The organism is Micromonospora sp. NPDC049274, from assembly GCF_040678875.1.
Lineage (GTDB): Bacteria > Actinomycetota > Actinomycetes > Mycobacteriales > Micromonosporaceae > Micromonospora.
On the sequence record NZ_JBFAQS010000003.1, the window covers coordinates 226,456 to 340,705 of the forward strand.

The window sequence follows — 114,250 nt, forward strand, 5'->3', positions numbered from 1 at the left end:
AGCCGGCGAAGTCGTTCGTGACCTTCTCCTGGTGCCTGTCCGAGTTCGACCGCGACCCGCAGCCCTACCACCAGCGCCACCTGCACCAGTTGCTGTGGCACTTCAAGTACATGGTGTCGGGCCTGCTGAAGTTCCCCGAGGTGCCACTGGACCGCACGTACGCGGTGCTCGACGACATGGAGCGGCGTTACCGGGCCGGCGGGCACAGCCTGCAGACCGTCCACAAGCACCGCTTCCGGGTCGCCGACCACGTGGGCGACGCCGACGCCGCCGCGCACTGGTACCGGCTGTGGCAGACCACGCCCCGCGACGAGTTGTCCGACTGCGCCGGCTGTGATCCGACGAGCCAGGTGGGCTACCTCGCCGACACCGGGCGGGACGCCGAGGCGGTGGCGCTCGCCGAGCCGGTGCTCGCCGGCAGGCTGACCTGCACCGAGCAGCCGCAGGCGATCCTCACGGCGCTCCTGCTGCCCTATCTGCGTACCGGCCGGGGTTCCTCGGCGCGTGACGCGCACCGGGAGGCGTACCGCAAGCTGCGCGGCAACCTCGCGGACCTGTGGGACATCGGCGACCACATCGAGTTCTGCACGCTCACGGGCAACGAGGCGCGGGCGGTCGAGCTGGTGGAGCGGCACCTGGACTGGCTGGACCGGCCACCGTCGCCGGCCGCCGCCATGCACTTCGCGGCGACCGCCGCCGCCGCGCTGCGTCAGGCGGGTGCGGCGACCGTGTACCGCCGGGCCGCCGAAGGTCGGCCGGCCGCCGAGGTGCCCGCGCCGACCCTGGCCGACGAGTTGGCAGCCACCGCGACCGCGCTGGCCGCCCGCTTCGACGCCCGCAACGGCACCGCCAACCAGTCGGAGTGGATTGCCCGCCGGCTCGCCGTCCAGCCCAGTGGCGAGCACCTGCCGCTCTCCGCGAGCGTCCGCCGCCGTCCGGCCCGGCCGACCGGGGACGAGCCGACAGTTCCGCTGCCCGCGGGCACACGGGCGTCCGCCGACCGGCCGGGCCGGGATCGGGCCGAGGTGCCCACCGTGACCGTGCCCGCCGACGCGGACGCGGACGAGTTGCTGACCCTCGCCGAGGAGAGCTGGGGCCGACACGACCGGGCCACGTTCCAGGCGATGCTGGCCGCGTGCGACGAACGGTTCGGCACCGCCGAGCTGCCGACGCGGACGGTCGCGCACCGGCTGGCGTTGCGGGCCGCCGAGCGCGGCGACGAGGACGACATCGAGGGCGCGGTCGAGCTGAACCGGACGGCGCTGGACCTGTACCGCTCGGCGGGCGAGGAGGTGCCCGCCCAGGTGATCGCCGGGCGGCTCGGCGTGCTGCTGACCCGGGCCGACGAGCACGCCGAGGAAGGGCTCACGCTGGTCCGGGAGGCCGCCGAGGTGCTGGACCGGCTCGGGGACGCCCGCCAACGGGCCGCGGCGCACGACCGGCTGGCGTTGGCGCTGCTGCACCGGCAACGGTGGTCGGACGCCCTCGCGGCGCTGGACCGGGCGCCGGCCGACGCGGGTGGCGACAGGCACCTGGCGGCTCGGATCGCCCTGCACCGGGCACACCTCTTCGAGCAGTCCGACCGCGTCGACGAGGCCCGCGCCGCCGCCGAGGAGGCTCGCCGGATGGGCCGCGAGCTGGGCATCGACGAGTTGGTCACCGCGGCCTGCCTGGCCCGCGCGCGGATGATCGACGACCCGGCGGAGGCGGTGGCCGCCTGTGACGAGGCGCTGCGGGTCGCACCGGCGGACGCGGAGCTGCCGGTCCGGGTCGCGCGCGCCCGAGCGCTGCTCTCCGCCGGCCGGGCCGCCGACGCGGTCGACGACTTCGTCGAGGCGGTGACGCTGTGCGTGGAGCGCGGCGCCGAGGGGGACGCGTTCCTGCGCTGGGAGTTGGCGAACGCGTACCGGGTGGTGGGTCGCCTCGCCGAGGCGGCCGAGGTCGCCGAGGAGGCCGTGCTCGGCCTGGACCGGCTGGGCGCCCAGGCGGAGGCCGACCGCTGCCGGCACCTGCTGGCCGGTGTGTACGCGGGACTCGGCGAGATCGATCCGGCGCTGGCCCTGCTGGAGCAGTTGGCCACCAACCTGGACGGCCCGGACAACCTCCCGCACCGGGCCCAGGTGTTGGAGGAGGCCGGCGGGATCCTTTACGACGCCGACCGGGACGCCGTCGCCGCCGAGCGCTTCGCCGCCGCGGCCACGGCGTACCGGCTCGCCGACCTGCCGTTGGACGAACTGCGTGCCCGCCGGCGGGAGGCGTACGCACGGTTCTGGGCCGACGACCGGCCGGCGGCGGTACGTGCCGTCGAGCAGGTGGACGCGCTGGCGACGACGTTCGCCGGGCAGCCGGAGCCGGAGCCGCCTGTGACGTACGAGCTGGCGATGGCGGCCGAGGCCGGCGCGCGGGTGTTGGTCGGGGAGGAGCGGCCGGACGAGGCGCTGGACCGGCTCGCCGGGGTGCCGGACCGGCTGCGGTCGATCGAGGCGTTCGGTGAGGCGGCTCAGATCGAGGTCCTCGTCGGTGAGCTGCTGCTGCGCCTGGATCGACCGGCCGAGGCGGAGCCGCTGCTGCGCCGCGTACTCGGAGGGCTCCCGGCGGGTTCGCGGCCGGTTCGTCAGACGGCCTGGCTGTTGGCCCGCGCCCTGGACCTGCTGGATCGACCCACGGAGGCGGCCGCGCTGCGCGCGGAGCACGACCTCGACCCGGACGAGTGACCTCTGCGCCGGCCGGTCGGGTCCGCCCGGGAGGGTGCCGGCCGGCGGCATGGCGTGCGCGACCGAGCGGTAACCGGCGCCCCACCGCGGTCTGCTCGCGGTCTACGCTTGCCCGGTGACGGTGGAGCAGCAGGCACGGGGTGCGGCGGGTGCGGGCCGGCGCCGGTCCCGCAAGGACGAGATCCTGGAGATCGCGGTCGGTCTGTTCGCCGCCCGCGGCTACCACGGCGTGTCGATGGACGACATCGGTGCGGCGGCCGGGGTGACCGGCCCGGCGCTCTACCACCACTTCGCCGGCAAGGAGGCGATGCTGGCCGCCGCGCTGATCCCGGTCAGCGAGGGGCTGTTGGCCGGTGGGCGGGAACGTGCCGCCGGGCATCCGGACGACCCGCGCGGCGTGCTGGAGTCGCTGATCGACTTCCACGTCGAGTTCGCGCTGGCCAACCCGGCGGTGATCGCACTGCACCTGCACGAGCTCGACCGCCTGCCGGAGGAGCCACGACGACGGATCCGCCGCCTGCAGCGGATGTACGTCGAGGAGTGGGTGACGGTGCTCACCGCGCTGCACCCGGGCATGCCCGACGGCGAGGCGCGGGTGCTGGCGCACGCCGCGTTCGGCCTGATGAACTCGACACCGTTCCTCGGCGGCGAGGTGGACCGTCGCCGTCGCGCCGAGCTGCTGCGCGGCGCGACCCTGGCCGCGCTGCTCGCCTGAGCCCGGCCGCGCTGCTCGCCTGAGCCCCGGCTCGTCAGGGGCGGGCCGGTCATGGTTCCCTGGCATCGTCCCAACATCCGGACGCCGGGAGGAAACATGATCGAGTCACTGCTGGTCGCCAACCGCGGCGAGATCGCCCGCCGGGTCATCCGAACCGCCAAGCGGCTCGGCATCCGCGCGATCGCTGTGTACTCGGAGGCCGACGCCGACCTGCCCTTCGTCACCGAGGCGGACGAGGCAGTCCTCATCGGTCCGCCGAATCCGGCGCAGAGCTACCGCAACGTCGAGGCGATCCTTGCCGCCGCGAAGTCGACCGGCGCGCAGGCCATCCACCCCGGCTACGGCTTCCTGTCGGAGAACGCCGAGTTCGCCCGTACCGTCGAGGCGAGCGGGCTGATCTGGGTCGGGCCCGGCGCGGACGCGATCACCGCGATGGGCGACAAGATCAATGCCCGGAACCTGATGGCCGCGGCCGGGGTCCCTGTCGCGCCCGGCACGACCGACCCGGCCGCCGACCTGGACGCGGCGGTCGCCGCCGCCGCGGAGATCGGCTACCCGGTGATGGTCAAGGCCGCCGCCGGTGGCGGCGGCATGGGCATGGGCGTGGCCGTCGACGACGCAGCGCTGCGCATCGAGTACGACAAGGTGCGCGCGTTCGCCGAGCGGATGTTCGGCGACGGTTCGGTGTTGATCGAGCGGTACTTCCCCCGGGTACGCCACGTCGAGGTGCAGATCCTCGGCCTGGCCGACGGCCGGGTGGTGGCGCTCGGCGAGCGGGAGTGCTCGGTGCAGCGACGCAACCAGAAGCTGGTCGAGGAGTCGCCGTCCCCGGCGGTCTCGCCGGAGCTGCGCGCTCGCCTCCTGGCGGCGGCCGTGCGGGCCGGCGAGGCGGTCGGCTATCGCAATGCGGGCACTGTGGAGTGCCTGCTCAACCCCGAGACGAACGAGTTCTTCTTCCTGGAGATGAACACGCGGCTGCAGGTGGAGCACCCGGTGACCGAGTACGTCTACGGCATCGACCTGGTGGAGGAGCAGTTGCGGGTGGCCGCCGGCCTGGCCCCGACGTTCGACCCGGACGCGCTCGCGCCGAGCGGGCACGCCATCGAGCTGCGGATCAACGCCGAGGACCCGAAGCGCTTCCTGCCCGGTCCCGGCGTGATCAGGACCTGGGTGGAGCCGGCCGGTGCGGGCGTCCGGGTGGACTCCGGCTACGCCGAGGGCAACACAGTCACCCCGTTCTACGACAGCCTGCTGGCCAAGCTGATCCTCAGCGGCGACACCCGCGACGAGGCGATCGAACGCGCGAAGGCTGCTGTCGCCGAGTTCCAGATCGCGGGCCCGAAGAACAACCTGCCCTTCTTCGCGGAGCTGCTGGAGAACGACGAGTTCCTCGACGGCACCTACGACACCGGCATCGTCTCCCGCATGCGCTGACCCCCCACCCGCCCACTGCCTCGGCCCGGCGAGGCGAGGCGGGGCGGGGCCGGGGCGGGGTGGTCGATCCGCGGCCCGGTGCCGCCCGTTACAGGTGGTCGCGCAGGTTGCTCGGTGCGCCGCCATCCGGTTGCCGGCTGTGCCTGTTCGGCCCGACCCAGTAGTGCGATTCGCCCCTGCTCTGCCCGGGCAGCCCGAAGGTGGCGGTGTCCGGCCGCGGTGCACGGTACTGACTCTCCACCGAACCGCCGCCTCGGGCCTGGGCCGTCGGGAAGCGGCACCAACGTAGTCACCCTGTCGCCCGCAGTTCCATGGCACTGCCGGTGATGGCATCCGTCTGGCCTGATTCATCCCCCGAAGGGTGGTCGGGTGCTGCCCGGAAGGGCCACCTGAACGGGTGGCCGTCGCACCGCCTGTCCGTGCCGACGGTGGCGCTGGCAGCTACGCGGACCGATGTCGCTACCGTTGCCCCCAGCAGAGCAGACAGTGAGGTGACCCCATGACGGACCTGCCGAACTCCGTGTCGATCCGCGAGGTCGGGCCACGGGACGGGCTGCAGAACGAGGAGCCGATTCCCGTCGACGCCAAGGTGCGGCTGCTCGACGCGCTCTCCGGCACCGGCGTACGCCGGATCGAAGCGGTGTCCTTCGTGCACCCCAGGGCGATCCCGCAGATGGCCGACGCCGACGAGGTGTGGCAGCGCGCCAGGAAGGCCGACGGGGTGCGCTACTCGGCGCTGGTGCCGAACACCCGGGGCGCGCAGCGGGCACTGGCCGCCGGGTTCACCGAGATCGAGGTGGTGGTGTCGGCCAGCGACACGCACAACCGGCGCAACGTCAACCGTTCCACCGACGAGTCGCTGGACGACATCGCGGAGCTGATCGACCTCCTGCACGGTGCCTCCGCGCGGGTCGAGGTGATCGTGGCGACCAGCTTCGGCTGCCCGTACGAGGGGGACATCGACCCGAAGCGGGTCGCCGGCATCGTCGACCGCGTGGTCCGCGACGGCGCGGACCGGGTCGCGTTCGGCGACACGACAGGCATGGCGACTCCGCGTCGGGTCCGTGAGCTGCTGACCGCGGTACGCGACCGCAACGCGCACGTGCCGGTGCTGCTGCACTTCCACAACACCCGGGGTACGGCGCTGGCCAACCTGCTGACCGCGCTGGAGCTCGGGGTGACCGAGTTCGACGCCAGCGTCGGCGGCCTGGGCGGCTGCCCGTACGCCCCGGGGGCCAGCGGCAACCTCGCCACCGAGGAGGCCGTGCACATGCTGCACGACATGGGCATCGACACCGGCATCGACCTGGATGCCCTGATCGAGGTGGCCGAGCTGGCCGAGGAGCTGCTCGGCAAGAAGCTGCCGTCCGGGGTGCTGCGGGCGGGTCCGCGTACCCGCCTGACGCCGTTGCCGAGCTGAGGACGCGACGAAGGGGCCGGCGAACACGCCGGCCCCTTCCCTGTGTCAGGTCGGTCAGCTCACCGGGGTGAGCATGCTCGGCCAGCTGTCGCGGAAGATGTCCGCGCTGCGGGCGGAGCTGCGCTCGGTGGCGCTGAGCGTGCCGGCGAAGAGGTTGCTCACCCGGTTCGCCTCGGCGGTGCTCGGGTACGGGTTGGTGCAGCTGGTGCCGGCGCTGCCGCCGGACATCAACAGCGAGCAGTTCCCGTTGTAGTTGTCCGGCAGGCCGAGGATGTGCCCGATCTCGTGGGTCACGATCCGCAGCGGGCTGTACTGCGCCGCCTGCTGGGTGTCGATGTAGACCCGGCCGTTGCCGAGGCTGGTCCGTACGGCGTAGGAGCCGCCGCCGGTGATCTGGTAGATCCGCAGGTTGGAGCCGCAGTTCGCGGAGAGCGTCAGGTTGACTGTGGCGTTGTTCCAGATCGAGGCGGACTGGTTGGCGGTGCCGGCGTAGGCGCCTGCCTGGCTGGTGTTGTAGCAGATGGTCATCGCGGCGGACGCGGGCGCGGGGTTGGCGACCGTGACGCCGAGCGTGGCACCTGCCGTCGCGACAAGCGCGACGGTGAGCCGACCGAGTCGTGAGGTCATCGCTGACTCCTATCCGGGAGGGGGTGCCAGGAGCCTATCCACAGAGATTAATAGATTTCAATGTTTAATTTGCGGAAGCGTCGGTCGGTCGCGGGTCGCCGGGAGGCGCGCGAATGCGATAGCCTAACGATCGTTCAGGTCAGTACGGGCGAGGGAGTCGGCGTGACGCTCGACGGTGAGGCGCTGGAGCAACTGCGCAAGCGGGCCCGGTCCGGCGGCGCGGACAAGTACCACGCGGCCAACGAGGCCAAGGGCAAACTCTTCGCCCGCGAACGCGTCGCGCTGCTGGTCGACGAGGGTTCGTTCGTCGAGGACGGCCTTTACGCCAACGCGCTCGCCGACGGGTTGCCCGCCGACGGCGTGGTCACCGGCACCGCCACGATCGACGGCCGGCAGGTCTGCCTGATGGCCAACGACTCCACCGTCAAGGCCGGCAGCTGGGGCGCCCGCACCGTCGAGAAGATCATCCGGATCATCGAGCGGGCGTACGGCGCCGGCGTGCCGATGGTCTACCTGGTCGACTCCGCCGGTGCCCGGATCACCGACCAGGTCGACCTCTTCCCCGGCCGGCGGGGCGCCGGCAAGATCTTCTGGAACCAGGTCCGCGCCTCCGGCTCGATCCCGCAGGTCTGCGCGCTGTTCGGCCCGAGCGCCGCCGGTGGGGCGTACATTCCGGCGTTCTGCGACGTGGTGGCCATGGTCGACGGCAACGCCAGCATGTACCTCGGCTCGGACCGCATGGTCGAGATGGTCACCGGGGAGAAGACCACCCTGGAGGCGATGGGCGGGGCCAAGGTGCACACCGCCGAGTCCGGCGTCGGGCACTTCCTCTGCAAGACCGAGGCCGACGCGCTCGACGTGGTGAAGACCTACCTGTCGTACCTGCCGGCGAACTGGACCCAGGCGCCGCCGGCCGCGCCGGCGGTCGCCGCGCCCGCGAAGGCCGACCTGGCCGCGCTCGTGCCGGCCAGCGAGCGGCAGGCGTTCGACATGCGGCGGTACGTCAAGGGCCTGCTCGACGAGGGTTCCTTCTTCGAGATCCAGGCGCTGTGGGCCAAGGAGCTGACCATCGGGTTCGGTCGCCTCGACGGCCAGGTCGTCGGCGTGCTCGGCAACAACTCGATGTTCAAGGGCGGCGTGCTCTTCGTCGACTCGGCCGACAAGGCGACCCGGTTCGTGCAGCTCTGCGACGCGTTCAACGTGCCGCTGCTGTTCCTCAGCGACGTGCCCGGCTTCATGGTGGGCAGCGCGGTGGAGAAGCAGGGCATCATCCGGCACGGCGCCAAGATGATCACCGCGATCTCGGAGGCGACAGTCCCGAAGATCTGCGTGGTGGTCCGCAAGGCGTACGGCGCCGGTCTCTACGCGATGGCCGGTCCCGGGTTCGAGCCGGACGCCACCATCGCGCTGCCGACCGCGAAGATCGCCGTGATGGGCGCCGAGGCCGCCGTGAACGCCGTCTACGCCAACAAGATCGCCGCCATCGCCGACGCGGACGAGCGGGCAGCCTTCGTCGCCGCCAAGCGCGCCGAGTACGAGCAGGACATCGACGTCGTCCGGCTGGCCAGCGAACTGGTGGTGGACGCCATCGTCGAGCCGCACGACCTGCGCACCGAGCTGGTCCGTCGCTTCGCCGCCGCCCGTACCAAGGATCGGCACTTCTCCCGACGCCGGCACGGCGTCACCCCCGTCTGACCGTCGCCCCACCCCCCACAGCGATCCGCCCGCGGCGTCACGAGCGCCCGGGCGGCCGTCCACACAGGAGGATGAGATGGACTTCCGGCTCACCGAGGACCAAACGGCGCTGCGGGAGAGCGTGCGGGACTTCGCCCGCGAGGTGGTCGCCCCGGTCATCGCCGAGCACTACGAGCAGCACACCTTCCCGTACGAGGTGATCCGGCAGATGGGCAAGATGGGCCTGTTCGGCCTGCCCTTCGGCGAGGAGCACGGCGGGATGGGCGGCGACTACTTCGCGCTGTGCCTGGCCCTGGAGGAGCTGGCCCGGGTCGACTCGAGCGTCGCGATCACGCTGGAGGCGGCGGTCTCACTCGGCGCGATGCCGATCTACCGCTTCGGCACCGAGGAGCAGAAGGCCACGTGGCTGCCGAAGCTGCTCAGCGGGGAGGCCCTGGCCGGCTTCGGGCTCACCGAGCCGGGCACCGGCTCGGACGCCGCCGGCACCCAGACGCGCGCCGTGCTGGACGGCGACGAATGGGTGATCAACGGGTCGAAGGCGTTCATCACCAACTCGGGGACCGACATCACCGCCATGGTCACGGTCACCGCCGTGACCGGCACGAACGCGGACGGCTCCAAGGAGCTTTCGACGATCATCGTGCCCACCGGCACGCCCGGGTTCACCGTGGCTCCCGGCTACTCCAAGGTCGGGTGGACCGCCTCGGACACCCACGAGCTGACCTTCGACGACTGTCGGGTGCCCGCCGCCAACCTGCTCGGTGCCCGGGGCCGTGGTTTCGCGCAGTTCCTACGGATCCTCGACGAGGGCCGGATCGCGATCGCCGCACTGGCCGTCGGCCTCGCCCAGGGCTGCGTCGACGAGTCGATCAAGTACGCGCGGGAGCGGCACGCCTTCGGTCGGCCGATCGGCGCCAACCAGGCGATCCAGTTCAAGATCGCCGACATGGAGCTGAAGGCGCACACCGCCCGGCTGGCCTACTACGACGCCGCCGCGCGGATGCTGGCCGGTGAGCCGTTCAAGCGGCAGGCCGCCATCGCGAAGCTGCACGCCAGCACGATCGCCGTGGACAACGCCCGGGAGGCGACCCAGATCCACGGCGGCTACGGCTTCATGAACGAGTACCCGGTCGCCCGGTTCTGGCGGGACTCCAAGATCCTGGAGATCGGCGAGGGCACCAGCGAGGTGCAGCGCATGATCATCGCGCGCGACCTCGGCCTCTGACCGACCCGCACCCCCGTCCCGGCATCCACGGAGGTAAGCCCTCGCAATCTTGGACAGTTTCCGTTAGCAGATAACGAAACTGTCCAAGATCTCGTCGAGCGGTCGTGCTTGAGGGCTGCGCGGGCCGATCAGGCGACCAGCCGGCCAGCGGTTCGGCTGTCGGATATCGGCGAGCGGGCGTCGGCAGGACGACGTTCGACTGCCGATGGTCGGAGTCGATCCGTACTCTTCGTGCCCATGACTCCGGATCATGATCGGTCGCGGAGCCCGGCCGGTCGTACCGGGCTGCCGGAGCTGCTCCGCGCCCACCGGCGCGCGGCCGGCCTGACCCAGGCGGAGCTGGCGTCCCGTGCCAGGGTCGGCGTGCGGACGGTGCGGGACCTGGAGCGCGGCCGCTCGGTTCGACCGCAGCGTACGACAGTCGAGTTGCTCGCCACGGCGTTGGAGTTGGACGCCGCCAACCGTGCGGCGTTCCTGGCCGCGGCCCGCGGCGCCGCCGGCGGTGAGCCGCCCCGAACGGACGTCATCTCGGGCACGCCCGGGGTTGACGCCGGCGTCACGTCGACGTCCGAAGCTGCCCGGGCCCGTTCGGTCGCACTCCCACCACCGGTCGCCCTCATCGGCCGCGACCGCGACGTCAGCGAGCTGGCCGGAATGCTGACCGCGGAGCGCAGTCCCCGACTGGTGAGTCTGGTCGGGCTGGCCGGGGTCGGCAAGACCGCGCTCGCGCTCGCCGTTGCCCACGCGGTGGCCCGCGCACATCCGGGCGGTGTGGCAGGCGTGCTGGTGGGCGAGGGCTCGGACGGACCGGACGTGCTCGCCGCCACGATGACCGTCCTCGGCGCGGCCCGGCTGCCGGAACTCGTCGCCCGGCTCGCCGGCCGGCCGGCCCTGCTGGTCATGGACGCGGTCGAGCGCGCCCCCGGCCCGGTGGCCGAGACATTGCACCGGCTGGGCACCGTGTTGCCGTCGCTGCGGGTGCTGGTCACCGGACGGCACCCGGTCGGGCTGCCCGGCGAACGCGTCTGGCCGGTCGCCCCGCTCGAGGTGCCGCCGCCGGACGCCGAGCACTCCGGGCCGGCCACGCTCGGCTCGTGGCCGGCGGTCGCGCTGTTCACCGCACGGCTCGCCCAGGTCCGTCGGGATCCGCCGACCCCCGACGAGTTGCCGGCGCTGGCCGCCCTGGTCCGTCGGCTGGGCGGCCTGCCGCTGGCCATCGAGCTGATGGCCGCCCGGGGCCGGCTGCTCGACCTCACCGAACTGCTCGACCGGTACGGCGACCGCGTGCTCGACCTGACCACCTCGGCCGACCCGGCGGCCCATACCCGCTGGGACGGCTCGGAGGCGGCCACCCGCCGCCCGCCTGCCACCGATGCCACCCGGGCAGCGGTCGCGGTGACCCTGCGGGACGCGGTGGCGACCAGCTATCGCCTGCTCGCGCCGGATGAGCGCGACGCGCTGCGACGGCTCGCCATGTTCGGCAACCGGTGGTCGGTGGAGCTGGCCGAGGAGATGCTCGCCGACGAGGCCGACCGCGACGGCACTGTCGCGATCGATCCGGTCCCGCTGCTGGACCGCCTCGTCGAGCTCGGCCTGTTGAGCGTTCGCGGCACCGGCCCGTTCCGGTTCCGCCTGCTCGACGCGGTCCGCGACTTCGCCATCGAGCAGGCCGTTGGTGGTGGCGAGCTGACGTGCGTACGGCGTCGGCATGCGGAGGTGGTCGCCCGCCTCGTGGCGCGGACCGCCTCCGACCTGGCCGGCCCACGGATGCTCGACGCGGTGCACCGGCTCGACGAGGTGAGCAGCGACATCAGTACGGCCCTGGCCCACGCGGCTACCGACGACCCGCTGACCGCGCTCCGCCTGGCCGCCTGCCTACCCCGCTGGTGGCGTTTCCGGGGGCGCGACGTGGCCGGGCGGCAGTGGCTGCGGCGGTTGTTGGCCGACCCCCGAACCGCCGACGCGGACCCGATCCTGCGCGGCTGGGCCAGCCTCGGAGTGGCCCGGCTCGCCGCCGAGCACGGCGCGGAGGCTGACGAGTTGTCGACGGCGCGGGCGGCGTTGGAGACGTTCCGACAGGCGGGCGACGTGACCGGCGAGCTGGAGGCGCGGAGTGTGCTCGGCGCGCTGCTGACCACCGTCGGCGGGCACGACGAGGCCCGGGAGCAGGCCGAGGCCGTGCTCCGGCTCGCCGCCCGCAACGGACGGACCCGCGATCTGGCGGTGGCGCAGAACAGCCTCGCCTGGCACGAGATCCGGGTCGGTGATCTGGGCGCGGCACGCCGTCGGCTGGCAGCCGTTGACCGGCTCGCCGCCGAGGGTGGTGAGCAGCGGTTGCGGGTGCTGGCCTGGGCCAACCGGGCCGAGGTGTCCCGCCTGGAGGGCCGGTACGCCGACGCGGTCGACCAGGGCCGGCGGGCGGCGGCGGCGCTGTTCGAGCTGGGTGACCCGGGGCATCGACGGCGGGTGCTCGGGACGGTCGGCCTGGCGCTCGCGCAGGACGGGCGTGCGGCGGAGGCGACCGAGGTGCTCAGCGAACTCCGCGCGGGGTCCGCCGAGGCGACAGTTGTCGTACCCGGGCAGCAGTGGGTGGAGCGGGTCGGGCTCCCGCGACCACGCTCTGACGACACAGTGTTGTCCTGGGGCGGGCCGGAGGCGGGAATCTGCGCGCTGATCGAGGGGAACCTGGCACTGCACCGGGGTGACCGGGAGTTGGCGGCGGAGTGGTTCGCCGCTGCCGCCGAGGCCGGCCACGATCGGCGGGACGTGGTGGAGGCGCTGGTGGGCCTCGCCGCGAGCACATCGGACCCGAGCGTTCTCGATCGCCTCGACCGGGCCTGCGAGGAGAGCGGCATCCTGTTGCTGCCGCAGGAATCCGGGTTGCTCTATGCGCTGATGGCCGCGCGGGGTGGGCCCGCCGAGCGGTAGTCGAGCACCAGTGGGTGGCCGGTCGGACGGGGAGTGGCGCGAGCGAAGAGCCCCCTTGGTGCTACCCCTCGCTGTTCGCCCGCGCCGTCACCCCCCGGTGATTCCCCGGTGGACGAAAGCCTGCCACCGCCGCTCGGGCAGAAGGTGCTCTTCAAGAGGTTTGTCCGGTCTGCAAAGTCAGTTCTGCCGGTCTTTCTGCCGGTGCTCCGGCCCCTGCGGTCAGGCCGGGTCGCAGTCGTCGGCGTCAGCCGCCTCCTGATCGGTGCTGCCGGCGGTGGCGCCGGGATGGACAGCGTCCCGCACCCGGCGCAGGCCGTCGAGCAGTGCCGCCAGGGCCGCGGGGTCGAGCTGGCCGGTGAACCACTGCTCGATGATCCGCAGGTGGCCGGGCAGCGTCTCGTCGAGCCGCCGCATGCCGGCCGCTGTGACCACCGCGTACGAGCTGCGGCGATCGTTCGGGCAGGCCCGGCGGGTGAGCAGCCCGTCGCGTTCCATCCGGTCCACCACGCGCGTCACCCCGCTTGTGGACAGGGAGGTCTGCGCGGCGAGGTCGGTCATCCGCAGCTGGTTGCCCGGCGAGCGGGCCAACCGGGTGATCACTTCGAACTCGACCGAGGAGAGGCCGTGCTCCTCGAGTTGGGCGGCGAACCGGGCCGAGAGCCCGGCGTGGACCTCGTAGAGGAGGCCAACCGCGGTGATCCGGGGGTCGTCGAACACGTTGGTCACTCGTTAACCCTACCAGTCCTTGACACGGGGAATGTTGTTGCGGTTATATTTGCTCAAGCAGTCGTTGGGCTACTAAACAATCTTCTGGAGGACACCAGCATGACCAGCAGCATCGATGCGGTTACCCGCGACTGGGACGGTCTCACCATCCCGGCGGCCGGCACCTACATGCTGGACGTGGCGCACAAGCGGGTCGGCTTCGTCGCCCGGCACATGATGGTGAGCAAGGTCCGCGGTGAGTTCAAGGAGGCGACCGCCACCGTCACCGTCGCCGAGGACCCGCTGCAGTCCTCGGTCGTCGCGACCATCCAGGCTGCCAGCATCGACACCACCCAGGGCGACCGGGACGCGCACCTGCGCAGCCCCGAGTTCCTGGACGCCGAGAAGTACCCGACCCTGGAGTTCCGCAGCACCGGCGTCAAGTCCCGGAGCGGCAACGAGTTCGTGCTCACCGGTGAGCTGACCATCAAGGACGTCACCCGTCCGGTGGAGCTGGCGGTCGAGTTCGAGGGCGTGGGTCGCAGCCCGTTCGGCCAGGACATCTTCGGGTTCTCCGCGAGCACCGAGATCGACCGCGAGGAGTTCGGCCTGACCTGGAACGTCACCCTGGAGACCGGTGGCGTGCTGGTCGGCAAGAAGATCAAGATCGAGATCGAGGGCGAGGCCGTCCGCCAGGCCTGATCCCACGGATCACCGGTACGCCGGGCCCGCGCCGCACGTCGGCGCGGGCCCGGCGTCGTGAGTGCCGTACGCGTGGGAATTGTCACGACTTGTTCCCAGCCAGTCGGGGTCCGGCGCATCAGGTACGGGGTAGAGATGGCACCACGAGCGCATCCGCCCCGGCCGGGCGTCGGATCACAGTCGCCGGCCTCTGGTCCTGGCCAGGCGAGCGCTCTTACCGTTAATGGTTCACAATGCGCTTTCCGGGACGGCAGGATCCCGACCGCGCCGGCGCTCGGGAGGACACATGGGCAGGGACGTCTCGCAGGGCGCCTTCACCCGGGAGGACCGCGTCCGCTACCGGCAGAAGGTTCGGCGGTGCCTGGACGTCTTCGCCCTGATGCTCGACGACTTCGGGTTCGACGCCGACCGGCCGATGACCGGCCTGGAGATCGAGCTGAACCTGGTCGACTCGGAGGCCGAGCCGGCGATGCGCAACGAGGAGATCCTCGCCGAGATCGCCGATCCGCTGTTCCAGACCGAGCTGGGGCAGTTCAACCTGGAGTTGAACGCGGAGCCTCGACTGATCGAGGGCACCGGTTTCGCCGACTACGAGCACGACCTGCGCAGCAGTCTGAGCCGGGCCGACGAGCGCGCGGCCAAGTCGGACGCGAAGATCGTCCTGGTCGGCATCCTGCCCACCCTCACCGAGGGGCACCTGGTCGAGGACAATCTCTCCACCAACGAGCGCTACCGGGTGCTCAACGACCAGATCGTCGGCGCCCGGGGTGAGGCCATCGAACTCGACATCCGTGGCGTCGAGCAGTTGCGCACGCACACCGATTCGATCGCCCCCGAGGCTGCCTGCACCAGCCTTCAGTTCCATCTCCAGGTCGCGCCGGACAGCTTCGCCGACTACTGGAACGCCTCCCAGGCCATCGCCGGGGTGCAGGTGGCGGTTGGGGCGAACTCGCCCTTCCTGTACGGCCGCCAACTCTGGGCCGAGACTCGGATCGCCCTGTTCAAGCAGGCCACCGACACCCGCCCGGAAGAGCTCAAGGCTCAGGGCGTACGCCCCCGGGTCTGGTTCGGTGAGCGGTGGATCACCTCGATCTTCGACCTGTTCGAGGAGAACGTCCGGTACTTCCCGCCGCTGCTGCCGATCTGCGAGGACGAGGACCCGGTGGAGGTGCTGCACGCCGGTGGGGTGCCCCACCTGGGCGAGCTGCGGCTGCACAACGGCACCGTCTACCGCTGGAACCGCCCGGTCTACGACATCATGAACGACCGCCCGCACCTGCGGGTGGAAAACCGCGTGCTGCCCGCCGGGCCGACGGTGGTGGACATGTTGGCGAACGCCGCCTTCTACTTCGGGCTGGTCCGCGGCCTGGCCGAGGCGGACCGGCCGATCTGGAGTCAGCTCCCGTTCAGCTCGGCCGAGGAGAACTTCCACTCGGCCGCCCGACGTGGGTTGGACGCCGTGCTGCACTGGCCCCGGTTCGGTGACGTGCCGGTCAGCAGGCTGGTGTTGGAGCACCTGCTGCCCGTCGCCGCGACAGGCCTGGACGGGTTCGGCGTCGACCCGGCACAGCGGGACCGGCTGCTCGGCATCATCGAGCAGCGCTGTCGTACCGGCCGCAATGGAGCCGTCTGGCAGACCGAGGCGGTCTGGGCGGCGGAGCGCCAGCGGGGCATGGGCCGCAGCGCCGCGCTGCACCACATGGTGCAGCGGTACGCGGAACTCCAGCGCGCCAACGAGCCGGTCCACACCTGGCCCGTCGACTGATCCCCACCGCACCGCCGAGCCGGACGCTGTCAGTCGGTGGGGCGGGTGCTCCTGCGGGGTGGGCGGGCACGGCGGGGTGCCGGTTCCTCGGTCGCTCCGGTGGCGGTGGGTTCGGCCGTCGCCGTCCCCTCCGGGGACGGTCGGGGCGCCGGCACCCGGGGTACGGCGGTCGTGCCGTCCGACCGGGCCTCCGCCCTGGTCGTCGACGACGCGGTCCTGCCGCGCCGAGGCGCCGTACCGGTCGAGGTGTCCGTCGCCGTCCCAGCGGCGTCCGTCCCGGTGCTGTCCGCCCTGGCGGCGTCCGTCTCAGCGCTGTCCGCCCGGTCCGACGACGGTACGGTCGCGCCGGCCGAGGCGGGAGCGATCCGCGCGCTCGGTCGGGCGGTCGGATCGGGCTCGGTCGGGGTCGGGGCGGTCGGGACGGGCTGCGTACCCGCGGCAGCTGACCTTCGGTGGGCAGCGCGTCTGCGGCCGGCTCGCTCGGTGAGGACGGCGGCCAGTATCGAGCCGCCGACACCAGCGATCACCGCATACGGGGCGATGAGCTGGGTGGAGAACTGCGCGGGCCCCAGCGTGGCCCACCGCGGCACGGTGGTCAGGTAGGCGAGCGCGACGAGCAGCGGCCCGGCCGCGCCGGAGGCCACCGCGCCGATCCGGTGCCCGTCCGAGCGGGCGGCGCCCCGAGCGGCGAGCGCGCCGATCAGGAGCGCGGGTACGAGCGCCAGCAGCGCACCGGGCCAGTAGAGCTGGCCCCCGATCCAGTACCGCGCGTGGTCCGGGTCGAGCTGCCAGGTGCCGAGCTGGGCGCCGGTGAGTCCGCGCCCGACGCGTACCCCGTCGACGACCGAGACCACCGCGAGCAGCCAGAGCCAGGCGGCCGTCGCGGTGACGTTCAGCGCGGCGCTGCGGGACCGCAGCGCCCAGAGCGCGACGACCACGCCGATCAGGATGCCCAGCGCCGCGTGCAACGCGGCGACCCGTTGCGGTGTGCCGGTGTCGGTGCCCACGGCGACCCGTGCCGGTACGGCGACCAGCAGCACGGTGACCAGTCCACCGAGCCCGGCGCCGAGCGCCAGTGACAGCCTGCGGAGCAGGCCGCCGCGCTCGGCGGGCAGCGTGTCGACCACGGGTGTCACCCGATCGACCGACGAGGTCGGCTGGTCCTGCGTCGCGTCGGTGCCCGCGGCCCGGATCGACCGCTCGTCGTCGAGCACCGCCGACTGCGGCAGCCGCGTCTCGCTCGCCGGGGCGGACGCCGTCGGCGTGGCGTCAGCCGCCGAGGCCGGCGCCATCGGTTCGGCGTCGACGGCCGGCTGGACGACCGCCGGGCGCATGGCACGCCTGTCGACCGCCGAGAGCACGGCACGCTGGTGCAGTCGCTGCGCGCAGACCGCGCCCAGCACCGTCGAGCTGGCGGCGAGCCAGGTGGCCCAGGCGAGGCCGTCCGCCCAGGCCGTGTCGTTGGCCCCGGCGTCGGTGGGCGTCCAGGTGATGACGCCGAGCCCGTAGCCGAAGCCGAGCTGTGCGGCGCCCGCGCCGGCAGCGACCCCGATCGCCGTCACGATCGATACTCCCCAGCCCCGTCTGGCCATGCCGGGCAGCGTAACGTCCCGTCGTCGGTGCGGCGAGTCGCAGTGACCCGCCGGTATGGACCGTCGGCACAACGTGATGGGCGGCGAACGGTACGGTCGCCGGTGATGAGGCGGTGGGCGGTATGACGGACGCGAACACGGGTCGGCAGGATTCCGCCGGCGGCCGGGCCGGCGGCGGTGGGAGCCGGGCCAGCGTGCTGCTCGGCGGTGGGCTGGTCGCGGTGCTGCTGGCCGTGGTCGGTGCGACAGGCGGCTGGTTGCTGGCCGGCGAGGACGACGAATCTCCGGCGAACCCGCAGGCGGTGGCCACCACGGCCGGTACGCCTACCGGTCGGGCCACCTCGTCACGGCCGGCTCCCGGCCGGACCACGCCGTCCGCCCCTCGGACGACGGACTCCACGACGAAGGGGACCGGGCTGACCGTGCCACCGGTGATCGGCGTCGACTTCGTGCAGGCACGCGAGATGCTGCGTGAGCAGCGGCTGGGCTGGCGTCTGGTCTTCGGCGGCGGCGCCGGCCGCACGGTGGACAGCGCTTCGCCGGCCGTGGGCACCGAGGTGGCCCGGGGCACCACGGTCCAACTGCAGGTGGCCGGTCCGGCCCCCGCCGCCGAGGTGCCGGACGTGGTCGGCGACCACTGCGCCAAGGCGGCCGACGAGTTGGTCGAGGAAGGGCTCTACCCGCGTTACCGCAGTGGGCGCAGCGGAAAGGTCAGCCGGCAGGAACCGGCCGAGGACGGCCCGGCCCGCTGGAACGACGAGGTCAGCATCTGGTGCGGGGACGCGGTCCCGCCGAGCCAGCCGACCACGAAGCCCACCCTCTGACCCGTCCCGTCGGCGCGTCGGGGTGACCCACTCGGCTTCCTGGAAATCGGGCTGTCCGGAGCACCGGGACACCACGACTTCACCAAGACCGAGTCGATCAATACCGGCTGATGTCGACGTGGGCGGTTATGTTGACGGTCGAGGGCCATGGCGCCTGCCCGGTTCGGGAAAGGACGTGCGATGAGCGACGACCGCCAGGAGCCGCCGGCCGGAGAGCCCGAGGACGACCGGACGCGCCCCCTGCCGCCCCCCGGCGGCAACCGGCCGCAGCCGCCCGAACCCACCGCGTCGCCGGACGAGACGATGCCTATCGACCGGGCCGCGTCGGGATCGCCCGGCGGTGGTGGGGGGTCGCCGGACGAGACGATGCCTATCGACCGGGCCGCGTCAGGGTCGCCGGGCGGTCGTGGGGGGTCGCCGGACGAGACGATGCCTATCGACCGGGCCGCCTCGGGGGCGCCGGGTGACCGGACGGCGCGGATGCCGGCGGAGCGGTCGACGCCGCCGTGGTCCGGGCGGGCCGAGGTGCGGGCGCCCCGACCGGCCGAACCGGCCGCCGACTGGTACGTCGAGGAGCAGGGTGGCCGGCGGTGGTGGCTGCCGATCCTCTGGGGCGTACTCGCATTGCTGCTCGCCGGGCTGCTCGGGGCGGCTCTGTGGGTGGTGCTCACCGCGCGGGACGACGACTCGGACGACCCGGCGACGCCGTCTGTCCCGCCGCCCAGTGCCACCGCCGCGCCGAGCAGCAGCGCCCCGACCTCGGCGGCGCCCACCAGCGCTTCGCCGAGCAGCCCGGCTGCGACCACCGAGGAGGCCCAGATACCGGTGCCGCCGCTGGCCGGGCTGACGCAGGCCACCGCCGAAGGGCTGCTGGACCGGCTCGGCCTGAGCTACCGAGTGGTGTACCGCCCGTCCGAGCTGCCGCCGGGGACGGTGGTGAGCACCGATCCGGAGGCCGGTACGACGGTGCGGACCGACGAGGAGGTGCTGCTGGTGATCTCCCAGGCCCGGCCCTCCACCGAGACCAGCCCGAACCCGACGGTGACGACCACGCCGTGACCGGTCACCACATCCGGCGGCGGGTGCCGACGAGGCCGAGGCCGGCGAGCGAGATGGTGAGGCCGAAGATCCCGGACCAGAACAGCGAGCGGTGGACGTCGGTGGCGGCGTGCCCGGCCGGAGCGGCCTCGGTGAGTTCCTGCCGTCCGTCGGACTGAGCGCCACCGCCGGCGCCAGCGGCCGGGTCGGTCCCAGTGGTCGGGCCGGTGCCAGTGGTCGGGTCCGTCGCTCCGACGCGTCCGTCGGATACATCGGTGCCGAGCCAGCCGAATCCATCGGTCGGCGGGTGGGAGTCGACCACGGTGATCTCCGGGGCCGGCACCGGAACGGCCAGCCGGGTGGACGACAACGCCGGGTCGCGGACCAGGACCACGATGGTGGTCACGGCCCCGAGGAGGGCGAGCAGTCCGAGAGCGTAGGTGATACGGGAGCGGTGGTGCCGCCGCACGGCGGGCTGATTGACCATGACCATCCCAGGCTCAGGGTCCTGGACGTGCGGTGGAACGTGCCGGGGTGGGCGTACCGATTCTATGGCGACGGCACGCCTACCCGCGGCGGTTCGCGCTGGTCAGCCGACTCTGACCGGCGTACGGGCGACCGGTCGTCGGGTCCGTACGGTGTGCGGGCGGGGCTCCGGCGCGGCCTGCACCTGCTGCAGCCCTTCCCGCTGTACGAAGATCGATCGTCGGTTGACGGCGTCGCCGGCGGCGTTGAGCTCGTAGCCGTCGAGCCAGAGCCAACCGTCGTAGGTCGGCCAGTCGAGCACCCGGATCACGCGGAACATGATCGGCCTGAGGAACTGGACACTCGCCGCGCGAGTCACGTGCAGAACGTCACCGGAGCGGGGAAGCACATGGGCTCCTGGGGAGGGAGAGCCGGCGTCGTGCCGGCGGGTGACTGGTCTGGGATGTCTCGGCCCGGTGACGGGATCGCGCCTCGTGGACCGGTTGGTGCGTGGTGGTGGTCGGGCCGTACCCGCTGGTGGCGTGCCGCCACCCGACCATCACCTGACTGCTTCCGGGAACCGCGCCCACCGCCGCAGTCAGCTGGCTTGCAGCGGTGGGGTCATCACCCCGGCGCAGGTCTTGATGGCGCCGGCTGGGCCCGCGCCCGGTCCGGCCTTCCGGGGTCGATGGGGTCACCACACCCGGAGAGCGGACGGAGACGCTGAGTGATCCGTGCCATACGGACAGAGTGCATCAGCGACGTGCTTCATGCAAGTTGCACGTCGACTTTTGCCGATACGTGAGTCCGCCACGCAAAGCGGCGCTTGAAGCCATCCGCGTGCGGACGGCACACTGAGGGCCGGTGTCGCCCGTCGCGGCCGGCCGATGACCGGCACCACCCCTCGTCGCGAACGCTCGCCGGTCGACGGTCGCGCCCCCGGCGAGCGCCAGTCAGTGGCGCGTCGACCGGAGGTAGCCCGAGAGTGGGGTCGAGCAACCAGCGGCGAGGACCAGAAACACCGAGGCCGCGCGATGAGTGAGCGGCGCAGCCCGACGATCCGACGGCGGCGGCTCGGTGCCGAGCTGCGCCGGCAGCGGGAGTCGGCCGGGATCACGATCGAGGTGGTCGCCGAGCAGTTGGAGTGCTCGGCGTCCAAGGTGTCCCGGATCGAGACCGGGCACACCACGGCCACTCCGCGCGACGTGCGGGACATGCTGCGGATCTACGGCGTCGTGGGTGCCGAGAGTGACGAACTTGTCCAGATCGCCCGGGAAGCGCGGCAGAAGGGCTGGTGGCACCCGTACAGCACGGTGCTGGTCGGCGCGTACGTCGGGCTGGAGGCGGCGGCGAGTTCGATCCGCGCGTACGAACAGCAGGTCGTGCCGGGCCTGTTGGAGACCGAGGAGTACGCCGGGGCGATGATCCGCGCCGCCCGTCCGGACTTCACCGCCGATCAGGTACACCAGAGGGTGCGTGTCCGTCTGGGCCGTCAGTCGTTGTTGACCCAGGACGATCCGGTCGATCTGTGGGTGGTGCTCGATGAGGCGGTGGTAAGTCGGCCGGTGGGCGGGGACGAGGTGATGCGCGGCCAACTCAGGAGGTTGGTCGAGGTTGCCGAGTTGCCGAACGTGACGCTCCAGATCCTCCCCTTCGAGGTGGGTGCGCACGCAGGCATGGACGGGACCTTCACGATCCTCAGCTTCCCCGAGCCCGGTGATCCGGATGTCGTGTACGCGGAGAACGCCACGGGTGGGCTCTTCCTCGAGAAGAGCGACGAACTGCAGAAGTACAGCTTCATCTTTGATCACATCCGCGCTGCGGCCATTCGTCCAGAGGAGTCCATCGCGCACATCGCAAAACTGGCAGAGGAGCCGAAATGGCGACCAAGGGGTTCCCCGTGGACCTGACGCAGGCGACGTGGTTCAAGAGCTCGAAGAGCGGGCCGAACTGCGACAACTGCGTGGAGGTGGCGTACGTGACCGGGGCGGTCGGAGTGCGGGACTCGAAGGACAAGGCCGGCCCGGCCCTGGTCTTCGCTCCCGGTGACTGGCACGCCTTCGTCGCCGGAACCAGGGATGGTGTGTTGGGCTCGGTCTGACCGAGTGAGCAGTTGAGGTCCCCGTCCGGTCCCGACCGGGCGGGGACCTTCCGTGTTCGGCAACGTCGACGACCCGCGGCGGGCGTCGGCCCCGGTGAGGTTCCGCCGGGATTCCCGTCGCCACAGCGGGTCCGCCTCGTTGAACCCGTCGGTACGGCGCTGGTCCACGACCCGCCGCACCGACCCGCACCCGAGCGAGGTAGGCGAGACGGATGACGACGATCGGTTCAGAGAACCTCACCAACGGTCCGGGTAAGCCGGAGCGTTTCGGTGGCAAGTACCGCGGGGCGCGTCGGGACACCGTACTGACCGAGGTGGTCTCGACCGACCAGGAGCTGAACGGGCGGGAGATGTCGGCCCCGGAGGGGGGCGAGGCACCGCTCTCGCTGCCGTCGCTGGACCCGAACCCCCTGGTCGAGCCGTCGTTCCCGGCGACCGGCTGGCCGCTGGAGCCCAGCGGTTCACTTGCCGACCACCCGCTGCTGCGCGGCCTGCTGCTGGAGTTGCCGCCGAAGGGCAGCATCCCGCCGCCGGGCTGGCTGGACCGCTGGTTCGAGGCGACGCGGGCGATCCTGGAGCTGCTATACGTGCAGGGGGCCGGCCGCTCCCGCTGAGCGGGAGGTGGCGGGCTGGGCCCGCTCGGTGAGCTGGCTGTGCCGCAGCGCGTGTCGCACGCCGATGGCGGCCACCGCGAGTGCGCCGACGGTGATCGCCGGCCCGGTGACCCCGGGCTCGGCGCCGAGGTCCGCACCGGCCGCCGCGATCACCGCCGGCAGCGTCGCCAGGGCGGTCACCTGCAACGGCAACCCGACGAGCGGGTGTGCGGCGACGGCGCGCAGCCCGTGCGGCGCGGGCGTCCCGGGTGCCGTGTCGAACGCCCCGGCCCCGGCCCACAGGCGGCGGATCCGTCGTACGGAGCAGGCGGCCACCACGAGCGCCGGCCCGGTGGCGATGGTGAGCCCGGCGGCGGCCCGGTCCACCGGCGCGGTGCCGCCGCTGAACAGCCCGCCGATGGACACCGCCGCGACGAGTGCCACGCCGGTCAGCGCGAGCGCCAGCAACCATCCGGTACGCCGACGCAGCGTACGTGCGTCGCGAAGTCGGGGCAGCCGGTCGGCCAGGACCCCGGCGGCCAGCCAGATGGCGGCGACCGGCAACAGGATGGTGAGCTGACTCTCCATGTCGGAGAGTCTTCCCCGAATCGACGCGCGGCAAATCCGGGCCGGACCCTCGTTGACCCCGGAAGCCGAGCCCGTAGGGGGCATCCCATTGGGGTGATGGACGTTTCGGCATGTTTATCTGCCCCGCCTCATCGATCTACCCTCAGCCTGATCGGCATCTGTCGATAGATGTGGTACCGGTGGTCGCGCTTCGCCGCCGGTCGGAGGGAGGTAGGAAGATGGGTCTTCCACGCAGGTCCGTACTGGTCGGGGTGGCCGCCGCGACCGTGTTGGCCGTCGGCACCCCGGCCCTGGCCGCCGAGCCCGTCGGCGTGGTCCGGGAGGCCGGCGGAGCCACCGCCGTGCCGGACAGCTACATCGTCGTCCTCAAGGACACCGCAGTGGCCTCCAGCCGGGTCGGTGACACCGCCCAGCGACTGACCGGCCGGCACGGCGGACGGGTCGCCCGCACCTACGGCACGGCGCTGCGTGGCTTCGAGGTCACCGTCAGCGCGAAGGCGGCGGCACGGATCGCCGCCGACCCGGCCGTCGCGTACGTCGAGCAGAACCACACCGTGTCCATCTCCGGAACGCAGGCCAACCCGCCCTCCTGGGGCCTGGACCGCATCGACCAGCGCAACCTGCCGCTGGACAGCTCCTACACCTACCCGAACACGGCGAGCAACGTGCACGCCTACATCATCGACACCGGCATCCGCTTCGCCCACAACGACTTCGGGGGCCGGGCCACCTCCGGCTACGACTCGGTGGACGGCGGGTCGGCCGACGACTGCAACGGGCACGGCACGCACGTCGCCGGCACCGTCGGTGGATCCTCGTACGGGGTGGCCAAGGGCGTCCAGCTCGTCGCCGTAAGGGTGCTCAACTGCTCCGGCAGTGGCACCAACGCCGGTGTGATCGCCGGTGTCGACTGGGTCACCGCGAACGCGATCAAGCCGGCGGTGGCGAACATGAGTCTCGGCGGCGGCGCGAACAGCTCGCTGGACACCGCCGTCCGAAACTCGATCGCCTCCGGCGTGACGTACGGCCTGGCGGCCGGCAACGACAACGGCGCGAACGCCTGCAACACCTCACCGGCGCGGACCACGGAGGCCATCACGGTCGGGTCGACGACCAGCTCGGACGCCCGTTCGTCGTTCTCCAACATCGGCACCTGCCTGGACATCTTCGCGCCGGGCTCGTCGATCACCTCGGCCTGGTACACGAGCAACACCGCTACCAACACGATCAGCGGCACCTCGATGGCCACCCCGCACGTGGTCGGAGCGGCGGCCCTGGTGGCCAGCGCCAACCCGAGCTGGACCCCGGCGCAGGTGCGCAACCAGCTGGTGGCCAACGCGACCCCGAACGTGGTGACCAACGCGGGCTCGGGCTCGCCGAACCTGTTGCTCTACGTGGGCAGCGGCGGCACCACCCCGCCGCCCACCGGCTGCACCGGCACCAACGGCGCCGACGTGTCGATCCCGGACGCCGGTGCGGCGGTGACCAGCTCGATCACCATCTCCGGCTGTGGCCGCAACGCCTCGTCGGCCTCCACGGTGGCGGTGAACATCGTGCACACGTACCGCGGTGATCTGGTCATCGACCTGCTCGCCCCGGACGGCAGCGCGTACCGGCTGCAGAACAGCAGCTCGGACAGCGCCGACAACATCAACACCACGTACACGGCAAACGTGTCGGGTGAGGCCGCCGACGGCACGTGGCGCCTCCAGGTGCGCGACGTGTACTCGGCCGACACCGGCTACCTCAACAGCTGGACCCTGACCGTCTGACCGCCTCCGACGAGCGAGGCCCCGCCCGGACATCCGGGTGGGGCCTCGTGTCGTACCGAAAAAGGGGTCAGACCGCGAAGGTGGCCGGCCGCTCGGTGGCCGGGGCCGGCGGGCGGGCCTTCCACATGCCCGTCTTCTGACCGGCGAGGCGGGTCAGGTAGGCGGGGTTGAGGATCACGTAGCGGCGCCAGAGTCGTTTCGGCTCCAGACCGAGCCGCCAGAACCACTCCAGGCCGGCGCGCTGCATCCACGGCGGGGGCTGGCGCAGCAGCCCGGCGTGGTAGTCGAAGGCCGCACCGACAGCCATCAGCGGCATGTCGAGCAGCGGGCGCATGGCGTACGTGAAGACCTCCTGGCGCGGGCAGCCGAGCCCGACCAGGACGAGACGGGCGCCGCTGGACCGGATCCGGTCGGCGATCTCGGCATCCTCGCCCGGCTGGACCGCGCGGAACTTCGACGGCTCCACCCCGGCGATCTTCAGCGCGGGGAACATCCGCTCCAGCGCCGGGATGAGCTTGGCCAGCGTCTCCTCCGTCGAGCCGTACAGGTAGACCGGCAGGCCCTCGTCGGCGAAGCGGGAGAGCACGTGCAGGGTCAGCGTCGGCCCATAGACACGGTCCGTGAGCCCGGCGTGGTGCAGCAGGTTGAGCGCCCAGCGCACCGGCTGCCCGTCCGGGGTGACCACGTCGAACGAGTTGAGCCGGGCATTGTGCGCCGGATCCAGCACACCTGTCATCACGCCGTGCACGGCCAACGCGGTGAGCGCGAGTGGCCGGCGCTCGTGCGCGGCGGTCACCACCGCGTCGGTCGCCGTGGCGTAGTCGGTGGCGTCGACCAGGACGCCGAGCACGTTGCGCTTGGTCCTGGACCTCATGACTGCGGCACCCACTTGTCCACGTTGGCCTCGTAGATCTCCCGCAGGATCATCGGCACGTCGTACGTGATCTTCCACTCCGGGTACTGCTCCTCGAACCGGGCCATGCTGCTCACGTACCACTGGTGGTCGCCGGTGCGGTTCTGCTCGACGTAGTTGATCCGGGCCTCGCGGCCGGTGATCTCCTGGGCGATCGCGAACGCCTCGATGTGCGAGGTGTTGGAGTGCCGGCCGCCGCCGAGGTTGTAGACCTCGGCGGAGCGGGGCGCCCGGAAGAACGCCTCGAACGCGGTCAGCACGTCGTGCGAGTGGATCGCGTCGCGGACCATCTTGCCCTTGTAGCCGAACAGGTTGTACGTCCGGCCCTCCATCACGCAGCGCATCAGGTAGGCCAGGAACCCGTGCAACTCGGCGGCCGAGTGGGCCGGGCCGGTCAGGGTGCCGCCCCGGAAACAGGCGGTCTTCATGTCGAAGTAGCGGCCGTACTCCTGCACCATCACATCCGCGGCGACCTTCGAGGCGCCGAAGACCGAGTGCAGCGAGTGGTCGATCGACATCTCCTCGGTGATGCCCTGGTACCAGCGGTGGTCCTCGGGCAGCTCGTACCGGGTCTCCAGCTCGATCAGCGGCAGGCTGTTGGGTCGGTCACCGTAGACCTTGTTTGTCGAGCAGTGGATGAACGGCGCGTCGATCGCGTGGCGGCGGGTGTTCTCCAGGATGTTGAGCGTGCCGCCGGCGTTCACGTCGAAGTCCGTGTACGGCTCCTTGGCCGCCCAGTCGTGGCTCGGCTGCGCGGCGCTGTGGATCACCACGGCGATGTCCGAGCCGTACTTCTTGAACACCTGCTCCAGACCGTCCCGGTCCCGGATGTCCACCGGGTAGTGGGTGTAGGAGCTACCCAGGTCACGGCCGAGCCGTTCCAGGCTCCACGAGGTGGAGCCGTCCTCGCCGAAGAAGTACCGCCGCATGTCGTTGTCGATGCCGACGACGTCCAGGCCGAGGCCGGCGAAGTGCCGGACCGCCTCGGAGCCGATCAGACCACCAGACCCGGTCACCAACGCGACACTCACACGCCACTCCTGGTCCATCGGAGGCAGAAACCATCGGAGCATAGCGTGATGCCCGGCACGCCCCGAATATGACGGAAGGGCCCCGCATCTCGCGGAGCCCTCGTCTTTTGGTGGGGATGGGGGGAGTTGAACCCCCACGCCCTTTCGGGCACACGGACCTGAACCGTGCGCGTCTGCCATTCCGCCACATCCCCGTGGCACGACCCGGAACACTCTAGCCGCCCCGAACCCGCTGTCACCAACGGGCCCCGGGAATACTACGCTGTCCCAGTCGCTCGCCACGAGCGGTTACCGTTCGTGGCGGACGAAAGATTAGCACGGCGGTCCCGGTCCTTCCGAGCGGGCCGGGAGCAGCCGGCCGAGCGGCGTGTGAGCTGCGCGCGCGCCGGCCGGATACCATCATGTCCTCGGGACCCGAGGAGGAGCCGGTGAGCGTGCTGCAACGCTTCGAGAAGCGTCTGGAAGGCCTGGTCGAAGGGGCCTTCGCCAAGGTCTTCAAAGGGGTGGTCCACCCCGTGGAGATCCTCAACGCCATGCAGCGGGAGGCCGAGGCGCACAAGGCGATCCTGGCCGGTGGGCGCACGTTGGTGCCCAACCGCTACGTGATCGATCTCTCGCCGTTCGACCACAGTCGTCTGGCGCCGTACGCCGCCGCACTGGCCCAGGAGCTGGCCCAGTCGCAGGCGGAGTTCATCGGCGAGCAGGCCTGGACGGTCTACGGCGACGTGATCGTCGAGATCGAGCGGGGCGAGGGCCTGGACACGGGAATGTTCCGCGTCACCGCCGAGGTCTACACCGGCGGCGAGGTCGCCCCCGTGTCGGCGCCCGGCTACGACGCCGGCCCGCCCGCGTACCCCGCGTACGACCAGGGTGGCGGCTACGGCCCGCCGCCCGGGCACGGTGGCGGCCGCAACGTGCGGCTGGTCTCCGGTGACGGGCGCACCTACCCGCTCCAGATGGGGTCGACGGTGATCGGTCGCGGCGACCAGGCGAACCTGCGCCTGCCCGACGTCGGCATCTCCCGGCGACACGCCCGGCTGGATTTCGACGGCGGCCAGGTTGTGCTGACCGATCTGGGCTCCACCAACGGCACCATGGTCAACGGGCAGCGGGTCTCCGCCGTCGCCCTCAACCCGGGTGACATGGTCCAGCTCGGCACCACGACGCTGACCTTCCGCGTGGACGGCTGAGCCGCCTTGCCGGCACTGGTCATCACCGTTGCCCGGTTCGGGTTCCTGATCCTGCTGTGGATCTTCGTGTTCACGGTGGTCGGCGTGATCCGTCGGGATCTCTTCGCGGGGGCCCGGTCCGGTCGCCTGGTGGCGGCACCACGCGCGGTTGGCGCCTCGACGGGGCAGGCGGCCAAACCGGCGAAGGTGAAGCGGGGCAGGGCGGCCCACCAGTTGGTGGTCACCGCAGGTCAGCTGGCCGGCACCCGCATCACCCTCGGTGAAGCGCAGATCACCATCGGTCGGGCCGAGGATTCCACCCTGGTCATCACCGACGACTACGCCTCCGCGCGGCACGCGAGACTCGTGCCGCGCGAGGGCCAGTGGTACGTCGAGGACCTCGGCTCGACTAACGGCACGTACCTAGATCGCGCTAAGGTCACCGGACCAACCCCCGTACCCCTCGGCGTGCCGATCCGGATCGGCCGCACTTCCCTCGAATTACGGCCATGACTCTGACCCTGCGCTATGCGGCCCACAGCGACCGCGGTCTGATCCGTGACGGCAATCAAGACTCCGTCTACGCCGGGCCGCGGCTACTCGCCGTTGCCGACGGCATGGGCGGCATGGCCGCCGGTGACGTCGCCAGCAACATCGTCATCGGTGCCATGGCGCCGCTCGACGAGGACGTCCCAGGGGACGCTCTCGTCGACGCGTTGCGTTCGGCCGTGGGCACCGCCAACCAACAGCTCCGCGACACGGTGGATGCCAACCCGCAGTTGGAGGGGATGGGCACCACGCTGACGGCGACCCTCTTCTCCGGCAGCAAGCTGGGGATGGTCCACATCGGCGACTCGCGGGCCTATCTGCTGCGCAACGGTGAGTTCGCCCAGATCACCAAGGACGACACGTACGTCCAGATGCTCGTCGACGAGGGCCGGATCAGCGCCGAGGAGGCCAGCAGCCACCCGCAGCGGTCGCTGCTGACCCGTGCCCTGGACGGCCGGGACATCGACCCGGAGTACTCGGTGCGTCAGGTGCTGCCCGGCGATCGGTACCTGATCTGCAGCGACGGCCTCTCCGGCGTGGTGAGTGCGGAGACCATCGGCGAGAGTCTGCGGGAGTACACCGATCCGCAGCAGTGCGTCGAGCGGCTGGTGCAGCTCGCGCTGCGCGGCGGCGGTCCGGACAACATCACCGTGATCATCGCCGATGCCACCGACCACGACATCGTCGAGGCGACCCCGATCGTCGGCGGCGCCGCCGCCCGGGACCGGGGCATGGCCACCTCCGCCGACGACTCGACCCCGGCCGCCCGGGCCTCGGCGCTCTCCGCGCCGCGCCCCGCCGCGCCCGAGGAGCCGGCGTCCGCCGATGACGAGCCGGAGCGCCGCAAGCACCGTCCGGTACGCACCACAGCCATGGCGCTGGCCCTCCTGGTCATCCTCGGCGGCGGGCTCTTCGGCGGCTGGACGTACACCCAACGCCAGTACTACGTGGGCGCCACCGAGGAGGGGCAGGTCGCCGTCTTCCGTGGCATCCAGGGGCAGATCGCGGGGATGGACCTCTCGACCGTGCACCGCACCAGCGGCACCCGGTTGGACGACCTCACCGTCGCCGCTCAGGACACGGTCAAGGTGGGCATCCGGGCCAAGAACGAGCCGGACGCCGAGCGCCAGCTCGCCGAGCTGACCAGCGACACCCCGAGCAACCCCAACCTGAAGCCGGTCTGCCCGCCCGACTCGGGCGCGCTGGTCGGCACGCCGACGCCCACCCCGAGCGTGACCCCGCCCGGGACGTCCCCGACGCCGAACGTCAGCCCCGGCACCTCGGTGAACGGGGTCGTCAGCGCGAGCCCGACCAACGCGGCCACCACCGGCGGGCCCGATCCGACCACCACACCCGACGTCACGCCCTCCGACTCGGCACCGCCGGCGCTCGACCCGGCCGGCTGCCGGTCTCCCGAGTGAGCGTCGGCTGAGATCCCAAGGACTCCACCCGTGACCGTAGCGGCCACACCGGCACCCTCGCCCGCCACCACGGGCGGGGAGTCCGGCGTACGCCTGGCCCGGTCCCGACGGAACGCCGAGCTGTCCCTGCTGCTGCTGGCCATGGTGCTGGTGGCGGCGTACATGGCGACCGTCGAGGCGAACCTTCTGGACACGGTCACCCCGGATTTCTGGATGCCCGCCGCCGCCCTCGGCGCGGTCTTCCTCGGCCTGCACCTGGTGATCCGGTTCCTCGCCCCGTTCGCTGACCCGGCTCTGTTGCCGGCGGTGGCCCTGCTCAACGGCCTCGGGGTGGGCTTCCTGCGCCGGATCGACCTGGGCGACGCCGCCCCGGCCGACCGGGAGGACCTGGCGACCTTCGCCGGCATCGGCGGCCGGCAGCTCGCGTGGACGCTCGCCGCGGTGATCCTCGCCGCGGGCCTGCTCGCGATCATGCGCGATCACCGTTCGGTCTCCCGGTACGCGTACACCCTGGGACTCGCCGGCATCGTGCTGGTCATGCTCCCGGCGGTGCTGCCGCGCAGCATCTCCGAGATCAACGGCGCCAAGCTGTGGATCCGGGTCGGCGGCTTCTCGCTGCAACCTGGTGAGTTCGCCAAGCTGGCGCTGCTGGTCTTCTTCGCCTACTACCTGGTGCGCAAGCGTGAGGTGCTCTCGCTGGCCAGCCGGCGGTTCCTCGGCATCGACTTCCCGCGTGGGCGCGACCTCGGCCCGGTGGTGGTGGTCTGGCTGATCAGCCTCCTGGTGCTGGTCTTCGAGAAGGACCTGGGCACCTCGCTGCTCTACTTCGGCATGTTCGTGGTGACGCTCTACATCGCCACCGAGCGGGTCAGTTGGCTGCTGATCGGTCTGCTCCTCTTCTTCGGCGGCGCCTACCTCGCGTACGTCCTCGGCTCGACTGTCGGTGGCCCGTTCGCCAACTTCTACCTGCGCGCCGAGATCTGGCTGGACCCGTTCGCCGACCCGACCGACAAGGGCTACCAGCTCGTCCAGGGTCTGCTGGCCCTCGGCACGGGCGGGCTCTTCGGCGCCGGGCCGGGCGGCGGTCAGCCGGACATCCTGCCCGAGGTGCAGAACGACTTCATCTTCGCCGGCATCGGTGAGGAGATCGGCCTGTTCGGCCTCTCCGCGCTGCTGGTGGTCTACCTGCTGATCGTGGAGCGGGGCCTGCGCGCCGCGCTCGCGGTCCGTGACTCGTTCGGCAAGCTGCTCGCCGGCGGCCTCGCCTTCACCCTGGGCCTGCAGGTCTTCGTGATCGTCGGCGGCATCAGCAAGCTCATCCCGCTGACCGGCCAGACCACACCGTTCCTGTCCGCCGGTGGCTCGTCGCTGATGGCGAACTGGCTACTCATCGCGGTCCTGTTGCGCGTCTCCGACGGGGCGCGACGACCGGTGACGGGTAGTTCCGGCAAGGCGAGCCGGCCCTCGGGCGGCTCACCCGAGCAGTTGCATGGTGCTCCCACGGAGGTGATCAAGCCGTGAACGCACCCCTGCGCCGTGTCGGCATCGTCGTCATGGTCCTGTTCGGTCTGCTCTTCGCGAACCTCAACTGGATCCAGGCCTACAAGGCTGATGAATACCGCACCAGCGACTACAACGGCCGGGTCCAGGTCGCCGACTACAAGCGCAAGCGCGGCAACATCGAGGCCGGCGGCACCGCGGTGGCCACCAGCAAGGAGACCACCGGCAAGCTGAAGTTCCAGCGCACCTACCCGGGTGGCGCGAAGTACGCGCACGTGCTCGGCTACAAGCCGGTCAACCTGGCCGACACCGGCATCGAGCAGGTGGAGAACGACTTCCTGGCCGGCACCAGCGACCAGTTGATCGGCGACCGTTTCAAGGACATGTTCACCGGCGACGAGACCGGCGGCGGCAACGTGCTGCTCACGCTCTCGAAGCGAGCGCAGGACGTGGCGTACGACCAGATGCGCAACAACCAGGTGGATGCGAAGCGCGGCGCGGCGATCGCCATCGACCCGCGGACCGGTGCGGTGCAGGCCCTGGTGTCGATGCCCAGCTTCGACCCGAACCCGCTGGTCAGCCACAACACGACCGAGGCCGCTGCCGAGATCAACAAGCTGGAGCAGAACCCGGACGGTCCGCTCAAGAACCGGGCCCTCTCCGAGACGCTGCCGCCGGGCTCCACCTTCAAGATCGTGGTCGCCGCGGCGGCGCTGGAGAACGGCGTCACCAAGACGACCCCGATTCCGGCCGGCTCCAGCTACACCCCGCCCACCTCGGGCACCCCGATCCGCAACGCCGCCGCGTCGATCTGCCCCGAGGCGCAGGTCACCCTGCTGGAGGCGGTCACCGAGTCGTGCAACACCGGCTTCGCGCAGCTCGGCGTGCGGCTCGGCGCCGACAAGGTCAAGGAGAAGGCCCGGCAGTTCGGCTTCGAGCAGGAGGACCTCACGGTCGGCCAGCTCGGCGAGGGCGGTCTGCGGACGGCGGCCAGCCGGACCGGCGACATGCTGAACCCGGACGGCAACACCGACCCGGCCGCGCTGGCCCAGTCCTCGATCGGCCAGAACAACGTCCGGATGACCCCGTTGCAGGGCGCGATGATCGCCGGAGCGGTCGCCAACGGCGGCAGCCAGATGCGGCCGTACCTGGTCCGGCAACTCCTCGCCCCGGACCGGACCACCAGCTACTACACGGCGAAGCCGAAGGACCTGCGTCAACCGGTAAGCGCTCAGACCGCCGCCGACCTGCGCGACATGATGGTCAGCGTGGTCCAGAAGGGCACCGGCCAGAAGGCGGCGATCAGCGGCTACACGGTCGGCGGCAAGACGGGCACCGCGCAGTCCGCCCCGGACCGGCCCGACCACGGCTGGTTCATCGGCTTCGCACTGGACAAGAACGGCAACCCCGTCTCCGCCGTGTGCGTGGTGCTGGAGCAGGCCGGCAGCGGCGGCAGCGCCGAGGCGGCCCGGATCGGCGGCCAGATCATGCGGGCCGCCATCGCCGACCCCGGGGGCCGCTGACATGCTCAGCCCCGGTGTCCAGCTCGGCAACCGCTACCGCCTCGACGAGCGGATCGCCAGTGGCGGCATGGGCGACGTCTGGCGCGGCACCGACCAGGTGCTCGGCCGGACGGTAGCGGTCAAGAGCCTGCTCCCCGCGCTGCTCGACGACCCCGACTTCGCCGAGCGGTTCCGCGGCGAGGCCCGGACGATGGCGACGATCAACCACCCCGGCGTCGTGGACGTCTACGACTTCGGCAACGACCAGCAGATCGCCTTCCTGGTCATGGAGTACGTCGAGGGCGACGCCCTGTCGTCCACGCTGAGCCGGGTCGGTCGGCTCACCCCGGCCCGGACCATGGCGCTTGTCGCGCAGGCCGCCGACGCGTTGCACGCCGCGCACGAGAAGGGCATCGTGCACCGCGACGTGAAGCCGGGCAACCTGCTGGTCCGCCCGAACGGCACGCTGGTGCTTACCGACTTCGGCATCGCCCGCTCCGACATCGTCGGCCAGCTCACCGCCGCCGGCTCGGTTCTCGGCACCGCCTCGTACATCTCTCCGGAGCAGGCCACCGGCCAGGTGGCCACCCCGGCGTCCGACGTGTACGCGCTCGGCGTGGTCGCCTACCAGTGCCTCGCCGGGCGGCGACCGTTCGAGGGCGACAACCCGCTCGACATCGCCATGCGGCACGTCCGGGAGACGCCCCGGCCGCTGCCGTCCGACATCCCGCCGCAGGTCCGGGCAGTGGTGGAACGAGCGCTGGCCAAGGATCCAGCCGCCCGCTGGCCGACCGCCGCCGCCCTCGCCGGGGTGGCCCGCCAACTCAAGGCCGCCCTGTCCCAGCAGGCTCGCGCAGGTGGTCACTCCGGCCCGGTCTCCGTCGCGCCGTCCTCACCCGCCGCTCCGGGGCGGGCTCAGGTGCCGCAGGCGCAGCAGCTCCGGCCGCCGGGCTCCCCGCACCGGCAGCCTCCCGTCGGGCAGCGCCCGACCGCTGTCGCGCCGGCCCAGCAGCCCCGCCCCACCGCCGTCGCACCGGCCGTACCGCACGCGCGGCCGCCGGCCGGCCCGGCCAGCTACCCGCGCGGCGCCGCGTCGGTGCCGCCGGCGCAGTCCAGACAGGAACACCAACCGGCGTACGCCCGGCAGGCCGGCCCGGCGCTGCCGGCGCCCGAGCCGCGCCGATCCCGCCCCGGGATGGTGCTCCTCGCCGTCCTGCTGGCCTTGCTGGTCCTGCTCTGCTCCGGCGTGATTTCCTACAACCTGCGCAAGCAGAGCCAGAACGGCGCGGCCGGGACGCCGGCTGGACAGACCGTGACGTCCGGCGCGCTGCGGCTCGACGGACGCGACGATGCGACCCGGACGTCGTACCGTCGTGAGGTACGACTCCGGCCGGGTGACGGCGGGACGACGACGAGCGAAGGACGACAGACGCGATGACAGCGCAGGCCCGCCTGCTCGGTGGCAGGTACCAGGTCGGCGAGCTGCTCGGCTATGGCGGCATGGCCGAGGTGCACCGCGGTCGCGACCTCCGACTCGGTCGGGACGTCGCGATCAAGATGCTCCGCACCGACCTCGCCCGGGACGCGACCTTCCAGATGCGGTTCCGCCGGGAGGCGCAGAACGCCGCCTCGCTCAACCACCCGGCGATCGTGGCGGTCTACGACACCGGCGAGGAGACCGCGCCGACCGGTGAGACGCTGCCGTTCATCGTCATGGAGTTCGTCAACGGGCGGACGTTGAAGGAGGTCCTCGGCGCCGAGGGTCGTCTGCAGCCCCGCCGTGCGCTGGAGATCTGCGCCGACATGTGCGCGGCGCTGGAGTTCAGCCACCGGCACGGCATCATCCACCGGGACATCAAGCCGGGCAACGTCATGCTCACCCAGACCGGCCAGGTCAAGGTGATGGACTTCGGCATCGCCCGCGCGCTGGCCAGCGGCGCGACCACCATGACGCAGACCAGCGCGGTGATCGGCACGGCTCAGTACCTGTCTCCGGAGCAGGCGCGCGGTGAGGCAGTGGACGCCCGCTCCGACGTGTACGCGGCCGGCTGCGTGCTCTTCGAGCTGGTTTGCGGGCACCCGCCGTTCGTCGGGGACAGCCCGGTCAGTGTCGCCTACCAGCACGTACGGGAGACTCCGCCGACGCCGAGCGACATCAACCCGGACGTCACCCCGGCGGTCGACGCGATCGTCCTCAAGGCGCTGTCGAAGAACCCGCTCAACCGCTACCAGAGCGCCGGTGAGATGCGGGCCGACCTGCTGCGCGCCGCCGCCGGTCGACCAGTGCTGGCCACTCCGGTGCTGCGCGAGGCCGAGACGGTGGCGATGGCCCCGGCCGGCGGCGGTGGCTACGCGCCCGCCGCCACCGGGCCGCAGACCCGGCAGGTTCCGGCCCGGGTCGGCGACCCGCGTCAGCGCAAGGCGTCCTCCTTGCTGATCGCCCTCTTCAGCGGGGTCGGCGTGCTGGCGGTGATCGCCCTGGTGGCCGCCCTGCTGTGGAGTCAGCAGGGGGACAGGGACCTGAAGTCGGTGCCGTCCCTCGCTGGAAAGACGCGGGATGCCGCGTTCACCGAGATCAGCAGAGCCAACCTCAACCCTGTGGTCGGCGACCCGGTGCTGAACAGCACCTGCGCCGAGGGCACGGTGGTGGGCCAGAACCCGCAGCCGAACGCTCGCGTGAAGCAGGCCAGCACGGTCACCATCCAGCTCTGCGGCGGCAAGCCCGACGTGGCTGTCCCGCCCGGCCTCGAGGGCAGCAAGGAGGAGAGCGCCGTCGCTCGCCTCAAGGAGGTCAAGCTCAACGCCAAGATCAAGCCGGTTGACAGCCCGGAGAGCGAGGGCATCGTCGTCAAGGTCAACCCTCCGTCGGGCCAGAAGGTGCCCGAGGGCACGGAGGTGACCCTCGAGGTGTCGAAGGGCAACGTCCGTGAGGTGCCGGAGGTCGTCGGGCTGAGCGTGGACGAGGCCACACGTAACCTGAAAAACGCTGGCTTCGTGGTGAGCATCCAGGCTGGCCCCGAGGTGCCGGCGGACCAGGCCGGAAAGGTCACCGATCAGAGCCCGAACGGCAAGGAGAAGAAGCCGCAGGGCACCAAGGTGACCATCAAGGTGAGCCAGCCGGAGGAGGTCGAGGAGACGCCCAGCCCGCCAGGGACGCCGACGCCGACGCCGAGCGGCACGCCGACGACGCCGGGCAACGGTGGTGGCTCCGGCCAGCCGATCTTCCCGCCGCCGATCCGGCTTCCCGAGGAGTAGTCGTCCGCGCCTGGGTGCGGCGCTCTCGGTCAGCCGGCCGGCCGAGGGTGGCCCGTTGGCGACGACGCCTCCTGTGGGGAGCTGCGCTGGGCGTGGTCGTGCTTGTCCTGAGCAGCGTTCCGTGGCTGTGGACGACGATCAGCGCGCGCGGGCACACGTACGGCGAGGCGGACGCCCCCGCCGCCGACGTGGTGATCGTCCTGGGCACCGCCGTGGCGGCGGACGGGCGACAGCCGGGTGAACGGCTCGTCGGCCGCCTGGAGACCGCCGCCGAGCTGGTGCGTACCGGGCGGGCGCGGGTGGTGCTGGTCTCCGGCGACGGAGGTGGCACGTCCGGCGACGAGCCGACGGTGATGACCTCGCACCTGACCGACAAGCTCGGCCTGGATCCGCGTCGGGTGGTGGCGGACCCGTTCGGCCTGGACACGTACGACAGTTGCGTCCGCGCGCGCGACGTGTACGGCGTCGAGCGGGCTCTGGTCGTGACGCAGTCCTACCACCTGTCCCGGGCGGTGACGCTCTGTCGACACCTCGGCCTCGAGGTCGACGGGGTGGCCGCCCGGTGCGATGGATGTGGGTCTGGACTGCTCGCTCGGAAGGCCGTCCGCGACTACTACGCCAGCGGCAAGGCCGCGTGGGACGCGCTCCGGGGCCGCCCGCCCGCGGTCCGGTCGTCGGTGAACACCGCAGTGCAGGACGCGCTGAGAAGCTGACCGGTCGCTGGCTGCCGCTTATGCGGTGGCGAAGGCGGCCCGGCGGCGGGCGTCGACCTCGGCGGCCAGCGCCGGTGCGCGCTCCAGCGCCTCCGGGTGACCGCACGCGGCCAGCCAGTTGGCGAGCATCAGGTGACCGCCCTCGGTGAGCACCGACTCCGGGTGGAACTGCACGCCCTCGATGGGCAGCGTCCGGTGTCGCATCGCCATCACCACGCCGGAGCCGGTCCAGCCGGTGACCTCCAGTTCGTCGGGCAGTGTCTCGGGAAGCACGGCGAGCGAGTGGTACCGGGTGGCGGTGAACGGGTCGGGCAGACCGGCGAGCACGCCGACCGAGCGGTGGCGTACCTCGGAGGTCTTGCCGTGCAGCAACTCGGCGGCCCGGGTGACGGTCGCGCCGAACGCCTCACCGATGGCCTGGTGGCCGAGGCAGACGCCGAAGATCGGCAGCTCGCCCGCGTACGCCCGGATGACGTCGAGGCAGATGCCGGCCCGGTCAGGGCTGCCCGGCCCGGGTGAGAGCAGGATGCCCGCAGCGCCCACCCGGCCGACCTCGGCGACGTCGATCTCGTCGTTGCGGCGGACGTCGCAGTCCACACCGAGCTGACCCAGGTACTGCACGAGGTTGAAGACGAACGAGTCGTAGTTGTCGATCACCAGAACGCGCACGGTCACCTGCTCGGGGAGGGCGGCGGGGTGTTGTTCTGGTCGGTGTTGTACGGCAGGTCGTGCTCGTCGCCGGCCGGCGTCTCCCCGGTCACCGCGTCCCCGCCGCCCGGGTCGCCGGGAACGCCGGAGTCCTGGGTGACCTGCACGTCGTCGAACGGCAGCAGGGGCTCGGCCCACGGGAAGGCCACGTACCAGAGCAGGGCCACCGTGGCGGCCGCGAGCAGCACCGAGCCGGCCAGCTTGCCGGCCAGGCCGAATGGGAGCTTGCGCCAGATGAACGCGTACATCGGATCAGTTTCCCAGCTCGATCGGGCGGCCCGCTGATTTGGACTGCGTGTGGTCCAACTCGGCGTGGATGATCAGGCGCTGGTAGTTGTCCCACTTGGGGTTGCAGGTGGTGAGCGTCAGCATCCGCTTCGTGGGCCTCTTGTCCGGTTCGCCGGGCACCGGGGCCACCACCTCGACCTGTGTCGGCTTGACGATCCGGGTCTGCGACACCCGGTAGACGAACCAGTCGGTCTTGCTTTCGACCACGATCACGTCGCCGTCGTTCAGCTCGTCCAGCCGCCAGAAGGTCGCCCGGTTGCGGTGGCCGGCGACGGAGAAGTTGCCGACCTGTCCGGGCAGCACGCTGGTCGGGTAGTGACCCGGGGCGTACCGGATGTCGTTCTGGGTGACGCCCTCGACCACCACCCAGTTCTTGTCGAGCTTGGGGATGTAGAGGCCCGCGATCGGCTTGCCGTGCACCGCCGGGGACGGCTTGGCGCTCGGCGTGGCCGCCGGGGCGACCGTGGGGTCGGTCGCGCCGCCCCACTCCTGGGCGAGTTGGCTGTTGAGGTCGTTCTGGTGGGCGTCGACGATGGCCGACTTGCCCCAGACCTCGTAGCCGGCGAAGAGCAGCACGACCAGGCCGAAGGTGATCAGCACCTCGCCGGTGACCCGGACGCCGGCGCGCAGCCGGGAGCCGAATGACGGGCGGGTGAGTTCCGAGTAGACGCTCTTGTAGCCCTCGCCGGTCTGGTGCGGCCGAAGCTGGACCACCCGCTCGCCCCGGCGGGGTCGGGGAGGCTCGGCGGCGTTGTCGTCCGCGCCGCGCGGCTCGTCAGGCGTTGCCGTACGGGGAACGGCGCCCATCAGCGCCGTGGAGTCCATGGCCGGAGGCCGGGGTGCCGGCCCGGACGGTACGGCGGGGATGAGCGCGGTGGCATTCGGGTCGTCCGGCCGGCCCGGACCGGCTGGCGAGACCGGGATGCCCGACGCGCTGGCCGGGCGTGCGGCCCCACCAACCTTCGGTATGAACGCGGTCGGGGCATCGCCGCCGGCCGGGGTCGAGGCGCGGGGGGTAGTCGAGGCGCCGGACGGGGTCGAGGCGCGGGGGGTAGTCGAGGCGCCGGACGGGGTCGAGGCGCGGGGGGTAGTCAAGGCGCCGGACGGGGTCGAGGCGCGGGGGGTAGTCGAGGCGCCGGACGGGGTCGAGGCGCGGGGGGTAGTCGAGGCGCCGAACGGGGTCGAGGCGCCAGGGGTAGTCGAGGCGCCGGCCGGGGTCGAGGTGCCGGGGATGGTCGAGGCGCCGGACGCTGCGGGCCGGGTGGAGCCGCCGGGAGCCGTCGGTCGTGCAGGGGTGCCCGGAGCGCCGCCGGGCCCGGTCGGGCCGCTGGGCGGGCCGCTGGCGGTCGCCGGGCGGGTCGGTGCTGCGTCGGGAGCCGGAACGCGCCTGGGGTCGTTGCCTGGGGCGGCCGGCCGGACCGGCCCCTGCGAGGGGGGCGTCGTCGGTCGGCCAGGAGCGACGGCGGAGGGCTGGCCGGACCCGCCGTGCGGAGCCGAGCCGGCCACTGCGGCGCCGGGCCAGGGCGGCGGCGCCGCCAGGCTCGGGTGCTGTGGAGCTGCCGGGCTCGGGTGCTGTGGAGCTGCCGGGCTCGGGTGCTGTGGAGCGCGCTGCGGGTCGGGCCGGCCGGCGCTGGGCGGGGCAGGGTGATCGGTGCGCGCGCCAGGGCCGGGACGACCCACCTGCGACGGGGCAGAGCGGTCGGCCGGGGGCGGGTCGGCGGCCCTCGGCGGCTCGGGAGCTGCCGCCGGACGCGTCGCCCGTGGCCGACTGGGCAGCACGGGCTCAGGCCAGTTGCCGGTCGGGGGCCGACCCGGTGTCGGCTCGGGCCGCTGCGGGGCCGGCTCGGGCCGCTGCGAGGTCGGTCCGGGGCCTTGCGGGGTCGGCTCGGGTCGGCCCGGGGTCGGCTCGGGTCGCTGCGGGGTCGGCTCGGGTCGATCGACCTTGGGCAGGAAGGCGGTCGGTTCGTCGGCCTGGTCCCGGTGCCGCCCGTCGCGGCTCTCGTCCGGGCCGCTCACCGGGGCACCGTCGCCGAGCGCAGCGCGGTCGAGTCCTCGAAGGCCGGGACGGTCACGGTGGAGACGGACTCCTTGTAGCCGAGTTGGTAGTCGTCGACTGCGTCCTTGAACAACCGGACTCCCTCAGAGCTGGCGAGGGCCTGCTGGAGGGCAGCGGGATCGCCGATTGCTACGATCTTGAACGGTGGGGAGTACACCCGACCATGGAGCAGCAGGGTGTTACCGACGCAGCGTACCGCGCTGGTTGCGAGCACACGGACGTTCATGATTGACATGGCCTGCGCCCCACCCGCCCACAGTGCGTTGACCACCGCCTGCACGTCGCCCTGGTGTACGACCAGGTCGTCGTTGGTGGCGTCGGAGTGGGCCTCGTCGTCGTGCTGGGGCGCGTCGTTCAGTTCGACGGTCACGGCCGTGCCGGTGACGGCGGTGAACCCGGCTGCCTTCAGGCTGCCCTGGGCGCGGGCCTGCTGGGCCTTGATCGGGGCGTCCGAGTCGGCAAGTGTGTTGGTGCGTCTTTCGACCTCGTCGCGGAGGGTGGCAGCGCGGCCCTCGCTCGCGGCGACCTGCTGCTGGCGCTCCTCGATGAGCTGATTGAGCTGGGGCCGCCGGTCCTCGCGTAGAGCGGTGCCGCCCGCCGTGGTCGCGGTGGTGGTGAAGAGCAACCCCGCCGCGGCGGCGATCAGGGGCACCCCGATCGACCAGCCTGGTCGGCGTTGGCGCGGCCGCCGGGGCAGCAGTCCGGCGACGGCCCGTCGGAGGACCTTCTGCCAGGAGGCGGCGCCGGATGTGTACTCCACCGAGCGTTCCTTCCGCGTGTCGGGGACTGGCGCGTGCCGGCCGGGCCGGTGATGCGAACAGTCCCGCCCTTTTCGGTCACTCCATGTACCTGCCTGACCCCATTCGTGGTCCAGGCGGCCGTTCGGGACTACGCTAGCTGTCGAACATTATTGGCCATGAACCGTCGCCTCCGCGTCCGGTTGTCAGGCCGGACGAGGTCGTCACCCCCTCTGGAGAGCGCCGTGCCCAAGTCTCAGGTCCGCAAGAAGAAGGTGTACACCCCGCCGACGGACGTCCGTCCGACGACGACGGCGGCGTCGCGCAAGCCTAGCCCGGTGTGGTTACCGATCACCGCGGTTGCCCTGATCGTCGCGGGCATCGGCTGGCTGGTCGTCTACTACCTCTCCGAGCAGGAGTACCCGGTCGCCTCGTGGCAGTACTGGAACCTGGCGGTCGGCTTCGGCGCGATGGTCGCGTCGCTGGTGCTGCTCTCCCGCTGGCGCTGAGCCTGGTCCGGGCGCCGTCACACCTGTGGGCCGGCGCCCCCACACCGAAGGATCCAGGTCACCCACCACGCCCCTGCCCGGCAGGACCGGGCCGGGCACCCTATGGTGTCCGCAGGCAGCGTGGCCTACTGCGAGATGACTCACGTTACTGCTGGGTAACCTTGCGCGTAGGCTGCACTGCATGACCGAGCGGAGCGAGGTCATCGACCGGTCCGGTCGCAGGTGTGGCAGCGGTGCGACGCTGGCTCCGCCCTGCCCCGGCCCCGGTTGCTGAACCGCTCGACAGGCAGCAGACCGGGGAGGCCAACTCGATGGGCAGCGTCCAGATCGTCACCACGATCCTCGCGGCCGGCATCACCGCCGTGGCGGTGTGGCTGGCGGTGCGCGCGGTCGTGAAGATGACGGCCGTCATCCGGCTGGGGCAACCCGCTCCGGAGCGGTTCGCCGACAAGGGCGCCCGCACCAGGAAGATGCTGGTGGAGACCGCCGGCCACACCCGGATGCTCAAGTGGGGCGTGGTGGGCGCCGCCCACTGGTTCGTGATGGTCGGCTTCATCGTGCTGTCACTGCTGGTGCTCGAGGCGTACTTCGAGGTGGCGACCACCGACGGCGGGTTGCCGATCATCGGGCACTGGACGATCTTCGGCCTGGTCACCGAGATCATCGGGGTGTTGGGCCTGGTCGGCATCCTGGTGTTGATGGCGATCCGGCTCCGCAACCGGCCGACCCGGCCCGGCGGCCGGTCCCGGTTCACCGGCTCGACGATGTGGCAGGGCTACTTCGTCGAGTGGATCGTGCTGCTGGTCCTGATCTTCGGGTTCGTGATCCGCGGCTTCAAGGTCGCCACGGACCACTTCGAGTTCCCGTTCTGGGCCACTCCGGTCAGCCACGCCGTCGGCGCGGTGCTGCCGGACTGGGCGGACGGGGTGAGCGTCGCCGCCGCCATCAAGATCATCATTTCGATGACCTGGCTGATCGTCATCTCGCTGAACGTCACAATGGGCGTCGCCTGGCACCGCTTCCTGGCGTTTCCCAACATCTTCTTCAAGCGTGACCCGGAGAAGCCGGCCGGCTCCGGTCTGGGCCCCCTGCGGCCGATGACGAGCCAGGGCAAGCCGCTCGACTTCGAGGAGGCCGACCCGGAGAAGGATCAGTTCGGTGTCGCCCAGGTCGAGCAGTTCACCTGGAAGGGCCTGCTGGACTTCAGCACCTGCACCGAGTGCGGTCGCTGCCAGTCGCAGTGCCCCGCCTGGAACACCGGCAAGCCGCTGTCGCCCAAGCTGCTCGTGCTGAGCCTGCGCGACCACGCGTACGCCAAGGCCCCCTACCTGCTGGCCGGCGGCGGCAAGGACCTCACCGGCGAGGAGAAGGCCACCCAGGCGCAGCTCGCGCACCTGGACGTGCTGTCTCTCGCCGAGGGTGACAAGCCGCTGATCGGGACGGCCGAGGAGGGCGGCGTCATCGACCCGGACGTGCTCTGGTCCTGCACCACCTGCGGCGCCTGCGTCGAGCAGTGCCCGGTGGACATCGAGCACGTCGACCACATCGTCGACATGCGGCGCTACCAGGTGCTGATCGAGTCGAGCTTCCCCTCCGAGGCCGGCGTGATGCTGCGCAACCTGGAGAACAAGGGCAACCCGTGGGGCGCCCCGCAGAACACCCGCGAGGACTGGACCAAGGGCCTGGACTTCGAGGTGCCCCGGGTGGGTGAGGTCGACGACTTCGAGTACCTGTTCTGGGTCGGCTGCGCCGGCGCGTTCGAGGATCGGGCCAAGAAGACCACCCGTGCGGTGGCCACCCTGCTCAACGAGGCCGGGGTGAGCTTCGCGATCCTGGGCGAGGGCGAGACCTGCTCCGGTGACCCGGCGCGACGGATCGGCAACGAGTTCGTCTTCCAGATGCTCGCCCAGCAGAACGTGGAGACGCTGAACGAGGCGTTCGAGGGCCGGGAGAAGGCCAAGCGCAAGATCGTGGCAACCTGCCCGCACTGCTTCAACACGCTGGGCAACGAGTACGGCCAGCTTGGCGGCGAGTTCGAGGTCGTCCACCACACGCAGCTGCTGGCCCACCTGGTGTCCACCGGCAAGCTGACGCCGGTGCAGCCCGTCGACGGTGGCGTGACGTACCACGACCCCTGCTACCTGGGCCGGCACAACCGGGTCTTCGCCGCCCCTCGTGAGGTCCTCGGCGACGCCATCGAGGGCGAGATCACCGAGATGCCGCGCAACAGCGAGCGCTCCTTCTGCTGCGGCGCCGGCGGCGCCCGGATGTGGATGGAGGAGAAGATCGGCAAGCGGATCAACGTGGACCGGGTCGAGGAGGCCATGGCCACCGGGGCGAAGACGGTCGCCGTCGGCTGCCCGTTCTGCTCGACGATGCTCAACGACGGGGTCAACGGCAAGGGCGCCGGCGAGCAGGTCGAGGTGATCGACGTGGCGAGCGTGCTGCTCCGCTCGGTGAAGCCGGATCAGCCGCGGGGGGACAAGGAGTCCGCGCCGGTCGCCGGCTGAGGCGTACCCCGAAAATCATCGGACGGCGGCGGCGCCCACGGGGTGCCGCCGCCGTGCCCGACCGCCCCGGCCCTCGCGGACCCGGCGTGGCACAATCGCGCCGAGGTGAGGCGATATCGACGGCCTGCTCTTGACCACGCTGCTGCCACTGGTCGGCTTCGTTGCGCTGACCGCCGGCAACGCGTTCTTCGTCGCGGCCGAGTTCGCCCTGGTCACGGTCGACCGGGCGGAGATCGACCGTCGGGCCGCCGCCGGCGACGAAGCCGCCCTGAAGGTCCGCACCGCGCTGCGGGAGCTGTCCTTCCAGCTCTCCGGGGCGCAGCTCGGGATCACCATCACCGCGCTGCTCACCGGCTACCTGGCCGAGCCGGCCCTGGCCCGGATCTTCACCCCGCTGCTGCGCCCGTTGGCCGGGGAGAACACCGAGCGGTTCACCCCTTTCCTGGCGCTGGCCCTGGCCACACTCATCTCCATGCTGTTCGGTGAGCTGGTGCCCAAGAACGCGGCGCTGGCCCAGCCGATGCCCGCCGCGCTGGCCACCGCCGGGCCGATGCACACCTTCTCCCGGACGTTCGGCTGGGTGATCCGGGGCCTGAACGGCTCGGCGAACCGGCTGGTCCGGGCGCTCGGCGTGGAGCCGCAGGAGGAGCTGGCCAGCGCCCGCTCACCGGAGGAGCTGGGCCTGCTGGCGGCCATCTCGGCCCGTGCGGGCGCGCTGCCCAGCGACACGGCGATGCTGCTGCGTCGCACCATCCGCTTCGGCGACAAACGGGCGGCCGAGGCGATGACTCCGCGGGTCGACGTGGTCGCGCTGCGCTCCACCGCCACGGTGGCCGAGCTGCTCGAAGAGTCGCGGCGGACCGGCCGGACCCGCTTCCCGGTGTACGAGGAGACCCTGGACCTGGTCACCGGTGTGGCAGGCGTGCCGGACGCGCTGGGCGTGCCGTTGGCGGCGCGGGCGTCGACAGTGGTCGCCTCGGTGGCCCGGGAGCCGGTGTACGTGCCGGAGAGCCTGGATCTGGACGGCGTGCTGGCGGCGTTGAAGGCGGCCGGGGCGGACCTGGCCATCGTGGTCGACGAGTACGGCGGCACGGACGGCGTGGTGACGATCGAGGACCTCGTCGAGGAGTTGGTCGGAGAGATCGCCGACGAGTTCGATCCGGCCAGTGTGGACGACGCCGGGCCGATCGAGCTGACCGTGCCGGGCGGGGAGCGTACGGTGCTCGTCGACGGGGTGCTGCGCTCCGACGAGTTGGCCGAGCAGACCGGCTTCCGGCTGCCCGAGGGGCCGTACGAGACGTTGGCCGGGTTCCTGCTGGCGCGGCTCGGGCACATTCCGCTGGCCGGCGAGACGGTCGACGCGGACGGCTGGGAGTTCACGGTGGTCGAGGTGGAGCGGCACCGGATCGAGCAGGTCCGGGTGTTGCGCCCGGCGGAGCCGGACACCGATGACTGAGCTGCTGGTGACCGTGCTGCTGCTGCTCGGCAACGGGTTCTTCGTGGGCAGTGAGTTCGCGCTGATCGCGTCCCGGCGGACCGTGATCGAGCCGCTGGCGGCCGGCTCGAAGCGGGCCCGCTGGGCGCTGTCGGCGATGAACCAGATCCCGCTGATGATCGCCGGCGCGCAGCTCGGCATCACGGTCTGCTCGCTGGGCCTCGGCGCGATCGCCGAGCCGGCGCTGGCTCATCTGCTGGAGTCGCCGTTCCACGCCGTCGGCCTGCCCGAGCGTGCGGTGCACCCGGTGGCGTTCGTGCTCGCGCTCGGCGTCGTCGTCTTCCTGCACACGGTGGTCGGCGAGATGGTGCCGAAGAACATCACGCTTGCCGGTCCGGAGGTCTCCGCCCTCTGGCTGGGCCCGGCCATGCTGGCGTTCTGCGTGGCTACCAAGCCGCTGCTGCTGGCCATGAAGTGGGCGGCGCGTCGGGTGCTGGCGTTCTGGCGGATCGAGGCGACCGAGGCCGTGAAGACGGTGTTCACCGCCGAGGAGTTGGCCGGGCTGGTGTCGCAGGCGCGTACCGAAGGGCTGCTCGACGCAGAGGAGCACGCCCGGATCACCGGGGCCCTGGCCCTGCACACCCGGACCGCGGCGGACGCGTTGCAGCCGTGGTCGACGGTGGTCACGGTTGCCGAGGACGTCTCGCCGGCGTCGCTGGAGGTGCTGGCGACCAGGACGGGCCGGTCCCGGTTCCCGGTGGTGCAGCGGTCCACCCGGCGCGTCCTGGGCTTCGTGCACGTCAAGGACGTGCTCGGTTACGCCGGGCAGGGTCGCCGGGCACCGGTGCCGGCGCAGGTTTACCGGCCGCTGGCGGTGGTGCCGCCGGAACGTACGCTTGCCGATCTGCTGCTGGCGATGCGCCGGGAACGGCGACACATGGTGCTGGTCAGCGATGGTCGGCGTCCGCTCGGTGTGGTCACGCTCGATGATGTATTGACCGCAATCGTTGGCTAATCAACCAGCACCCTTGGTGTGCAAGCGGTTGCGCCACAGTGATGGTGACTCGGCTCGCCTTGATTCCGGTGCGGCGCTTCCCTAATGTGGGGCACCGACCGCTGTGGGTCGTCTGCCTCGGCCCTTCCCTCACGCGAGGCGCCCGGCGGTCGGTTGCAAAGGAGTCGGTGCCGGTGGCAACCATGCCCCCTCATCGTCACGCCCCGGGACTGTCCGCTCGGCCGGGCGGTCTGCGCCGGGTCGCCCACCGTCTGCTCGTACTGGTCGCCGCCGCCGCGGTAGGTGCCGGAATGCTCGCCGTGCCGGCGCAGGCCGAGCCCACGGTCGACGAGATCGAGGCCCAGATCGACAAGAAGTGGGAGCAGTTGGAGCCCACGATCGAGCAGTACAACAAGGTGCGGGCGCAGCTGAAGGTCAACCGGAGCAAGTCGTCCGCGTTGCAGAAGAAGATCGAGCCGCTGGCACTGCAGAGCGAACTGGCGCTCAGCCGGGTCGGTGACCTCGCCTCCCGCTACTACATGTCGGGCCCGTCGCAGGAGATCGGCGCGCTGCTGGTCAGCGCCAAGCCGGACACGCTCACCGAGCAGCTCACCCTCCTCGACCGGCTGGCCGCGCAGGAGCGCAAGCAGGTCGCGGGCGTCCTGGCCGTGCGGGCCAAGTACGACCGCGAGAAGCAGAAGCTGGACGCGCTGATCACCACGCAGACGAAGCAGCAGAACGAGCTGGCGGCCAAGAAGAAGCAGATCGACGCCGAGATCAAGAAGCTCGAGGCGTCGATGCCCAAGACCACTGTCAAGACCGTCGGCTGTCCGACCATCAACGGTGTGCTCGCCGTGGCCGCCCAGAAGGCGATCAAGACCGCGTGCCAGCAGGTAGGCGATCCGTACGTCTGGGGCGCCGTCGGCCCGAACTCGTTCGACTGCTCGGGGCTGACCCAGTACGCCTACAAGTCGGCCGGGATCTACCTCACCCACCACACGGGTGACCAGTGGAACGAGGGCAAGGCCGTCTCGCGCGCCGACGCCCGTCCCGGTGACCTGGTCTTCTTCTTCTCCGGCCTGAGTCATGTGGGGCTGTATCTGGGCAACAACCAGATGGTGCACGCGCCACGTGCCGGCAAACCGGTGCAGGTGTCCAGCATCAACACCATGCCCGTCGCCGGGTTCCGCAGACCCGGCTGATCCACCTCGCGCACCACGACGGCCCCCGGTCACAGCGACCGGGGGCCGTCGTCGTCTCTCAGCGAGGTGTCTCTCAGCGAGGCGTCTCTCAGCGGGGCGCGCCCACCGGGGACGGCAGCAACTGCACGTCGGCGAGGTCGACGTACATGATGCGGTGGCCGAACTGGATCTGCGCGTACCGGTTCTTGCCCCGGATCACCGTCCAGTCGCCGGGCGAGGAGCCGTCGAACGTGCTGGCCCGGTAGTACTCGCCGCCCAGCACCGCGCCGACGGCGTAGCGCTGCCCGGCGGCCAGCGTGTACTGCAGCGGCGAGATCGCCTGGTAGGGAACGCCTGCCGGGTAGGCCGCCTGCTCCGGGTACGCCCGCCCGTACACCGGGATGGTGGCCCGGCCGGCCTTCGGGGTGGCCACCACGCCGACGGTCCAGGTGGCGGTCGGCGCGGACGCCGGGTTGTGGAACCAGGCCCGTTGCCCGAGGTACCAGATGGCCGTCCAGTCGCCCTGCCGCCCGGCCAGGGCGTACGTCTGGCCGGCGGAGGCCCGGGCGCCGTGGTCCGACACGTCCATCGTGTTCGGGGTGCCGTCCGGGCGCAGCGCGATGTCGTTCACCAGCGGCGCGTCCTCGGACGGCGCGGTGTGCAGCACCACCGACGAGGAGCCGCGCGGCGCGCACGGCGTTCCTGGGGTGACGCATCCGGTGAACGCCGGTTGGTTGGTCGCGTAGTCGGGGTCGATCCGGACCAGCCCGGTGGCCGGGGTGCCGGTGTCCAGGCGCGGCGCGTGCAGCAGGTCGAAGTAGTGCGTCCAGTCCCAGTAGGGGCCCGGGTCCCAGTGCATCCCACGCACTGTCGAGGCGATGGTGCCGGGCACGTTGTCGTGGCCGATGATGTGCTGGCGGTCCAGCGGGATGCCGTACCGCAGCGCCAGGTGCCGGACGAGCTTCGACGAGGTCCGGTACATCGCCTCGGTGTACCAGGTGCCCTGCGCGGCGAAGCCCTCGTGCTCCAGCCCGATCGACTTCGCGTTGACGTACCAGTTGCCGGCGTGCCAGGCGACGTCCTTGGTCTTGACGTGCTGGGCGATGTGCCCGTCCACCGAGCGCAGCGAGTAGTGCCAGCTCACGTACGTCGGGTCCTGGACGAGTTGCAGGGTGGTCGCCCAACTCGCCTCGGTGTCGTGGATGACTATGTACTCGATCTTCTGCCGGGCGGGCCGGTCGGAGAGGTCGTGGTTGCCGTAGTCGCCGTCGCCGAACGCCTCGTAGGGGGCGGGGATCCACTCACAGGACACGGTCCGGGGGCATTCCAGGCCGTCCGGGCGGGCGAGTCGTCGCAGGCCCAGCCGGTCCAGCCAGGAACGCTCGGGTCGTACCGCGCGGGCCGGCAGCGTGACCCGCTGGCCGTCGTCGGTCACGCGGGTCTCGCCCGCGCCGATGGTGGTGAAGACCTCGTCGGCGAAGGCCGCCGCGGCGTCGGCGCTGTCCGCGCCGGCGTAGCGGGCCACCGCGCCGTACCAGGTGGCCGGGTCGGTGCCGGCGCCGACCGGGGCGCCCACCTCCCGTTGGTACGCGGCCAGCAGCGCCGCCCCTCCCCGGATGTTGGTCGTGGCGTCGGTGCGCAGCGCCTCGGGGGCGGCGCCGGTCAGCGCGGCGGCGACGTCGACGGTCTGCAACGCGGCGCTGGGCGGCGCGGGATCCGTGGCCGGTGCGGGTGCCCGGACGGCACGGGAATCGTCGCCGCGCGGATCCTCGGTGCCGGCGTCGTGGTGGCCGCGCGCGGGTAGGGCGGCCACGTGGCGGGCGTCGGTCAGGTGCATGGGCCCGTAGCCGCCGCTGGTGCTCGGGGTGCCGGCGTTGCTGTCCCAGCGGGACTCCAGGTAGGAGACGCCGAGCAGTACGGCGGCCGGCACCCCGTACTCGGTCGACGCCGCGGCGTACTGCTGTTGACGGTCGGCGGCCGGCGCTGCGGAGGCGGGACCGGCGCTCAGCGGTACGGCTGTCGTTGCGGTGACCACCGCGACGACGAGCAGCGCGCGCCGGCCGGCGGACAGGGTTGGACTTTCCATCGAACCCCCTAGATTGCTGGTATCGGTCTGGTCACCTTCGCGCCGGCCGGGAGTCCGCGTCAATACCTTTCTATCTATCAAAGCGTGCAGAAAGAAACTTTCATTTACTCTCGGTGATCCCCTCCAATCGGTACGGAGTGTCACGGCCGTACGGGTTGCGGATCGGTAACGGCCGTCTCTACTCTGGTCATTTGTCGGCCCGGTAGCAGGTCTGCCCAGCCGGGCGGTAACGGACCGACACCGCCGAGTCGCTTGCGAGCGAGCCGGGGACCCAGGTTCCCCCGGGGTGAATCCGCAGCCAATGCGGTAGGGCGCCAACTTCCCGCCCGAACCCGTCAGCTAACCCGGTAGGCGGTCAGGAAGAAGGAGTACGGAACCCCGGTGGCCCTCCATGCCCCGCGGCCGTCGTCCGAACGGTCGGCCTCGGCCAACCCGACGTCGACCATGCCGCGTCCACGCTGGTCCCGCTTCACCACCGCCCTTGCCGCCCTGGTCGGCGTCGCCGTCGTCCTGACCGGCAGCGCCACGGCGGCGCACGCGGACCCGTCCGTCGCCGAGATCGAGCGCCAGATCGACGCCGACTGGAACAAGCTCGAACCGGTCATCGAACGGCACAACGCCACCCGCGCGGACCTGGCCGTGAAGCGCAAGCAGGCCGACACGCTCGCCGCTCGCATCACGCCCCTGGAACGCCAGGTCGACGCCGCGATGACCAAGGTCAGCGCGCTGGCCGTGCGGGCGTACATGGGCGAGAACCTGTCGACTGTCAACACGATGCTCGGCAGTCGGTCGCCCAGCGAGGTGGTCGGGCAGCTCGAGATGCTCGACCGGTTCGCCCACAACCAGCAGGAGGACGTCCGGCAGGTCGCCGACCTCCGCGACGAGCTGGCCCGGCAGAAGGCGCCGCTCGACGAGATGGTGGTCCAGCTGACCCGGACCGAAGCGCAGTTGGCGGCGAAGAAGAAGCAGATCAACGACGAGATCGACAGGCTGCAGAAGCTGCGCCTCAAGGTGTACGGCAACGGCGGCGGCGGTTCGCTGCGTCCGGCGCCCTGCCCGGCCAGCTACCCCGGCGGCGCCGCGGGCACGGCTGTCAAGTTCGCGTGCGCCCAGATCGGCAAGCCGTACGTGTGGGGTGCCGAGGGTCCGAACTCGTACGACTGTTCCGGGCTGATGCTCGCCGCGTGGGCGAAGGCCGGCGTGTCGCTGCCGCACAACGCCGCAGCGCAGAGCCGGGTGACCAAGAACGTCAGCAGGGGCGATCTGCGCGCCGGTGACCTGGTCTTCTACTACAGCGACATCCACCACGTCGGCATGTACGTCGGCGGCGGCTGGGTGGTGCACGCCTCCCAGGCCGGTCAGCCCGTCAAGATGAAGAAGGTCGACGACGGGCCGATCCACAGCTACGGCCGTCCCGGCTGACCGACGCCGGACGCAGCAGGGCCCGTCGCGATCTCATCGCGGCGGGCCCTCGTCGTCTCCTAGCGCGTCGGCCAGGCACGCCAGTTCTGCCAGGAGCGGCTCGGCGTCGGCCCTCGCTGACCCTGGTACCGCGAGCCGTAGACCACCGAGCCGTACGGGTGCTCGGCCGGCGAGGAGAGCCGGAAGATGCAGAGCTGGCCGATCTTCATGCCCGGCCAGAGGGTGATCGGCAGGTTCGCCACGTTGGACAGCTCCAGCGTCACGTGGCCGGAGAAGCCCGGGTCGATGAACCCCGCGGTGGAGTGGGTGAGCAGGCCGAGGCGGCCCAGTGAGCTCTTCCCCTCCAGCCGGCCGGCGAGCTGGTCGCCGAGCGAGATCACCTCCAGTGTCGAGGCGAGCACGAACTCCCCCGGATGCAGCACGAACGGCTCGCCGTCGGGCACCTCGACCACCGAGGTCAGGTCGTCCTGCTGCATGGCCGGGTCGATGTGGGTGTAGAGATGATTGTTGAAGACCCGGAACAGTCGGTCGAGTCGGACGTCGATGCTGGACGGTTGGACCAGGGTGGGCTCGAACGGCTCCAGGCCCAGCGTGCCGGTCTTGATCTCGGAGACCAGGTCACGGTCGGAGAGCAGCATCGGACCACCATAGCGAGGGCCGCGGTGACCAGCGTGTTGAGGTCGCTCCTCGTACATTTGTTCGATAGAATGCCCGCATGGCTTCCTGGTCCGAATTCGCCGCCGACGAGCCCCGCCTCGCCGACGGGATCCGCGTTCTCCTGCAGCAGTACGGGCCGGGCTTCGGCTATCTGGCCACGGTCCGCGCCGACGGCGGGCCCCGGGTCCACCCGGTCTCCCCGGTCATCACCGACGAGGGTCTCTTCTGTTTCATCATCGACTCGCCGAAGCGTCGTGACCTCGAACGGGACGGCCGCTACGCGCTGCACTCCTTCCCTTCGGAGGAGAGCGACGACGAGGCGTACGTGGCGGGCCACGCCTGGCCGGTCGCCGACCCGGGCCGGGTGGCCCGGTTGGCGCAGAGTGCCCGGGCCGAGCCGCAGGTCGACTGGCGGCTGTTCGAGTTCACAGTCGACGTGGCGATGTTGACCCGTCGCGAGCAGCACATCACAGGCGTTCCGGGTGTCACTCCGGGCCGCCCGGCAGTGCGGGTCTGGCTGGATCCGCAATCCCCGCCGGCGCCGGCCGCGCCTCTCTCCGTACCGCAGACGCGCCCGACCCGACGCAGCCGTGACGTCCAGTGCACGGCCGCCTGACCGCGGGCCCGGTCCGGTAAAAACGCCGGTGCCGGCTCCGTCGCGACGGAGCCGGCACCGGGTGTACGCGAGGAGAGCTACGCCGCGCGGTACGCGTTCCACGCGGTCAGCATGCGGCTCGCCTGCCCCGGGGTGAACTGGTACATGCACGAGTCGTAGGTGTAGTCCATGAAGTTGGTGATCGGGTCCAGGCCGGTCGCCGAGCAGGTGTTCCGCCCGGTCGGGCACTCGTAGGCCGGTGACGCCTCGGCCGGGGTGTCACCCACGCTGTCACCCGAGCCGCCGCAGCCACCCTGGAACGTGTGGTAGAGGTTCAGCCAGTGCCCGATCTCGTGGGTGCCGGTGTCGCCCTGGTTGTAGTTGGTGGCGGCGCCCCCCGGGAGGGACTCGTTGAGCACGACCACGCCGTCCATGCTGCTGAGCTTGCGCTGCGGGAAGGTCGCCCAGCCCAGCAGGTCGTCGCTCAGCTCACCGAGGTAGATGTTGAGGGTGCTCTTGCCGCCCACCCGCAGCGACGACTTCATCGAGCGCTCCGCTGACGAGCCGTCGACGATCGGGTACCAGGACGGGTTCGTCACTCGGTTGATCTTGTCGAGTCGGAAGGAGAAGGCGGTGGCCGCGCCGCCGGTCCCGCCCGCGTAGGCCTGGTTGAGCACGCTGATCTGCGAGGTGATCAGCGAGTCCGGGATGTTGCCGCCGGCCCGGGTGCTGTCCCGCTGGATCACGTGCACCACCACCGGGATGGTGACGGTGGCAAGCGTCGTGGCGCCTGCGCGGAAGTTGGCGCGCTCGCGCAGCGCCGTCGCGAGGTCGGCCTCGCGTTCGCGGACCTGCTTCGCGGTCAGCTCGTTGGGCTCGTGGGTGCTCGCCGCGCCGGGCCTCACCCGGGCGTCGGCGTGGCTGTCGGTCGGCTCCGCGCAGGCGCCACCAGGCGCCGCGGAGAAGGCCGAAGCAGCCGGAACGACGCCCACGGCAGCGGTGCTCAGCAGCAGCGCGAGGGTCGTCGATGCGACACCGGCGGCACGCCGGGTCAGCAGGTTGGGACGGAGTCCCATGGGCCCACCTCTTTCTCGCGGCGCGGCAGGGGGTGTGTCACGCCGTGGCTGGGAACGTGTGGCAGACGTTACAACCCATCGACGCATTTGAGAACGGACACATGTTGCCGCGCGGAGACTTTTTCGTGTCTGCAGGTGGTGCGGAGGCGACCTGCCGTCATCTCCCAGCCTCGGCGGGTGGTGGGACGGGTGCGCGGGGGTACCTGGGTGCACCGGCCCGGTGCCTCAGGTACAGTGGTGCCGCCTGCGGGTGTAGTTCAATGGCAGAACATCAGCTTCCCAAGCTGACAGTGCGGGTTCGATTCCCGTCACCCGCTCCACGCACGGAAGCCCTGGTCAGGACCGATGGTCCCGCTCAGGGCTTCCGTCGTTCTGGATGGCTGCAACGGGGCGCTGTGCCATCAGCCCGCCTCGGCGCCCGTCCCGTCGTCCTCGGCGGGCGGTCGCGTCCGACGCCTGCTCGGCTTGCGTCGGGCCGTCCTGACGGCCTTGTCGATCGCGTCGGCGATGACCTGGTCGGCCTCCCGATTGGCCTGCTGATGGATCAGCGCCGCATGGGGACTTTCGTGGCCCATCCGGGCCATGATGTCTCGCAGGCTGGCGCCGGGGCGCCCACGACGCGAGCGGTGCCTCGCCCGCATAGCCACTCATGTGCGGCGGTCCGGTGCGCGGGCTACCCGGCGGCGCAGCTGACGTTGTTGAGCGTGAACGCGATCGGCACCGCGTCGCTGGCCTGCCAGGTGCCCAGGACGCCGAAGACCACCGAGGCGCCCGGCGCCACCAGGGGGTTGTAGCTGGCGTTCCGGGCCGTGACGGTGGCACCGCTCTGTTGGGCGGTGGCGGACCAGGACTGGTCGATGTGCTGGTCACCGGGGAAGGTGAAGCCGAGCGTCCAACCGTTGACCGGCACGGTGCTGGTGTTCTTGATGGTGATCTGGGCGGTGAAGCCTCCCGGCCACTCGCTCCCGGTGCGGTAGCTCACGGTGCAGGGTGCCGCCGGCGGCGGGTCGATCGGCACCGTGGCGGTCTGGGTGAGCTCGCCGCCGGTGGCGTCGTCCTCTACCCAGACCGTGACCTGCAGACCGGTGGCCGTACAGCCGGAGGGCACGTGGTAACCCTCCTGCCAGCTGAAGGTCGCGCCCGGATCGACGGTGACCGTCCAGCCGGGCAGCGAGGGGAGGGCCGGGCAGCCGGTGGGGATGCCGGGGGTGGAGCCGACGAACCGGCCGTAGATCGCCGTGGAGACCTGTTGCTGTTGGGCGGTGCAGTTCTGCCCGACGGCCGTGGCCCTGACGACCTGGCCCGCAACCACCCGGGGCGGGTTGAAGGTGAGCGACTGGATCTGGACGGTACCGGCGCAGGCGTCGGCCGGGACGGTCGCGCCGGTCGGGGCGGTGCCGGCCGGATCGGCCTGCGCCGCCGCTGCGGGGACGGCCAGTGCACCGGCGGCGCAGACGGCGGCCGCGGCGAGGGTCAGGAGCGTACGCAAGAGGGCCCTCCTGGGTGAGCCGGGGGATGCGGGTCTCGCCAGTTGACCGCGATAATAGATGTCTGTCAATTGACCGGATCGGCGGGCGTCTCCATCATGCGTCGCACCGGCTCGCCGCCGGAGACCGCCGTGACCTCCCGACCGCCCCCCTCGGCCAGGACGGGTTGGCGCTGCCAGCCGGACAGGTCGGCCGGATCGGCCGGTGCCTGGGCGCACAGCACGTAGTGCCGGGGCGCCATCGCCGTCGGGTAGCCGAACTCCTTGCGGCCCGCGCTGCGACCCGGATCTGGGATTGTGTGCGTTGTGCATGAGCTCGTGGAGCGGGTCGATGATCAGGACCGGGTCCTGGGAGTGGTGGACCGAGGCGAGGCTGTCCGTCGCGGCTGGCTGCACCGCATCGCGACGACCATTTGCCGGGATCAGCGGGGCCGGATTCTGGTGTATCGACGCGCTGAGGGCCTTTCCAGATTCCCCGGCTACTACGAGGTGAGCTTCGGCGGGGCCGTGGATGTCGGTGAGTCGTATCAGGCGGCCGCTGCTCGGGAGCTGGCCGAGGAGCTGGGTGTCGACGTGGCGGTGCGCTTCATGTTCAAGTTCCTGTGTCGAGGTGAGGTCGGCCCGTACTGGCTCGGCTTACATGAGGCCGTCATCACCGGCGACGTGGATCCTGATCCCCAGGAGGTGGCCTGGTTTGGCTGGATGACGAGGGGCGAGCTGCGGCAAGCCGTCCAACATCGGCGCTTCATCCCTGACGGGCAGGAAGCGTTCGGGCGTTATCTTGCCTCGCAGTGACATGTGGTCCGTGCTCATTGACAATTGTCGAACTCGCCGGTGGGTCACGTCGTCCCCGTGAACGCCAGCGCGCTGCCCTTCGCGCCGTCGGCCGGAGCCCGAGAGACAGGGAAGGGCCCGGCGAATTCGCCGGGCCCTTCCGATCGTTCGCGGGATGCCGCTACTTCAGGTAGGTCCCGTTGAGGGTCATCGAGCTGCCCATCGGGCCGCCGATCCACCTGCCGAGCTCGACCGCCTGCGGCTCGCTGACCACGCCCGCCGAGCCGAAGACGACGGCGGTGTCAACCGCGCCGCTGAGCAGGTCGGCGTACTCCTTCGCCTTCGGGTGCAGCGTGTCCTGGGTGCCGACGGTCAGCATGAGAGGGCCGTTCAGGGTCGCCATCAGGGCGCCGCCGGCGAGCGCGTCCGGCCAGTCCATCCCGGTGGCCAAGCCGACGGTGCCGCCCCTGCCGAAGAACTGCACGTTGACGGAGAGGGCGGTCTCGAACCGGTCCCGGCCGGCGAAGTTGATTGTCAGGTACGGGTCGACCGCAGCGGCTGCCTGCTTGCCGACCGCGATGAGCTGGCTGCCCCCGGCGGCCCGGGCATCGAGGTAGGCCTTGGTGTCCGATGACAGCTTCTCGTCGTTGGTCAGCACCACCACAGCGGAAGTGTCGGTGCCGGGCCGGTTGCGCGATCCGGCCGCGGCCCCGGCGGCCAGCGCGTCGGGGAAGTTCATGCCGGTCGCGACGAGGACCTCCTCCGGGGTCGGGTCGATGGCGTTGGCGATCGCGATCGAGGTGGCGAAGCGGTCGGCGCCGGCCAGCCGGACGACCCTGAAGCCGAGACGCTCGACGGCGGTGCGCACGGTGTTGGACAGCGCACCCTCGCTGCCGAGCAGGTAGACGGTGCCGCCGTCCGGGAGCACCCGGCGGATCTCGTCGGCGGTCTGCGGCTGGAGCGCGGTGGGCGGGGTCAGCAGCAGCGGCCCCTTCTTGGCCGCGGCGAGCGCGGAGCCGCCGAGCGCGTCGGCGTACGTGTCGGAACGCGACAGCACGACGGCGCCGGCCCGCGGTCGGACGTCGGCCGGGTCGTCGTACTTCCCCCAGTGCGACTGGGATGCGGCCACCGCGGTGCCGAACCGGTCCTGGCCGGCGACCCGCACCGTGCGGTCCAGGAGTTGCGGCTGGTACGCCGGCACGCCGCTGAGCCCGTCGAGGGGGTAGACCTTGTCCTGCATTCCCCCGATGGCGTAGACCCTCACCACGGACGAGCTGGCGGACCCCTCCACGCGCTGGTTGGCCATCACGAAGTCGCCGCCCGGCGCGAAGTGGGGATTGTCGTAGCTGGCGCCGTCCGGCGTGACGCGGTTCTCGAGCCCGCTGTGAAGGTCGATGTTCCAGAGGTGGCCGTCCCGGACGAACGCCACCTTGCGTCCGTCGGGCGAGATGGTCGGGTTGCTGGCGTTGGTCGCGATCTCCTCGAAGCGCTGGGAGGTGATCACCCCGATCTCCGGGACGCCTGCCGGCTTGCCGCTGCCGTCACTCTGCTGACGTTGGGCGACGACGGTACCGGCGTTGTCGCTGTCCGGGTTCGTGTAGTTCCGGCCGTCGTCGGGGCTGATGGCGTCGGTCTCGATGCCGTTCAGGTTTCGGGTGTGCTCCAGCCGCCAGGGACGGCCCAGCGGCTTGGCCGCCCAGACCAGCTCATCGGTGCGCCCGATCCACTGCGGGTCGCGGCGTTGGGTGTCGGTCTCGGGCCAGACCGCCGTGTGGACATCGTCCGGATCGTCGTAGCGCAGGGTGAGGATCGCGCCGTTCTGGTTGACGAAGGCGGCGCGGCTGCCGTCGGGAGACCAGGAGGCGTAGTTGATCTTTTCTCCGGCGGAGTTGGTCAGGACCCGACCGTCGGCGAAGGTGATGGAACTGCTGCCGTTGCTGGCCGTAGGCGCGAAGGGGTTGGCGCTGAGGCCGGTGGAGGCGGTGGCCGGAGTCGGGGTGACGGCGAACGCCACCGCAACGGTGGCGAGAACCGGTGCCATCGTCGCGGCGAGCGGCCGTCGGCGCTGGTGTCGAGGCAAGGGGATCCCCTCGGAGGAGGTAGATGGGACAGCCGGGCCCAGGCGGACGATCACATCTGCGGCGCGGCGGCAGTTGCACGATACGTCCTCAGGACCAGTCTCGACAGCCCGCCTGGGGCCTGCCGTCGGCTCGGTCGGAGGGTCCGTTCCCGCGAAGCCGAGCCGGGAGCGGTCCACATCGTGGAACCGATGCTGGTGACATGCCGGCCTGCCGGTGGGTAACCGGCGCACCGTCGATCATGGAGACCACGAAGTCGGTCGTCGACTATAGAGTCTCCCGTGCGTGCCGCCCTCGTCGGAAGCAACGAGGCACGGAGTGAGCGCGCTTCCCAGCAAGGAGTTCTCCACGTGCCTCGATCTTCGATTCGGGGTCCGGTCGCTGCGGCGTCGGCCCTCGCAATCACCACGACCGTTCTGCTGACCGGCGGCACACCTGCGACGGCCAGCCTCCCTGGCTCGGGCAGCGTGCTGACCAGCAGCAACGGCGGCACCGCCATCACGTTCCACGGGGATCCGTCGCGGACCTCGCTCAGCTCGCCGGACACCATCACGGACGCCGCCTGGTCCCCGGATGGCAGCCAGGCGGTCTACCTCGACCAGCAGGCGGGCATCAAACGCATCCGGTTCAACGACGGCGCGATCCGCTACACGGTCAGCTCGCCGCCGGATGACGGGGTTCGACGCGGCAGCCTGACCTGGTGGGCCGACGGTAGCGCTGTCGCGTGGTCGGAGAAGAACTCCGCCAGCTCGCCCTGGCGGGTGGCGACTGAGCGGGTCGGAGGGCTGCTCGGCAACAGTTGGCTCTCGCCCAGGGACGGGAAGCACTATCTGAATCCGGATGGCGGCCCCGGCCAGCTGGTGGCGTTCCAGCGTCAGGACGACAACGGTTCGGGTCTGCCGACCGGCCAGCCGGCTGTCATGCTGTACGACGGCGCCCAGGAGGGGTTCGAGCGCTGGAGACTCGTCGACGATAACGGGTCCAATCCGTCGATCTCGCCGGACGGTTCCCGAGTGGCCTTCGTTCGCGCCGGCCGGATCGTCGTGTCCGATCTCGCCGGTGACAACGAGGTGACCATCACCCCCACCGACGTCCAGTACGACAACCCCACCTGGTCGCCGAACGGCACCTCGTTGGCGTTCAGCAGGGTTACCTCGACGGGTGCGTGGCCGGTGTACACGGCCTTGGCGGACGGTACGGCCGTGCCGTCGGCGGTGCCGGGTCTGAACGGTGTGCCGGCTTACCAGCCGCAGCGCAAGGAGCGGGTCGCGCGGGTGTCCGGCGCGAGCCGGTTCGAGACGGCGGTGGCGGTGTCCCGGGCGCGGTGGGTCGATGGTGGGGCCTTCGCGGCGGTTCTGACGCGGTCGGACACCTACGCCGACGCGCTGAGTGGCACGGCACTGGCGGCGGCGAAGGGCGGCCCGCTGTTGTTGACGCCTTCGGCTCGGCTGGAGGCGACGACCAAGGCGGAGATGCAGCGGATCCTGGTGCCGGGACACAGCACGGTCTACCTGTTGGGCAGCACCGGGGCGCTGTCGACGGCGGTCGAAAACGAGGTCCGGGCCATGGGTTACGCCGTGCAGCGGCTCGCCGGCCCGGATCGCTTCGCGACGTCCGTGGAGATCGCGAAGGCGATCGATCCGAATCCGGGTCAGGTGCTGCTGGCCACGGGGATGAACTTCCCGGACGCTCTGGCCGCTGGCGCCGCAGCCGGTGCCACAAACGCGGACTTCGAGCGCTACGAGGCCGCCGTGGTGTTGCTCACCCGCGACGAGGTGATTCCTCCGGTGACGAAGGCGTTCCTCGACTCGCAGCCGAAGGACCAACGAATGCTGTACGGCATCGGGAAGCAGGGCGGGGCAGCGGCCTACGCGTACGACCCGGTCGGTCCGTACGTTCGTGGGGTCTGGGGCGAGAGCCGGTACGAGACGGCACACGACGTCGCCCTGGAGTTCTTCGAGGGCCAGCGGTACACGGGCTTCGCCACCGGTACCAACTGGCCGGATGCGTTGACCGGCGGCGCGCTGATGGGCGTGCTCGGTGGCCCGTTGATGCTCACCCCGGGCAACGACGCCACCCTCGCGACCCACGCGGCCTCGCTGCTCAAGGAGTCCAGCGGGTCGGTGCACACCGGGTTGGTCTTCGGCTCGTCCGCGGTGGTGAGCACGTCGCAGCAGACGCAGATCGGGGCCTGGCTCGGTGGGCCGCTCGGGGCGACGTCGTTGAGCAATCCCACCAACATCGGGCGCTAGTCCGCAGAGCGAGAACGACACAGCCCCTGCCCGGACGAACCCGTCCGAGCAGGGGCTGTGTCGTTCTTCGGTTCTACCGGCTGAGCCGCTTCTGTCCGGCCACCACCGCTGCCTTGATCTCGGCAGTCGACCGGCCAGGCCCCGTCGCCGCCGTACGCGCACCAGCGGGCGTGCCGGTCCGTACGGCTGGGGTGTTGTTCTCGGACAGGTAGCCTGCCGGGCCGCTCAGCAGCGCGCCCGCCGCGCTCTGCTGCTCTGCCCAGACCACCGGCTCACTGCCGAAGATGAGCCCCGTGTGCACCGAGCCGCTGAACTCGTCGAGCACCTCAGAGGCTTCCGGGCTGAGCTGGGTGCTGGTCCCCGGGGTGAGCATCAGCGGCCCGCCCAGCGAACCCATCAGCGCCCCACCGGCGAGCGCGTCCGGCCAGTCGCTGCCGGTGGCGATTCCGACGTGGTTCTCGCCGCCGAAGAAAGCCCAAGCGGTCAGCGCTGCTGTCTCGTACCGACTGTCACCAACCACCGGCACCGAGCCGTACGCCGCACTGGCCTGGGCGGCGTACAGGCCGATGCCGTACATCTCCGTGCCGGCCGGCAGCGCGTCGAGATAGGTCTTCGTGGCGGGCGCGAGCGTGGCGTTGTTGGTCAGCACCAGGACTGCCGTCTTTCCGTCCGCACGGACACCGCCGGTGGCGGCACCCGCGGCGAGCGCGTCCGGATAGTCCATGCCGGTTGCCGTGAGCACCACGTCGGGGGTGGTGTCGATGGCATTGGCGACGGCGATGGAGGTGCCGAACCGGTCGGCACCGGCCAGCCGGACCGTCTGGTAGCCGAGCGCCCTGATCTGGTCCTGCACGCTCTGGCTCAGCGCGCCGGTGCTGCCGAGCAGGTAGACGGTCCCCCCTGGTGGGAGGATCCGCTGGATCTCCGCCTTGGCATTGGGATCGAGCGAGGTGGGCGGGGTGAGTAGCAGCGGGCCCTGCTTGGCCACGGCCAGCGCCGCGCCGCCGAGCCCGTCCGCGAACACGTCCGAACGGGACAGGACAACCGACTTGGCCTCCGCCTGCTGGCCACCGATCGTCCCGACGCCCCGCCAGAGCGACTGGGAGATCTTCACGGCGGTGGTGTGCCGGTCGGTGCCGGAGAGCCGGACCACCCGGTCCCGCCGCAGCGGCTGGTACGCCGGCCGGCCGGCCTTTGCGGTCACGGTCGGGGTGTCGGCGGTGCTGCCGCTCGCCGTGACCTCGGCCACCGTGTCGCCCTGACTGAAGGCGATGACCTGGCCGCTCGGGGACCAGGTCGGGTTGTCGTGGTCGACCGGGTTGCTGGTGACCTGCACCAGGTCGCCGCCGGACAGGTTGCTGACCCAGATCTGCCGGTGGGTGCCGTCCGACCGGACGAAGGCGACCCGGGTGCCGTCCGGCGAGATCGACGGGTTGCTGGCGTCAGTGGTGATCTGTTGGAAGTTGCCGAAGTTGATGATGCCGATCTCCGGCGTTCCGGTCGGAGCGCCACCGCTGTCGGCTTGACGCTGAACGACCAGGCGGAAGCTGAGGTTGGTGTCCGGATTGAGGTAGTGCATGCCGTCGTCGGGAGTGACCCGGACCGGCTGGTACCCGAACGAGCTGACACTCTGCTCGATTCGCGACGGCTTGCCGGCCGTCTTCTCCGCCCAGATCACCCGGTCGCCGTTGCCTACCCACTGCACGTCGGTGCGTTGGGCGGTCGGGTCGGTGTCCGGGTCGAGGATGGGATAGACGTTCTCGCCGTCGTTCCACCTGACGGTGGCCACGTAGCCGTCGTCGGTGACGAAGACACCCCGGCTGCCGTCCGGGGACCAGGCGATCTGGTCGATCGGATAGGACGTCGTCAGGGAGACCGGGCCATGCACTGTGGTGCTGCCGTCGGCGATGGTCAGTCGGCCGCCGGTGCTCGGCAGCGCCGCGTGCGCCGGGCTCGCGACCGTGATCCCGGCCGCGCCGACGACGAGCACCACGGCCGCGACGGCCGGGCGACGGATGAGATGTTGAAGCAAGGAGACTCCCGAGTAGAGGGGGCGCGATCTCTCCGGTGGGGCGGCCGGACTCTCCCGGCTGCCCAGGGGCGCTCGGACGGACCCTACTGTGATCGCCGACGATGCGATGTACCGTCCGTGCTCCCTCGGGGACGACATCACGCGTTCGCCCAGGACGGCCCCGGATCGTCGTCGGCAGACCGGTCGGCCGATTGAGCCTCCTCTGTATGGTCAATTCACCCGACCGACTCTCCCTCAGGGCGACGGGGGAGCAAAGGATCTCTTAAGGTTCTCGCATCTGCGCCGCCCCGCCCCGGATCAGCCGGTGGACGGGTGGAAACCTACGGCGTTCTCTTTCAGCAGGGAGTTCCCTTGCCTTCATCCCTTCGCAGGTCCGCCGCGCTTGCTTCGGCCCTCGCAGTCGGCTCCACCGCGCTCATCGCGGGCGCGCCGGCCGCCAACGCCAGTCTGTCGGGCTCCGGCGAGGTCCTGACGATCAGCAACAAGAGCACGTCGATCAAGTTCATCGGTGACGCATCGCGCACCGTGCTCAACAACCCGTTCGGCGAGACGATGGCTAACGCCTCCTGGTCGCCGGACGGCAGCCGGGCTGCCTACATCGATCCGGACGGTGGCATCACGTCGATCCGCTTCGACGGCAAGGGCGACCTGTGGTACGTCGCTCCGCCCGAGGACGGGGTGACCCGTACCAGCCCCTCCTACCGGGGCGACGGCGGCAGCCTCGTCTGGGGTGAGAAGGCCGGTTCGAGCGGCAAGTGGGTCGTCCGGGTCGCGCCCAGCAGCTCCGGCGCCTACGGCGGCCAGCTCTCGCCAGCGGACGGCCAGCACTATCTCAACCCGGACGGCGGCCCCAATTCGACGGTCGTCTTCCAGCGGCAGGCCGACAACGGTTCCGGTCAGCCGACAGGCGCCCCCGCCGTGATCCTCTACGACTACAGCAGGCCCGAAGCCGAGCGGGTGACCCTGGTCGACGACAACGGGGCCAATCCGTCGATCTCCCCCCAGGGGGACCGGATCGCCTTCGTGCGCAACGGTCAGATCATCGTCTCAGACCTGACCGGCGAAGGTGAGGTGGCGGTGACCAGCAACGCCGCCGCGCACGACAACCCCACCTGGTCGCCGGACGGCAAGAAGATCGCCTTCAGCCAGGGCACCCAGGTCGCCACCGCCGCAGCCGACGGCACGACGGCGGCCAACCCGACGGTGGTCTCCACCACCGCTGGGGTCCCCGCCTACCAGCCGCGGCGCAAGGACCGCGCGGTCCGGCTCTCCGGTGCGTCCCGGTTCGGCACGGCTGCCGCCGTGTCCCAGTCGCACTGGAAGTCGGTGACCGACCAGAGCGACACGCGGGAGCAGGCCGGCGCGGTGGTGCTGTCCCGTTCGGACACCTTCGCGGACGCGCTCAGCGGCTCCGCGCTGGCGGCCGCCAAGCGGGGACCGTTGCTGCTGACCCCGTCGACCAGCCTGGAGGCGAGCACCAAGGCCGAACTCCAGCGGGTGCTGGCGCCGGGTGGCGTCGTCTACCTGCTGGGTAGCGCGGGCGCCCTCTCCACCTCGGTCGAGAACGAGGTCAAGGGGCTCGGCTACACCGTGCGTCGGCTGGCCGGCGCCGACCGCTTCGGCACCTCGGTGGAGATCTCCAAGGCCATCGACCCCACGCCGGACCTGGTGCTGCTCGCCACCGGCATGAACTTCCCCGACGCGCTCGCCGCGGGTGCGGCGGCCGGCTCGTTCGACGCTCCCGGCAGCGGCACCAGCGCCGTGGTGGTGCTCACCAACGACGCGGCGCTGCCGACCGCGACCAAGAGCTTCCTGGACTCGCTGTCGAACACCGACCGCGTCATCTTCGGGATCGGACGCGGCGCCGCCGCGGCCGCCGAGGCGTACGACCCGTCCGGGATTCCCCTCTTTGGTGCGGGGCGCTACGAGACCGCGCTCCTCACCAGCTACGTGTTCTTCGGTGGGTCGTCGCACATCGGCCTCGCCACGGGCACCAACTGGCCGGACGCCCTCGCCGGCGGTGCGCTGATGGGCCTGCTCAACGGCCCGTTGATGCTCACCCCGGGCACCAGCGGCACGCTGGGCGTCGAGGCGCAGTGGCTGCTGGACGAGAACAGCGCCTCGGTGCACACCGCGTTGATCTTCGGATCGACGGCGGTCGTGTCGTACAGCCAGCAGACCCAGGCTGGCACGTGGATCGGCGGCCCGCTCGGCTTCAGCCGGGTGGACAACCCGACCAACGTCCGCATCGCTGCGGGTGCCCGCTCCACGGCGGGGCTGCGCACCACCGGCGGTGCCGGCGTCCGTACGCCCGAGCAGGCGGTCGCTGCGGCGAAGGCTCTGACGGAGCGGAAGACCCGCCGCTAGGCGGTACACACCCGCCGGTCCGCCGGCGTTGCGCAATGGAGGAGCCCGGTCGTTTCGACCGGGCTCCTCCTGTCTCTGCGGCGATTGATGACTGACTGGACTGCCACCCGCACCACTGTCGAACGAGTCCGGAACGTTTGACCCGCTTTGCCGGACAACCCGGTCGGCGGTGGATCGCTAAGCTGTGACGGCCGCGTTGCCGCGCGCCCCGATCGGGCCCGCCCGCTCCGCCTTTCACATTGACGCGAGGCTTTCCCAGCGTCACGTCAACCCGGTCCTTCGCCCGTCTCCTCCGACGGGCGTACCGCACGAAACGGGGAGTTCCACTTTGTCATCCACGTCTCCACGCCGAGCGCTCGCGATCGCCTCGGCGCTCGCGATCGGCGCCACCGGCCTGGTGGTCGCCACGCCGGCGGCGCACGCCAGCCTGCCCGGCAGCGGCCAGGTCCTGACCATCAGCAACGGCAGCAGTTCGGTCCAGGTCATCAGCGGCACCACCCGATCCACGTTGAAGAACCCCGACGGCGAGGCGATGCGGGACGTGTCCTGGTCGCCGGACGGCAGTCGGCTGATCTACCACGCCCCCGACGGCAAGATCAAGTCTCTCCGGTACACCGGCGCGGACACGGTCCGGGAGGTCAACTACTTCGTTCCCAGCGACATCGAGCGGGCGGGCACGTCCTGGCTCGGCGACGGCAGCAGCGTGGTCTGGGCGGAGATGTGGAAAACCTCCACGTACTCGAGATGGACCATCCAGATCTCGGAGAGCACCTGGGGCGGCTGGGCCGAGACGATCTACGTCGGTGACTCCACCAAGCACTACCGGAACCCCGATGCCGGCCCCGGTCAGACGATCGTCTTCCAGCGGGAGGACGACAACGGCAGCGGTCAGCCGACCGGCCAGCCGGCCGTACTGCTCTACGACGGTGCCAAGCCGGAGCTCAACCGGGTCACCGTGGTGGACGAGCACGGCGCCAACCCGGCGCTGTCGCCGGACGGCCGCCGGGTCGCGTTCGTCCGAGATGGTCAGATCATCACCTCCGACCTCACCGGTGCCAACGAGGTGGTGATCACCAGTAACCCAGCGGCCCACGACAACCCGACCTGGTCCCCGGACGGCGGGACTATCGCCTTCAGTCAGGGCACGACGGTGGCGACCGCGCCGGCCGACGGCTCGCGGGCAAGTACGCCGACCGTCGTCTCCACCACCGGTGGGGTGCCGGCCTACCAGCCGCAAAAGAACGACCGGGTCGCCCGGCTCTCCGGCGCCAGCCGGTTCGACACCGCGGTCCAGGTCTCCCGGTCGCACTGGGCGACCGCCGCTGACCCGAACGACCGGCGGGAGAAGGCCGGAGCGGTGGTGCTGTCCCGGTCGGACACCTTCGCCGACGCGCTCGCCGGCTCGGGTCTGGCGGGGGCGAAGCGCGCGCCGCTGCTGATGACCCCACCGACCGGCCTCGAGGCGGGCACCCAGGCGGAGATCCAGCGGGTGCTGACCACCGGTGGCACGGTCTACCTGCTCGGCAGCCCCGGCGCGCTCTCCAGCGCCGTCGAGAACGAGGTCCGGGCCCTGGGCTTCCAGGTCAAGCGACTGGCCGGCACGGATCGGTTCGGCACCGCGGTCGCCATCGCGAAGGAGGCCGACGTCGACCCGGCCTTCGTGTTCGTGGCGTCCGGCATGGACTTCCCGGACGCACTCACCGCTGGTTCCGTCGCCGGTAGCGAGATGTTCCCGGGCACGACCTACGGCGTGGTGGTGTTGAGCAACGGATCCGCGCTGCCTCCGGCAACCGAGTCCTACCTGGACTCCCTGACCACTCCCTCGGTGTGGGGCGTCGGACGGGACGGTTCCGCGGCCGCTCTGTCGTTCGACCCGAACGCGTACGGTCTGTTCGAGGCCGACCGCTACGGCACCGCCGCCTACGTGGCGCAGATCTTCTTCGCCGGCCAGCAGTACGCCGGCATCGCGACCGGTGCGGACTGGCCGGACGGGCTCGCCGGCGGGGCGCTGATGGCTGCCCTGAACGGCCCGCTGCTGCTCACCCCCGGAACGGCGACCGATCTCGGTGTCGCGGCGCGCGATTCGCTCGACGAGACCAGCGGCGCGGTGAAGGAGGGTCTGGTGTTCGGTGCGGCCGCGGTGGTCACCAACCGCCAGGCGTCCCAGGTCGGGACGTGGATCGGCGGTCCGCTCGGCTCGGCCTCGGTCACCAATCCCACCGACGTGGGCGTCACGCTGAGGCGTGCTCCGACGGCCGCTGACGCCGCGGCGGCACGCGCCGCACAGGACGTGGAGCGGGCCGCGGTCGCCGAGGTGGTGCGCAACGCGCGGCAGGCCGCCAACCGGTAGGACCACGACCAGCGCGGCGCGGCGGGCCGCGCCGGCCCGGTAGGGCGTAGGGAAGGGCTCGGCCACGACGGCCGGGCCCTTCCTCGTACTGCGGGGACGGCGGCCGGGCCCGGCCCGCCGACGGACATCGGGCGGCTCGCCGGCGCGGGCGCCACGCTGCGCTCCTCCGGGCCGGCCGCCGACGACATCCGACGGAAGAGCGGTGGCGGCTGAGGCCCGAGGTCCGGTTCACTTCGTCGCCGTCGGGCCGCCGCCGCTGCCCCGGTCGTCGAGCACGAGCGGGGATCTACCGCTCACCGCGTACCGGATGTGGGTGACCTGCGGTGTGGGGATGACCCGGGTCGGCGTCAGCTCGATGGCCTCCTTGTCGCCCAGGTCAAGGTCCGCGTCGAGCAGCCGCAGGCCGGTGCCGAGCACGACCGGTACGACGTGCAGCTCCAACTCGTCGAGCAGGCCGGCCTTGAGCACCTGCCGCACCAGGCTGCCGCCTCCGGCCACGGCGACGTTCCGGCCGGCGGCAGCCGCGCGTGCCTGCTCGACGGCGCTGGCCACGCCGTCGGTGACGTAGGTGAAGCTGGTGCCGCCGCCGCGCAGGAGGGTTTCGCGGGGCCGGTGCGTGACGACGAAGACCGGCGCGCGGAACGGCGGCTCCTCGCCCCAGGGCACCTCGCCGCCGTCGGCCATCCGCCGGCCCATGACGTACGCGCCGGCGGCGCCGAACGTCTCGGCGATCACGTCGGAGTTGGTGTCCTGCTCGCCTCCGGCGAAGCCCTGTCGCTCGCGCCAGGCCCTGGCGTCGGTCACCCAGCGGGTGACCCGGAAGAACCCGGCGCTCTCGGCCGAGTCCATCCAGTCGCCGTCGCCGTCGAACAGCGGGCCGGCGTAGAACCCGTCCACCGACACGGACAGCTGTGCGGTCACCTTCGTCATGTTGCTTTTCCCTCTCCTCGGGCGGCACCAAGCGGGTGCCTGCTCGAAGGGAGGTCGGAGCCGATCGGGAGCCCCCTACCGCGACCCGCTGTGACGTGGGCCACACCGAGGGAGCTACGGTCTGCGGTCGACGATCGCCGCCTCGATCCGCAGACCGATGCCGGTCAGGATGAGAAAGGCGGCCAGGAGCTGCGGTTTCAGCCCACCACTGCCGGACGACATGGTGAGCAGCGTCGTCAGGAAGCCGGCAACCAGCGACACGGTGCCCAGGACTCGCACCGTGTCGGCCCGCCGTGACCGTGGGTCCACGACGGAACGGTAGCGAAGGCCCGGCGTCCGTGATGCCCCGCAGCGTCGGCGCACCCGCGCGGCTCGCCGGTGTATCGCCGTCGCGCTCCGAGTGCAGGTATATCGGGCGCGGCTAGGCTGGCGATCATGCGGATTGGCATCGTGATCCTGGCGGACCAGCGTTGGGCGGAGTCGCAGCGTCGCTGGCGGCAGGCCGACGAGTGGGGCTTCGACCACGCCTGGACGTACGACCACCTGGGCTGGCGGGACCTGGTAGACGGCCCGTGGTTCGACTCGATGGCCACGCTGACCGCCGCCGCGACTGTGACATCCCGGATCCGACTGGGGACGCTCGTGGCGTCGCCGAACTTTCGGCACCCGGCCGCGTTCGCCCGGCAGATCACCACGGTGGACGACGTCTCGGACGGCCGGCTGCTGCTGGGGCTGGGCGCGGGTGGCATCGGCTTCGACTCGGCGGTGTTGGGCGGTGAGACGTTGCCGCCACGGCAGCGGGTCGACCGATTCGCCGAGTTCACCGAGCTGCTGGACCTGATCCTGCGCGAGGATGGCACGACCTGGCGTGGTGAGTGGTTCGCCGCGGTGGACGCCCGCAACAACCCCGGCTGCGTGCAGCAGCCCCGGGTGCCGTTCGTGGTCGCCGCGAACGGCCCACGGTCGATGCGGCTGGTGGCCCGGTTCGGTCAGGGTTGGGTGACCACCGGCACCGAAGCCGACGACGTGGAGGGCTGGTGGGGCACTGTGGCGGCGCTGTCGGAGCGGATGGACCGGACGCTGGACGAGGCCGGCCGCGACCCGGCGACGCTGGACCGCTACCTGTCGATGGACGCGGCACCTGTGTTCTCGCTCAGCAGCGCGCAGTTCTTCGCCGACCAGGTGGGTAGGGCAGCCGAACTTGGCTTCACCGACGTGGTGACGCACTGGCCGCGCGCGAGCAGTTGGTACGCGGGCGACGAGGCCGTCCTGGCCGACGTCGCGACGCGACTGCTACCCGAGCTGCGGGCCTGAGCCACCGCGCCAAGCGGCGGCCGCGCGCGGGTGGCGAGGGCTCAGGTGCCGAGATCGCCGCTGGCCACGCCGCCCTCGCCGCCGGAGACCAGCCGCAGACGCAGGCAGACGATCGGGGTGTCGTCTTCGACGGGACTGCCGAGTCGCGCCCAGTAGGCCGAGTGTCCGGCCCGCCACTCCTCGATCGAGCGGTCGCCCTCGCCCTCGGCGCGGGCGAACTCCCAGGGCACGTCGCCGAAGCGGACCACCTCGACGCCGGTGATCTCCACGACGCCGGCCAGCGCGTCGTTGTCGTCGACAAGCGCGAGCCGTTCGCCGACCTGCTCCAACTCCTCGCCCTCTTCCGTGTACTCGGCGAGTCGACCGGCCGTCGCGGTCTTCACGCCGGCCAGCACCAGGGTGTTCAGGGTCGCCCGCAGCTCGCCGGGAGTGCCGAGGGCGAGCGTGCGCAGAGCACCGATCCGAGGCCACATCCTGCCGAGGCTAGGCCAGCGCGGCCGGCACCGCCGCCGTAATTCGGCCGGCGCAGCTCAGATCAGCTGCGCGGCGTAGCCCGCGGCGTCGAGCAGCCGCCGGTCACCGCTGGCGGCGTGCGCGTCGAGGACCGCGTCGGCGAGCTTGACCACGTGCGCGTCGCCGTGCCGGGCCGCGCGGGCGAAGACCTCCGCCGGGGTCCCGGCGGCCACCGACGGCGGCGCGATCCCGTCGGTCGGGGCGTACACCGAGGTCACGGCCGCCGTCGCGGCCCAGGCCGCGGCGAGGCTCGGCGCCCACAGCGCCCGGTCCAGTGCCGGGAGGGTACGCAGCACGGCGGTCGGCGCGGTGACCGCGTGCACCAGCATGATCGGCTCGGCGTGCCCGTAGCGCAGGTAGTCGAGGCCGGCGCGGTGCACCAGCGCGGCGAGCCCGTCCTCCGCCTCGGTCGGCGTCCGCGCGGGGCGCAGCGCCGCGAGCGCCGGTTCCCATCGGGGTACGCCCACCAGCCGGCCCAGCCGCTCCCGGATGCCCCCGGTCTGGTGGTCGATCCGGGGTAGTCCGGCCAGCGCGGCGGCCACGTCCGGTCCCGTGCTGTCCGGCTGGGCCTCGGGTGGGCCCGACGTGGCGGCGGTGAGTAGCCGGTCGGCGCCGGGCACCGGCTGCCAGCGGGCGGCCCAGTAGCCGAGGGCCTGGCCCAACTCGGTGAGCCGTTGCGGGCTCTCGTCGTGCAGGTGCAGGGCGTGTACGGCGTGTCCGACCCGGATCACCCCGTGCGTGGCGCCGGCGGCGATGCCGGGCATCAGTCGGGGCCACCACGTGCCGAGCACGTCCCGCCACGGCTGCTCGCGCAGGCGCCTGTCGAAGTACGCCAGCCAGTCCCCGGCCCGCTTCGCGTCGCCCAGCGCCGCCCGCCAGTCGTCGATCGGGCGCAGCCCGCGGGGCAGGTCGTCGAGCCGGCTGAGGTAGTCGTCCAGCCAGCGGTGCACTCGTTGCCCGTGCCCGTGTCGCGCCAGCGCCTCGACGGCCATCGGACCGTGGTTGGAGAGCCAGCCCTCGTATTCGGGGCCGGTTCGGTGCAGTCGGTCGTACGCCTCGTCGAGGATGCCGTCGCTCATGCGTCGATCGTCGAAGGTGAAGCGGGCTTCAGGTCAAGAGGGCAGATCCGTGCCGGAGATCAGGCCGGTGATCCGCAGGGCGGTGGCGGTCTCGGGCGGGCAGTCGACGGCCACCACCGAGGTGCCGAGCACCTGCGCGCCGCGCCTCGCGCAGATGTCGTAGAGGGCGTGCAGCTGCGCGCCGGTGCGTACCCAGTCGTCCACGACCAGAACGCGGTCGCCGGGGCCGAGGTGCCGGTCCCGGACGGCCAGGTCGACCTGCCGCCCCCGGTAGTCCGGTGGGCTCTGCGCCCAGGTGAGCGGGCCGGCCGGCAACCTGCCGTCGCCGGGCTTGTGTGCGGCCACGAAGCCGACCCCGAGGGCGGTGGCGGCCAGTGGCCCGAGCAGCAGGCCGGTGACCGCCGGGGCGAGCACCACTGTCGGGCGGGCGGCCCGGTACGGAGCCACCAGGGCCGGTCCCAGTTCGGCAAGCACGCTGGGGTCGCGCCACCAGCCGGAGATGTCGCTGACCAGGTGGCTGGCGTCGGGGCCGGGGTCGATCCAGCGGAACAGGGCGGCCAGGCGTTCGGTCAGCTCAGCGGGCATCGGTCCATCGTGCGGCACGGGTGCTCGGCGCGTCCGCACCCGGGCCGGTCGACCCACCCGGGCTCGGATGATCGGCTACACGTAGTATGTCAAATACGGGTATAACACCATGATCACGTTGACTTCGGAAGTGCTTCTCTCGTTACGGTCCGACCCGGTTTGTTCAATCGACGAAAGGACCGGCCGGTGGTAGGCAGGCACTCCCGTACCCGCATCTTCTCCTCTCCGGCGGGCATCGCGGCCACCGCGGCGGTCGGCGTCGCCCTCGCCGTCGGTGGCACCGTCGGCGCCGTCCAGCTGACCTCGGGCTCCGGGCAGTCGAGCCAGACGGCTCTCGATCTCACCCCGACCACCGCCCCCGCCAGCCTCGCCCCCAGCTCTCCGACCGCCTCCCCGAGCGCCAGCGCCTCGCCGAGCGCGACGGCCAGCCCATCCGCCAGTCGGTCGGCGCAGGCCGCCTCCCGGGGCAAGGTCCGCACCGCGGCGCCGAAGCCGCGCCCGACCGCGAAGAAGACCACGCCGGCGGCGAAAGTGCTGGAGAGCGGCTCGTGTGGCGCCTCCTTCTACTCCGACGGGCAGCTCACCGCCAACGGCGAGTCGTTCAACCCGGACGAGTTGACAGCCGCGCACAAGACGCTGCCGTTCAACACCAGGGTCCGGGTGACCAACCCGAGCAGTGGCAAGTCGGTAGTCGTGCGGATCAACGACCGTGGCCCGTTCATCGAGGGTCGCTGCCTGGACCTGTCCCGCGCCGCGTTCGCGACCATCGCCTCGACCGACGTGGGTGCGCTCACCGTCCGCTACGAGGTCCTCGGCTGAGCGCAGCCGGGAGCGCCGTTCCGGCCGCGCGCCTGGGCCGGCCGGACAGAACACCCTCGGACGACGGGCCAGGTTCATTCACCGGTTCACGTGGATCAGGCATGCTGTCCCTCGTACCCACGCGACTCCTCCAGTCGGGCCGTAGCCCGCTGAGCCCCGGATCCCGCGCCGGCCTCGGCGCGGCCCTCATCCTGCTCGCGATCGTCTCGGGGCTGGAGGCGGCCGACGGCCGTCGGGCGCACTACATCGCGCTTCTGGCGGCCGCCCCGCTCCTGGCCGCCGCCCTGGCGGCCTGGCGGGTGGTGCTGGGCGTCGGTGCCGTGGCGACCCTGATCGGGGTGGGCTTCGCCCTGGTCGAGCCGAAGATGATGCTGGTGACCTCGGTAAACGTGCTCGGTGTGGCGCTCGCGAGCGGGCTCGCGGTGGCGGTGGCCTCGATACGCCAGCGGCAGGCGGAGCAGATCACCGAGTTGACCAAGCTCGCCTCGGTGGCCCAGCAGGCGGTGCTGCGCCCGCTCGGGCCGCAGGTCGGCATGCTCTCGGTGGCCGGTCGCTACATCTCCTCCACCGCCACGGCCGAGATCGGCGGCGACCTCTACGAGGCGATCGACACCCCGTACGGCGTCCGCATGATCATCGGTGACGTCCGTGGCAAGGGTCTGGACGCGGTCCGCCTGGCCAGCATCGTCCTGGGCTCGTATCGGCACGTGGCCTACGAGCGGGCCGACCTGCGCGCCGTCGTCGCCGACCTGGACCGTGCGGTGGCCCGCAACGTCGGCGACGAGGACTTCGTGACCGCCGCGCTGGTGGAGGAGCGGGGCGGGACGCTCACGATCGTCAACTGCGGGCACCCGTCGCCGCTGCTGCTGCGCCGGGGCGCGGTGATCCCGCTGGAGCCGCCGGCGCCGGCGCCGCCGCTCGGATTCATGCCTGTGGTACGCCCCCGCGTGGAACGCCTGGAGCCCGGCGACCGCCTGCTGCTGTTCACCGACGGTCTCGGCGAGGCCCGGCGGGACGGCGAGTTCTTTCCCACCGCCGACCGGGCGTGGCGGCTGCTCGGGCACGGCACGGTCGCCGATGGGCTCGCCTCCCTGGAGACGGCCCTCGTCGAGTGGGTGCACGGGCACCTGGACGACGACATCGCCCTGGTCCTGATGGAGTACGTCGGCGCGCGCACGGGCGCGACATCGGCCGTCCCGAGCTGGGAGGTGGGCGCCGCCGAGAGCTGAGCTGGGGCGGCGGCGTGGAACTGTGTAATCGCCGTCACTTGGGTGATCGGCTTGTCGCTGCCTACCCGCGAGTAATACAGTCGGGGTTACTGATCGGTAACACCTGTCCGGAAGCGGGGCCAGCGAGCATGACCCACTACAAGAGCAACCTTCGGGACCTCGAGTTCAACCTGTTCGAGGTCTTCGGGGCGGACCGGGCGTTCGGCCAGGAGCCGTACTCGGAACTCGACACCGACACCGCCCGGAGCTTCCTCGCCGAGGTGGACCGTCTCGCCCGCGAGGACCTGGCCGCCAGCTACACGGACAGCGACCGCAACCCGCCCGTCTTCGACCCGGTCACGCACACGGCGCCGCTGCCGGAGTCGTTCAAGAAGTCGTACCAGGCGTTCATGGACTCCGAGTTCTGGCGGCTGGACCTGCCGCCCGCGCTGGGTGGCACCAACGCACCGCGCGCCCTCTGGTGGGCCCTCGCCGAGCTGGTGCTCGGCTCGAACGCGCCGGTCTGGATGTACGCCTCCGGCCCGTCCTTCGCGCACGTGCTGCACGTCGAGGGCACCGAGCGGCAGAAGGGCTGGGCCAAGCTCTTCATCGACAAGCAGTGGGGCTCCACCATGGTGCTCACCGAGCCGGACGCCGGCTCGGACGTCGGCGCCGGCCGCACCCGCGCCGTCCAGCAGCCGGACGGCACCTGGCACATCGAGGGCGTCAAGCGGTTCATCACCTCGGGCGAGCACGACCTGAGCGACAACATCGTCCACTACGTGCTGGCTCGCCCGGTGGGCGTGGAGGGCGTCGGCGGCCCCGGCACCAAGGGCCTGTCCCTCTTCGTGGTGCCCAAGTTCCACTTCGACGAGACCACCGGCGAGCTGGGCGAGCGCAACGGCGTCTACGCCACGAACGTCGAGCACAAGATGGGTCTGAAGGTCTCCAACACCTGCGAGGTGACCTTCGGCGAGCACGGCGTACCCGCCAAGGGCTGGCTGCTCGGCGACAAGCACGACGGCATCCGGCAGATGTTCATGATCATCGAGTACGCCCGGATGATGGTCGGCACCAAGGCGATCGCCACCCTCTCCACCGGCTACCTCAACGCCCTGGAGTACGCGAAGAACCGGGTGCAGGGCGCCGACCTGATCCAGCAGGCGGACAAGACCGCCCCGCGGGTCACCATCACCCACCACCCGGACGTGCGCCGCTCCCTGCTGCTGCAGAAGTCGTACGCCGAGGGCCTTCGTGCTCTGGTCCTCTACACCGCCACCTGGCAGGACCGGGTGGCCATCGCCGAGGCGGCCGGCGACGAGAAGGCCACCAAGCTGGCCAAGCGGGTCAACGACCTGCTCCTGCCGCTGGTCAAGGGCGTCGGCTCGGAGCGGGCGTACGAGCTGCTCGGGCACGAGGCCCTACAGACCTTCGGCGGCTCCGGCTTCCTCCAGGACTACCCGCTGGAGCAGTACGTCCGGGACGCCAAGATCGACACTCTGTACGAGGGCACCACTGCCATCCAGAGCCTGGACCTGATCTTCCGCAAGATCGTCCGGGACAACGGCAAGGCGCTGCTGGCGGTCTCCGGCGAGATCCAGGAGTTCATCTCCTCCGAGGCGGGCAACGGCCAGCTCAAGGAGGAGCGGGCGGCGCTCGGCAAGGCGCTCGCCGAGATCCAGAACATCCTCGGCGTGCTGACCGGCTGGCTGGGCGAGGCGCAGGGCGGCGACACCCGCGCGCTCTACAAGGTCGGCCTGAGCAGCCGGCGGTTCCTGCTGGCCATTGGTGACCTGGTCGTGGGTTGGCTGCTGCAGAAGCAGGCCGACGTCGCCCTCAAGGCCCTGGCCGGCGACGTCTCCGCCACCGACAAGGCGTTCTACACCGGCAAGGTGGCCGCCGCCCGATTCTTCGCCCGCGAGGTGCTGCCGCGCATCGGCGCCGACCGGCGGATCATCGAGGGCGCCGACCTCGACATCATGGACCTCCCGGAGGAGGCCTTCTGACCGTGCCACGGCACACCTGACGGTTCCGGGTCGCACCACCCGGTACCTACCTGCACCGGCGGCCGGCGGGCACCTGTCCCGCCGGCCGTCGCCGGCTCCGCACCCGGTCGCGGCATTGGGCGAGCCGGGTCGGGTAGGCAGGCGACGTGGCGGGTAACCGTCGCGTGACCTCGAAAGGGAACGCCCAGAGCCACCGCACGGGGGTGCAGCGCACATGGGTGTAGGAAGCGGCATCTTTCTCATCGCGCTCGGCGCGATCATGACCTTCGCGATCAGGGCCAACGTCTGGTGGATAGACCTGCGCGCGGTCGGCTGGGTGTTCATCCTGGCCGGACTGGCCGTGCTGCTGACCACCCTCTGGTTCTGGCAGGACCGCCGCAAGCGGGCCCGGACCCTCATCGTCGAGGAGAACCGGCTGTCTCATCCGACCGCGATGATGCCTCCGCCGCCGGACCCGCCGCCGCCGACCGCGCCACCCTCCTGATCGCCTGAGCAGGTACGCCTGAGCCACCCGTCGCGCCCGGCGGGTGGCTCAGCCGCGTGCCGTGTGCCGCTGTGCGACAGGTGCCCCGCCGCGGCCCCACTGGGTCCAGGTGGCCGCGCTACGGTGCACGGCCAGCTCGGCGGTCCGTAAACCCTCCTCGTCCGACGTCTCCGGGTCGAGAAGGGCCGACAGGAGCGAGACGCCCGGATTGTGGGCGATGAGCAGCACGACCCGAGCCGTCGGATCGGCGGTGCGGACCAGCGCCAGCAGCTCCTCGGGGTGGGCGTCGTACGCGCCGGGCTCATAGCGGACGGTCGGGCGGGGACCTGTCGGCCCACCCTCCGGCGGTGAACCGGCCATCCCCATCGCCGCCCCGTGCCAGGTCTGCCGGGTGCGCCGTGCGGTCGAGCAGATCACGACGTCGGGCAGCAGGTCGTGGTGGGCCAGCCAGGCGCCGGCCGCCGCCGCGTCGGCCTCTCCGCGAGCGCTGAGCGCGCGCCCGGCGTCGTCCGTGCCATCGTCGCCCTGCTCCGCCTTCGCGTGCCGGAGCAACACCAGTGTCCTCGTCTCGACGTGGCTGTCCGTCATGCCACCAGCTTGCCCGATTGGCGATCTCCCTGCCGGGGTAAGTCCAGGGATGCCGCACCCCCTACCAACGGCCGCGGCGGGCCGTACGCCAGGTTAGAGCCGAGGAGCGAGACATGGGCATTGGTGGCAGCATCTTCCTGATCGCGCTCGGCGCGATCTTCGCATTCGCCGTGGAGGCCGACCTGGGTTGGCTGGACCTGACCGTGGTCGGCTGGGTGTTGATGCTCGCCGGTGTCGCCGGCCTGCTCACCACCCTCTACTTCTGGAGCAGCCGCCGCCGTACGGTGGTCGCCGCCCCGGTCCGCGAGGAGCGCGTGGTAGCCGACCGGGTGGTGCCGGTCCAGGGCGACCAGGTCATGCAGGAGTACCGCGAGGTGCGTCGGCCGGGTCGCCCGGTCTGATCCCGCACGCGCACACTCCGGGGTCCCGCAGCGTGGCGGGGCCCCGGCTCGCGTGTGTGGGGGTGCGCCTCAGGCGAACAGCGCGAAGTAGATCGCGATGTGGTGGCACAGCGCCGCCAGCAGGGTGCACGCGTGGAAGAACTCGTGGTGGCCGAAGACTGTGGGCCACGGGTTGGGGCGGCGCAGCGCATAGAAGATGGCGCCGACGCTGTAGATGGCCCCACCGGTGATCAGCAGCACCAGCGCCGCGACACCTCCGCCGTGCAGAATCTGCGGCAGCATGGCCACCGCCACCCAGCCGAGCGCCAGGTAGAGCGGTGCCGAGACCCAGCGTGGCGCGTGCGGCCAGATCACCTTGAGCGCCACACCGGCCAGTGCGCCACCCCAGACCAGGGCCAGCATCACAGTGGCCTGCCGGGTCGAGAGCAACATGGCGCAGAGCGGGGTGTACGTGCCGGCGATGAACACGAAGATCATGCAGTGGTCCATCCGGCGCATCACCTGGTAGCCGCGTTCCGACCACACGCGACGGTGGTACAGGGCGCTGGTGCCGAACAGCCCGCAGACCGTCAGGCTGTAGATGGCGCAGCTCACCAGGGGTGCCCAACCCGGCCGGGTGGCGGCGATCGAGCAGAGCACGATGCCGCAGACCACGGCCACGAAGAAGGCGTACGTGTGCAGCCAGCCGCGCATCCGGGGCTTGCCGATGTCGACCGGCTTCAGGCGAAGCGGGGCGGAGGTGGTCACGGCATCAGGTTACGGCACCGTAGGTTACTTTCAAGTAGTCAGGCCGGTGACACCGCGCACCGTCACCGTGAACACCATGCGGGTGCGGGATCGGCGAGGATGAGTCGATGCGGATCCGACCCGCCGGAGTGCACGCTCTGCTGCTGGACTGCACCGAACCGGCCGACATCCCCGAGGCGGCCCTGGTCGAGGCGTGGCGGGCAGAGTTGTGGCACCGCCGCGAGCAGGGTGACCTGAGCGCTGTCGAGATCGTGCCGGCGGCCCGCACCATCCTGCTCGACGGTCTGCCCGACCCCGCCGCCACAGCCGACCTGCTGTCCCGCTGGGCACCAGCCGCTGCCGCCGCTGCGCGCGACGCCGTCCCGGCCCGCGCCAGCGGCGACACGACCTGCGGCGGCGACACGACCCGCGGCGGCGACACAGACCGCGCCTGCCGCGACATCGCCGCGAACGCCGGCGACCACGGTGCGGAGGTCGTCGTTCCGGTCGAGTTCGACGGGCCGGACCTGCCCCTCGTCGCCGAGCACTGGGGCGTCGACGTTCCGGCCGTGCTGCGCCGCCTGACCGACACCCGGTTCCGGGTCGCGTTCTGCGGGTTCGCCCCCGGTTTTCCGTACCTGACCGGGCTCCCCGCCGACCTGGCGCTGCCCCGGCTGCCCACCCCCCGACCCCGGGTGCCGGCCGGCTCGGTCGCCCTCGCCGGCCCCTACGCCGGCATCTACCCGAGCGCGTCCCCCGGCGGCTGGTTGCTGGTCGGCCGGACCGACCTGCCCCTCTTCGACGTCGACGACGACCCGCCCGCCCGACTCGGCCCCGGCACCCGGGTCCGGATGGTGGCGACATGACCCGTCCGGCCGAGATCGAGGTGCTCCGCGCGGGCGCGCTCACCACCGTGCAGGATCTGGGCCGACCCGGCTGGGCACACCTCGGCGTACCCCGTTCCGGGGCCCTCGACCCGACCGCCCTGCGGCTCGCCAACCGGCTGGTCGGCAATCCCGAGCAGGCCGCCGGCTTGGAGATCACGCTGACCGGCTGCACGCTGCGGCTGACCCATGCCGCCACCGTGGCGATCACCGGCGCCGAGGTGGCGGTGCGGGCCGGCGACCGTCCGGGCGACACCGGCCGTCCGCTCACCGTGCCGGCCGGGACCGTGCTGCGCGTCGGCCCCGCCCGTCGGGGCGTACGGAGTTGGCTCGCCGTGGCCGGTGGGATCGACGTGCCGCCGGTGCTCGGGAGCCGCGCCACCGACACCCTCGCCGGGCTCGGCCCACCCGTGCTGCGCGACGGCGACCGGCTGCCGCTGGGCGTGCCGGTGGCCGAACCCGCGCCGGTGGACGTGACAGTCGGCCCGCCACCCGCACCCGAACTGCACCTGAGCGTGCGCCTCGGCCCCCGCGACGACTGGTTCACCCCGAGCGCCCTCGACCTGCTGTTCGGCACCCCGTACACCGTCAGTCCGGTCAGCAACCGGGTCGGCGCGCGGCTCGCCGGCGCGGCCCTGCCGCGCGCGGTCGCCGGCGAACTGCCAAGCGAGGGCATCGTGCTCGGCGCGGTCCAGGTGCCGGCGGACGGCCAGCCCCTGATCTTCCTCGCCGACCACCCGACCACCGGCGGTTACCCGGTCATGGGGGTGGTCACCGACGTGACCCCGCTCGCGCAGGCCCGGCCAGGTACTACCGTCAGATTTCATGGACCTCAACGCTGACCTGGGCGAAGGATTCGGCATCTGGCGACTCGGTGACGACGACGCGCTGCTGGCCCTGGTGACCTCCGCAAACGTGGCCTGTGGCTTCCACGGCGGAGACCCGTCCACCATGCGGCGGGTCTGCGAGGGCGCGGCGAAACGCGGCGTCGCGGTGGGCGCGCAGGTCGGCTACCGGGACCTGGCCGGCTTCGGCCGGCGGCGCATCGCATACGACTTCGCCGAGCTGCGCGACGAGATCACCTATCAGTTGGGCGCGCTGGACGCGTTCTGCCGGCTCTTCCGCACCCGGGTCCGCTACCTCAAGCCGCACGGGGCGCTCTACCACGCGGCCGCCACCGACGAGTCCCAGGCGGCGGCGGTGGTCGCCGCAGTCAGCGGCCACGACCCCGAAATGCCCGTGCTCTGCCTGCCCGGCTCGACGCTCGCCCAACTCGCCGTCGGCGCGGGCCTGCCCGTGGTCGCCGAGGCCTTCGCCGACCGCGGCTACCTGCCCAACGGGTCGCTGGTGCCGCGCGGCGCACCCGGCGCGCTGATCACCGATCCGGAGGAGGTGGCCACCCGGGCGGTACGGATGGCCACCGAACGGACCGTCGTGGCGGTGGACGGCACCGTGATCCCCTGCCCGGTGGAGTCGATCTGCGTACACGGGGACACACCGGGGGCGGTCTCCGCCACCGAGCTGGTCCGCGCCTCCCTGATCGACGCCGACGTCCCGCTCGCCCCGTTCGCCGCCTAGCCGTCGGGGCGCTTCGCCGCCTAGCCGTCGAAGCGCGGGGCCGAGCAGGCGTCGAGGCCGCCGGGCCGATCAGGCGTCGAGGCCGCGCAGGACCAGCGGAAGCCGGGACGCCGCCCCGTCGACCACCCGCACCGGGACGCCCCAGTCCTGCCGGGTCAGGTGGCAGGCCGCGTGTTCGACGTCCGCGTCGCAGGTCGCCGCCTGCGCGGTCACCTGGAGCACCCCGCCGGTCGCCTCGCCATTGAGCACCAGCCGACGGGACAGCTCGGTGCCGGTGCCGGCGCCCTCCAGCAGCAGCTCCGGCGGGGAGGCGGAAACCACAAGCCGGGTCGACGGCCCGTACGTCTCGTCCAACTTCTGCCCCGGCGCGGGCGTGAAGACGATGTCCAGGGTGACCTCGCCCGCCGCCACGTCGGTCGGCTTCCGCTCGGTGCGATGCCGGGGGCCGTCCACGGTGCTCGCACCCGCCGCCGACAGCGCGCCGGGCGCCAGCCGGGTCAGGCGGTGCGCGGCGGACTCCACCACCAGCACCTCACCGGCCGGGGTGAGCACCAGGTCGCTCGGCTCGGCCAGCCCGTCCGCGACAGTGGACACCTGGCCGGTGGCCGGGTCGAAGCGGCGCACCGCGCCGTTGTAGGTGTCCGCGATCAGCACCGAGCCGTCCGGCAGCGCGCACACCCCCAGCGGGTGCTGGAGCAGCGCCGACTCGGCCGGCCCGTCCACGTGCCCGAAGTCGAAGAGCCCCTGCCCGACGGCGGTGCCCAGCACCCCGTTCTCGACATACCGGACGGCACTGGTCTCGCTGTCGGCGATCCAGAGCCGGACGCCGTCGGCAGAGACCGACAGCCCCGACGGCTGCGCCATCCACGCCTCGGCCAGCGGGCCGTCGCGCAGCGCCTCCACGGTGGTGCCCGCGTACATGCCGGCGGTCCGCTTGATCGGGTCGAACCACCAGAGCTGGTGGATGCCCGCCATCGCGATGATCAGTTTGTCGTCGTACCAGGCCAGGTCCCACGGTGAGGACAGGTCCACGGAGAGCGCGTCGTGCGCGTGGTCGTCGACCGAAGCCCGCCACTGCCGGCCGCTGCCGGCCACGGTGACCACCTCACCGGACTCCAGCCGTACGCCGCGCAGCAGGTGGTTCACGGTGTCGGCGACCACCAGGTCGTAACCGGCGACCTCGGCGACGTGCGTGGGCAGCAGGCAGAGGCCCTGCGGCTCGGAGAACGTCGCCGCTTCGGCCGGCCCGTCGGCCCGACCCCGCTCGCCCGAGCCGATCCGGCGCACCGGCGTCTCGCCGTCCGGGGCCACCTCGACCAGGGAGTGCCGGGCCGAGTCGGAAACCAGCAGGTTGCCGTCCGGCAGCAACACCGCCTTGCCCGGGAAGCGCAGCGCCGTCTCCGGGGCTGGCGGCGGGACGTACGGGCCGGTGCCCCGGTGCAGGGTGCCCTTCGCCTCGTGGGTGGCGATCAGCTCGTCGATCAGCCGGTCCAGCCCCTCGGCGTGGCCCTCGCCGGCCATGGTGGCCACCACATAACCCTCGGGGTCGATCACCGACAGGGTCGGCCAGGCCCGGGCCGCGTACTGCTGCCACATGTCCAGCTCGGGATCATCGAGTACGGGATGGTGCACGCCGTACCGCTCGACGGCCGCGACAAGTGCGTCGGCGTCCTTCTCGTGCTCGAACTTCGGCGAGTGGACGCCGATCACGACGAGCACGTCGCCGTACTTCTCCTCCAGCGGCCGCAGCTCGTCGAGCACGTGGAGGCAGTTGATGCAGCAGAAGGTCCAAAAATCAGCGAGGACGATCTTTCCGCGCAGATCCTGCAGGGTCAGGTCCTTGCCGCCGGTGTTGAGCCACTGCCGGCCCCGTAGCTCGGGTGCCCGTACGCGCGCTGTCGTTCCCATGCCTGTCAGCCTGCCACGCCCCGCGGGCCCGGCCCCCGTGACCCGGGCGACAGGGTGTCAAGACGACGGCGGGGCCACGGTTGCCCGTGGCCCCGCCGTCGGTGCGTCTACTTCGTGGCCGGCTTGAGGCAGAGCACCCGGTTGGTGCCCTCGCCGGGCAGCACCACGTGGGGCTGGACCGGGTCGGCGCACTTGTCCTTCGCGTCCACCTTGGAGACGATCGTGAACGCGCCCGCCTCGCCGCAGTTCACCGCCGACGCGCCCTGGCCGACCTGCTTCACGCAGGTGCCGACCGCCGGGTCGAAGGCCTTTGAGTCGTCTCCACCGTCGAACTTGCCGAGCAACATCAGCAGGCCGAGCGGCACCGCCAGGATGAGCACGGCGGCGACCAGCACCGCGGCCAGGACCCGCCCGTTGCGCACCTTCGGCGTCGGAGCCTCAACCTTGGGCTCGTCCGCGTCCGGCTTGAACGCGTCGAACCGCCCCTGGTCCGATTCGGTGGCCTCCTGGCCCCAGGACGGCACCGGCTGCTGCGGCGGCGGGAAGGCCGGGAACTGGCCGCCCGGTGCCTGCTCGCTGGCCGGCCCACCGAAGCTCGGCGCGGCGCCCACCGCAGCGGTGCCTGCGGCCGGTGCCCCGAAGCGGTCGGCCGGGCGCTCGCCGCCGGACTGCGGTCGAACCCCGTTCACGGGCCGGTTGTTGCCGGGCGCGTCGACGAAGGAAGGAACTCCGGGTGGAAACGCCGGCGGCGCGGCCGCGGCGGTGGGCTCGCCGAATCCGTTGGGCGCCGACGCGCGGTCCCGGTCGTCGAACTGCGGCTCGGACGGCGAATCGTCGCCCCAACCGGGGAAGCCCTGCCGATCCGGTCCGTTCTGCCAGCCCGGCGTGGCCGGGCGCTCCGGCGTCTGCTGCCAGTCGGGTGCGCCGGCGCGGCCGGCGTCCTGTTGCCAGTCGGGCGTGGCGGGGCGCTCCGGCGCCTGCTGCCAGTCGGGCGTGCCCTGGCGGCCGGCGTCCTGTTGCCAGTCGGGAGTTGCCGGACGGTCCGGGGCCTGCTGCCAGTCGGGCGTGCCCGGACGCTCGGTACCCGGGTCGGCCTGGAACGCGTCCGGGGCCGCCTGCTCCGGCTCGTTGTCCGGCTCGGGTCGGGCCGGGCGGCCGTACACCCGGGGTTGTGGCGTGGCGGCGCTCGTCGGCCGCATGGCCTGGTCGGCCGGGGGCATCACCCGGCTGGCCAGCGGTACCGAGGCGCTCGCCGAGGCGCGGCCCGCCGCGCCGGCGGCCGACTCGGCGGCCGACTCGGCGTCCGAGGCCGGTACGACAGCGCGACCCGCCCCGGACTCCGGGGAGGTACGCGGGGCAGGTACCACGGCGGCGCTGGCCGATGCCTCCTCGGCCCGGCCCCAGGCGGCCGGCTCGGCCTCGTACGGTGCGGCGGCGTCCGGGGTCTCCCGCTCGGCGTACGCCGGCTGCTCGGGGATCGGCGGGTACTGCGTCGAGGGCGCGTAGTCGGCCGGCGGGGCGGCGGCGAGGCTGGCGCCCGGCACGCGCTGCTCCTGCGGGGGCAGCGGCACCGCGTTGGCGGGTGAGATCCCCGGCGCGGGCGCGGGCTGGTAGATCGGCGGCTCGTCGGCACGGTCGGCGTCCCAGCCACCGCGTGACTGGGCGGAGGCCTCCGCCTCGGCGCGGCCCCACACCTCGCCCGGCGCCCACGGCTGCACCTCAGCGACGCCGGAGTTGGCCTGCACCGGGTTGTCCGGGCCGGCGGCGGCCCAGCCGGGCGTCGCGTCGTTGCCGGGCACGCTGACGCTGGCCCGGGCGGTCCCGGGGCCGGCCTGCTCGGCCGGGGGCCATGCAGTCGGTTCCGGACGCTCGGCCGGCTGGTCCTGCGGCGAGAGCACCCAGTCCGGTTGCTGCGGGCGGCCCTCGGCGCCACCCCATGCGGCGGGTTGCGGAGCCTCCTCCTGCGCGGTCCAGTTCGGTGCCGGGACCTGTGCCGCGCCACGGGCACCGGCCGACTCGGCCTGCCCCCAGGCGGGGGACGGCTGCTCGATCTGCTCGGCGGGTTGGCCCCAGGTCTGGGGGGCCTGCTCGGCTGGCGTCCAGACCGGCTGGTCCTCCCGGGCTGCGGCACCGACGGCCCAGCCACCGGACCCGGACGGGTCGTCCTGCGGGCCGGCTGCGCCGGCCCGGCCGGCGGACTGCGCCGGCTCGGCGTTCCATTCGGCGGCGGGCGGGTTGGCCTGTGCCGCGCCAGCGGCCCATCCGCCGGAGCGGGACGGGTCGTCCTGGGCGGGCCATGCGGCGGTGGCCGGGGGCACCTGCGCGGCGCCCCGGGCGGCCGGCTGGGCCTGCGCCCAGTCGGGCTGCTCAGGGGAACCGGCGGACCAGGCGGGCGCGGCCTGCTCGGGTGGCGTCCAGCCCTGCTGTGGGGGAGCCCACGGGGTGGGTTGTCCCTGCTCCGGCGCGCCACCGCCGGTGGCCCACGCGGGCTGTGCCGGGTGTCCCTGCTCCGGCGCGCCACCGCCGGTGGCCCACGCGGGCTGTGCCGGGTCGCTGGGCTGCGGTGCGGCGGCGGCACCCCAGGCGGGGTTCGGCTGCTGCTCGGACTGGGTCGCCCAGGCCGGGGTGGCGGACGAGTTCGGCCGCGCCGGTGGCGGGGGCGCCCAGCCCAGGTCGGGGCCGGCGGCGTTGTAGCCGTTGTCCGGCTGCGCCGGGCGGTCGCCGTACGACGCCGGTCCGCCGGCGCCCGGTGACACCTCGTCCGGCTCCTGGCCGGGGCGGTGCGGGCCCTCGGACGTCATGGGTGCGCCTCCTCCATCACATGTCGGCCGCCGGTGCCGATCGGTCTCCTCGGCATGGCTGCCGGCGTCACCGGCGTACCGCCGTGCCGGCTCCCCGCACCGTATCCGTTGGGCGCACGCGGCGTCCAAGGAGCACCGGTCGTCACTCCCCGTCGCCGGGTGGTGTCGAGCAGCTTCTATCGGCTCGGCGTCGGCCGGGCCGGCGGGCGGCGACCGAAGCCCACCGTACCGGGCGCTGCGGCAGGGCGGAATCCCGGTGTCAGGTGCTGGCGGAACGCCGATGGCCCACCCGGTGAGCCGGGTGGGCCATCGATCTGGAGGAGGTGCGGAATGTCGTGGAGCGTCAGCTCATGTGACGCTGGGCGATGACGAGGAGTTCCTCGCGAACGGCCGGCGAGTTGGCCGAGCGCAGCGCGTGCTCGATGGCACGGGCGCGGCGGTTGGCGTCGCGGTGGTTGCGGATTCGCTCGATCATGCTCATGGCTTGGGTCCCCCTGGCTATTCGGTTGTCGGCCCCTGATGCCTCTATTCAACAGCAGAACCCGACCAACTTCCATCGATTATTAGGTGAGCTGAGACACCTGCCTAATAATCAAAGGTCAACAGGGTTCGCGGCCGACGGTTTCGTCGCTCAACGGACACGGCCGGTGTGCCGGGCGTTAACCCGTGGCACACCGGCCGTGGCTGGCGTTTCGGACCGGTCAGGTCCAGGCGAGCAGTGCCGCCTCGGGGTCGGCGAGGAAGTCGCCGATGTCGCGCAGGAACTTCGAGCCCAGCTCACCGTCGATGATGCGGTGATCGAAGCTCAGCCCCAGCGTGGTGACCTGCCGCGCCTTGACCTTGCCCTTGTGCACCCACGGCATCTCCCGCACCGCGCCGAAGGCGAGGATCGCCGACTCGCCCGGCGGCAGGATCGGCGTTCCGGTGTCCACCCCGAACACCCCGACGTTGGTGATGGTCAGGGTGCCGCCGGACATGTCCGCAGGCGAGGTGCGGCCGGACTTCGCCGTCTGCACCAGGGCGTTCAGCGCGTCGGCCAACTCCCGCAGCGAGAGCCGGCCGGCGTCCTTCACGTTCGGCACGATCAGGCCGCGCTCGGTGGCCGCCGCGATGCCGAGGTTGACGTACTCCTTCACCACGATCTCGTCGCCGGCCCAGGTCGAGTTGACCATCGGGTGACGCTTGACCGCCAGCAGTACCGCCTTCGCCACCAGCAGCAACGGCGAAACCCGGACGTCACGCCACTCCCGCCGGCCTCGCAGGCGCTCCAGTGCCTTCATCGCCCGGGTCACGTCGACGGTCAGGAACTCCGTCACGTGCGGGGCCGTGAACGCCGAGCGGGACATGTTCTCGGCGGTGAGCTTGCGGACACCCTTGACCGGGATGCGCTGCTCACGATCGGCGCCGAAGCTCGCGGCGCTCGTCGCGGTCGAGGTGGCCGCGACCGGCTCGGCCGTCGCCGCAGCCCCGCTCGCGGCCTGCTGTACGTCCTCCCGGGTGATCGAGCCCAGCGGCCCCGACCCGGTAAGCGTGCTCAGATCGACGCCGAGATCCTTGGCGAGCTTGCGGACCGGCGGCTTGGCCAACACGAGCCCGCCCGTCGCCGGACCGCCGTGCCCGTTCCGGACCGGCTCCGGTGCCACCGGCGCCGGTGCCACAGGCGCCGGTGCGACAAGCGCCTCGGCCTGCGCCGGGACGGCACCCTTGCGGGGCCGGCGCTTCGCGGCGGTGGTACGCGGGCCGTAGCCGACAAGCACCGCCGTCCGCCCGCCCGGGGCGACACCACCGATCAGACCCGGCTCGATCATGCCCTCGGCCGGGGCCACCTCGACGGCCGCCAGCGAGGCCGCCGACGGGGTGGGCAGGTCACCGGTGGGCGTGGCAGTGGTCGACGGGGCGGGGTCCAGCGGGCCCGCGCCCGGGTCGGTGTCGATCGCGATGATCGGCGTACCGACCTCGACAGTGGTGCCCTCCGGGTGGTGGATCGCCTGCACCTGTCCGGCCCACTTCGCCGGGATCTCCACCGCCGCCTTGGCCGTCTCGACCTCGACGATCGGCTGGTTCAGCTCGATGGTGTCGCCGACCTTGACCAGCCAGGCCAGGATCTCGCCCTCGGTCAGCCCCTCGCCCAGGTCGGGCAGGTTGAACGTCTTGATCCGGGACATGTCGCTCACCAGCCGAAGGTGCGGTCGACGGCGTCGAGCACCCGGTCGAGGTCCGGCAGGTACTCCTCCTCCACCCGGGCGGCCGGGTAGGGGGTGTCGAAGCCCGTCACCCGCAGCACGGGTGACTCCAGGGAGTAGAAGCACTCCTCGGTGATCCGGGCGGCCAACTCGGCCCCGAGGCCGATGTTGGACGGCGCCTCGTGCACCACCACCGCGCGGCCGGTGCGCTTCACCGACTCGTAGGCGGCGGCGAGGTCCAGCGGGGACAGCGAGCGCAGGTCGATGACCTCCAACTCCCGGCCGTCCTCCGCGGCGGCCGTCGCGGCGTCCAGGCAGGTCCGCACCATCGGCCCGTACGCCAGAACTGTCACGTCGGTGCCGGGCCGCACGACCCGCGCCGAGTGCAGGGGGTACGCGTCGGACAGCGGCGCGTCCAGGTCGACCTGGCCCTTCTCCCAGTAGCGTCGCTTGGGCTCCAGGAAGACGATCGGGTCGTCCGAGGCGATGGCCTGCTGGATCATCACGTACGCGTCCTGCGGGTTGGAGCAGGTCACCACCTTCAGCCCGGCGGTGTGGGCGAAGTACGCCTCCGGCGACTCGGAGTGGTGCTCGACCGCGCCGATGCCGCCACCGAACGGGATCCGGATGACCATGGGGATGCTGAGCCGGCCGCCCGAGCGGTAGTGCATCTTCGCCACCTGCGACACGATCTGGTCGTACGCGGGGTAGACGAAGCCGTCGAACTGGATCTCGCAGACCGGCCGGTAGCCACGGATGGCCAGGCCGACGGCGGTGCCGATGATGCCGGACTCGGCCAGCGGGGTGTCGATCACCCGCTGGTCACCGAAGTCCTTCTGGAGCCCGTCGGTGATCCGGAAGACGCCGCCGAGCTTGCCGACGTCCTCGCCCATGATGATGACCTTGGGGTCGGTCTCCAGGGCGCGGCGCAGACCGGTGTTGAGGGCCTTGCCGAGGGTGAGCGTCTCCGTGGCCATCAGTGGGCGCTCCCCTCGAACGACTCCATGTAGCGGTTGAACTGCGCGCGCTGCTCGTCGAGCAGTGGTGACCCGTTGGGGTAGACGTGGTCGAACATCGTCACCGGCTCCGGGTTGGGCATGCTGAGGACCCGCTCGCGCAGGTGCACCGACTCGCGGCGGGCCTGCTCGTCGACCTCGGCGAAGAAGGCCGCGTCGGCGATCTGCTGCTTCTCCAGGAAGGCCTTGACCCGGGCGATCGGGTCCTTGGCCTGCCACGACTCGACCTCGCTGGCGATCCGGTAACGGGTCGGGTCGTCGGAGGTGGTGTGCGCGCCCATCCGGTAGGTGTACGCCTCGATCAGGCTCGGGCCCTGCCCGTGCCGGGCGTTGTCCAGCGCCGTGCGGGTGACCGCGTACGACGCCAGCACGTCGTTGCCGTCCACCCGTACGCCGGGGAAACCGAAGCCGGCGGCACGCTGGTAGAGCGGGACGCGGGTCTGCCGCTCCAGCGGCTCGGAGATCGCGTACTGGTTGTTCTGGCAGAAGAAGACAAGCGGCGCGTTGAACACGCTGGCCCAGACGAACGCCTCGTTCACGTCGCCCTGACTGGTGGCGCCATCGCCGAAGTAGGCGATCGCGGCCTCGCCGTCGTCGGTGCCGACCTTGCCGTCCATGGTGATGCCCATGGCGTACCCGGTCGCGTGCAGGGTCTGCGCGCCGATGACGATCGTGTACATGTTGAACTTGAACTCGTTCGGGTCCCAGCCGCCCTGGTCGACACCGCGGAACAGGCCGAGCGGCATGATCGGGTCGATGCCCCGGCAGTAGAGGACGCCGTGCTCCCGGTAGGTCGGGAAAGCCATGTCCTGCGTCCGCAGCGCACGCCCGGAGCCGACCTGCGCGGCCTCCTGGCCGAGGAGGCTGGCCCAGAGGCCCAGCTCGCCCTGGCGCTGCAGGGCGGTCGCCTCGGCGTCGAGCTTGCGGACCAGCACCAGATCGCGGTAGAGCCCGCGGTATTCCTCATCGGTGAAGTCGACGCGGTACTCGGTGCCGTCCGGCCCGGTGGCGCTGTCGATCCGTTCACCGTCGGGGGTGAGGAGCTGCACCAGCTCCTGGTTACCGGCTGCGCCCTTCCTGGAGCGGGGTGCAGCCCGCCTGCCGCGGGTGGTGCCCCCGGGGTCGCCCTTTGCCATCGGTGTCTCCCTGTCGTGTCTGCGTCGGCACCGGGGGGTCACCCGGCCACGCAACTCGTGCGCCTGCCCGGCTGCTGCCGGACCGGTTCCTGGCGGCCGCGCCTAGCCCCGGTGGGGGTTGCCGCACGGCGTGAGCCGGGTTCTGGCCGAACCCGGATCGGGGAGCGCCGGCGCCGGGCCGCGCCTGCCGCGAGGGTGCGCGGAGGTCACGGCTGCGTTGCCGTCGTGCTCCATATTCGCAGAGCAGGTGAGCGCGCCCACAGTACGCCCGCCCCGCATTCCGACCGCCCACGGTTTGGGGGCCTTTGTCGCCATCGTTGCGCCCCGCGTCCACCGGGCGATCCGGTGCTGATTCGTCACCGTTCGGTCAGTGCCGCGTGTCGACACGCGGTGGATGTTGGCTGACGCAGGGTAACTGGGCGAGGCTGATTGCCGCAGGAACGTACCGATCGGGTGATTGGCCGGATTCTCGCCGGTGGACGCCCGGTGCGTGCTCCAACAGCGACGACAAGGGGTGTGCGGTGGACGAGCCAGGTGACGGTCCCGGCACACCCGCTCTCGGCCGCCACCGGTCTCCGGGCGGCTACCGCCGGGTGATCGGGTCACACCGGGCACCGGGCGCGGGTGGCCCCGCCCGGGGTTACCTGCTCACCGTCGCCCTGCTGGCCGGCACCGCGTCGATGCCCGTCCTCGCTGCGGTCAGCGCGGGCTCGGCCACCCCGGGCAGCAGCGCGCTACCGGACACCAGCACCCCGTTCATCCCGACCCCGTCGGTCGGGCCGGTGGTCATCCCCATGCCGGTGACCAGTCAGCCGCCGCTCACCCTGCCGTCACCGGGCACACCCAGCGCCGGCCCGACCGCGACCGCCGAGTGGGTCCCCGCCGCTCCCTGGCGTCTCCCGGACGGGTCGTGGTCCGGCCCGACAGGCGACGACCGGGTGCCCACCGGCCGGGACGAGCCCGCGCCGCCCGCGCCGCGACCCACCCGCAGCGCCCCGCCGGCCCCGCCTCCGCCGCCGTCCAGCCCGTCGCCGTCGCCGGTGCCGACCGGCTCAGCGGACCCCGAGCAGACGGAAGCGCCCGCGCCGAGCCCGACGCCGACCGGCCCGACGACACCCAGCGCGACCGGTTCGTCGTCCGCCACTGCCGTCCCCACCAGCACCCTCTCCGCACCCGCCAGCACGATTCCGCCGTCGACCGACCCGGGTCCGTCGATCACCCCGGGCCCGTCGGCCAGCCCGCCCGAGCCCACCACCGCGCCGTCACCGGCGGTGTCGCACTCGCACAGCGCTTCGGCCCCGCCCGCCTCGCGCAACGCGTCGGCGCGCCGGGTCGCGGGTGTCGGTGTCGGCCCTCGGTGATCAAGGGATGTGCGTCAGGAGTCTCGATCGCGGTGACGCGAACTTCTTGATCATCCGGTTGATCGCGCCCGTCGGCGTAGGCCGGGCCGGCGGGCCTGCCGGCCGGACCCACGCATCCCACCCTCTCCCCGGCGGTACGGTGACGAGCAGGCGACGCCGAGACGGCGGCGGTGGGCGATAGGCGCGTACCGGAGGGGGTGGCGTGGGCGGCGGTGCGGAACCCCGCCCGGTCGCCGCCCGGCCCGGTCCGGGGCTGCGGGTCGCCCGACTGGTCACCGAGCTGACCGCCCCGGCGGTGCTGGTGTCGCTGCTGATGATCGCCGTGAGCTGGCACAGCACCCGGGGCAGTGGTCGCGGGCTGCTCTGGGGTCTGCTCGCGACGCTCTTCGTCACCGGCATCCCGTTCGCCTACATCGTCGGCGGGGTCCGCCGCGGTCGGCTCACCGACCACCACATCGGCCTTCGGGAGCAGCGCCGGGTGCCGCTGCTGGTCGGTCTCGGCTCGGTCGCCGCCGGGCTCGCCCTGCTCGTCGTCCTCGGCGCGCCCCGGCCGCTGCTGGCGCTGGCGGTGGCGGGGCTGGTCGGCCTCGTGGTGGCCGTCTCGGTGAGCCACTGGTGGAAGATGTCGATCCACTCGGCGGTCTCCGCCGGCACCTTGATCATCCTGGCGCTGACCTTCGGGCATGGTTTCCTCGTGGCCGCGCCGCTGTTGGGCGTGGTCGGCTGGTCCCGCGTACGCCTGCGGGACCACACCGTGTCGCAGGTGCTCGCCGGCGGTGTGCTCGGCGCGCTGATCGCCGCGGTCGTCTTCGGTCCACTGCGCTGAGCGACGTCGCCGGGCGAAGTGCGCCGGGCGACCGTCTCCGGACCGCGCCGGGCGACCGTCTCCGGGCGGGCGGCGTGGGGCCGCCCGCCCGGCGGTCGTCAGGCGCCGTCGTCGGCGAGGCGGTGCCGGTTCGCCTCGATCCAGGCGTCCAGCGCGGCCGGGTCGTCCGGGTCCACGCCGTCGGCCATCAACTGCGCGACAGCGGCCGTGGCCGGGCTGCGCCGCTCGCCTGTCGAGTAGAGCCGGGCGAACTCGGGCACCATCTCCTCGATCGCCTCGTCGGTGCGCGTCGCGGCCGCCTCGGGCAGCCCGCGCTGCCGCGACGCGTACCGGGCCCAGGCGCGCAGCACCCGGGGCAGCATCGCCGCGTCGTCCATGTCCAGCACGGCACGGCGGTGCACCCAGTCGAGCAGGAAGAGCCCGGACACCGCCGGGCTCCACCGCATCGGGTCGGCGTCCGGGAAGGAGGCCGAGTGGTCGAGCAGCAGGCTCAGGCAGAAGTGCAGCGAGGCGAGTTCCGGGCCGTCGACGCTGTCGAGCCCGAACCGGGCGGCCTCCGGCGCCGCCAGGAACCGCCGGACCAGCTCGGTGCGCTCCGCGGCGGACGGCGGCTCGACCTCCGCCGGGCCGGTCGGATCGGCGGCCGTGGGCAGCAGCGCCAACCGGGCGCCGACCAGCGCGCGGTCGGTGGCGAGCGAACCCTCGTCGGGAAGCTCGGTCAGGTCGTCGGTGACCGAGAGGTGACGGGCCACCTCGCCGCGCAGTCGGGACGGATCCTCGGTGCGGAACCAGGTCAGCTCGTCGTCGGCGCACATCTGCCGGACCTGGTCCAGGATCCGCTCCGCCGGCCCGCCGACGAAGATGTCCTTGGTGATCCCGATGTTGTGGTCGATGAGGGCCACCAGCGCGTGCTCCGGGCCACCTGCCGCGTCGTCGTACGCGAAGGTGGCGAGGTAGGAGGTCTGGTCGCCGTACACGTCGCCGTACGCCCAGCTGCCGGTGAGGTGCACTCGGCCGAGCTGACCGGACCAGGCGGGCGCCTGGCTGCCCGGACGCACCCGCTCGGCGCCCTCGGCGGTCGGGACGAGCGTGGCGAAGACCTGCCGGATCGTGGTGGCCGCCGCGATCCGACGGCGGGCCGTGGCGGCGAGGAACGCGGTGACGAACTCCCGCACGGCGGTGTCGCGGTCGGTTTCCGCGATCGCGTAGACACTGCCCAGCAGCGCGCTGCCGAGCATCTCGGCGTCCAGGGCGGACTCCAGCTTGGTCACGTCGCGTGCGGCGTGCAGCACCGCGTCGTAAGGGGTCTGAGGCGTGGCCATGCTTCGACCCTACGCCGGTCGGGGCGTACGCAGAGGCGTCAGCGGCGGGCGGCGTCCCGCAGCGCGTCGCGTGCCTGCGCGTAGGAGGCCAGCACGATCCGCACCGGGGCGAGCACGTACTCCTCGCCGACGCGGGCGACCTGGGCCGTCAGCCGCTGCTCGGCGCGGCTGCGGGCCCGGCGGGCGGCCCAGCGCACCACCGGGCGGGTCAGTGCTGCCACCAGCAGCCCGGCCAGCAGCCCGCCGAGTAGCAGCAGTGTGGGCAGCGGCACCTGGCCGACCATCGGGTTGTCCAGCGCGGGCAGGCCGAGCGCCCGCAGCGCGTAGCCGAGCACCAGCCAGCCCAACCCGACCACGGCGGCCAGGGTGACAAGCCACTGCACACCGCCGACGATCCGCCACCACAGCGGCCGTCGGCCCAGGCCGAGGTCGGTGCCGGCGATCGTCTGGTCCAGCGCGTCCGGTAGGTCGCCCAGGCGGGACCGGGCGGCGGAGGTGACCGCCGCCGGCCAGGCGGCGGGCAGATCGGCGGCGGCCCGGTCGGCCACCGCGCGGATCGCCAGACCGAGCGCCGAGCGCTGGGCGGCGGTCGGGTCGGGCACCGAGGTCGCCGCGACCAGGCTCTCCGCCGGGTCGGCCTTGTCACCGGACGGGCCGGGCAGGTGCAGCCGGCGCAGCGGGTCGGGTCGGAGCCGACGCCAGCCCCGCACCAGCGGCCAGCCGGTGGCCGCGCCGGCCCGATGCCGGTACGCCTTCTCCACCGCCTCGGTCACGGCCGGCACACCTGCCGTGCCGGCCAGCGCCCGGTTCAGCGCGCCGACGGCCGTGTCGTCCGGGCCGCCCGCCGGTCGGGCCGAGCCGACCAGTTCGTCGAGCCCGGCGACGACCGAGTCGACGTCGCCGGCCAGCCGACGCAGGGCGGCCTGCCGTTCGGCGACCGTACGCTCCAGCGCGGCGCGTAGCCCGACCATTCCGGCCGGGTCGATGGCGGTGGTGGCGAGCAGCGGTACGCCGGTCAGCCCGTCGGAGTCGAGAAGCCGGCGCAGGTCGTCCAGGACGCGGGGCAGCTCGGTCGGCGACAGCCGGTCGGCCTGGTTGAGCACGACCACTGTGACGTCGCGGTGCCTGTGGAACTCGCGTAGGTAGCTGTCGTGAATGACCCGGTCGGCGTACTTCTGCGGGTCGACCACCCAGACCACCTGGTCGACCAGGCCGAGCAGCCGGTCCACCTCCAGTCGGTGGGACCGCTGGACCGAGTCGAAGTCGGGCAGGTCGAGCAGGATCAGCCCGTGCAGCGCCGTCTCGTCGTCCCCGTCGAGCGCGCTCTCCCGGACGAAGCGGTGCCGGGGCAGCACCCCGGTCCAGTCGAGCAGCCGGTTGGCGCCCTCCAACGGCCCCCACACGCACGCGTGTGTCACGCCTGTGGTCGGCCGGCGGACCCCGACCGGGGAGAGTTCCAGCTGGGCCAGCGCGTTGAACAGGCTGGACTTGCCGCTCCCGGTGGCGCCGGCGAGGGCCACCACCGTGTGGTCACGGGACAGCGCGAGCCGGGTGCCTGCCCGCTCGACAAGTGTGTGCGCGGGCACCAGCTCGGCGTCCGGCAGCAGGCCGTCGACAGCGGTCAGGAACCGGCGTACGGCGTCCAGGCGGGCGATCAACGCGTCGGGGTCGACACGCTGGTCGCCGCGGAACGCCTCGCGTACCCGGCCGGCGATGTTTGTCACCGCGAACCCTCCTCGTCGCCGACCGGCAGGCCGTCGCCGGTGGCCAGGCCGCTGCGGTGCCGGGCCAGTTCGACCCGGCCGGCCGCCCGCCGCAGCGCGTCGCCGGCCGCCTCGGCGGGCCGGGCCTCGGTGGTGCGGGCCAGGAAGCGGTCGGCCTCCGCGTCCAGCAGCGTCCGGACCCGCGCCACCAGGTCGACCCGGGCCTTGGCGGCGAGGGTACGCACCGCCTGGTCACCGAAGATCGCCTGGAGGACGGCCTGCGCGGCGACTGTCGTGCCGGCACCGGTGGCCAGCTCCAGCCCGGTGGGGATGAACGCTGTCGAAGCGAACACGGCGATCATCACGGCGAGCCCGGTGGCGTTCACCGCGTACGCGGCCGTGCGGGCCACGAACCGCTTGTCGCCGCCCTCGACCCGGACCAGCTCCAGCACGGCGCGTTGCCAGTCCCGGACCATCCGTTCGGCGCGTTCGGGCAGGTCGTCGCTGGGGTAGGCGAGCCCCGGCTCGAGCAGGTCCGCTCCCGCCGGGTGTGCCTTCCACCCGGTGTACGCGGATTCGGCGGCCTCGGACGCGACGCCCCGCAGCAGGGTGATGAGCTGCGACTCGATGGCGTTGCGCAGCTCGGCGGCGGGCGCGGGCCGGCCGGTGACGGCGGCCACCACCCGGTCGCGGAGTCGCCCGATGCGGGCCTCCAACGTGCGGAAGAACTCGCCGGTGCCGACGAACTCCTGCCAGCGGGCCAGCACCTCACCGCGGAGCAGTCGACCGTCCTGAAGGCCCTGCTCGACGGTCCGCTCGGCACCCCGGTACGCCGCCCGGACCCGCTCGTCCAGACCGTCAGCGGCGGTGACCTGCTCATCGGCGGCGTCGGCCAGCTCCTCGACGGCGGGGTGCAGGGCGGCCAGCGCGCCGTCCAGGGTCTGCCGGACCACCGCCGCGCGGGCGTCGGCGTCGGCGGCCAGCCGGGCGAACCAGTCGGACAGCGCCGCCGTGACACCCTCGGGCAGCAGCCCCTGACCGTCGACCCAGGTCTCCGGGAGGACGAACAGCGGCGCTCGGCCCAGATCCTGTGCGGCGAGCATCTCGGCCAGGTGCGCGGCGATCTCGTCGCTGGCCTCGGCGGGTACCCGGTCGAGCACCATGGCGATCACGGCGCCCCGGGCCCGCGCGCTGCGCAGCAGCTCCCAGGGCACCGCGTCGGCGTACCGGGCGGCGGTGGTGACGAAGAGCCACAGGTCGGCGGCGGCGAGCAGTTGGCTCGCGAGCGCCCGGTTGGCGTCGACGACCGAGTCGATGTCCGGCGCGTCGAGGAAGGCCAGACCCGGCGGCAGGGCGGGGGCGGTGACCAGGTGCAGGGACCGTGGGTCGTCGCTCGGCTCGGTGGTGCGGGTCAGGCCGGGCAGCAGGTCGCCCTGCCGGAACCAGGACGCGTCGGCCGGGTTGCAGACCAGCACCGGGGAACGGGTGGTGGGCCGCAGCACGCCGGCGGCGCTGACCCGGGCCTTGACCAGGCTGTTGACCAGGGTCGACTTGCCCGCTCCGGTGGAACCGCCGACCACCACGAGCAGTGGGGCGTCCAGTCGGGCGAGGCGGGGCAGGAGGTAGTCGTCGAGCTGGTCGGTGAGGGCGCTGGCGGTGTGCCGGGCGGAGGCGGCGGAGGGCAGGGCGAGCGGATAGCGGGTGGCGCCGATCGCGGCCCGGAGGCCCGACAGCGCGCCGGGGAGGCTGTCGTCCCCGGTGGTGGCGGGCGGCTCCTCCGCGGCGTCCGGCGGGCCGGTGCGGGCTGCGACGGCGGGCGCGCCGGAACGGGTGGCGGAATCGCCGTGCGTCGTCACCGCTAAAGCGTGCCCGACCGATGCAAGGGAAGACAACCGGACGGTAATAACGGCTGGGTTGCGTCGGGTCGGCTCAACTCGACTTGACGATTCGCCAGCGCGTGGCACTATTGAGTCAAGTTCACTCAACTTGTGGTGGGGTCCGCTGCGGGCGGTGCCCGCCAGCAGCCCACGGGCGACGCCCGTCACCTGCACAACCTTACGAAGCGAGGAAGCGAAGATGGCACGTGCGGTCGGTATCGACCTCGGCACGACGAACTCCTGCGTCAGCGTTCTCGAGGGCGGTGAGCCCACCGTCATCGCCAACGCTGAGGGCTCGCGGACGACCCCGTCGATCGTCGCGTTCGCCCGCAACGGCGAGGTGCTCGTCGGTGAGGTCGCCAAGCGCCAGGCGGTGACCAACCCGGATCGGACGATCCGTTCGGTCAAGCGCGAGGTCGGCACGAACTGGTCCGTCGACATCGACGGCAAGAAGTACACGCCGCAGGAGATCTCGGCCCGGACGCTGATGAAGCTCAAGCGGGACGCTGAGGCGTACCTGGGCGAGCAGATCACCGACGCGGTGATCACCGTCCCGGCCTACTTCAACGACAGCCAGCGCCAGGCCACCAAGGAGGCCGGTGAGATCGCCGGCTTCAACGTGCTGCGGATCGTCAACGAGCCGACCGCGGCCGCCCTGGCGTACGGGCTGGACAAGGGCTCCAAGGAGCAGACCGTCCTGGTCTTCGACCTCGGCGGCGGCACCTTCGACGTGTCGCTGCTGGAGCTGGCCGAGGGCGTCATCGAGGTCAAGTCGACGAGCGGTGACAACCACCTCGGTGGCGACGACTGGGACCAGCGGATCATCGACCACCTGGTCAAGACGTTCCGCGGCGAGCACGGCATCGACCTCGGTCAGGACAAGATGGCCCTCCAGCGCCTCCGTGAGGCCGCCGAGAAGGCCAAGATCGAGCTGTCCGCCGCCACCACCACCAACATCAACCTGCCGTACATCACCGCCGGCGCGGCCGGCCCGCTGCACCTCGACGTGACGCTCAGCCGCGCCGAGTTCCAGCGGATGACGCAGGACCTGCTGGACCGCTGCAAGGGCCCGTTCGAGCAGGCCGTGAAGGACGCCGGGATCAAGATCTCCGACGTCGAGCACGTCATCCTCGTCGGTGGTTCGACCCGGATGCCCGCCGTGACCGACCTGGTCAAGCAGCTCACCGGTCGCGACCCCAACAAGGGCGTCAACCCGGACGAGGTCGTCGCCGTCGGCGCCGCCCTGCAGGCCGGCGTGCTCAAGGGTGAGGTCAAGGACGTCCTGCTGCTCGACGTGACCCCGCTGAGCCTGGGCATCGAGACCAAGGGCGGCATCTTCACCAAGCTCATCGAGCGCAACACCACCATCCCGACCAAGCGCTCCGAGGTCTTCACCACGGCGGACGACAACCAGCCGTCGGTGCTGATCCAGGTGTTCCAGGGTGAGCGGGAGATCGCGGCGTACAACAAGAAGCTCGGCACCTTCGAGCTGACCGGCCTCCCGCCGGCGCCGCGCGGCGTGCCGCAGATCGAGGTCGCCTTCGACATCGACGCCAACGGCATCGTCAACGTGCACGCCAAGGACCTGGGCACCGGCAAGGAACAGAAGATGACGATCACCGGCGGCTCCTCGCTGCCGAAGGACGACATCGAGCGGATGCGCCGGGACGCCGAGGAGCACGCGGAGGAGGACAAGCGCCGTCGCGACGACGCCGAGACCCGCAACGTGGCCGAGGCGCTTCAGTGGCAGACCGAGAAGTTCCTCGCCGAGAGCGGCGACAAGCTGCCCAGCGAGAACCGGGAGCAGCTCAACGAGGCGCTCGGTGAGCTGCGCGGCGCCCTGGGCGGTCAGGACATCGAGAAGATCAAGACCGCGCACGAGAAGCTGGCGCAGGTCTCCCAGCAGGCCGGTTCGCTGCTCTACTCCCAGCAGGCCGAGCAGGGCCAGCAGCCGGGCGGCGAGGCCGGTCCGGGTGCGACCGGTGCGACGGGTCCGCAGGCCGGCACGGCAGGTGGCGCCGACGACGTGGTCGACGCGGAGATCGTGGACGAGGACGGCAAGAAGTGACAATCGGCCTCCGACACGTAAGCACGGCGAAGGGGATGAGGTAGCCGCATGACGCAGAAGCCACGAGCCGCCGACCCGGGCGACACCGGGTCGACGCCGGGTGGCTCCGCGCCCACGGAGCCGGCCACCGGCGACGGGGAGCGGGTCGTCATCCGCAACAACCGCAAGCTCACCGATACGTCGGAGCCGGAGGGGACCGCCGCGGACGCGGAGACCGGCGCACCGGCCGAGGGCCTCGTCGAGGACGCCGAGGTCGTGGTCGACGAGATCGAGGTCGAGGTCAACGCCACCGACGGGCCGGAGCCGTCCGGCCCGCCGGTGGTGGACGCCCCGGCGCAGCCGGTGGACGGCGGTGGTGTCGGCACGTCGCTCGGCGCCGAGCTGGAGGCGCTCCGGGCCGAGCTGGACGAGCGCACCCGAGACGTCCAGCGGGTGTCGGCGGAGTACGCCAACTACCGCAAGCGGGTCGACCGGGACCGCAGCCTGGTGCAGGAGCAGGCGACCGGCTCGGTGCTGGCCGCGCTGCTGCCGATCCTCGACGACCTGGACCGGGCCCGGGAACACGGCGACCTGGTCGGGCCGTTCGGAACGGTGGCGGAACAGCTCACCACCGCGCTGGGCAAGTTCGGCCTGAACGCCTTCGGCGAACAGGGCGACCCGTTCGACCCGACCCGGCACGAGGCGGTCGCGCACCAGACCTCGGCCGAGGTCAGCGAACCGACCTGCGTGCAGGTCATGCGACGCGGCTACCAGCTCGGTGAGCGGCTGCTGCGCCCCGCGCTGGTCGCGGTCGCGGATCCGGAATAGTGCGAGACGGTGACCGGGCCGTCCCGTCCCCCGCACAGCGGTGGGCGGGACGGCCGGGCCACGACGGTCGGAAGGAGGAGGTGGTGGACCGGTGAGTTCGAAGGACTGGCTCGAGAAGGACTTCTACGCCGTGCTCGGCGTGGACAAGGCCGCCTCCGCGGATGACATCAAGAAGGCGTACCGCAAGCTGGCCCGGGAGTCGCACCCGGATCACAATCCGGGCGACCCGAAGGCCGAGGAGCGGTTCAAGGCCGTGTCCGAGGCGTACAACGTGCTGTCGGACGCCGGCCGCCGCCGGGAGTACGACGAGATGCGGTCGCTGTTCGGTTCGGGCGCGTTCCGGCGCAACGCCCGGGCCGGCGGTCAGCCGGGTGGGATGCCGTTCGACGTCTCCGACCTGTTCGGCGGCGGTGCCGCCGGTGGCGGTGACCGCCGCTTCGGCGGGGCCGGCTTCCAGGACCTGTTCAGCTCGATCTTCTCGGGCGGGCAGGCCGGTGGGCAGGCCGCTCCTCGTGGTCCGGCGCGCGGCCGGGACGTGGAGACCGAGGTGGCACTCGACTTCGGCGACGCTGTGCGCGGGGTGACCCTGCCACTGACGTTGCGCGCCCCCGGCGTCTGCGACACCTGCCACGGCAACGGCGCCAAGCCCGGCACCCAGCCGCGTACCTGCCCGGTCTGTCACGGCGCCGGGGTCACCACCCGCAACCAGGGGTCGTTCAGCTTCTCCGAGCCGTGCGGCAACTGCCAGGGCGTCGGCACCGTGGTGGAGGAGAAGTGCCCGGAGTGCCACGGCAGCGGCGGGGTCACCAAGACCCGCACGATGAACGTGCGCTTCCCGGCCGGTGTGGCCGACGGTCAGCGCATCAGGCTGGCCGGGCGCGGTGAGCCGGGCGAGCGTGGTGGCCCGGCCGGCGACCTGTTCGTGCACGTCAAGGTCCGGCCGGACGAGCTGTTCGGGCGTACCGGAGACGACCTGACGTTGACGGTGCCGGTGACCTACGCGGAGGCCGTGCTCGGCACGGACCTACGAGTACCCACGCTCGACGGCGCGGTGACGTTGCGGGTTCCGCCGGGCACGCCCAGCGGGCGGGTGCTGCGGGCCCGGGGCAAGGGTGTGGTCCGTCGCGACGGGCAGGCCGGTGACCTGCTGGTCACCCTGGACGTGGTGGTGCCGGCCCGGCTGTCCGACGAGGCGCGGGCGGCGCTTGAGGCGTTCGCCGAGCAGAGCCCGCCGGCGGCGCGGGAACATCTCGACGCCCGGGTGCGTCGGGTCGGTTAGTCCGGTGGGATGGACGCGGAGGTGAGCGGGATGTCGGGCGAGTTCCTCGGTTCGGGTGACCCTGCCTACGAGGCCAAGGTGCTCATGATCTCGGTGGCGGCACGGATGGCGGGGATGCACCCGCAGACCCTGCGCCAGTACGACCGGTTGGGGCTGGTGCAGCCGGGCCGGGCGGCCGGCGGTGGCCGCCGGTACAGCGTCCGGGACGTGGTGCTGCTGCGCGAGGTGCAGCGCCTCAGCCAGGACGACGGGATCAACCTGGCCGGCGTCAAGCGGATCATCGGGCTGGAGCGGTTGCTGGAGCAGGCGCAGCAGCGGGTCGCGCGGCTGGAGGCGGAGCTGGACGCCGCGTACCGCCGGGTGGCCGAGCTGGAGTCGCTGGCCCGCTTCCCGGGCCGGGATCTGGTGCCGACCAACCGCACGTCCACGGCGCTGGTGGTCTGGCGTCCCCGCCGTACGCCCGATCGCTGACCCTGTTTCGTCGGCCTGGCCCGTGCCGGATTTTCCGGCGCGGGCCAGGCCGCTTCCGTTAGCCTGTCGATACGGGTCCTATCGCCTTAATTCGGGCCTATCGGCGCGGTTGGGGGAGCGATGGCGGAGCCGGCGAAGAAAGTGGCCCAGCAGACGGAGGACCGGCTGGAAGACCTGGCCGACACCGTCCGGGAGAAGTTCGACAGGGTGACCGAGGGAAGTTTCCGGGATCGGATCATCGAGGGACGGTTCGCCGAGGAGTCCGACGGCGACCATCGTCGAGCCGAGACCGAGCGCAAGCAGGACTGATCCGGTAGCCGACGTGCGGGCCGGGACCCACGGGGGGTCCCGGCCCGTTCGCCTAGCGTCTTTGATCCACTCGGTTTCCTGGAAGTCGTGGTGTTCGACTAAGCGGGAAAGCCCGGTTTCCGGGAAGGCGAGTTGACCAAGAGCGTTCGGATGGGATCTCAGCCGAGGCGGCGGTTTTCGCGGACCAGGCCGCCCTCGCACCAGTCCCGATAGACGAAGAGATCCGGTCGGGCCAGCAGCACCCGGCCGTTGTGCGCCCAGATCCTCATCAGCTCGTCGCCGTCGCGCTCGGCCTGCTCGACCAGCTTGCGGAAGCGGCGCTTGGGGTGGGCGCGGAAGTTCGTCCGGATGCCGTCCGCGGCGTAGATGTAGAGGCAGTGCAGCGCGAAGCGCCGCGCGGGGCAGGTCGGGTCCATGGCCAGCTCGAAGAGCGTCAGCACCAGGCGGTCGCCGGAGACCAGCAGGTCCCAGTCGGGTGGCATGGAAGCCAACGGCACCGAATCGGGCTGGAACGCCCAGGCTCGCAACTCCGCCGGCGTCGGATCGACGGGGTTGGCAAAGCCGTGGAACGTCGACTCCTGCACGCTCACCGGCCAACCTTCCGCTCTCGCCCGCGTCTGGCAACGCTGCCTGCGGACCGTGGCTGCTGGGGCGAAACGGTAACCCGCCGCCGGTTGCTGCGGTAGTACCCGCAGGGAGCAATTCGGCATCCGCCGGCCGGGGCGGCCCGAACGCCCGTTCGGGTGTCCTGGCCACCACCGCTGCCGCGCCGAAGGGTACGGCAGCGGCGGTGCGCGTCAGTCGTGGATCGGCACCGGGTCCCGCCGCTGGGCCGCCGCGCGGTTGCGCAGCCACCGCTTGAACCACGGGAAGTCCGGCAGCCGCGCCAGGATCGGCCCGGTCACCACGGTGATCAGGACGTACGTCGCGGCGAGCGCGGCCAACCGCGGCTCGACGCTGCCGGCCGCGACCGCGAGGCCGGCGATGACGATCGAGAACTCCCCTCGGGGTACGAGCGCCAGGCCGGCACGCCAGCGACCGGGTTCGGCGATACCGACCCGGCGGGCCGCGAGGTAACCGGTGAGCGTCTTCGTCGCCATGGTGACAACGGCCAGCGCGAGCGCCGGCAGCAGCACCGGCGGAATGTCCTGCGGGTCGGTGGTCAGGCCGAAGAAGACGAAGAACACCGCCGCGAACAGGTCCCGCAGGGGCGAGAGCAACTCGGTGGCGTGGTGCGCCACCGGGCCGGAGAGGGCGATGCCGACCAGGAACGCGCCGACCGCCGCCGACACCTGGAGCGACGCGGCGAGGCCGGCGATCAGCAGGGTCAGGCCGAGTACGCCGAGGAGCAGCGCCTCCGGGTCCTTCGCCGACAGGGCGGACGAGATGAGGTGGCCGTACCGGATGGCGACCACGAGCACGATCAGCACCGTGCCCACCGCGACGGTGAGCGCGATGCCGCCGCCGAGCAGGCCGGTGCCGGCCAGGACGGCGGTGACCAGCGGCAGGTAGAGCGCCATCGCCAGGTCCTCGATCACCAGCACCGAGAGGATCACCGGGGTCTCCCGGTTACCGAGCCGACCCAGGTCGGCGAGGACCTTGGCGATGACCCCGGACGAGGAGACCCAGGTGATGCCGCCGAGCACCAGGGCGGCCACCCAGTTCCAGCCGAGCAGCAGGGCGAAGATGGCGCCGGGTAGCGCGTTCAGCACCCCGTCGATCAGGCCGGCCGGTGCCGCCGAGCGGAGATTGCCGACGAGTTCGTTGGCCGAGTACTCCAGACCGAGCATCACCAGCAGCAGGATGACGCCGATCTCGGCGCCGACCGCGAAGAACTCCTCGCTGGCGTCGAGGGGTAGCAGCCCACCTTGCCCGAAGGCGAGCCCGGCGAGCAGGTAGAGCGGAATGGGCGACAGGCCGAAGCGCCGGCTCAGCCGACTGAGCAGCCCGAGCAGCAGCAGCAGCGCACCGACTTCGATGAGCAGTGTGGTGAAATCGTGCATCCGCCTCAGCCGTCCGGGTCACTGTCGGCGAGGATGGCGGACACGCCGTCGAGACCCTGACGGGTCCCGACCACGACCACCACGTCACCGGCCGCGAAGCGGAAGGAGGGCTCGGGCGACACGTTCACCGTGCCGTCGCGCAGCACCGCCACGATGGAGGCGCTGGTGCGGGTACGCGCCTTGGTGTCGCCGAGCTTGCGGTTCACGTACCGCGACCCCGCCGGAATGGCGATCTGCTCGGTGAGCAGACCGGCAGCCTGCTCGCGCAGCCCGGAGAGCTGACCGAGCATCAGCGACGCGCCGAGGATGTCGGCCAGCGCCTCCGCCTCGTCGTCGGTAAGCGGGATGTCCGCCTGGCAGGCGTCGGGATCATCCGGGTCGTAGAGGACAAGATCACGGCGGCCATTGCGGTGGGAGACCACGCCCAGGCGGCGTCCGGACTCCGTCACCAGATCGTGGCGTACCCCGATCCCCGGTAAGGCGGTCTGCTCGACACGTACTCGCACCCGTCCAGGCTACCGCTAGGTAAACAAAAGGCAGATCTTGCAGCGAGCACACCGTGATCGACTCGACTTCGGCGATATCGGGGTATCCCAGTGGCCCGGATACCCCGATATCCAGGAAGTCGAGTCGATCTAGAGGCGCGGACTGGTCAGCGGAGGCTGGCGAAGAACTCGCGGATGTCGCCGACCAGGACGTCGGTGGCCTGGTGGGCGGCGTAGTGACCGCCGACGTCACCGCGGCCCTCGACGTCCGTCTCGTACGCCGTCCAGCGGACGATTTTCGCGTGGTCCCGCTCGGCGAACCGGCGGATGGACTGGAAGTCGCCGGGGAACATGGCGAGCGCGGTCGGTGCCGTGGTCGGCTCGGGCGGCTGCTCACCTGCGTGCGCGTCCTCCCAGTAGAACCGGATCGCCGAGGCGGCCGTGCCGGTGAACCAGTAGAGCGCGACATTGGCCAGGACGAAGTCGTCGTCCAGGCTCTCGTCGAAGAGTTGGGCGTTCCAGGCCAGCAGCCCGACGGGCGAGTCGGCCAGGCCGTACGCCAGGGTCTGCGGTTGCTGGCTGTGCACCTGGTTGAAGGAGAACTTGTTCTCGTAGAACCACTGGAGGTGCCCCAGCGCCGCCTGGTCCGCCTCGGACAGTCCGGCGAACTCGGCCGGGTCGCCGGACGGGAACGAGAAGAGCTGGGTGACGTGCACGCCGAGGACGTGTTCGGCGTCGATCCGGCCCAGCTCCGGTGCGACCATCGAGCCGGCGTCGTTGCCGATGGCGCCGTAGCTGTCGTACCCCAGGCGGTTCATCAGTTCGGCCCAGGCGCGGGCGGTGCGGAAGCGGTTCCAGCCGGCGCTGCGGGTGGGGCCGGAGAACCCGAAGCCCGGCAGCGACGGGATGACCAGGTGGAAGGCCGGCGCGGCCGGGTCGTTCGGCTCGGTGAGCGGGCCGATCACGTCGAGGTATTCCAGCACCGAACCGGGCCAGCCGTGGGTGAGCACGAGGGCGGTGGCGTCTGCGCGGGACGACCGGACGTGCAGGAAGTGGATCTGCTCGCCGTCGATCTCCGTGACGAACTGCGGGTGCGCGTTCAGCCGGGCCTCGACGGTCCGCCAGTCGAACCCGTCCCGCCACCTGTCGACGAGCGCGCGCACCCGATCGCCGCTCATGCCGTACGCGTCGTCGGTGCCGGGCAGCGCAGCGGGCCAGTTCGTGCGACCGAGGCGGGTGGCCAGGTCGTCGAGGGCGGTCTGCGGGACCTCGACGCGGAACGGACGGATCGCGGTGCCGGTCATCTCGAACTCCTTCGGAACGGAATGTTTCGTTCTGCAATGACAGTAGCAGAGCGGAACGATCCGTTCCACTGTTAGGCTGACGGCATGTCAACGTCCCCCAGGCCCCCGGCCGGCCGCCGCGCCCAGGCCGCCCGCAACGACGAGGTGATCCTCCAAGCCGCCCGCGCGGTCTTCCTCGACGACCCGAAGGCGCCGATCGCCGCCGTCGCCGACCGCGCCGGCGTCGGCATCAGCGCGCTCTACCGGCGGTACGCGGGCAAGGAGGCCCTGCTGCGCCAGCTCTGCCACGACGGGTTGCGCCGCTACCTCGCCGTGGCCGAGGAGGCGCTCGCCGAGCCGGACGACTGGGCCGCGTTCGCGGGGTTCCTGGCCGGGGTGGTCGACGCCGACGTGCACTCGCTCACCGTCCACCTGGCCGGCACCTTCACGCCGACCGAGGAGATGGGCCGGGACGCGCTGCGCGCAAGCGAGCTGGCTGCCGCGTTGGTCGAGCGGGCGCACGCCAGTGGGCGGTTGCGCGCGGACGTGGTCGTGCAGGATCTGGGGCTGGTCCTGGAGGCGTGCGCGGCGGTGCGGGTGCCCGATCCGGAGCGGACCCGTCAGCTGCGCCGCCGGCAGCTCGCCGTGCTGCTGGGTGGACTGTCGACGGCGGCGGACTCCGATCCGCTGCCCGGCCCGCCCCCGGCGGCCGGGGAGTTCGACTGGCGGTGGCGCCTGCGGGAGTGATGGGCGTCACAGCGGTAGGGTTGAGTGGAATACGCTCAACTCTGGTTGTGTCCAACCCAGTGGACAACGCCGATCCGGGGGAGCCCATGAACACGGAAAGACTCACCACCAAGAGCCGCGAGACCATCACCGGCGCCGTCGCGCTTGCCAACCAGCGTGGCCACGCCACAGTCGAGCCCTGGCACCTGCTGCTGTCCCTGCTGGACACCGACGGCTCGACCGCCGCCGGCCTGCTGCGCGCCGTCGGGGCCGACCCCGCCGAGCTGCGTCGGGCCGCCCAGCGGGCGGTCGACGCCCTGCCGGCCGCGCGGGGCTCCAGCATCGCCGAGCCCACCCTGGCCCGGGAGTTCGTCAACGCCATCGGCGCGGCCGAGCAGATCGCCCGGCCGCTCGGCGACGAGTACACCTCCACCGAGCACCTGCTCGCCGGCCTGGCCCAGGTGGGGGGCGCGGTGTCCGCCGCGCTGAAGTCGGCAGGCGCCACCGAGGAGGCCCTGGTCGCCGCCTTCCCGACCGTTCGGGGTGGCGACCGGCGGGTCACCACCGCCGATCCGGAGCAGACCTACCAGGCGCTCACGAAGTACGGCGTGGACCTGACCGCCAGCGCCCGCGACGGCAAGATCGACCCGGTGATCGGCCGGGACTCGGAGATCCGCCGGGTGATCCAGGTGCTCTCCCGACGTACGAAGAACAACCCCGTCCTGATCGGTGAGCCCGGCGTCGGCAAGACCGCCATCGTCGAGGGCCTCGCCCAGCGGATCGTGGCAGGCGACGTGCCCGAGTCGCTACGAGACAAGAAGCTGGTCTCGCTGGACCTCGGCGCGATGGTCGCCGGCGCGCAGTACCGGGGCCAGTTCGAGGAGCGGCTGAAGTCCGTCCTGGAGGAGATCAAGAACTCCAACGGGCAGGTCATCACCTTCCTCGACGAGCTGCACACGGTCGTCGGCGCCGGCAAGGGCGAGGGTTCGATGGACGCCGGCAACATGCTCAAGCCGATGCTGGCCCGTGGTGAGCTGCGGATGGTCGGCGCGACCACCCTCGACGAGTACCGCGAGCACATCGAGAAGGACCCGGCGCTGGAGCGCCGCTTCCAGCCGGTGCTTGTCGGCGAGCCGACGATCGAGGACACCATTGGCATCCTGCGCGGGCTCAAGGAGCGCTACGAGGTGCACCACGGCGTACGGATCACCGACGCCGCGCTGGTCGCCGCCGCGACGCTCTCCGACCGGTACATCACCGATCGGTTCCTGCCGGACAAGGCGATCGATCTGGTCGACGAGTCCGCGTCCCGGCTGCGGATGGAGATCGACTCCCGTCCGGTCGAGGTGGACGAGATCGAGCGGGCGGTCCGCCGGCTGGAGATCGAGGAGATGGCGCTGGCCAAGGAGCCGGACGCCGCGTCCGCCGAGCGGTTGGCGCGGCTGCGCCAGGAGTTGGCCGACAAGCGCGAGCAGCTCACCGTGCTCTCCGAGCGCTGGCAGACCGAGAAGAGCCACATCACCAAGCTCTCCACAGCCAAGGAGGAGTTGGAGCGCCTGGGCGGCGAGGCCGAGCGGGCCGAGCGGGACGGGGAGTTGGAGCGTGCCGCCGAGCTGCGCTACGGCCGCATCCCGGCCCTCAAGGTCGAGCTGAAGCAGGCCGAGGAGGAGCTGGCCCAGCTCCAGGCGGACGGCGCGATGCTCAAGGAGGAGGTCGGCGCGGACGACATCGCCGCGGTGGTCGCCTCGTGGACCGGCATCCCGGCCGGCCGCCTGCTGGAGGGCGAGACGGCCAAGCTGCTGCGGATGGAGGAGTCGCTGGGCGGCCGGGTGGTCGGCCAGGCCGAGGCCGTCGGCGCGGTCTCCGACGCCGTACGCCGGGCACGGGCCGGTGTCGCCGACCCGGACCGCCCGACGGGCAGCTTCCTCTTCCTCGGCCCGACAGGTGTCGGCAAGACGGAGCTGGCCAAGGCGCTCGCCGAGTTCCTCTTCGACGACGAGCGGGCGATGGTCCGCATCGACATGAGCGAGTACGGCGAGAAGCACTCGGTGGCCCGCCTGGTAGGTGCCCCACCCGGGTACATCGGCTACGAGGAGGGCGGGCAGCTCACCGAGGCGGTGCGCCGCCGGCCGTACTCGGTGATCCTGCTGGACGAGGTGGAGAAGGCCCACCCGGACGTCTTCGACATCCTGCTCCAGGTACTCGACGACGGTCGGCTCACCGACGGGCAGGGCCGCACGGTGGACTTCCGCAACGCGATCCTGATCCTCACGTCCAACCTCGGGTCGTCGGTGATCAGCGACCTGACGCTGGCCGAGGAGCAGCGTCGGGAGGGCGTCCTGGCCGTGGTGCGGTCGCACTTCAAGCCGGAGTTCCTCAACCGGCTGGACGACATCGTGGTCTTCGCCGCGCTGCGCGGCGACGACCTGCGCTCCATCGTCGACATCCAGCTCGACCGGATGCGACGGCGGTTGGCCGACCGCAGGCTCGGCCTGGAGATCACCGATGCCGCTCGGGACTGGCTCGCCGAGCACGGCTACGACCCGATCTACGGTGCCCGTCCCCTGCGCCGCCTGGTCCAGACCGCAATCGGCGACCAGCTGGCAAAGGCCCTGCTGAGCGGCACCATCCGAGACGGCAACACGGTGAAGGTGGACCAAACTCCCGGATCGAACTCCCTGACGGTGACCCCCGCCTGACCAGCGGTGATCAAGAGGTTTGCGTCATCGGGACGTCTTCTCATGGCGCAAACCTCTTGATCAACAGGGTGAGAGGTGGGCGGAGAGGGAAAGGGTTGGGGCATGTTCGGGATGCGTGCGGCTTGGGAGCGGGAACTTCGTGCGGCTGTTGACGAGTTGGTCGTTGCCGAGACGCTCGCCTTCGGTGGGGTGGGGATCGCGGGTGCGACGTTGCCGGTGACCGAGGCGTACCACCGCGTCGAGGCCGCGCTCGACGACCACCCCGAGGAGGTACGCCGGCAGCTCGACCGGCTGCTCGCCGAGGGCTCACCCGCCGGCCGGGCGTACGCCGCGACGCTGCTGGAGCGCGCCGACCCGGCGGCCGCCCGGGCGGCGTGGACGTCGCTGCGGGACGACCGCACCGAGTTCACCACCTTCGTCGGCTGCGTCATGGGGCGCTCCACCCTCGGCGACTACGCCACCCAGCGACTCGCGGCAGCGTGACCCTGCCGCGACACCAGCCGCCGGCCGCGTCGGCGTGGAAGAGCGCAGGGCGTCCGGGCATCCACAATGACCACGCCGGGCGACACGTCGGCTGCCCTCGGTAGCTGAGCTTTCGGTCACGACACGACTCAATTCGGTGCGCGAGGTTGTTACCGTCTGCGCCGACGTACCTGGGGAGGTGGTCGGGTGGACGGGGCGCTTGCGTACCTGGTGGCGGCGTTTGTCGTACTCATCGTGGTCGTGCTCGTGATCGTCGTGCGGACCCGGCGGCGGGCCGCGGCCCGGCCCACCGGAGTGCCGCCGGCCACCGGGCCCACCCGCGACGGCGCCCACCGACTGGCGCCCGGTGATCGCGTGCGGATCGGCCAGCGGGAGTACGTCGTGAGCGGCACCATCCGCCTGGTCGAGGGGGACTGGAGCTGGGTGCAGCACCTCCTCGACGACGCCTCCGGCACGCCACACCGGCTCTCCGTGGAAGGCGACGGCGGCCCCGAGCTGGAGTTGGTGCTGTGGACCGCCGAGCCCGGCGCGACAGTCACCCCCGGCGCCCCGACCATCGACCTCGGCGGGCTGCGGTACACCTGGGCCGAGACCGGGCAGGCGCGCTACACCGCCACCGGCGAGACCGGCCTGCCGCCGGCCGGGACGATGCGCTACCACGACTACCAGTCGGGTGGGAACGCCCGGCTCTCCTTCGAGGCGTACGGCGAAGAGGGTTGGCGGGTCGCCCGTGGCGACCTGCTCGACCCCGCCAACCTGGCGATCCGACCCACCGACGACGGGCGCTGAGCGACCCGACGCGCGCGCCGCGTTCGGCACGGCATGCCGGATTGGCCGGTTGCCGATACGGTGTGGGCCCGATCTAGGGAAGGAGAATCGTGGTCGATTCCCAGAGCACGCCGGCCCGTCAGCGGCCATCCACCGTGACCATTTCCAGCTACCTGCTCTACCTGTTCCTGGCGTGCCAGGTGATCAGTCTCATCGTCACCCTGTCCACCATCGGCAAGACCCGCGACGTGCTCCGCGACGCCTACTCGAGCAGTACCACCGAGGGCGCCGACCAGGTGGCGGACTTCGTCTTCGCGTTCGCCCTGGGCGCCGGCATTCTCGTGGTGCTGTTCTCGGTCGTGCTGGCCGTGCTGGCCATGTTCAACAACCGGGGTAGCAACGGTTCGCGCATCACCACCTGGATCGTCGGCGGCATCATGGTCTGCTGCACGGGTGGGACCGTGCTGAACGGCGCGGGCGGTGGCAGCTTCACCACCGGTGGGAACAGCGGCGGCGACATGCCGAGCGGCGACGAGGTCCGGCGCCGCCTCGAGGAGGCGCTGCCGTCCTGGATCACCCCGGTCAGCATCGCGCTCGGCGTGATCAGCCTGCTCGCGCTCCTGGCGGCGCTCATCCTGCTGGCACTGCCCAAGTCGAACGAGTTCTTCCGCAAGCCCACCGCGGCCTGGGAGCCCCCGACCCCCGGCGCCAACTACCCGGGCTACCCGCAGGCGTCCGGCCAGCCGGGCTACCCGTCGACCGGCCAGCCGGGCTACCCGTCGACCGGCCAGCCGGGCTACCCGTCCGGTGGCGAGCCGGGTTACCCGTCGACGCCGGGCCAGGCACCCGGATCGGAGCAGCCGGGCACGCCGCCGTCCGCGCCGCCGTCGGGCCCGTCCGGCACCGACCGGCCGGACGACACGCCGCCGGGCGACCGTCCCGGACCGACCCCGCCGTCGACCAGCTGACCGCTGGATAAGCACGACGCCGACGATCCCTCCGAGTAGGTTGCACCCGACGCCTACCGGAGGGATTCGTCGTGTCGTACCCCGAATCGGCACCGCCGCGCCGGCCCGCCGTGGTTCTGCTGGCCTCGACCGTGCTGCTGGTGATGGCGCTGGGCGCACTCGCGTACGCCGTCGTCGACCTGACGGTGCTGGGCCGGACCGTCGACGCGTTCCGGGCCGCCGCTCGCGACACCTCGGCGAGCTCGCAGCAGATCGACGACGTGGTGACCCTGCTGCGCGCGTCGGCGGTTCTGACCGCGGTGGTGGCCGCCCTCTCCGCGCCCGTGCTCGCCGGCCTGGCCCTCGGGCTGCTGACGGGTCGGCGCGGGGTACGGGTGGCCGCCTGGGTGGTCTGCGGGCTCGGCCTGCTCGCGGGCTGCTGCAGTGTGGCGGTGCTCGTCGGCGAGCGGGCCGCGCCGCTGCGGTTGGGCGCGGACGAGCGGGCCACCGCCGAGCTGCTCGGCCTCATCGCGGACGCGTACCCGTCCTGGTGGATTCCGCTCAACGCCGGGCTTTCGGTCGGGCAGGCCCTCGGTTACCTTGTGGTAGCAACGCTGCTGACCCTGCCGGCGGCGAACGCCTGGTTCGGTCGACACCGTCCGACGGCATCCACCGCGCCGTCCGCCCCACACGCGTTCCCGCCCGCACCGCACCAACCCCCGCAGCAGCCCGCCACGCCCCCGTACCCGCCCAGGTGAGGACCCGCCCGTGACGCTCGACCCCACGACCGCCGAGCGACGGGCCCTGGTCACCGGCGCCACGGCCGGCATCGGCGCGGCGTTCGCCCGACGCCTGGCGGCCGACGGCTGGCACCTGGTGCTGGTCGCCCGGGACGCTGGTCGACTGGGTGAGATGGCCGCGGAGTTGGGTGCGCGGCACGGTCGTCCGGCGGAGACGTTGTCGGCGGACCTGTCCACCGATGACGGCTGCGCCGCCGTCGAACGGCGACTGACGTCCGACAGCCCCGTCCACCTGCTCGTCAACAACGCCGGCATCAGCCTGAACAAGCCGTTCCTACGCTCCACAGCGGAGGACGAGGCACGCCTGCTCCGGCTCAACGTGCACGCCGTCATGCGACTGACCCTGGCGGCCCTGCGCCCCATGACCGAACGGCGCGACGGGGCAGTGATAAATGTCTCTTCGGTTGCGGGGTTTGGCGCGGTGATGCCCGGATCGACCTACTCGGCCAGCAAGGCGTGGGTCACCAATTTCAGCGACTCCGTCGGCCAGTCGGCACGTCCATTCGGTGTTCGGGTGATGGCTCTCTGCCCCGGCTACACCCGTACCGAATTCCACGAACGGGCCGGCATCAACATGTCGAAGACGCCGGAGTGGCTGTGGCTGCGAGCCGAGGATGTCGTCGACGAAGCCCTTCGTGACCTGCGAAAAGGCAAGTTGGTAAGCATCCCGGCATGGAAGTACAAGCTGGCAGTCGCCGGTCTGCGACACGCGCCGATCCGGCTGCTCCAGGCGGTCGCCCGCGACAACCGCGGCCGGACCGGCCCCAACAAGCGCTGACCCGTCGACGCAGGGTCCCGTCGAAAACGCCGCCGTCGGGCGTTGGCGCACCGCCTCCAGGCCGGTCGCTGAGCGTAGTCGAACATCGCCAACCATCGGTGCCTCGTCGGGCTGATCGGGGAGGGCCGTGCAGACGCCGTTCAGACTTGCGCAGTAACCTCTATCGCCATGGGGGACCACGACGACCTGCGTAAATTCATTACCGACCTGGCTGTGGTCCACGGACGGGTCGTGCTCTCCTCGGGGCGCGAGGCAGACTGGTACGTCGATCTGCGACGTGTCACGCTCCATCACCAGGCCGCTCCGTTGGTCGGTCGGGCGCTGCTCGATCTCACCGCCGACTGGGAGTACGAGGCCGTCGGTGGGCTCACCCTGGGCGCGGACCCTGTCGCGCTCTCGATGCTGCACGCCGCTGCTCCGACCGGCCGTGCCCTGGACGCCTTTGTGGTGCGAAAGGCGGGCAAGGCGCACGGTCTGCAGCGACGTATCGAGGGACCGGAGGTGGCCGGCCGCCGTGTGTTGGCGGTGGAAGACACGTCCACAACGGGCGGAAGTGTGTTGACCGCTGTCGAGGCGCTTCGCGAGGCCGGAGCCGAAGTCGTGGGCGTGGCGGTTATTGTTGATCGAGGCGCCGGCGACGCGGTGCGAGCCGCCGGATTGCCGTACAGGGCGGCCTATACGTTGGCTGACCTCGGCCTTGTGGCGTAAAAATTTGCCGATTCGGATCTGCTGATATGCAGGCGGATCGATGCTGCTGGTGGAAGGATGGAATACGTGGGAACTGCGTTGGCCGAAATGACAATGCCTCAGATCTCGCCGCTTGCCGGTGAGCCGATCGAACGTGCCGATGCCGAGCGTCTCGCGGGGGTCCTCAAGGCCCTCGCGGATCCCGCTCGGTTGCGGCTGCTCAGCCTGATCCAGTCGGCCCCCGAGGGCGAGGCGTGCGTCTGTGACCTGACCGCGCCGCTCGGCCTCTCTCAGCCGACGGTCAGTCACCACCTGCGTATCCTCACCGAGGCCGGCTTGCTGGAGCGGGAGAAGCGCGGTGTCTGGGCGTACTACCGGCTGGTCCCGAGTGCGATCGCGACGATCGCCGACCTGCTGACCCCGCCGCGTAAGCGGGCCACCAAGAAGGCCCGCTGACGTAGGCGCTGCGCACCGTCCCATGCCGGGGCGGTGTCCGGTGGCGAGCCAGGGGTGGCGCCACCGGTGGGTGATACCTGCTCGTCCTCGGCCGCACCGCCGCAGGGCGGGCCTGACATGCCGACGGCCGACCCCCTCACCAGGGGGCCGGCCGTCGTCGTATCTCGGATCAGCGTTCCTGGCCGTGCCCCGGGCGCCGGCGGTCGTGCGGGTGCTCGTCGTGGTCGAACTTCTCGCGTACCGCCTCGACCGCGCCCGCGGCGCTGGCCGCCGCGACCACCGCGACCGCCTCGCCGCGCTTGCGCGCCCGCCGGTCCCGCAGGAACTCGAAGAAGATCGGCAGCACCGAGATCAGGACGATCAGGGCGACCACCGGCAGGATGTAGTGGTCGATCTTGTCGCCGATGGCCCGGTAGATCCGATCGGCCAGCAGGTAGCCGATCAGCAGAATGCCGTCCACCCAGAGCACCGCGCCGACGATGTTCCACAGCAGGAACTGCCGCGCCGGCATGCCCAGAGCCCCGGCGACCGGGTTGAGGAACGTCCGCACGATCGGAATGAAGCGCGCCAGCACCACGGCCTTCGCCGGACCGAACTTCTGGAAGTAGTACTCGGCCTTCTCGACGTACTCCCTCTTGAAGAGCCGCGAGTTGGGCCGCTCGAACATCCGCCGGCCGTACCGCGCACCGAGCAAGTGGCCGAGCTGAGCGCCGAGGATTGCGCAGATCGGTCCGCCGATCAGCAGGCCGGCCAGGGAGAGCCGGGTGCCGTCACCGAAGATGGCATCCGCCACCGGCGAGGCGGCCACGCCGGCGAGGAACAGCAGCGAGTCACCGGGGAAGAAGAAACCCACCAGCAGGCCGGTCTCGGCGAAGAGGATCACCCAGACGCCGACCAGCCCGAAGGTCTGCAACAGGTCCTTGGGATCGAGCGGGTTCAGGGCGACGCTCTCCGTGAGGGCGCGGGTCTTCTCAGCTGTGTCCACGGCCACAAAGGGTACCGAAGCTCGTGGCCCGCGCCGCGCTGGACCGGATCCCACCACCCGCGGGCGCAACGTTCCGCCCACCCGTTCCCGTCATCTGGTGCAGGACCTCGGGAGGTGCAGTGACGTACGAGGAGTTCGCGGACGCGCGACTTGCCCCGCTGCTGCGGTATGCGGTGATGCTCACCGGTGATCCGCACCAGGCGCAGGATCTGGTGCAGGAGACGATGGTCCGCGTCCAGCTCAACTGGCGGCGGGTCGCCCACGCGGACTCACCCGAGCGGTACGTACGCCGGATGCTCACCAACCAGTACGTCGACTGGAAGCGCGGCTCGTGGATGCGCCGGGTACTGCTGCGCGGGGAGCCCGACGAGACCCTGCCGTCCTCCGCCGACCACGCCCAGTCCGCCGTGGACCGGGAT

At 71.8% G+C, this 114,250-nt stretch carries 100 protein-coding genes, 2 tRNA genes, 1 pseudogene and 1 riboswitch (2 of these 104 running past the window's edge); of the genes and pseudogenes, 61 read left to right on the forward strand and 42 right to left on the reverse strand.

Annotated elements, in window-relative coordinates:
- From AB0K10_RS07465 to AB0K10_RS07480, 4 genes are all read left to right on the forward strand, one after another.
- A protein-coding gene (locus AB0K10_RS07465) for a hypothetical protein (protein ID WP_363680903.1) crosses the window boundary here: on the forward strand, positions 1-2,714 show its 3' portion. It extends 172 nt beyond the left edge of the window; only the last 2,714 of its 2,886 coding nucleotides appear in the window; its start codon lies beyond the left edge, outside the window; it ends in the stop codon at positions 2,712-2,714.
- 115 nt (positions 2,715-2,829) lie between these two features.
- Positions 2,830-3,429, forward strand: coding sequence for a TetR/AcrR family transcriptional regulator (locus AB0K10_RS07470; RefSeq protein ID WP_007454080.1), 600 nt, complete (start codon positions 2,830-2,832; stop codon positions 3,427-3,429).
- A 96-nt stretch (positions 3,430-3,525) separates the two neighbouring features.
- Positions 3,526-4,863 (forward strand): biotin carboxylase N-terminal domain-containing protein, encoded by a 1,338-nt coding sequence (locus AB0K10_RS07475; protein WP_363680905.1) that lies wholly within the window; start codon positions 3,526-3,528, stop codon positions 4,861-4,863.
- 499 nt (positions 4,864-5,362) lie between these two features.
- Complete coding sequence (locus AB0K10_RS07480; protein WP_363680907.1) at positions 5,363-6,283, forward strand: hydroxymethylglutaryl-CoA lyase; 921 nt, start codon at positions 5,363-5,365, stop codon at positions 6,281-6,283.
- A 54-nt stretch (positions 6,284-6,337) separates the two neighbouring features.
- Here the strand turns inward: AB0K10_RS07480 and AB0K10_RS07485 are convergent, their stop codons facing one another.
- Positions 6,338-6,910 (reverse strand): snapalysin family zinc-dependent metalloprotease, encoded by a 573-nt coding sequence (locus AB0K10_RS07485; RefSeq protein ID WP_363680909.1) that lies wholly within the window; start codon positions 6,908-6,910, stop codon positions 6,338-6,340.
- A 162-nt stretch (positions 6,911-7,072) separates the two neighbouring features.
- On the opposite strand from AB0K10_RS07485, the gene AB0K10_RS07490 reads away from it, so the two are divergent.
- From AB0K10_RS07490 to AB0K10_RS07500, 3 genes are all read left to right on the forward strand, one after another.
- Positions 7,073-8,605, forward strand: a complete 1,533-nt coding sequence (locus AB0K10_RS07490; protein WP_363680911.1) for an acyl-CoA carboxylase subunit beta — start codon at positions 7,073-7,075, stop codon at positions 8,603-8,605.
- Positions 8,606-8,681: 76 nt separating this feature from the next.
- Positions 8,682-9,830 (forward strand): acyl-CoA dehydrogenase family protein, encoded by a 1,149-nt coding sequence (locus tag AB0K10_RS07495; RefSeq protein ID WP_363680913.1) that lies wholly within the window; start codon positions 8,682-8,684, stop codon positions 9,828-9,830.
- A gap of 237 nt (positions 9,831-10,067) precedes the next feature.
- Positions 10,068-12,758: a helix-turn-helix domain-containing protein gene (locus AB0K10_RS07500; protein WP_363680915.1), complete on the forward strand. Its 2,691-nt coding sequence runs from the start codon at positions 10,068-10,070 to the stop codon at positions 12,756-12,758.
- A 219-nt stretch (positions 12,759-12,977) separates the two neighbouring features.
- On the opposite strand, the gene AB0K10_RS07505 is transcribed toward AB0K10_RS07500, so the two are convergent.
- The gene (locus AB0K10_RS07505; protein WP_363680917.1) at positions 12,978-13,484 is read right to left on the reverse strand and encodes a MarR family transcriptional regulator; all 507 of its coding nucleotides are present in this window, start codon (positions 13,482-13,484) and stop codon (positions 12,978-12,980) included.
- A gap of 99 nt (positions 13,485-13,583) precedes the next feature.
- Between AB0K10_RS07505 and AB0K10_RS07510 the strand changes: the two genes are divergently transcribed.
- A complete protein-coding gene (locus AB0K10_RS07510; RefSeq protein WP_363680919.1) occupies positions 13,584-14,165 on the forward strand; it encodes a YceI family protein in 582 nt (193 codons plus the stop codon).
- A 286-nt stretch (positions 14,166-14,451) separates the two neighbouring features.
- The gene (locus tag AB0K10_RS07515) at positions 14,452-15,930 is read left to right on the forward strand and encodes a glutamate--cysteine ligase (RefSeq protein ID WP_363680921.1); all 1,479 of its coding nucleotides are present in this window, start codon (positions 14,452-14,454) and stop codon (positions 15,928-15,930) included.
- 29 nt (positions 15,931-15,959) lie between these two features.
- Here AB0K10_RS07515 and AB0K10_RS07520 read toward each other — a convergent pair whose 3' ends face one another.
- A complete protein-coding gene (locus AB0K10_RS07520) occupies positions 15,960-17,522 on the reverse strand; it encodes a hypothetical protein (RefSeq protein ID WP_363680922.1) in 1,563 nt (520 codons plus the stop codon).
- Between the two features lie 122 nt (positions 17,523-17,644).
- On the opposite strand from AB0K10_RS07520, the gene AB0K10_RS07525 reads away from it, so the two are divergent.
- Positions 17,645-18,346: a PASTA domain-containing protein gene (locus AB0K10_RS07525; protein WP_363680923.1), complete on the forward strand. Its 702-nt coding sequence runs from the start codon at positions 17,645-17,647 to the stop codon at positions 18,344-18,346.
- Between the two features lie 180 nt (positions 18,347-18,526).
- Positions 18,527-19,405, forward strand: coding sequence for a PASTA domain-containing protein (locus tag AB0K10_RS07530; RefSeq protein WP_363680924.1), 879 nt, complete (start codon positions 18,527-18,529; stop codon positions 19,403-19,405).
- A 4-nt stretch (positions 19,406-19,409) separates the two neighbouring features.
- Here AB0K10_RS07530 and AB0K10_RS07535 read toward each other — a convergent pair whose 3' ends face one another.
- Together AB0K10_RS07535 and AB0K10_RS07540 are read right to left on the reverse strand one after the other, a co-directional pair.
- Positions 19,410-19,877 (reverse strand): hypothetical protein, encoded by a 468-nt coding sequence (locus tag AB0K10_RS07535; RefSeq protein ID WP_363680925.1) that lies wholly within the window; start codon positions 19,875-19,877, stop codon positions 19,410-19,412.
- Positions 19,878-19,973: 96 nt separating this feature from the next.
- Positions 19,974-20,258: a hypothetical protein gene (locus AB0K10_RS07540; RefSeq protein ID WP_363680926.1), complete on the reverse strand. Its 285-nt coding sequence runs from the start codon at positions 20,256-20,258 to the stop codon at positions 19,974-19,976.
- A gap of 625 nt (positions 20,259-20,883) precedes the next feature.
- On the opposite strand from AB0K10_RS07540, the gene AB0K10_RS07545 reads away from it, so the two are divergent.
- The 3 genes from AB0K10_RS07545 to AB0K10_RS07555 all read left to right on the forward strand — a co-directional run bounded on the left by AB0K10_RS07545 (position 20,884) and on the right by AB0K10_RS07555 (position 22,564).
- A complete protein-coding gene (locus AB0K10_RS07545; RefSeq protein ID WP_363680927.1) occupies positions 20,884-21,759 on the forward strand; it encodes a helix-turn-helix transcriptional regulator in 876 nt (291 codons plus the stop codon).
- Entirely contained in the window at positions 21,729-21,950 is a 222-nt protein-coding gene (locus tag AB0K10_RS07550) for a DUF397 domain-containing protein (RefSeq protein WP_007454112.1), read from the forward strand. The genes AB0K10_RS07545 and AB0K10_RS07550 overlap by 31 nt, the downstream gene beginning before the upstream one ends.
- Before the next feature lie 212 nt (positions 21,951-22,162).
- Positions 22,163-22,564 carry a hypothetical protein gene (locus AB0K10_RS07555; RefSeq protein WP_363680928.1) on the forward strand — a complete coding sequence of 134 codons (402 nt, stop codon included), beginning with the start codon at positions 22,163-22,165 and terminating at the stop codon, positions 22,562-22,564.
- Here AB0K10_RS07555 and AB0K10_RS07560 read toward each other — a convergent pair.
- Positions 22,532-23,131, reverse strand: a complete 600-nt coding sequence (locus tag AB0K10_RS07560; RefSeq protein WP_363680929.1) for a hypothetical protein — start codon at positions 23,129-23,131, stop codon at positions 22,532-22,534. The genes AB0K10_RS07555 and AB0K10_RS07560 overlap by 33 nt on opposite strands.
- Before the next feature lie 218 nt (positions 23,132-23,349).
- On the opposite strand from AB0K10_RS07560, the gene AB0K10_RS07565 reads away from it, so the two are divergent.
- Positions 23,350-24,903: a S8 family serine peptidase gene (locus AB0K10_RS07565; protein ID WP_363680930.1), complete on the forward strand. Its 1,554-nt coding sequence runs from the start codon at positions 23,350-23,352 to the stop codon at positions 24,901-24,903.
- Positions 24,904-24,970: 67 nt separating this feature from the next.
- On the opposite strand, the gene AB0K10_RS07570 is transcribed toward AB0K10_RS07565, so the two are convergent.
- From AB0K10_RS07570 to AB0K10_RS07580, 3 genes are all read right to left on the reverse strand, one after another.
- Positions 24,971-25,777 carry a WecB/TagA/CpsF family glycosyltransferase gene (locus AB0K10_RS07570; protein WP_363680932.1) on the reverse strand — a complete coding sequence of 269 codons (807 nt, stop codon included), beginning with the start codon at positions 25,775-25,777 and terminating at the stop codon, positions 24,971-24,973.
- Complete coding sequence (locus AB0K10_RS07575) at positions 25,774-26,889, reverse strand: NAD-dependent epimerase/dehydratase family protein (RefSeq protein ID WP_363680933.1); 1,116 nt, start codon at positions 26,887-26,889, stop codon at positions 25,774-25,776. Before AB0K10_RS07575 ends, AB0K10_RS07570 begins: the two co-directional genes overlap by 4 nt.
- Before the next feature lie 66 nt (positions 26,890-26,955).
- A tRNA-Leu gene (locus AB0K10_RS07580) sits at positions 26,956-27,041 on the reverse strand.
- 207 nt (positions 27,042-27,248) lie between these two features.
- On the opposite strand from AB0K10_RS07580, the gene AB0K10_RS07585 reads away from it, so the two are divergent.
- The 8 genes from AB0K10_RS07585 (at position 27,249) to AB0K10_RS07620 (ending at position 36,956) form a co-directional block, all read left to right on the forward strand.
- Positions 27,249-28,037, forward strand: coding sequence for a DUF3662 and FHA domain-containing protein (locus tag AB0K10_RS07585; RefSeq protein WP_007454122.1), 789 nt, complete (start codon positions 27,249-27,251; stop codon positions 28,035-28,037).
- Between the two features lie 6 nt (positions 28,038-28,043).
- Entirely contained in the window at positions 28,044-28,529 is a 486-nt protein-coding gene (locus tag AB0K10_RS07590) for an FHA domain-containing protein (protein ID WP_363680935.1), read from the forward strand.
- Positions 28,526-29,986 (forward strand): PP2C family serine/threonine-protein phosphatase, encoded by a 1,461-nt coding sequence (locus AB0K10_RS07595; protein WP_363680936.1) that lies wholly within the window; start codon positions 28,526-28,528, stop codon positions 29,984-29,986. The genes AB0K10_RS07590 and AB0K10_RS07595 overlap by 4 nt, the downstream gene beginning before the upstream one ends.
- Before the next feature lie 30 nt (positions 29,987-30,016).
- Entirely contained in the window at positions 30,017-31,507 is a 1,491-nt protein-coding gene (locus AB0K10_RS07600; protein ID WP_363680938.1) for an FtsW/RodA/SpoVE family cell cycle protein, read from the forward strand.
- Positions 31,504-33,009, forward strand: coding sequence for a penicillin-binding transpeptidase domain-containing protein (locus tag AB0K10_RS07605; protein ID WP_363680940.1), 1,506 nt, complete (start codon positions 31,504-31,506; stop codon positions 33,007-33,009). Before AB0K10_RS07600 ends, AB0K10_RS07605 begins: the two co-directional genes overlap by 4 nt.
- 1 nt (position 33,010) lies before the next feature.
- Positions 33,011-34,426, forward strand: a complete 1,416-nt coding sequence (locus AB0K10_RS07610) for a protein kinase (protein WP_363680942.1) — start codon at positions 33,011-33,013, stop codon at positions 34,424-34,426.
- Positions 34,423-36,243, forward strand: coding sequence for a Stk1 family PASTA domain-containing Ser/Thr kinase (gene pknB / locus AB0K10_RS07615; RefSeq protein ID WP_363680944.1), 1,821 nt, complete (start codon positions 34,423-34,425; stop codon positions 36,241-36,243). Before AB0K10_RS07610 ends, pknB begins: the two co-directional genes overlap by 4 nt.
- A gap of 92 nt (positions 36,244-36,335) precedes the next feature.
- Positions 36,336-36,956 carry an ElyC/SanA/YdcF family protein gene (locus AB0K10_RS07620; protein ID WP_363680946.1) on the forward strand — a complete coding sequence of 207 codons (621 nt, stop codon included), beginning with the start codon at positions 36,336-36,338 and terminating at the stop codon, positions 36,954-36,956.
- 18 nt (positions 36,957-36,974) lie between these two features.
- On the opposite strand, the gene AB0K10_RS07625 is transcribed toward AB0K10_RS07620, so the two are convergent.
- The 4 genes and pseudogenes from AB0K10_RS07625 to AB0K10_RS07640 form a co-directional block, all read right to left on the reverse strand.
- The gene (locus tag AB0K10_RS07625; RefSeq protein ID WP_363680948.1) at positions 36,975-37,625 is read right to left on the reverse strand and encodes an aminodeoxychorismate/anthranilate synthase component II; all 651 of its coding nucleotides are present in this window, start codon (positions 37,623-37,625) and stop codon (positions 36,975-36,977) included.
- A 2-nt stretch (positions 37,626-37,627) separates the two neighbouring features.
- Entirely contained in the window at positions 37,628-37,912 is a 285-nt protein-coding gene (locus AB0K10_RS07630; RefSeq protein WP_363680950.1) for a hypothetical protein, read from the reverse strand.
- 4 nt (positions 37,913-37,916) lie between these two features.
- Positions 37,917-39,011: pseudogene (locus AB0K10_RS07635) on the reverse strand (class E sortase); the annotation flags it as partial.
- Between the two features lie 953 nt (positions 39,012-39,964).
- On the reverse strand, positions 39,965-40,768 hold the full coding sequence (locus tag AB0K10_RS07640) for a DUF881 domain-containing protein (RefSeq protein WP_363680952.1): 804 nt from the start codon (positions 40,766-40,768) through the stop codon (positions 39,965-39,967).
- Between the two features lie 222 nt (positions 40,769-40,990).
- On the opposite strand from AB0K10_RS07640, the gene AB0K10_RS07645 reads away from it, so the two are divergent.
- The 5 genes from AB0K10_RS07645 to AB0K10_RS07665 all read left to right on the forward strand — a co-directional run bounded on the left by AB0K10_RS07645 (position 40,991) and on the right by AB0K10_RS07665 (position 47,395).
- Positions 40,991-41,254, forward strand: coding sequence for a cell division protein CrgA (locus AB0K10_RS07645; protein WP_007454145.1), 264 nt, complete (start codon positions 40,991-40,993; stop codon positions 41,252-41,254).
- A 311-nt stretch (positions 41,255-41,565) separates the two neighbouring features.
- Positions 41,566-43,764 carry a (Fe-S)-binding protein gene (locus AB0K10_RS07650; protein ID WP_363680960.1) on the forward strand — a complete coding sequence of 733 codons (2,199 nt, stop codon included), beginning with the start codon at positions 41,566-41,568 and terminating at the stop codon, positions 43,762-43,764.
- 130 nt (positions 43,765-43,894) lie between these two features.
- The gene (locus tag AB0K10_RS07655; protein ID WP_363680962.1) at positions 43,895-45,220 is read left to right on the forward strand and encodes a hemolysin family protein; all 1,326 of its coding nucleotides are present in this window, start codon (positions 43,895-43,897) and stop codon (positions 45,218-45,220) included.
- A complete protein-coding gene (locus AB0K10_RS07660) occupies positions 45,213-46,214 on the forward strand; it encodes a hemolysin family protein (protein ID WP_363680964.1) in 1,002 nt (333 codons plus the stop codon). Before AB0K10_RS07655 ends, AB0K10_RS07660 begins: the two co-directional genes overlap by 8 nt.
- A 167-nt stretch (positions 46,215-46,381) precedes the next feature.
- The gene (locus AB0K10_RS07665; RefSeq protein ID WP_363680966.1) at positions 46,382-47,395 is read left to right on the forward strand and encodes an NlpC/P60 family protein; all 1,014 of its coding nucleotides are present in this window, start codon (positions 46,382-46,384) and stop codon (positions 47,393-47,395) included.
- A gap of 88 nt (positions 47,396-47,483) precedes the next feature.
- Here AB0K10_RS07665 and AB0K10_RS07670 read toward each other — a convergent pair whose 3' ends face one another.
- The gene (locus tag AB0K10_RS07670) at positions 47,484-49,460 is read right to left on the reverse strand and encodes a peptidoglycan recognition family protein (protein WP_363680968.1); all 1,977 of its coding nucleotides are present in this window, start codon (positions 49,458-49,460) and stop codon (positions 47,484-47,486) included.
- A 231-nt stretch (positions 49,461-49,691) separates the two neighbouring features.
- A riboswitch (cyclic di-AMP (ydaO/yuaA leader) is annotated at positions 49,692-49,828 on the forward strand.
- A 76-nt stretch (positions 49,829-49,904) separates the two neighbouring features.
- Here AB0K10_RS07670 and AB0K10_RS07675 point away from each other — a divergent pair.
- A complete protein-coding gene (locus AB0K10_RS07675; RefSeq protein ID WP_363680970.1) occupies positions 49,905-50,882 on the forward strand; it encodes an NlpC/P60 family protein in 978 nt (325 codons plus the stop codon).
- A gap of 59 nt (positions 50,883-50,941) precedes the next feature.
- On the opposite strand, the gene dcd is transcribed toward AB0K10_RS07675, so the two are convergent.
- Complete coding sequence (gene dcd / locus AB0K10_RS07680; RefSeq protein ID WP_363680972.1) at positions 50,942-51,520, reverse strand: dCTP deaminase; 579 nt, start codon at positions 51,518-51,520, stop codon at positions 50,942-50,944.
- A 77-nt stretch (positions 51,521-51,597) separates the two neighbouring features.
- On the opposite strand from dcd, the gene AB0K10_RS07685 reads away from it, so the two are divergent.
- Complete coding sequence (locus AB0K10_RS07685) at positions 51,598-52,155, forward strand: pyridoxamine 5'-phosphate oxidase family protein (protein ID WP_363680974.1); 558 nt, start codon at positions 51,598-51,600, stop codon at positions 52,153-52,155.
- A 77-nt stretch (positions 52,156-52,232) separates the two neighbouring features.
- On the opposite strand, the gene AB0K10_RS07690 is transcribed toward AB0K10_RS07685, so the two are convergent.
- Entirely contained in the window at positions 52,233-53,210 is a 978-nt protein-coding gene (locus AB0K10_RS07690) for a zinc metalloprotease (RefSeq protein ID WP_363680976.1), read from the reverse strand.
- Positions 53,211-53,456: 246 nt separating this feature from the next.
- Here AB0K10_RS07690 and AB0K10_RS07695 point away from each other — a divergent pair.
- Positions 53,457-53,530 (forward strand) — tRNA-Gly (locus AB0K10_RS07695).
- Between the two features lie 81 nt (positions 53,531-53,611).
- Here the strand turns inward: AB0K10_RS07695 and AB0K10_RS07700 are convergent.
- The 3 genes from AB0K10_RS07700 to AB0K10_RS07710 all read right to left on the reverse strand — a co-directional run bounded on the left by AB0K10_RS07700 (position 53,612) and on the right by AB0K10_RS07710 (position 54,938).
- Positions 53,612-53,785, reverse strand: coding sequence for a hypothetical protein (locus AB0K10_RS07700; protein ID WP_363680977.1), 174 nt, complete (start codon positions 53,783-53,785; stop codon positions 53,612-53,614).
- A gap of 98 nt (positions 53,786-53,883) precedes the next feature.
- A complete protein-coding gene (locus tag AB0K10_RS07705) occupies positions 53,884-54,699 on the reverse strand; it encodes a cellulose-binding domain-containing protein (RefSeq protein WP_363680979.1) in 816 nt (271 codons plus the stop codon).
- A 65-nt stretch (positions 54,700-54,764) separates the two neighbouring features.
- Positions 54,765-54,938 carry a hypothetical protein gene (locus AB0K10_RS07710; protein ID WP_363680981.1) on the reverse strand — a complete coding sequence of 58 codons (174 nt, stop codon included), beginning with the start codon at positions 54,936-54,938 and terminating at the stop codon, positions 54,765-54,767.
- Between the two features lie 64 nt (positions 54,939-55,002).
- On the opposite strand from AB0K10_RS07710, the gene AB0K10_RS07715 reads away from it, so the two are divergent.
- On the forward strand, positions 55,003-55,491 hold the full coding sequence (locus AB0K10_RS07715; RefSeq protein ID WP_363680983.1) for an NUDIX domain-containing protein: 489 nt from the start codon (positions 55,003-55,005) through the stop codon (positions 55,489-55,491).
- A gap of 160 nt (positions 55,492-55,651) precedes the next feature.
- Here the strand turns inward: AB0K10_RS07715 and AB0K10_RS07720 are convergent, their stop codons facing one another.
- Positions 55,652-57,550, reverse strand: coding sequence for a cell wall-binding repeat-containing protein (locus tag AB0K10_RS07720; protein ID WP_363680985.1), 1,899 nt, complete (start codon positions 57,548-57,550; stop codon positions 55,652-55,654).
- A 465-nt stretch (positions 57,551-58,015) separates the two neighbouring features.
- Here AB0K10_RS07720 and AB0K10_RS07725 point away from each other — a divergent pair, with 465 nt between their 5' ends.
- Entirely contained in the window at positions 58,016-59,800 is a 1,785-nt protein-coding gene (locus tag AB0K10_RS07725) for a cell wall-binding repeat-containing protein (protein WP_363680986.1), read from the forward strand.
- A 73-nt stretch (positions 59,801-59,873) separates the two neighbouring features.
- On the opposite strand, the gene AB0K10_RS07730 is transcribed toward AB0K10_RS07725, so the two are convergent.
- Positions 59,874-61,832 carry a cell wall-binding repeat-containing protein gene (locus tag AB0K10_RS07730; RefSeq protein ID WP_363680988.1) on the reverse strand — a complete coding sequence of 653 codons (1,959 nt, stop codon included), beginning with the start codon at positions 61,830-61,832 and terminating at the stop codon, positions 59,874-59,876.
- Positions 61,833-62,183: 351 nt separating this feature from the next.
- Between AB0K10_RS07730 and AB0K10_RS07735 the strand changes: the two genes are divergently transcribed.
- Positions 62,184-64,199 carry a cell wall-binding repeat-containing protein gene (locus AB0K10_RS07735; protein ID WP_363680990.1) on the forward strand — a complete coding sequence of 672 codons (2,016 nt, stop codon included), beginning with the start codon at positions 62,184-62,186 and terminating at the stop codon, positions 64,197-64,199.
- 328 nt (positions 64,200-64,527) lie between these two features.
- On the forward strand, positions 64,528-66,549 hold the full coding sequence (locus AB0K10_RS07740) for a cell wall-binding repeat-containing protein (protein ID WP_363680992.1): 2,022 nt from the start codon (positions 64,528-64,530) through the stop codon (positions 66,547-66,549).
- Positions 66,550-66,777: 228 nt separating this feature from the next.
- On the opposite strand, the gene AB0K10_RS07745 is transcribed toward AB0K10_RS07740, so the two are convergent.
- The gene (locus AB0K10_RS07745; RefSeq protein WP_363680994.1) at positions 66,778-67,479 is read right to left on the reverse strand and encodes a dihydrofolate reductase family protein; all 702 of its coding nucleotides are present in this window, start codon (positions 67,477-67,479) and stop codon (positions 66,778-66,780) included.
- A 114-nt stretch (positions 67,480-67,593) separates the two neighbouring features.
- Positions 67,594-67,788, reverse strand: a complete 195-nt coding sequence (locus AB0K10_RS07750) for a hypothetical protein (RefSeq protein ID WP_363680996.1) — start codon at positions 67,786-67,788, stop codon at positions 67,594-67,596.
- A 126-nt stretch (positions 67,789-67,914) separates the two neighbouring features.
- On the opposite strand from AB0K10_RS07750, the gene AB0K10_RS07755 reads away from it, so the two are divergent.
- Complete coding sequence (locus tag AB0K10_RS07755; protein ID WP_363680998.1) at positions 67,915-68,793, forward strand: LLM class flavin-dependent oxidoreductase; 879 nt, start codon at positions 67,915-67,917, stop codon at positions 68,791-68,793.
- A gap of 41 nt (positions 68,794-68,834) precedes the next feature.
- Here the strand turns inward: AB0K10_RS07755 and AB0K10_RS07760 are convergent, their stop codons facing one another.
- Genes AB0K10_RS07760 through AB0K10_RS07770 form a run of 3 tightly spaced genes read right to left on the reverse strand, consistent with a single transcriptional unit; the run spans position 68,835 to position 70,970 of the window.
- Entirely contained in the window at positions 68,835-69,266 is a 432-nt protein-coding gene (locus AB0K10_RS07760; protein ID WP_363681000.1) for an ASCH domain-containing protein, read from the reverse strand.
- Positions 69,267-69,323: 57 nt separating this feature from the next.
- Positions 69,324-70,385: a hypothetical protein gene (locus tag AB0K10_RS07765; protein WP_363681002.1), complete on the reverse strand. Its 1,062-nt coding sequence runs from the start codon at positions 70,383-70,385 to the stop codon at positions 69,324-69,326.
- Positions 70,386-70,418: 33 nt separating this feature from the next.
- Positions 70,419-70,970, reverse strand: a complete 552-nt coding sequence (locus AB0K10_RS07770) for a phosphoribosyltransferase family protein (protein ID WP_363681004.1) — start codon at positions 70,968-70,970, stop codon at positions 70,419-70,421.
- Positions 70,971-71,156: 186 nt separating this feature from the next.
- On the opposite strand from AB0K10_RS07770, the gene AB0K10_RS07775 reads away from it, so the two are divergent.
- The 4 genes from AB0K10_RS07775 to AB0K10_RS07790 all read left to right on the forward strand — a co-directional run bounded on the left by AB0K10_RS07775 (position 71,157) and on the right by AB0K10_RS07790 (position 75,487).
- Positions 71,157-71,789 (forward strand): septal ring lytic transglycosylase RlpA family protein, encoded by a 633-nt coding sequence (locus tag AB0K10_RS07775; protein WP_363681006.1) that lies wholly within the window; start codon positions 71,157-71,159, stop codon positions 71,787-71,789.
- A 101-nt stretch (positions 71,790-71,890) separates the two neighbouring features.
- On the forward strand, positions 71,891-73,018 hold the full coding sequence (locus AB0K10_RS07780) for a PP2C family protein-serine/threonine phosphatase (RefSeq protein WP_363681008.1): 1,128 nt from the start codon (positions 71,891-71,893) through the stop codon (positions 73,016-73,018).
- A 128-nt stretch (positions 73,019-73,146) separates the two neighbouring features.
- The gene (locus tag AB0K10_RS07785; protein ID WP_363681010.1) at positions 73,147-75,003 is read left to right on the forward strand and encodes an acyl-CoA dehydrogenase; all 1,857 of its coding nucleotides are present in this window, start codon (positions 73,147-73,149) and stop codon (positions 75,001-75,003) included.
- A gap of 214 nt (positions 75,004-75,217) precedes the next feature.
- Positions 75,218-75,487, forward strand: a complete 270-nt coding sequence (locus AB0K10_RS07790) for a DUF6458 family protein (protein ID WP_007454197.1) — start codon at positions 75,218-75,220, stop codon at positions 75,485-75,487.
- A 48-nt stretch (positions 75,488-75,535) separates the two neighbouring features.
- On the opposite strand, the gene AB0K10_RS07795 is transcribed toward AB0K10_RS07790, so the two are convergent.
- Positions 75,536-76,075: a histidine phosphatase family protein gene (locus tag AB0K10_RS07795; protein WP_363681012.1), complete on the reverse strand. Its 540-nt coding sequence runs from the start codon at positions 76,073-76,075 to the stop codon at positions 75,536-75,538.
- Between the two features lie 113 nt (positions 76,076-76,188).
- On the opposite strand from AB0K10_RS07795, the gene AB0K10_RS07800 reads away from it, so the two are divergent.
- A complete protein-coding gene (locus AB0K10_RS07800) occupies positions 76,189-76,476 on the forward strand; it encodes a DUF6458 family protein (RefSeq protein WP_363681014.1) in 288 nt (95 codons plus the stop codon).
- Between the two features lie 69 nt (positions 76,477-76,545).
- On the opposite strand, the gene AB0K10_RS07805 is transcribed toward AB0K10_RS07800, so the two are convergent.
- On the reverse strand, positions 76,546-77,223 hold the full coding sequence (locus tag AB0K10_RS07805) for a hemolysin III family protein (protein ID WP_363681016.1): 678 nt from the start codon (positions 77,221-77,223) through the stop codon (positions 76,546-76,548).
- Positions 77,224-77,330: 107 nt separating this feature from the next.
- Here AB0K10_RS07805 and AB0K10_RS07810 point away from each other — a divergent pair, with 107 nt between their 5' ends.
- Genes AB0K10_RS07810 through AB0K10_RS07820 form a run of 3 tightly spaced genes read left to right on the forward strand, consistent with a single transcriptional unit; the run spans position 77,331 to position 79,664 of the window.
- Complete coding sequence (locus AB0K10_RS07810; protein ID WP_363681018.1) at positions 77,331-78,068, forward strand: allophanate hydrolase subunit 1; 738 nt, start codon at positions 77,331-77,333, stop codon at positions 78,066-78,068.
- The gene (locus AB0K10_RS07815) at positions 78,065-78,928 is read left to right on the forward strand and encodes a biotin-dependent carboxyltransferase family protein (RefSeq protein WP_363681020.1); all 864 of its coding nucleotides are present in this window, start codon (positions 78,065-78,067) and stop codon (positions 78,926-78,928) included. Before AB0K10_RS07810 ends, AB0K10_RS07815 begins: the two co-directional genes overlap by 4 nt.
- The gene (locus tag AB0K10_RS07820; protein ID WP_363681022.1) at positions 78,912-79,664 is read left to right on the forward strand and encodes a 5-oxoprolinase subunit PxpA; all 753 of its coding nucleotides are present in this window, start codon (positions 78,912-78,914) and stop codon (positions 79,662-79,664) included. Before AB0K10_RS07815 ends, AB0K10_RS07820 begins: the two co-directional genes overlap by 17 nt.
- Before the next feature lie 69 nt (positions 79,665-79,733).
- Here the strand turns inward: AB0K10_RS07820 and AB0K10_RS07825 are convergent, their stop codons facing one another.
- The 6 genes from AB0K10_RS07825 to pdhA all read right to left on the reverse strand — a co-directional run bounded on the left by AB0K10_RS07825 (position 79,734) and on the right by pdhA (position 88,708).
- Complete coding sequence (locus tag AB0K10_RS07825; RefSeq protein WP_363681023.1) at positions 79,734-81,572, reverse strand: NHL domain-containing thioredoxin family protein; 1,839 nt, start codon at positions 81,570-81,572, stop codon at positions 79,734-79,736.
- A 107-nt stretch (positions 81,573-81,679) separates the two neighbouring features.
- Entirely contained in the window at positions 81,680-84,373 is a 2,694-nt protein-coding gene (locus AB0K10_RS07830; RefSeq protein WP_363681025.1) for a hypothetical protein, read from the reverse strand.
- 343 nt (positions 84,374-84,716) lie between these two features.
- Positions 84,717-84,854: a hypothetical protein gene (locus AB0K10_RS07835; RefSeq protein ID WP_007454215.1), complete on the reverse strand. Its 138-nt coding sequence runs from the start codon at positions 84,852-84,854 to the stop codon at positions 84,717-84,719.
- A gap of 220 nt (positions 84,855-85,074) precedes the next feature.
- On the reverse strand, positions 85,075-86,547 hold the full coding sequence (locus AB0K10_RS07840; protein WP_363681027.1) for a dihydrolipoamide acetyltransferase family protein: 1,473 nt from the start codon (positions 86,545-86,547) through the stop codon (positions 85,075-85,077).
- Entirely contained in the window at positions 86,544-87,533 is a 990-nt protein-coding gene (locus AB0K10_RS07845; protein WP_363681029.1) for an alpha-ketoacid dehydrogenase subunit beta, read from the reverse strand. The genes AB0K10_RS07840 and AB0K10_RS07845 overlap by 4 nt, the downstream gene beginning before the upstream one ends.
- Positions 87,533-88,708 (reverse strand): pyruvate dehydrogenase (acetyl-transferring) E1 component subunit alpha, encoded by a 1,176-nt coding sequence (pdhA, locus tag AB0K10_RS07850; RefSeq protein WP_363681031.1) that lies wholly within the window; start codon positions 88,706-88,708, stop codon positions 87,533-87,535. The genes AB0K10_RS07845 and pdhA overlap by 1 nt, the downstream gene beginning before the upstream one ends.
- A 521-nt stretch (positions 88,709-89,229) precedes the next feature.
- Here pdhA and AB0K10_RS07855 point away from each other — a divergent pair.
- Positions 89,230-90,069 carry a hypothetical protein gene (locus AB0K10_RS07855; RefSeq protein ID WP_363681033.1) on the forward strand — a complete coding sequence of 280 codons (840 nt, stop codon included), beginning with the start codon at positions 89,230-89,232 and terminating at the stop codon, positions 90,067-90,069.
- A 202-nt stretch (positions 90,070-90,271) separates the two neighbouring features.
- A complete protein-coding gene (locus tag AB0K10_RS07860) occupies positions 90,272-90,895 on the forward strand; it encodes a phosphatase PAP2 family protein (RefSeq protein ID WP_363681035.1) in 624 nt (207 codons plus the stop codon).
- Between the two features lie 98 nt (positions 90,896-90,993).
- Here the strand turns inward: AB0K10_RS07860 and AB0K10_RS07865 are convergent, their stop codons facing one another.
- Genes AB0K10_RS07865 through AB0K10_RS07875 form a run of 3 tightly spaced genes read right to left on the reverse strand, consistent with a single transcriptional unit; the run spans position 90,994 to position 95,776 of the window.
- On the reverse strand, positions 90,994-92,217 hold the full coding sequence (locus AB0K10_RS07865) for a hypothetical protein (RefSeq protein WP_363681037.1): 1,224 nt from the start codon (positions 92,215-92,217) through the stop codon (positions 90,994-90,996).
- Between the two features lie 38 nt (positions 92,218-92,255).
- A complete protein-coding gene (locus tag AB0K10_RS07870) occupies positions 92,256-93,941 on the reverse strand; it encodes a GTPase (RefSeq protein ID WP_363681038.1) in 1,686 nt (561 codons plus the stop codon).
- On the reverse strand, positions 93,938-95,776 hold the full coding sequence (locus tag AB0K10_RS07875; protein ID WP_363681040.1) for an ABC transporter: 1,839 nt from the start codon (positions 95,774-95,776) through the stop codon (positions 93,938-93,940). Before AB0K10_RS07875 ends, AB0K10_RS07870 begins: the two co-directional genes overlap by 4 nt.
- A 220-nt stretch (positions 95,777-95,996) precedes the next feature.
- Here AB0K10_RS07875 and dnaK point away from each other — a divergent pair, with 220 nt between their 5' ends.
- The 5 genes from dnaK (at position 95,997) to AB0K10_RS07900 (ending at position 100,731) form a co-directional block, all read left to right on the forward strand.
- On the forward strand, positions 95,997-97,865 hold the full coding sequence (gene dnaK / locus AB0K10_RS07880) for a molecular chaperone DnaK (RefSeq protein ID WP_363681042.1): 1,869 nt from the start codon (positions 95,997-95,999) through the stop codon (positions 97,863-97,865).
- A gap of 48 nt (positions 97,866-97,913) precedes the next feature.
- Positions 97,914-98,672 carry a nucleotide exchange factor GrpE gene (grpE, locus tag AB0K10_RS07885; RefSeq protein WP_363681044.1) on the forward strand — a complete coding sequence of 253 codons (759 nt, stop codon included), beginning with the start codon at positions 97,914-97,916 and terminating at the stop codon, positions 98,670-98,672.
- Positions 98,673-98,763: 91 nt separating this feature from the next.
- Positions 98,764-99,951, forward strand: a complete 1,188-nt coding sequence (gene dnaJ, locus AB0K10_RS07890) for a molecular chaperone DnaJ (RefSeq protein WP_363681046.1) — start codon at positions 98,764-98,766, stop codon at positions 99,949-99,951.
- Positions 99,952-99,981: 30 nt separating this feature from the next.
- The gene (locus AB0K10_RS07895; RefSeq protein WP_030332087.1) at positions 99,982-100,422 is read left to right on the forward strand and encodes a helix-turn-helix transcriptional regulator; all 441 of its coding nucleotides are present in this window, start codon (positions 99,982-99,984) and stop codon (positions 100,420-100,422) included.
- Between the two features lie 120 nt (positions 100,423-100,542).
- Positions 100,543-100,731 carry a hypothetical protein gene (locus AB0K10_RS07900; RefSeq protein WP_363681048.1) on the forward strand — a complete coding sequence of 63 codons (189 nt, stop codon included), beginning with the start codon at positions 100,543-100,545 and terminating at the stop codon, positions 100,729-100,731.
- Between the two features lie 158 nt (positions 100,732-100,889).
- Here AB0K10_RS07900 and AB0K10_RS07905 read toward each other — a convergent pair whose 3' ends face one another.
- The 4 genes from AB0K10_RS07905 to AB0K10_RS07920 all read right to left on the reverse strand — a co-directional run bounded on the left by AB0K10_RS07905 (position 100,890) and on the right by AB0K10_RS07920 (position 104,523).
- The gene (locus tag AB0K10_RS07905; RefSeq protein ID WP_363681050.1) at positions 100,890-101,321 is read right to left on the reverse strand and encodes a hypothetical protein; all 432 of its coding nucleotides are present in this window, start codon (positions 101,319-101,321) and stop codon (positions 100,890-100,892) included.
- 207 nt (positions 101,322-101,528) lie between these two features.
- Entirely contained in the window at positions 101,529-102,734 is a 1,206-nt protein-coding gene (locus AB0K10_RS07910; protein WP_363681052.1) for a cation:proton antiporter, read from the reverse strand.
- Positions 102,735-102,739: 5 nt separating this feature from the next.
- A complete protein-coding gene (locus AB0K10_RS07915; protein WP_363681054.1) occupies positions 102,740-103,240 on the reverse strand; it encodes a TrkA C-terminal domain-containing protein in 501 nt (166 codons plus the stop codon).
- Positions 103,241-103,386: 146 nt separating this feature from the next.
- On the reverse strand, positions 103,387-104,523 hold the full coding sequence (locus AB0K10_RS07920) for an epoxide hydrolase family protein (RefSeq protein ID WP_363681056.1): 1,137 nt from the start codon (positions 104,521-104,523) through the stop codon (positions 103,387-103,389).
- 84 nt (positions 104,524-104,607) lie between these two features.
- Between AB0K10_RS07920 and AB0K10_RS07925 the strand changes: the two genes are divergently transcribed.
- The 9 genes from AB0K10_RS07925 to AB0K10_RS07965 all read left to right on the forward strand — a co-directional run bounded on the left by AB0K10_RS07925 (position 104,608) and on the right by AB0K10_RS07965 (position 112,846).
- On the forward strand, positions 104,608-105,249 hold the full coding sequence (locus AB0K10_RS07925) for a helix-turn-helix domain-containing protein (RefSeq protein ID WP_363681058.1): 642 nt from the start codon (positions 104,608-104,610) through the stop codon (positions 105,247-105,249).
- Between the two features lie 86 nt (positions 105,250-105,335).
- Positions 105,336-107,927 carry an ATP-dependent chaperone ClpB gene (clpB, locus tag AB0K10_RS07930; protein ID WP_363681060.1) on the forward strand — a complete coding sequence of 864 codons (2,592 nt, stop codon included), beginning with the start codon at positions 105,336-105,338 and terminating at the stop codon, positions 107,925-107,927.
- Positions 107,928-108,029: 102 nt separating this feature from the next.
- Positions 108,030-108,410, forward strand: coding sequence for a hypothetical protein (locus AB0K10_RS07935; RefSeq protein ID WP_363681062.1), 381 nt, complete (start codon positions 108,030-108,032; stop codon positions 108,408-108,410).
- A 186-nt stretch (positions 108,411-108,596) separates the two neighbouring features.
- Positions 108,597-109,199, forward strand: a complete 603-nt coding sequence (locus AB0K10_RS07940) for a DUF4178 domain-containing protein (protein ID WP_363681064.1) — start codon at positions 108,597-108,599, stop codon at positions 109,197-109,199.
- An 89-nt stretch (positions 109,200-109,288) separates the two neighbouring features.
- Positions 109,289-110,146, forward strand: a complete 858-nt coding sequence (locus AB0K10_RS07945) for a hypothetical protein (RefSeq protein ID WP_363681066.1) — start codon at positions 109,289-109,291, stop codon at positions 110,144-110,146.
- 71 nt (positions 110,147-110,217) lie between these two features.
- A complete protein-coding gene (locus AB0K10_RS07950) occupies positions 110,218-110,883 on the forward strand; it encodes a hypothetical protein (protein WP_363681068.1) in 666 nt (221 codons plus the stop codon).
- 10 nt (positions 110,884-110,893) lie between these two features.
- The gene (locus AB0K10_RS07955; RefSeq protein WP_363681070.1) at positions 110,894-111,703 is read left to right on the forward strand and encodes an SDR family oxidoreductase; all 810 of its coding nucleotides are present in this window, start codon (positions 110,894-110,896) and stop codon (positions 111,701-111,703) included.
- A gap of 168 nt (positions 111,704-111,871) precedes the next feature.
- Entirely contained in the window at positions 111,872-112,411 is a 540-nt protein-coding gene (gene pyrE, locus AB0K10_RS07960; protein ID WP_007454251.1) for an orotate phosphoribosyltransferase, read from the forward strand.
- A gap of 57 nt (positions 112,412-112,468) precedes the next feature.
- Complete coding sequence (locus AB0K10_RS07965) at positions 112,469-112,846, forward strand: metalloregulator ArsR/SmtB family transcription factor (RefSeq protein WP_007454255.1); 378 nt, start codon at positions 112,469-112,471, stop codon at positions 112,844-112,846.
- 169 nt (positions 112,847-113,015) lie between these two features.
- On the opposite strand, the gene AB0K10_RS07970 is transcribed toward AB0K10_RS07965, so the two are convergent.
- Positions 113,016-113,837 (reverse strand): DedA family protein, encoded by an 822-nt coding sequence (locus tag AB0K10_RS07970; protein ID WP_363681072.1) that lies wholly within the window; start codon positions 113,835-113,837, stop codon positions 113,016-113,018.
- A gap of 113 nt (positions 113,838-113,950) precedes the next feature.
- On the opposite strand from AB0K10_RS07970, the gene AB0K10_RS07975 reads away from it, so the two are divergent.
- Positions 113,951-114,250, forward strand: partial view of a SigE family RNA polymerase sigma factor gene (locus AB0K10_RS07975; protein WP_363681074.1) — the 5' portion only. Its footprint extends 186 nt past the window's final position; only the first 300 of its 486 coding nucleotides appear in the window; its start codon is at positions 113,951-113,953; the stop codon falls past the right edge of the window.

Bases quoted from the DNA above. Each gene is read 5' to 3' on its own strand.
- AB0K10_RS07585 (WP_007454122.1), top strand. From the start codon at position 27,249: ATGTCCTCGGGACCCGAGGAGGAGCCGGTGAGCGTGCTGCAACGCTTC.
- AB0K10_RS07525 (WP_363680923.1), top strand. From the start codon at position 17,645: ATGACGGACGCGAACACGGGTCGGCAGGATTCCGCCGGCGGCCGGGCC.
- AB0K10_RS07545 (WP_363680927.1), top strand. From the start codon at position 20,884: ATGAGTGAGCGGCGCAGCCCGACGATCCGACGGCGGCGGCTCGGTGCC.
- dnaK (WP_363681042.1), top strand. From the start codon at position 95,997: ATGGCACGTGCGGTCGGTATCGACCTCGGCACGACGAACTCCTGCGTC.
- AB0K10_RS07515 (WP_363680921.1), top strand. From the start codon at position 14,452: ATGGGCAGGGACGTCTCGCAGGGCGCCTTCACCCGGGAGGACCGCGTC.
- AB0K10_RS07630 (WP_363680950.1), bottom strand. From the start codon at position 37,912: ATGTACGCGTTCATCTGGCGCAAGCTCCCATTCGGCCTGGCCGGCAAG.
- AB0K10_RS07765 (WP_363681002.1), bottom strand. From the start codon at position 70,385: ATGAGCGACGGCATCCTCGACGAGGCGTACGACCGACTGCACCGAACC.
- AB0K10_RS07550 (WP_007454112.1), top strand. From the start codon at position 21,729: ATGGCGACCAAGGGGTTCCCCGTGGACCTGACGCAGGCGACGTGGTTC.
- AB0K10_RS07925 (WP_363681058.1), top strand. From the start codon at position 104,608: ATGTCAACGTCCCCCAGGCCCCCGGCCGGCCGCCGCGCCCAGGCCGCC.
- AB0K10_RS07760 (WP_363681000.1), bottom strand. From the start codon at position 69,266: ATGTGGCCTCGGATCGGTGCTCTGCGCACGCTCGCCCTCGGCACTCCC.
- AB0K10_RS07770 (WP_363681004.1), bottom strand. From the start codon at position 70,970: ATGCCCGCTGAGCTGACCGAACGCCTGGCCGCCCTGTTCCGCTGGATC.
- AB0K10_RS07575 (WP_363680933.1), bottom strand. From the start codon at position 26,889: ATGCTCCGATGGTTTCTGCCTCCGATGGACCAGGAGTGGCGTGTGAGT.
- pdhA (WP_363681031.1), bottom strand. From the start codon at position 88,708: ATGGCAAAGGGCGACCCCGGGGGCACCACCCGCGGCAGGCGGGCTGCA.
- dcd (WP_363680972.1), bottom strand. From the start codon at position 51,520: ATGCTGCTCTCCGACCGTGACCTGGTCTCCGAGATCAAGACCGGCACG.
- pyrE (WP_007454251.1), top strand. From the start codon at position 111,872: ATGGGGGACCACGACGACCTGCGTAAATTCATTACCGACCTGGCTGTG.
- AB0K10_RS07530 (WP_363680924.1), top strand. From the start codon at position 18,527: ATGAGCGACGACCGCCAGGAGCCGCCGGCCGGAGAGCCCGAGGACGAC.
- AB0K10_RS07810 (WP_363681018.1), top strand. From the start codon at position 77,331: ATGCGGATCCGACCCGCCGGAGTGCACGCTCTGCTGCTGGACTGCACC.
- AB0K10_RS07480 (WP_363680907.1), top strand. From the start codon at position 5,363: ATGACGGACCTGCCGAACTCCGTGTCGATCCGCGAGGTCGGGCCACGG.
- grpE (WP_363681044.1), top strand. From the start codon at position 97,914: ATGACGCAGAAGCCACGAGCCGCCGACCCGGGCGACACCGGGTCGACG.
- AB0K10_RS07485 (WP_363680909.1), bottom strand. From the start codon at position 6,910: ATGACCTCACGACTCGGTCGGCTCACCGTCGCGCTTGTCGCGACGGCA.
- AB0K10_RS07555 (WP_363680928.1), top strand. From the start codon at position 22,163: ATGACGACGATCGGTTCAGAGAACCTCACCAACGGTCCGGGTAAGCCG.
- AB0K10_RS07660 (WP_363680964.1), top strand. From the start codon at position 45,213: ATGACTGAGCTGCTGGTGACCGTGCTGCTGCTGCTCGGCAACGGGTTC.
- AB0K10_RS07710 (WP_363680981.1), bottom strand. From the start codon at position 54,938: ATGGCGCCCCGGCACTACGTGCTGTGCGCCCAGGCACCGGCCGATCCG.
- AB0K10_RS07920 (WP_363681056.1), bottom strand. From the start codon at position 104,523: ATGACCGGCACCGCGATCCGTCCGTTCCGCGTCGAGGTCCCGCAGACC.
- AB0K10_RS07570 (WP_363680932.1), bottom strand. From the start codon at position 25,777: ATGAGGTCCAGGACCAAGCGCAACGTGCTCGGCGTCCTGGTCGACGCC.
- AB0K10_RS07560 (WP_363680929.1), bottom strand. From the start codon at position 23,131: ATGGAGAGTCAGCTCACCATCCTGTTGCCGGTCGCCGCCATCTGGCTG.
- AB0K10_RS07910 (WP_363681052.1), bottom strand. From the start codon at position 102,734: ATGCACGATTTCACCACACTGCTCATCGAAGTCGGTGCGCTGCTGCTG.
- clpB (WP_363681060.1), top strand. From the start codon at position 105,336: ATGAACACGGAAAGACTCACCACCAAGAGCCGCGAGACCATCACCGGC.
- AB0K10_RS07895 (WP_030332087.1), top strand. From the start codon at position 99,982: ATGTCGGGCGAGTTCCTCGGTTCGGGTGACCCTGCCTACGAGGCCAAG.
- AB0K10_RS07475 (WP_363680905.1), top strand. From the start codon at position 3,526: ATGATCGAGTCACTGCTGGTCGCCAACCGCGGCGAGATCGCCCGCCGG.
- AB0K10_RS07815 (WP_363681020.1), top strand. From the start codon at position 78,065: ATGACCCGTCCGGCCGAGATCGAGGTGCTCCGCGCGGGCGCGCTCACC.
- AB0K10_RS07965 (WP_007454255.1), top strand. From the start codon at position 112,469: ATGGAATACGTGGGAACTGCGTTGGCCGAAATGACAATGCCTCAGATC.
- AB0K10_RS07520 (WP_363680922.1), bottom strand. From the start codon at position 17,522: ATGGCCAGACGGGGCTGGGGAGTATCGATCGTGACGGCGATCGGGGTC.
- AB0K10_RS07780 (WP_363681008.1), top strand. From the start codon at position 71,891: ATGCTGTCCCTCGTACCCACGCGACTCCTCCAGTCGGGCCGTAGCCCG.
- AB0K10_RS07610 (WP_363680942.1), top strand. From the start codon at position 33,011: ATGCTCAGCCCCGGTGTCCAGCTCGGCAACCGCTACCGCCTCGACGAG.
- AB0K10_RS07500 (WP_363680915.1), top strand. From the start codon at position 10,068: ATGACTCCGGATCATGATCGGTCGCGGAGCCCGGCCGGTCGTACCGGG.
- AB0K10_RS07800 (WP_363681014.1), top strand. From the start codon at position 76,189: ATGGGCATTGGTGGCAGCATCTTCCTGATCGCGCTCGGCGCGATCTTC.
- AB0K10_RS07790 (WP_007454197.1), top strand. From the start codon at position 75,218: ATGGGTGTAGGAAGCGGCATCTTTCTCATCGCGCTCGGCGCGATCATG.
- AB0K10_RS07595 (WP_363680936.1), top strand. From the start codon at position 28,526: ATGACTCTGACCCTGCGCTATGCGGCCCACAGCGACCGCGGTCTGATC.
- AB0K10_RS07785 (WP_363681010.1), top strand. From the start codon at position 73,147: ATGACCCACTACAAGAGCAACCTTCGGGACCTCGAGTTCAACCTGTTC.
- AB0K10_RS07755 (WP_363680998.1), top strand. From the start codon at position 67,915: ATGCGGATTGGCATCGTGATCCTGGCGGACCAGCGTTGGGCGGAGTCG.
- AB0K10_RS07685 (WP_363680974.1), top strand. From the start codon at position 51,598: ATGGCTTCCTGGTCCGAATTCGCCGCCGACGAGCCCCGCCTCGCCGAC.
- AB0K10_RS07535 (WP_363680925.1), bottom strand. From the start codon at position 19,877: ATGGTCATGGTCAATCAGCCCGCCGTGCGGCGGCACCACCGCTCCCGT.
- AB0K10_RS07700 (WP_363680977.1), bottom strand. From the start codon at position 53,785: ATGGGCCACGAAAGTCCCCATGCGGCGCTGATCCATCAGCAGGCCAAT.
- AB0K10_RS07690 (WP_363680976.1), bottom strand. From the start codon at position 53,210: ATGGGACTCCGTCCCAACCTGCTGACCCGGCGTGCCGCCGGTGTCGCA.
- AB0K10_RS07900 (WP_363681048.1), top strand. From the start codon at position 100,543: ATGGCGGAGCCGGCGAAGAAAGTGGCCCAGCAGACGGAGGACCGGCTG.
- pknB (WP_363680944.1), top strand. From the start codon at position 34,423: ATGACAGCGCAGGCCCGCCTGCTCGGTGGCAGGTACCAGGTCGGCGAG.
- AB0K10_RS07845 (WP_363681029.1), bottom strand. From the start codon at position 87,533: ATGGCCACGGAGACGCTCACCCTCGGCAAGGCCCTCAACACCGGTCTG.
- AB0K10_RS07670 (WP_363680968.1), bottom strand. From the start codon at position 49,460: ATGGAAAGTCCAACCCTGTCCGCCGGCCGGCGCGCGCTGCTCGTCGTC.
- AB0K10_RS07745 (WP_363680994.1), bottom strand. From the start codon at position 67,479: ATGACGAAGGTGACCGCACAGCTGTCCGTGTCGGTGGACGGGTTCTAC.
- AB0K10_RS07565 (WP_363680930.1), top strand. From the start codon at position 23,350: ATGGGTCTTCCACGCAGGTCCGTACTGGTCGGGGTGGCCGCCGCGACC.
- AB0K10_RS07830 (WP_363681025.1), bottom strand. From the start codon at position 84,373: ATGACGTCCGAGGGCCCGCACCGCCCCGGCCAGGAGCCGGACGAGGTG.
- AB0K10_RS07865 (WP_363681037.1), bottom strand. From the start codon at position 92,217: ATGGCCACGCCTCAGACCCCTTACGACGCGGTGCTGCACGCCGCACGC.
- AB0K10_RS07675 (WP_363680970.1), top strand. From the start codon at position 49,905: ATGCCGCGTCCACGCTGGTCCCGCTTCACCACCGCCCTTGCCGCCCTG.
- AB0K10_RS07495 (WP_363680913.1), top strand. From the start codon at position 8,682: ATGGACTTCCGGCTCACCGAGGACCAAACGGCGCTGCGGGAGAGCGTG.
- AB0K10_RS07935 (WP_363681062.1), top strand. From the start codon at position 108,030: ATGTTCGGGATGCGTGCGGCTTGGGAGCGGGAACTTCGTGCGGCTGTT.
- AB0K10_RS07795 (WP_363681012.1), bottom strand. From the start codon at position 76,075: ATGACGGACAGCCACGTCGAGACGAGGACACTGGTGTTGCTCCGGCAC.
- AB0K10_RS07825 (WP_363681023.1), bottom strand. From the start codon at position 81,572: ATGGGAACGACAGCGCGCGTACGGGCACCCGAGCTACGGGGCCGGCAG.
- AB0K10_RS07820 (WP_363681022.1), top strand. From the start codon at position 78,912: ATGGACCTCAACGCTGACCTGGGCGAAGGATTCGGCATCTGGCGACTC.
- AB0K10_RS07650 (WP_363680960.1), top strand. From the start codon at position 41,566: ATGGGCAGCGTCCAGATCGTCACCACGATCCTCGCGGCCGGCATCACC.
- AB0K10_RS07510 (WP_363680919.1), top strand. From the start codon at position 13,584: ATGACCAGCAGCATCGATGCGGTTACCCGCGACTGGGACGGTCTCACC.
- AB0K10_RS07835 (WP_007454215.1), bottom strand. From the start codon at position 84,854: ATGAGCATGATCGAGCGAATCCGCAACCACCGCGACGCCAACCGCCGC.